This is a genomic window from Nonomuraea sp. B12E4, assembly GCF_039871825.1.
Lineage (GTDB): Bacteria > Actinomycetota > Actinomycetes > Streptosporangiales > Streptosporangiaceae > Nonomuraea.
In genome coordinates, this window is record NZ_JBDPME010000028.1 from 1 (window position 1) to 106,259 (window position 106,259).

A 106,259-nucleotide genomic window follows, 5' to 3' on the forward strand; every position below is an offset into this window, starting at 1 on the left:
GTGGCGGCGTTGTCCGGGTAGGGCAGGCCGTGCGTGATGACGTTCGATTCCAGGGCCACCACCGGTCGTCCCTCGGCCAGGGCCTGGGCGACCTCCTCGGCGACCACCAGGGGGATGCCGCTCAACTCACGACTCCTTCATGGTCGCGCGGACGACCCGGGACAGCTCGCCGATGCCGGACTCCTTGAGCGCCCCGTAGTGGTCGGCCACCAGGTCGATCACCTTCCCCTCGATGTCCAGTTGCTGGTCCCCGGTGGCCCTGATGACGGTCACCGGCGCGGCCAGGCCGACGAAGTCGTACGGGAAGGCGTACGTCCTGGCCACCAGGCGGGCGATCCGGCGGATCAGCGGCCGGTCCAGCGCCGGCAGCAACTCGTGCACGAAGCCGGTGAAGCTGTCCTCGTCCGTGGCCTGCTCCAGACAGGCGTCCAGGGTGGGGCCGGAGACCGTGCCGGTGAAGACGGAGTGCAGGATCGTCACGAACTCGGGGTTGGTGAACGACGCCTCGCGCTCCCGGTGTCCGCCCGCCACCCTGGGATTGCCGGGACAGATCAGCACCGCCCCGTCCACCCGCTCGCCGGCCTGTTCGAGCTGCTTGGCCGACTCGAAGGCGACGCGCGCGCCGAAGGAGTACCCCCACAGCGTGTACGGGCCCTCCGGCTGGACCCGCCTGATCTCGGCCACGTCGGCGGCGGCCATCTCCCTGATCGACGGGTAGGGGTCCTCGCCGGGGTTCAGCCCGAACGCCTGGATACCGTAGAACGGCCGGTCGGGCGTGCCGTGGCGGGCCAGCAGGCGCAGGTTCATCGGGTAGCCGCCGAGCCCCGGCCAGCAGAACACCGGCCGCCCCTCCGTGGCGGGTGAGAGGGACACCAGCCGCGAGGACGGCACCGTCCGCCCGCCGTCGATGCGCGCCGCCAGCTCGGTCAGCCTCGGGGACTCGAACAGCACCTGGAACGGCATCCGCGTGCCGTACTCCCGGTTGATCCGGTTGATCAGCGCCATCGCGGTCAGCGAGTTGCCGCCGCTGACGAAGAAGTCGTCCGAGGCCGACACCTTGTCGTACTTCAGCACCTGCCCCCACGCCCCGGCCAGCCACTGCTCGGTCTTGGTCGCGGGTGGCGTGTACGGACCGGCCTGACGCAGCCGGGCCTGGGACCGCAGCGCCGCGGCGTCCACCTTGCCGTTCGCCGTGAGCGGCAGCGCGTTCACGAGCAGCACCCGGTTGGGCACCATGTAGTCGGGCAGCAGCCGGACCAGCTCGTCCTTGATCAGCTCGGCCGGGCCCTTCATGTGCACGGCGTCCTCGCGCATGTCCTCGCCGGCGACCTGCTGGGCGCTGATGCCGCCGCCGAGGGCGAAGTACATCGCCTGCGGGGCGGCCAGTCCCGCGCCCGCCAGGATCTCCTCCACCCGCCGCGCCGCGGGCATCGGGTGGCCGGTCTTCGAGCTGTATCCCGACGACATCAGGCCGATGTCCAGGCCGTTGCGCTGCAGGTGGTGCAGCCGGGCGCCCAGCACCACGTACGCCAGCCACGGCTGGGCGTCCCTGGCCAGCAGGGCGACGCCGAAGGAGGCGCGGTCGTACACCTGCTGGTTGATCGCCACGACGTGCCGGCGCAGCACGAGCTCGTCGGAGACCCGCTCCAGCGCGCCCTCCTGATACCGGTACCAGCCCGCCGGCAGGCCCGGCACGCGGTCGGGGTGCGCCTGCACGAAGACCTCGACGTTCTCGGCGCGGGCCGAGCCGTCGTGGGGCCGGATCTCGAACGTGCCGACGTAGTGGTCGCCGGGCTCGACGTTGAGCCGCTCCTTGACGGAGGCGAGGCGGTCCACCGGCCGGATGTCCAGTCCGAACGCGGGCAGCACGTCCTCGAAGGTGCCCAGCATGTGGCCGGCCTCGAATTCGAGGACCTCGTGCACGTTCTCCTGGTAGACCGGCTGGATCGCCGCCAGCCTGCCGGACAGGTGCACCAGCAGGCGCGCCTCCCCGGGCAGTCGGGCCGGGCCGATGCGGACCAGGGAGTGGTCCACGGGGTGGTAGTAGTACAGCCCCGCCGCCAGGCCGGCCAGCCCCGCGGTCTCGACGTAGAGCTGGGTCGCGTACAGGGCGCCCGGCGAGGCGTAGGAATACTTGGGCAGCAGCCGCTGGTCGCTGCGGAACTGGCCGAACCAGCGCAGGATCCGCCCGAGCTCGTCGAAGCCGAGCTCGTCGAGGTCGCGACTGCCCGTCCCGGCCGGCCCGTTGAGGGCGAGCAGATCCAGCAGGTGCGCGCGGCTGACCGATCCGCCCTCGTAGAACCGGTAGGTCTTGCGGGCGAAGGCCGCCCGCCGCAGCTCGGCCGGCTCCTGCCGGTCCGGCAGCGCCACCGCCTCCAGACCGGCCAGGTCCGGCCGCAGGCCCGCGTCGGAGAGCTGCGCCTTCACCTGCAGCCGGTCGGCCTTGGACATGTGGTGGGCCGACTTGTGGCTCTGGTCCATCAGGGCCGCTTCGCTCTGGTTCAGCTCGGCGCACACCACCAGTTGGGGGGAACGGGTCCGCTCGTCGTTCACCACGACGGCCGCCGCCCGCCGTACCCAGGTGTGCCGCTCGGCGGCTCGGGCCACCTCGCCCAGCTCGATCCGGTGGCCGCGCAGCTTGATCTGGTCGTCCGCGCGGCCGGCGAACTGCAGAGTGCCGTCGGGGTTCCAGTACGCCAGGTCGCCGGTGCGGTAGAGCCGCTGGGTCGGGATGAACGGCGAGGGGATGAACCGCTCCTTCGTCTGCTCGGGCCGGTTCAGGTAGCCCCGGGCGAGCTGGGCGCCGCCGATGTACAGCTCGCCGGTCTCCCCGATGTCCACCGGGGCCAGGTTCTCGTCCAGGACGAAGCAGTGGGTGTTGTCCACCGGGATGCCGATCGGGAGCGATTCGTCGCCGTCACCGGCCCGCGCGGGATTGATCACCTGTGCGGTGGCGTTGATGGTGCACTCGGTGGGCCCGTACAGGTTGATCAGGGAGGCGTCGGGCATCACCGCGAAGAACTCGCGCGCAACCCGCCTGGACAGGGCCTCGCCGCCGGAGAAGACCCTGGTGAGCGCGGAGCAGCGGGGCAGGTCACCGGTGTCGATGAGCGCTTCGAGCAGCGTCGGCACGCACTGGAGCGTGGTGACGTCGTACGCGGTCATGGTCTTGATGAGAGCCTCGGGGTCGCGGTGGCCGCCCGGCGCGGCCGTGACCACCCGGGCGCCGAGGGCCGGCGCCAGGATCTCCCACTGGGCGGCGTCGAAGCTCGCCGGGGTCTTCTGCAGGATCGTGGTGTTCGGGCCGACGTGCCCGCACGTGTGCAGCCAGCGCATCTGGGAGGCGATGCTGTGGTGCTCGATCATCACGCCCTTGGGCCGGCCCGTGCTGCCGGAGGTGTAGATGACGTACGCGAGCGACCGGGGCCACCAGGACTCCTCCTCCAGCCGCCACTCCTCGCCGGTGTCGGCGAGGCTGACGATCCGCGTGCCCGGCGGGGCCAGCGCGGCCAGGTCATGGGCGAGGTACTCCTGGGTGACGACGACGGCGGCGCGGCTGTCCTCGATCATGAAGCGGACGCGGTCACTCGGGTAGTCGGGGGACAGTGGCAGGTAGGCGGCCCCGGCCAGCAGGATCCCCCACACGCCGGTGATCAGGTCGGCCGACGGCTCGGCGTACAGGCCGACGCAGTCGTCCGGGCCGATCGACAGGTCGCGGAGCCGGGTCGCCAGCCGCCCGGCGTCGCGTACGAGCTCACGGTAGGTGAGCTCGCCGCCGGCGCCCGTGACCGCCACGGCGTCGGGCCGGATCTCGGCCTGGTGGAGCAGGAGGTTGGGCAGGCAGGACTTGATGCCGACCGGCGCACGGAGCCCGGCCGGCCCCGCGGAGGTGTTGGTGCTCATCGTGCTCCCGAATCGATGGTGCCGAAGTAGCGGTCTCCGAAGTCCCCGATGCCGGGGACCATGAAGGCGTTCTCGTTCAGCCGCTCCTCGATCGAGGAGACGACGACCTTGACGCGTGGGTGCGCCTTGCTGACGGCGCGGAGGCCCTCGGGCGCGGCGATGAAGTTGATGAGGATGATGTTCTCCTCACGCACGCCGGCCTTGAGCAGTACGTCGATGGCGGCGTTCGCCGACCCGCCGGTGGCCAGCATCGGCTCCAGCAGCAGGACGTGGCTGTCGGCGATGCCGGGGGGCAGGTGCGAGTAGTAGAGGTGGGGGAGTTTGGTCTTCTTGTCGCGCTGGATGAGGATCTTGCCGATGCAGATGCCGGGGAGGAGCTCGCGCAGCTCCGCCTCCATGCTCTCGCCGGCCCTGACCACGGCCACCGCGCAGACGTCCACGGTGTGTCTCAGCCCCCGGTAGGTGGCGCCCACCGGCGTGGTGACGTCGTGCTCGGTGAAAGGGAGCTGGTCGAGCCCGGCTTCCAGGAGGAGGCGGATGATGCGGCGGGAGTGCAGGACGAAGGAGTCGAGCCCGGCGTGCCGGTCGCGGACGACCGTGTGCAGGGCGCGAAGCTGGCGGGTCTGCGGAAGTAGGTGCAGGTTGTGCAGAACTGACATAGCGGGTCCCGTCAGGCGATGGGCGGCTCTTCAAATGAGTGCGGAAGCTCCGGTGTGGTGGTGAACTGGCTCGCGGCGACCCGGTTGATCGAGCGGTGGCCGCTGCGTTCCCACACCCGGCGCAGGACGTAGGCGAGTTCGGGGTTGTGCTCCTCCTCTTCCAGGACGGCCCGGCCGACGACCGCGTCCCAGTCCTGGTGACAGGCACGGTCGTCGAGGAGCCGTTCGATCACTTCTGCGCGGTCGGGCACTTGCGGATCTCCCTCTGCCGGAGACGGGCCGTCAAACGGGGCAGGCTGAGCCCGAGGAGCACGAGCGCCGCACCGGCGAGCCTGATCGGCGCGGGCAACGTGCGTTGCTGGACGCCGTCGATCACCACGGCGGACAGCACCTGCCCGCTGATGACCAGCAGGGAAGCGCTCATCGCGCCCAGCCTGGGGAACACATGGCTGTTGACCGCCACGAACAGCGCGCCGAACACCCCGCCCGCGTAGGCGGCGACGGGCGCGTCCGTGAGGTCAGGCCAGGCCCGCAGAACGAGCAGGACCACGGTCAGGAAGGCGAAGCCCACCACGTGGTTCCACACCGACGCCCTGAACGCGCCCGTCCTGGTGCTGAGCCGGCCGTTGATCGTGCGGCTCGCGCCGATGAGCACGCCGTTGAGCAGCGCGAGGAAGACGAAGAAGAGCACGGGTCACCCTCCGGCGGGGACGCTTCGGGGGCCACTCGTCGAGGGGGCCACTCGTCACGCTCCGCCCAGCACAATGAGCACGCTGCCCGCCAGTACGCTCCCGGCGACCGCGAGATCCGTGCCCGTGACGCGGCGTCTGGGGGTGTGCAGCAGGCCCAGGTGGTCGGCGACGGTGCCGAAGACCACCTGGCCGGTGAGCATCAGGGCGATGGTGCCGGCCAGGGCCAGCTCACTGTTCACCGCGACCGCCGACAGCACGACGACGAGCGCGCCGGGGATGCCGCCGAGGCGGTACCAGAGCGGCGTCCTGCCCTCGTCCTGCGTCCCCGCTGGTTGGCGGGGCGCCGGCCGGCGGCGGGAGAGCGTCAGCACCAGGAGCAGTGCGACCACCGCCCCGAGCCCGTGCGCGGCCCAGGAGGCGTACAGCGCGTCGGTGTGGTGGGCGAGCACGGCGTTGGACTGGGTCATCAGCGTGAGCAGCACGCCGCCCGCGAGCGCGAGCAGCCAGTCGAGGGCGCGTCCGGTCATCCCGCCAGCTCCTCGGGGGCGTTGTGCAGGTTCGTACCGATCAGGGTGACGACCTCGCCGAACGTCCCCGCGAACCAGGTGGGCGCGGCGGCGGCCAGCTCGACCGGGCTCTGGACGCCGTACGTGACCGCGATCGAGCGCATGCCCGCCGCGTGCGCCATGTGGATGTCGTGCACGGTGTCGCCCACCATCACCGCACGCTCCGCCGCGACCCCGAGCGTCCGCAGGACGAGCCGGCCGGACTCGGGATGAGGCTTGGGGTGGGTGACCTGGTCGGCGCCCACCACCAGCTCGAACCGGTCACGCAGCCCGGCCGACCGGAGCAGCGCCTCGGCGCTGGCGTGGAACTTGCTGGTCGCGACGGCGAGCCGGACCCCCAGCGCTCGCAGCTCGTCCAGCCCCTCGACGACCCCGGGGAAGCACAGCTCGGGGGCGCGCGGCAGGATGATCTCCCTGAACAGCCGCTGGTAGTGCCGCACTCCTTCGGTCACCGACTCGTCGTCCGGTGACACGCCGAGCAGCCCGCCGAAGGCCCGTTGGAGCGGCAGCCCGATCGTGGCGCGGACGGCCGCGGCCTCAGGAGCGGTGACCCCCAGCGCGCCGAATGCCGCGGTGAAGGTCTCCACGATTGCTCGAGGGGTGTCGACGAGCGTGCCGTCGAGGTCGAAGACGGTCAGGTGGCGCATGACATCCTCCCCGGCTTCGGATCATTCAAGGAAGTCAGCTCGGATCTTCAAAGTAAGGGCCCATTTGCCGCCAATCAAGTTGGTCATAGTGGTTTTACGGGGAATGCGCACGAGGGAATAAGAGGCATATTCGGTAGGGGAGTGCGGCGATCTCAGCCGGCGGCGCACGGGCCCGCGGCAGGCGCGGACCGGCCGGCCGAGCACCCCGGCGAACTGCGACCTTGTGATCGCCCTCGCCGATCGTCTCGCGTCCCACACCTCCGGGCCCGCGGCCGCCGAAGCCCCAAATGAGCCAATCTGCTCGACTGTTGGTTTGTCATGCAGGCCGTCAAAAGAGCCGCGACCACAACAAATACGGGACCGGTTGGCGCTTCCATTCCGCGGCCCCGCCGAACAGCCGCCGGTCGTGGTCAGGTGGCCGTCCGCCGAGGCACCTCCGTCTCCACGCGAGCGGCCTCCGCGACCGCCGTGGCCGTGCGGACGAAGGCGGCGACGGCCGGCGAGTGCACGTCCTGCGGCCAGACGACGGCCAGCGTGACCGGCGCGCGGGCGGCCGCGAGCACCCCCCCGGTGCCGGCCCGATCAAGGGGCGGGGTCGGCGATGGTGCGGAAGGTGACCGACACCCGCCGTCCGCGCGGGGTACGGCCCGCCGCGCCGGGGTCGCTCTTTCGCGCGGCGATGCTGTGACGCCAGGTGTACCGGGCCGGTCCCGTCATCACGCACAGGCTGCCCGGGGCCAGCGGCACTTCCACCCTGGTGCCCTCGCCGGGGTGGGTGAAGTCCATGACGCAGGCGGAGTTCAGGGAGATCGCGGCGACGACGGGGCCGAAGCAGGGCACGCAGTCGACGTGCGCGCTGATGCCCTGCCCGGGCTGGTATTCATTGACGATGACCTGGTCGGCTTCCGCCTGCATGAATCCTTCGCCGACCAGGCGTACGGCGTGCTGTGCGGCCCATGCCGGGATCGGCGGAGCGGGGGTCGACCGGGCGTCGCTCGCCACGCTTCGGCTGCCGTAGTCGTAGCGGTGGCCGTAGTGCTGCACGCGTCGCCGCAGTTGCGTCGACCACGGGGCGGCGTCGATGGCGGCGAGCAGCCTCGCACAGTCGTCAGGGGCGAGCCAGCCCGGGAGGTAGTGCAGTCCCGGCACCGTCTCCTGGTGCGGCGACGATGGCGGTCGATCATCAGTGTCGAAGGGGAGTTGCTCGAAGGAGTCGGGCATGGCGCAACACTAACGGCGCCCATGCCCTTGATCCGCTAGGCGTTCACCCGATGCAGCACCACCACGGGGATCACCCGGGTGGTCCTGGCCTGGTAGTCGCCGTAGCCAGGGGCCACTTCGACGACCTTCGCGAAGAGCTCGTCGCGCTCCTCCCCGTCCGGGATGGAGGCGATCGCCTCGTACGTCTCGGTGCCGGCCTCGACGGTCACCATGGGGTTCTTCCTGAGGTTGTGATACCAAGCCGGGTGGGTGGGCGCGCCGAACATCGACGCCACCACAAGGGTTCTGCCCTCGATCTCGACCTTGGCCAGCGGGCTCGTCCGCGGCCTGCCGGTCCTGGCGCCGGTGGTGGTCAGCAGGAGCAGTTGTGCTCCTTCGAACATCCCACCGACTCTGCCGTCATTCTCCCGGAACTCCTTGATGACGCTCCGCTGAAAGGCGTTGGCGTCGAAGTCCTTGTACTCGTCGAGCTGTTTCTGGGTCACGCGGTGGTTTCCTTCCTGATCAGGGGATCGGAGGCGGTGGACCACCATGAGCCGGCACAAACGAAAACCCCGCAGGCCGCAACTTGCACTGGAGAAGTACGCAGTACAGAACCCCATGATTCGAGGGGTGCCGTAACGGCGGGAGAGTCGGGAAACGTGCCGGACTCTGTGGTGGCTGAGAAGCCAATACCTCCATGCAGTAGGCCCATACGGGGCGCGCGGCAAGCATAACGCGAAGCGCGTCATTTGTGCAAGGCGGTCCCTGGCCTGGGGACGGGGGCTCAGAGGGCTGATCGCCCGGGCGAGGGCGTGGGGTTGGCCGGAGTTCATGGGCACTCCTTGACGGATTGGTTATGCGCATAACATTATGCGCATAATGAACCTTGCACCAACGACCTCCCAGACTGCCGAGCCGGCAAGGAAGAAGCAGCATGACAAGCATCGAAACCGTAGCTCAGCGGGCCGCTCCCGGCTGGATGATCCTCGCGCTGGCGTGTTCCAGCCAGTTCATGGTGATCCTGGACGCGTCCATCGTTAACGTCGCCCTGCCCTCGATCCGCGGGGAACTCGGCTTCACGCCGACCGGCCTGGCCTGGGTGGTGAACGGCTACCTGCTCACCTTCGCCGGCTTCATGCTGCTGGGCGGTCGCGCCGCCGACCTGTTCGGCCCGCGCCGTACGCTGGTCGCCGGGCTGGTGCTGTTCTCCGCGTCAAGCCTGGCGGGCGGCCTGGCGACCGCTCCGGAGATCCTGGTGGCGGCCCGCGTCGCCCAGGGTGTGGGAGCCGCCATGATGGCCCCCGCGACGCTGGCCGTGATCAACACCTCCTTCACCGAGGCGCACGCGCGTGCCCGGGCGTTCGGCGCCTGGTCCGCCTCGGGCGGTGTGGGCGGGATGGCCGGGGCGGTCGCGGGCGGTGCCCTCACCACCGGTCTCTCGTGGCGGTGGGTCTTCCTCATCAACGTGCCGATCGGCGCGGCGCTGATCGTGGTCGCCCTGCTGTCGGCGACCGGTACGCGGACCGGCCGCCGGGAGTCGCTCGACCTCGCCGGCGCGGTCACGGGAACGGCGGGGCTGGCCGCACTGATCTACGGGGTCATGCAGAGCGCCGACCACGGCTGGACGTCCGTGCGGGTCGTCGGGCCGGCGGTGGCGGGCCTGCTCCTGCTCGGAGTCTTCATCGTGGTGGAGGCACGATTCGCCAGCCGGCCGATGATGCCCCTGCGGCTGTTCCGCGTGCGGGGGGTGGCCGCCGGCAACGGCATGCTGCTGCTGTTCGGCGGGATCGCCATCGCGATGTGGTACTTCACATCGCTTTTCCTGCAGAACGTCCTCGGCTACAGCGCGCTGCAGGCCGGGCTCGGGCAGACGCCCGCGGCGGTGACGTTCGTGGTGATCGCGCGATGGGCCGCCGCCCTGCTGCCACGAACCGGTGCGCGCTCGCTGGTGCTGGCCGGCTGCGCTTGTTTCGTGGCCGGTTTCGGCTGGCTCGCCCAGGCCCACGCGGGCAGCGGCTTCGTCACCGGCGTGCTCGGGCCCACGCTCCTCGTCGCGGTCGGCATCGGGCTGACCTTCCCCACCCTCATGGCCGCGGCGACCGCCGAGGCGCCCGAGGGTGACGCGGGGATCATCGGCGGCCTGGCCAACACCGCCGTCCAGGTGGGCGGGTCGATCGGCCTGGCGGTGCTCGCGACGGCCGCCGGCGCCAGGGCCGCCACGGAGGCCGGCGGGAGCTCCCCGGCCGCCGCCCTCGCCGCCGGCTACGGCCTGGTCTTCCTCATGGCGGCCGGGCTCGGCCTGGCCATCGCGGCGGTCAGCGTGCTGCTGCCGCGACACCGGCACGGCTGACGCCTCCTGCTCCAACCCCTATGTCCTCGTACGACCTCAACGAAGGAACGATCTTGACCAGCGCATTCGACCCGATCACCGTCGGCGGCACCCGACTCGCCAACCGGATAGCGATGGCACCGATGACCCGCAGCCGGGCCCATGGCGGGCTGGTGTCGGAGCTGACAGCGGAGTACTACGCCCAGCGCGCCTCCGCGGGACTGATCATCACCGAAGGCGTCCAGCCGTCGGTGATCGGCCAGGGGTATCCGTTCACCCCCGGCCTGCACACGGCCGAACAGGTCGCCGCCTGGCGCAAAGTGACCGACGCGGTGCATGCCGGGGGCGGAAAGATCTTTGCTCAGCTCCTGCACACCGGCCGGATCGGCCACCCCGTCCTGCTGCCCGACGGCCTGATCCCGGTGGCGCCGTCGCCGGTCGCCGCGCGGGGACAGTTGTTCACCCCCGACGGCATGAAGGACTTCGTCACCCCGCGCGAACTGACGTCCGGCGAGATCGAGCAGACGATCGCCGACCATGCCGACGCCGCGCGCAACGCCATCGAGGCGGGCTTCGACGGGGTGGAGCTGCACGGTGCCAACGGCTACCTGATCCAGCAGTTCCTCGCCCCCAACACCAACCGGCGTACCGACGGGTGGGGCGGCTCGGTCTCGGGGCGCATCCGGTTCGCCGTGGAGGTCGTCGCCGCGGTCGCCGCCGCGATCGGTGGTGACCGTACCGGGCTGCGTCTGTCACCCGGAACGACGAGCAACGACATCCACGAGCCCGAACCGCACCTCGTCTACGAGGCGCTCGTCCAGCGGACAGCCGCCCTGGACCTGGCGTATCTGCACATCATGGAGGCCGGCGACCGGGAGCTGACACGGGCCTTGCGACGGCGGTTCCCCGGCACCCTCATCCTCAACCCGCACTCCGGCGACCGCCCGACCGGTCCCGGAGAGCTCGCGCTGATCGACGACGGGACCGCGGACGTGATCGCTTTCGGGCGGCTCTTCCTCGCTAACCCCGACCTGCCCCGCCGCCTGGCGACCGGCTCGGCGCTCAACACCCCGGACCCGGCCACCTTCTACGGCGGCGATGCGACCGGCTACACCGACTACCCGGCGCTGCCCGCCTGACCGGCCGCCGGTCGGCCCTTGGCCCCGGTTGATCGGTTCGGGTGAAGGGAAGACATACTTGTTCTCCGTTTTGCCCCCTATGGATGGAGACTGCATTGGCTGCACTGGTTCCGCCGGTCATCGCCTCCGGCTCGTTGAGCAAGGTCCCGCAGCCCGTCCTGGCGGCGGAGCCGGACCTCGTGTTGCGGCCCTGGACCCGGGCGGACGCTCCCATGATCGTGGACGCCTTCAGCGACCCGGCCGTACGGCACTGGTCCCTCCGCAGCGTTGACTCGGTCGCCGAGGCGGAGCAGCTCATCGACGGTTACGCCCAGGGCTGGCAGGCCGAGTCCAGCGCGACCTGGGCGGTGGTGACGCTCGCGGGCGAGGTGCTCGGCAGGGTCGCCTTGCGCGCCGTCGACCTGGAGATGGGCCAGGGCGAGGTGGCCTACTGGATGCGGCCCGCCGCACGCGGGCGGGGTGCGGCCACCGCCGGGGTCCGGGCGCTCAACGCCTGGGCCTTCGAGGCGGGGTTCCACCGGCTGTGGCTGATTCACTCGACCAGGAACGAGGTGTCCTGCCGGGTCGCGCAGAAGGTCGGGTTCATGCCGGAGGGCACCGAGCGCAGCTCCATCCGGCACACCGACGGCTGGCATGACATGCACGTACACGCCTTGATCAACCCGTCCTCGGAGGTCGGTCCCGCTCCGCGGGTCGGCCAGGCGCCGGTGTGATCGCGCGGACGTAGTACAGCAGGTGCGGCAACTCCCCCTCGGACTCCACCTGGAACCCGGCATCGGGGATCATGCTGCCCAGCAGGTCACGGGGGTCGTGCCGCATGGCGGGGCCGGAGAGCAGGCCGATGAGGTGCCGGGCGAGGTGGTTGGCCGGCGGGCGGAATTCGGCCACGAGCAGTCGCCCGCCCGGCCGCAGCACCCGGAACATCTGCCGCAGCGCCTCGGCTCTGGCCTCCCGTGGGATGTGGTGGATGGCGAGGCTGGAGGTCACCAGGTCGAAGGAGCCGTCGGGGAAGGGCAGGTCCTGGGCCTCCCCGACGACGTACGCGCAGTTCGCCGGAGCCCGCCGGGTGGCGTGGTCGATCATCGCGGGTGACAGGTCGAGGCCGGTGACGTGGCCGCTGGGGGTGACCACGGGGGAGAGGATCCGGCTGAGATAGCCGGTGCCGCAGCCCACGTCCAGGACCCGATCGCCGGCTCGTGGGCGTGCGGCGGCGGCCAGGCGGGTGAAGGCGGTGCGCCGGCCGCCGAGATAGGCGATCGAGGCGAACACCTCGTAGGCCCGCGGCCGGTCGATGGTGCCCCCGCCGTCGGCGTGCTCGTGATGCCCGTGCAGCAGCTTCCCCAGACCCATGGCGGTCCTCCGATTCCGAACGAGGTGTTCATTTAGGAATCATGCGTTCATAATGAGGGGCGGTCAACGAGCAGATCGGTCGTGGTGTGCCGTACCGAACAGGGGGCGGGGAATTGTCCGGAGACCGGCGGGTGCGGCGCACGCGGCGGCTGATCCAGGAGGCGCTGGTGGCGCTGATCCTGGAGAAGGGCTACGACGCGGTGACCGTCACCGACGTCATCGACCGCGCGGATGTGGGCCGGTCCACGTTCTACGCCCACTTCACCGACAAACAGGACGTGCTGTTCAGCAACATCGAGCAACTGACGTTCCTGCATCCCGCGCCGGCGGAGGGGGCGGGGGAGTTGTTCGCGTTCAGCCGGCCGATGTTCGAGCATGTGCGGGAGCAGGAGCGGCTGGTCCGGGCGCTGATGGGCAGGCACAGTGGCGGGCTGGTGCACGCGCGGGGCGAGCGGTTGCTCGCCGCCGTCGTCAGGAGCGAGCTGGTGGCGGCGGGTGGCCGCGAGTCGGCCTCGCTCGACCTGCTGGTGATCTGTGTGGTGGGTGCGTTCATGGGCCTGCTGCGGGCCTGGGTGGACGGTGAGACCACCGCCACACCCGCCGAGCTGGACGCCGCGTTCCGCGCGGCCGTCATGCCCGGAGTACGGGCGGCGCTGCCGGGGACGTTCTCACCCGTCGAGGGCGCTAATTCCGGCGGGCTTCGAGCGCGTCCAGGATCAGGTCCAGGCCGTAGCTGAACTCGCTCTGGTGGTCGTAGCCCGGCCGCAGAGCGTGGTCGACGATTATCTCGGTGAGGTACGGCAACTCCCCTGCCCGGATGTGATCGAGGATGGTGCCGCTCACCTCCTCGACGTCGTCCCGCGTCTTCAGCGGCAGGTTCGCCTCCTGGAGGACGAATCCGCCGATGTAGCTGTCGAGGAGCGAGACGGCGTGCGCGGCCATCGGCAGGGTGAACCCCGCTCTCCGCAGGACGCCGAGGACGGCGTCGTGGTGGCGTAGCGTGGCCGGCCCCGGGTTGCGGCGGGAGTCCATGAGGGCGAGCGCCCAGTTGTGCCGCGACAGGACCGCACGTGCGGAGCAGGCGCGGGCCCGGATCGCCTCGCGCCAGTCGTCGTGGTCGGCACCGGGTAGCTTGATCGCCGCGAACACCATGTCGACCACGCCGTCGAGGATCGCGTCCTTGTTCGGTACGTGGTGGTAGAGCGACATCGCCTCCACGCCCAGCTCCTGCGCCACCCGTCGCATCGTGATCGCCGCCACGCCGCCGCGATCGGCGACTCGGATCGCGGCCTCCAGCACGAGACCTCTGCTGAGCGGTTGCGGTGGTGGGGTCACGACGGCTCCGGGGTGTGAACGGGTTGACAACCTTACGAGCGTAAGTCAGCCTTACAAGCGTAAGTCACCTTACTGGTGTAAGTCTTCCTGAAGGAGATCCCGATGCCGATGCCGTTATGGTGGGGACACGTGAACAAGAGGGTGTTCAACCCGCTCGCGGTCAAGGGCGGGAAGTGGCCGGTGCTGATTCACGTCGGTCGCGTTTCCGGCGCGACGTACCGCACCCCGCTCGACGCGCATCCTGTCGACGGCGGCTACCTGTTCATCCTGGTGTACGGCTCGCGCTCGGACTGGGTGCGGAACGTCCTGGCCGCCCACGGTGCCCGGCTCCGGGTCGACGGGAAGGAGGTGGAGCTCACCGCCCCACGCCTCGTCGGGAAACAGGAGGCGTTCCAGGCCCTCCCCGCCGAGGTGGCCCGCCCGCCTAAGCTGCTCCGCATCACCGAGTTCCTGCGGATGGACCTGGTCGCGGGCGGCGGGTCTTAACGGTGGTCCGCGCGGAGATACGTGAGGCGGCGCCTCGTCAGGGCACACGTCCAGCATGAGCGAGCCTCAGATCCACAGTCGCCTCGTGTGGCTGAGCAGCCCCGAGAGCTTCCCGCTGGACTTCCACGCCACCGTGTCCGGGCGAACCCCGGAAGAGATCAGGAGTCTGGCGCTCGCCGAGGCCCGGGCCTTCTACGGTCCGACATTGGAGGGCACCGGCGTTCACGTGCTGAGCACCCGCGTCGAGCCGGACCCGGACGCGGAGAAGCCCGGCTACTACCGGGCGACCATCGTCTTCCGTCAGGTGACCGACTGACGGGCGAGGCCACGGAGGCTGCTGCCGCTGTGCCGCGGCACTCCAGGTCGAGCGCGGTTTTGGCGGGTTAAGTGAGGTTATCGACCGGTCGGGTGGCCTAACGGGGGCTTTATGCCATTTGCCAAACGTTCGACTGGGGTCCTCTTCAACGAAAACCTAGATCTCTAAGTTCCCTTGGTTGGAGATCAAATCAAGGGAGATCGGCATGGAGAGGCCCCCGGCGGTCCGGGCTCGCGGCATCACGAAGTCCTTCGGCGAGGTGATCGCACTCGACGAAGTCGACCTCGACGTGACGAGCGGGCAGGTCCACGGCCTGGTCGGCCCGAACGGCGCAGGCAAGACGACACTCCTCGGGCTGCTGCTGGGCCTGGCGGTCGCGGACAGCGGCCGGCTTGAGATCCTGGGTACGACGGTCGGCCGAACGCTCTCCGTGCCCGACGGCGTCGCGGGCTTCGTGGACGGCCCCGGGCTCTATCCCTCCCTCACCGCGCGGCAGAACCTCGCGGCGCTGGCCTTGCTGCGCCGGTACGACGACGGTCCCACCGCCGACGTCGAGCACGCGCTGGAGCAGGTCGGGCTCACCGAAGTCGCCGACGACCGGGTCCGGGGCTTCTCGCTGGGCATGCGCCAGCGGCTCGGGCTGGCCGCCGCGCTGCTCACCACACCGCGACTGCTCATCCTCGACGAGCCGGCCAACGGCCTGGACCCGGCCGGCAAGCGCCACGTGCACCGTGTCATCAGCGGACTCGCCGCGAACGGGACCGCGGTGGTCCTGTCCAGCCACCGGATGGACGACCTCGCCGCGCTCTGCTCCGAGGTCACCATCCTGGCCACCGGACGGGTCGTCTTCACCGGGCCGCTGAGCAAGCTCGCCGCCGAGAGCGGCGAGCTCGACTACCGGCTGGTCACCTCCGACCCGGCCGCCGCCCACCGGCTGGCGTCGGAGACGCCCGGGCTCCGCGTGGTGCACGACAGCGAGCCCGGTCAGCGGGTGGAGGCCGACATCGTCGTACGCGGGCCGGTGCAGGCCCTCGACGAGCTGGTCGTACGACTCGTACAAGCCGGGGTGGCACCCCGGGAGCTGGGGCCGGTGGTGACGCCGCTCGAAGCCGCGTTCCTGGCGCTGACCGGCACCGAAGCCGCGCCCGCCGAGACCGACCAGGAGAACTCCCGATGACCATGACCGCCACCCCGCCCCAGGCCGCGGCCCGGCCGGCACCCTTCACCCACGGCTACCGGTTCGAGCTGGTCAAGCTGCTCTCCCAGTGGCGGATCCGCCTGCTGCTGCTCGCCTGCTGGATCGCCCCCGCGCTCTTCGTGGCCGCGGTGAGCCTGCAGACCTCGCTGCCCTCCGACACGGTCTTCGGCCGCTGGATGAACTCGACCGGCTGGGCGGGCTCGCTGGTCGTGCTGGACTTCTCCTGCACCTGGGCGCTCCCGCTGCTGACGGCGCTGGTCGCGGGCGACGTCTTCGCCGTGGAGGACCGGCTGGGCACCTGGCGCCACCTTCTCGTGGCGGTCCGCTCCCCGCAGCGGATCTTCGCGGCGAAGGCCCTCGCCAGCCTCACCGTGATTTTGCTGCTGGTGGTCGGGCTGGCCGCGTCGAGCATCGTGGGCGGCCTGGTCGCGGTCGGCAACGAGCCGCTCGTCGGCCTGGACGGCCATCTCCTCGCCCCGGCGGACGCGGCCGGGACCGTCCTGCTCGCGTGGGTCAGCGCGCTGGCGCCGACGCTGGCGTTCGCCGCGGTCGGCCTGCTCGGCTCGATCGCCCTCGGCCGCTCCCCGATGGGCCTGCTGATGCCCGCCCTGCTCGCCCTGGTGCTGCAGCTCGTCCAGCTCCTCCCGCTGCCGGTGGCCGTGCAACTGGGCCTGCCGAGCCACGCCTTCCTCGCCTGGCGCGGGCTCTTCACCGGCCCGGCGCAGACGGGTCCGCTCCTCATCGGCTTCGTGGTGAGCCTCGCCTGGGCGGTCCTCGCCACCGCGCTGGCGTACCGGATCTTCCTGCGCCGCGACTTCACCGACCTGACCTTCGACGGGTCGGGCCGGCAGATCCTCGTGGCGGCGGTCGTACCGCTGGCCGTGCTGGTCGCCCTCAGCGTCGGCGTGATCGCCGGCGCGACCCCGGCCACGGGCTCGGGGATCGAGCGGGCGAAGCTGCAGGACTCGCTCGCCACCGTGTACGGCCACCTCTACCGGCTGCAGACGCGGGAGCTCCACCGCCCCGACGTCACCGAGGCCCAACTGCAGGCCACCGCGTCCTGCGACAAGGGCGGCTCCCGGGTGCTCGACGAGGGAGCGGGCAACGACTGGCGCTGTGTCGTGTCCTGGCACCTCCCCGGCGCGACCGCCGTGGGCAACGCCATCTACCAGCTCGACGTCACCGCGGACGGGCGGTACGTCGCCGATGGAGACGGCCCGAAGGAGGTCAACGGCTACTTCCAGGTGCGCACCCCTGCCGGGGACGCGCCGAACCCTCTGTGGCAGTTCGACGGGAACGTCGACCTGCTCGCAAGCACCCCGAAGGAATAGAAAGTGCACGTCACGCGTCAACGCGTCAGCAAGGCCCGTAACGGGCTCACCGGCCGCCGGGCTCGCCTCCTGGCGGCGGCCACCGCCGTTCTCGTCGTCGCCGGCGGGGGCATCGCGTACGCCTCCACCGATGTGTTCGGCAACGAACAGGTCGGCCAGACCACCGAGAAGGGCCTGGTCGTATCCAGCGACCAGTACATCAGCCCGATCGGCGAGCGCCTCGTCATCGACAACGGCAAGATCATGTCGTCCACGGTCAGCCCGGACGGCAAGCACGTCGCGGCCGCCATCACCGACGGCGGGATGGCGCTGGCCATCGTCGACCTGCAGAGCTGGAAGGTGCAGCAGCTCGTCGGCAGCAACGCGGCGGCTGACCTGCGCATCAGCGGCAACGACGTGGGCCAGGAGGGCCCGACGTACTCGCCGGACGGTTCGCAGCTCTGGCTCGGCCAGGCCAACGGCTACACCAGGTTCACCGTGAACCCGGACGGTACCCTCGCCAACCCGACGGCCGTCGCCATCGCCAAGCAGGGCACCAAGCAGGCCCTGGTGGGCGAGGCGGTGTTCACCTCCGACGGCAAGACCGTCTACTCCGCCGTCAACGGCCAGAACCGCGTCGTCGCCATCGACGCGGCCACCGGGACCATCCAGCAGAGCTGGGACGTGGGCAACGCCCCGCGCGACCTGGTCCTGGTCGGGAACAAGCTCTACGTCAGCAACGAGGGCGGCCGCCCGGCGCGGCCCGGCGACACCACGATCAACTCCTACGGCACCCAGGTGCCGGCCGACCCGGTCACCGGCGCCACCACCACCGGCACGGTCAGCGTCATCGACGTGGCGAACCCGGCCACCGCCCCCACGAGCATCGACGTCGGCCTCCACCCGACCGCCCTGTACGCCAAGGACGGGGCGCTGTTCGTCACCAACACCGCCACCAACGACGTGTCGGTCATCGACACCTCCAGCGACAAGGTCGTCCAGACCATCGCCACCCAGCCGTGGCCGCAGTCTTCGGTGGGCTACGAGCCCGACGCGGTGACGCTCACCGACGACGGTCACCTGCTGGTGACGCTCGGCCGCGCCAACGCGGTCGCCGTCTACCGGTATACGACCCCGCAGGAGCCGGTCAGCTACCTCGGCCTGCTCCCGACGGACTACTTCCCCGCGGAGATCACCACCGTCGGCGATCAGGTGCTGGTCTCCAACACCCGGGGCATCGACGCCCTCCGCCCCACCAACAGCGCCGGGCACGGCACCCACGACACGACGTCGAGCCTGCAGCGGTTCACGCTGCCGGACGACAAGGAGATCGCCAAGTCCACGGCCACGGTCTTCGCGCAGAACGGCTGGGGCAAGAACGACGTCAAGGTGGCTGAGGGCAACAAGCAGAAGGCCGAGCCGGTCCCGAAGCGCCTCGGCGACCCGTCGACGATCAAGCACGTCTTCCTGATCGTCAAGGAGAACCGGACCTACGACCAGATCCTCGGTGACGACCCGCGGGGCAACGGCGACCCGTCGCTGGCCCAGTACGGCGAGAACGTGACGCCGAACCAGCACGCGCTGGCCCGCCAGTTCGGGCTGTTCGACAACACGTACGACATCGGCACCAACTCCGCCGAGGGCCACAACTGGCTCATGCAGGCCGACAACCCCGAGTACACCGAGTCCAGCGCCGGCGAGTACCTGCGCAGCTACGACACCGAGGACGACGCCCTCGGCCACCAGCGGACCGGCTTCATCTGGACCGGCGCGCAGGCCGCGGGCAAGTCCGTGCGGAACTTCGGCGAGTTCCACCAGTTCCTGACCAAGCCGTCCGGCGCGACCTGGCAGAACCTGTACTGCGACACCAAGAACATGGAGTCGACCGGGCAGGACACCGCCTACACTCTGAACTCCTCCTCGCCGATCCCGTCGCTCAACGACGTGTCGGTGCACGGCTTCCCGAAGTTCGACACCAGCGTCCCGGACATCTACCGGTACGAGATCTGGAAGCGTGACTTCGAGGCCAACGGGCCGGCGAACCTGAACATGTTCTGGCTCTCCAGCGACCACACCGGTGGCCCGGTCAACGGGGCCGCCCAGGTCGCCGACAACGACCTGGCCGTCGGCAAGATCGTCGACAAGATCTCGCACAGCGAGTACTGGAAGGACTCCGCGATCTTCGTGGTCGAGGACGACTCCCAGGCCGGTCTCGACCACGTCGACGGCCACCGTGCCCCGATCCAGATCATCAGCCCCTGGGCCAAGCACGGCACCGTTGACAGCCACTACTACACGCAGATCACCATGATCCGCACCATCGAGCAGATCCTCGGGATCAAGCCGATGAACCAGAAGGACAGCGCCGCCAGCCCGATGGCCGCGGCCTTCACCAACAAGCCCGACAACACGCCGTTCACCTTCCTGCCGAACCGCACCTCCCTGACCATGGGCCTGCCGACCCCGCCCGCCTGCGGTGCCGACACCCCGGCACCGGTGGACCCGGACGCCGCGGCCCCGCCGAAGGCGGAGGTGCCGGCCGACAAGAAGGACGTCGCGGAGAAGTGGGAGACCTGGAAGTCGCAGCAGCACTTCACCGGGCCCACCGCCAGGGCCGACTCCGCCAGCCCCGAGCAGCTCAACCGCTTCTCGTGGTACGAGGCGCACGACTGGCGGAAGCCCTACCCGGGTGAGGACAAGATCTACGAGCCGGACCAGGTGCCGGGCGCCTTCATCAGGTCGTCGGACACCGACGGCTGACGCGGCGCGATCACGTGGAGGGGTCCTGGCCGCCGGCCGGGGCCCCTGCCCGTGTCCCGCTGCCGGGCAGGCGTACGGCGATCATGGCGATGTCGTCCTTGCGTGCCATGGGCAGCCGGAGCAGCTTGTCGCAGAACGTGTCGAGGGGCTCGCGGGCCAGCGCGGCGGCGCCGCGGCGGAGCCGTTCCAGCCCCACGTCGAGGTGCTCTCTCGGCACCTCCACCAAGCCGTCGGTGTAGAGCAGCAGCGTGCTGCGTGACGGGAGCACCGCGACGGCGCTGCTCCGCGGCAGGTCGTAGGCCGCGCCCAGGATGGGGTTGACGGCTTCCTCCAGGAAGCGCGCCTCGCCCTCGTGTGTGACGAGCAGGGGCGGCGGGTGACCGGCCACCGAGTAGCGAAGCGACCAGACGCCGCTGTCCAGGTCTTCCAGGCGGGCGAGGATGCAGGTCGCCGTGCTTTCGCCGTTCAGCAGTTCGGTGGCGATGTTCAGCCGGCGCAGGATGTCGCCGGGAGGTTCCCGGCGGTCCATCGCCAGCCCTCTGAGCATGTTGCGGAGCTGGCTCATCGTCACCGCCGCCGCCAGGTCGTGCCCGGCCACGTCACCGATCGTCAGCACTGTGGAGCCGTCCGGCAGCATGAAGGAGTCGTACCAGTCGCCGCCGATCTCCACCGACGTGGCGCTCGCCCGGTAGCGGGCGGTGATCTCCAGTCCCGGCACCTGCGGCGGATCCGGGAGCAGGTAGTTCTGCAGGGCCAGGGCCACACGCTGGGTGCGCTGGAACCGCATCGCGTTGCTGAGATGGACATGCGCGTGATCCAGCATCCGCCCCAGCATGTCTACATCGGCCGTGCTGAGCGGCTCGCGGTCCCCGCAGACCACGGCGTGCACGATCGCTGCCACCGTGCCGTCCACGATCACCGGAACCAGGGCCAGGCTGTTGGCCTCCGCGGCGACCGCCCACTCCTCGCCGCCCGGTGGTATACCGCCCGGCGGCGGTTTTCCCTTGGGGAAGACCCGGCGGATCGGCCGACGGGTCCGGATCGCCGTGGTGAAATCGCAGTCGGCGTCGATCACCTGCGGGCCCACCGCCGGCGGGGTTCCCAGACGCGCGAAGCTGACGAGGCGCTCGGCGACGAAGGGCAGCGGGACGGACTCGTCCTCGAACTGGGGCAGCACGAAGATGGCGCAGCCATCGGCCAGGGCGGGCACGATCACGTCGATCAGCGTGCGCAGCACCTCGTCCAGGCTCCCGAGGTCGGCGGTGGCCGCGGCGGCCTGGTCGAGCAGCCTCCTGCGGTGTTCCTCCTGCCACTCCTGCTCGACGTCGGAGAAGGCGCCGACCCACTCGACCACCTTGCCGCCCTCGACGATGGGTACGGCGCGTGCGTGGACATGCCGGTAGGTACCGTCGGGGGTCTTCAGGCGGTAGACCTTGTCCCAGTGGCCCAGCCGCTCGACCACTTTGAGCCACTTGGCCAGGGTGGGCCCGCGGTCGTCGGGGTGCAGGGCGTCCAGCCAGCCGTTGCCGCGATACTCCTCCCAGGGTTGCCCGGTGAACCGCTGCCAGCCCGGGCTCGGCTCGATCACCTCTCCTTGGGGATCGGACACCCAGATCGCCTGCTTCTCAAGCTGGATCAGGCTCTGGTAGCGCTGCAGGAACCGGTGCCGCTCCTCAGCGATGGGGCCGCTCAGGCGGTTGGCCTCGACCTGGCCGGTGACCTCCAGGGCCATGATCATCACGCCGTCCTCGCCGTCCGCGAGTGAGATCTTCGACACGCTGGCCGAGGTGTATCGCTCCTGTCCGGCCAGGGGATGATCGAGGTACTCGAACGGGATCTCCTTCAGGCTGACGGCCTCACCCGTGTCCCTGACCTGGTCGAGCAGTGCGAAGTACCCCTTCTGGGAGATGTCGTGAAAGGTGTCTCTGGCCGGGGCTCCGATCGGGCGCTCGCCGACGATCTCCTGGTAGGCGTAGTTCATGTAGATCAGCCGGTGGTCGGCGCCGCTGAACACCGCCACACCCACCGGGGCGGGATCGAAGACGCCCAGTGGCAGGTCACTGGCCCTTCTCGCGTCCTCGTCCGTCATCTGTGCCCTTCCGCCGGCCACCATCGGCGCAGGAGCGATCGCCACGGTTGCCCGATTTATGCATGCATGTCATGTTTTATCCCTAATGTGAGTGACACTAACCCATATGTAACGACCTGGAGTCGGCCGGAAGGGCTGGGCCCGCCGGGATGAGTGACCGCCAGGCACTTGATCGCTTGTGAGCGGACACCAATAGGCTTGTCGCGGCTAGTAATTTCAGTATAGATTGAAATTGCTAGCTACAACGGAAGCTGGAATCGTTGGGCGGTCGTGTGGCGCCCAGCCGAGGGTCCAGTCCAGAAGGCATGGGAACGACATGCAAGTTGTCATCATCACCAGCGGCTCGCGTGGCGACGTGGCGCCCTTCACCGGCCTGGGATCGCGGTTGGTCGCGGCGGGACACACCGTCGCGATCGCCACGCAGGAGGCGTTCGCCGACTCGGTGCGTGACGCCGGATGTGAGTATCGGTGGATCCCGGGCGACACTCGCGAGCTCCTCGGGTCCGAGCAGGGACGGGAGTGGCAGGAGCAGGGGACCGGGAGGCTCGGCGGCATGCGTACCAACATCAGGTTGGGCATGCGGTTGCTGGAGGAGATGGGCGAGGGCGTCCTGGCCGCCGCTGAGGGCGCGGAGGTCCTGCTGGTGCAGCGGACCGGCATGTGGCACGGGTATCTCGTGGCCAGGGCGATGGGCATCCCCGGCATCGCGCTGGAGCTCTTCCCCAGCGTGCCGACGGCGGACTTCGCCCTGCCGTCGTTCGACGTCCGCGCCTTCGGCCGGTGGGGCAACCGGAACATTCCCCGATTCGCCATGTGGGCCAGCAGCCGGATCAGGACGCCGCTGGACCGGCCGATCAAGGAGTTCCAGCGGCGACTCGGCGTGCCCGTCAGCGGGCTGGGCGCGGTCAGGCTGCGGATGCTCCATGACCGCGACTGGCCGATCTACCACGGGTACAGCCCGGCGGCCCTGCCCCGGCCGGCCGACTGGCGGCCCGGCGTGGAGGTCGTCGGCAACTGGTGGCCGCCGTACCCGGATGGCTGGCGGCCGCCGGCGGAGCTGGCGAGCTTCCTGGAGGCCGGCCCGCCGCCGGTGTTCGTCGGGTTCGGCAGTATCACCGGTAGCGCCGGGCAGCGCCTCGCGGAGACCGTGTCGGCGGCGCTGCGCGCGGCCAAGGTCCGGGCGGTGGTCCAGGCGGGCTGGTCGAACCTGGCGGCGACCGGCGACGATGTGATCACCATCGGGGACGCGCCGCACGAGTGGCTGTTCCCGCGGATGGCCGCGGTGGTGCACCACGCCGGCGCGGGCACGACCGCGGCCGGGCTGCGCGCGGGCACGCCTGCCATCCCGGTGCCGGTGCTCGGTGACCAGCCGTTCTGGTCGGAGCGGCTGGCCAAGCTGGGCGTGAGCCCGGGCTGGACACCGATGGGGAGGCTGACGGCCGAGCGGCTGGCCGCCCTGATCCGGCAGGCGGTGACAGATCCCGCCTATCGGCGCCGCGCCACGCAGCTCGCCGACCGTGTCCGCCGGGAGGACGGCTCCGGTTACGTCGTCCGGGCGCTGGAGCGCATCGAGCGCGGTCCGCGGGCCAGGTAGCGGATCGGACGCATGCGGGCGTACGGGGAAACCCGCCGCCGGCTGCGGCGCTGTCCATCCCGCTCGTCACGGCTACCGGCCAGCACCGCGACCTGCTGATGGCGGCCGAGGCGAAGGCCTGCACGCCGAGCCCGGCCATGAGCGTGAGCTGGGTGTGCCCGACGGGTGACTCGCCGGCGTAGTTCTGCCAGCTCGTGTTGGTGGTGAAGCTGACCGCGGTGTGCAGGGCCAGGTCCCAGGGCATGCCCTGGTGGCCGATGTTCCAGGGCAGCGCGCCCTGGAACATCAGCAGGCCGAACAGCGCCACGACGCTGATCAGGGAGAAGGCCAGCAGGGCGCGGAGATACTGGCGCCAGTCCTGCTCGGCGTCGGGGTCGACGCCGCAGAGCCGGTAGAGCACGCGCTCGGCCCTGAGGTGCCGGCCGCCGTCCAGCGCCTTGGCCATGTAGTCGCCGAGCGGGACGTGCACGACCAGCAGGACTGTCAGGATGAACAACGCTTGGGCGAGCATGGACGGGCCTCATGGTTGAGATGCGCGGGTATGCGCTAAACATGAAATTCCCGCAGCTCAGAGGCCGGCAACGCTCTTGACGGGCTTGCTATGGCGAAGCCCGGAATCTCTGCACGTGCTTGACGCGCGGCCCGGCGACCGCGGGTGCGGCGACGTTCAGCCGAGCCGGGACGCCGAGCGGCCCCGAACCGTCCATGCGCGCCGGTCCCGCGCCGCCCGTGTTCACCGGTCCCGCGCTGCCCGAGCCCGCTCCGCCGGTGCTGGACGGCCCTGGGTCGGTGCCGGTCGGCAGTGCCGGGGCCTTGTCGAGCTGCTGCCGGGCCTCGGCCAGCGACTCCTGGGTCACCTCCGGTGCCTTGCCCAGCTTGTCCTGCGGCAAGGCGGAGACCTTGTCACAGGCGGACTTGTACCGGTCGCAGTAACTGGTGGTGGTGCCGACGGTGCGCGCGGCCAGCATCGCGTGGCCGACGGCCCGGGTGAGCGTGTCGGCGGCGGCGTTGAAGAGCTCGTTGAGGCGGCGGGCGTCGGCCGGGTTGTTGACCCGCAGCGGCGTGCCGGTGCCGGTGGACACGCCGAAGACGGTGTCGCCGTCGTCCAGGGTGTGGATGGGGCTGATCGCGCGGGCCAGGCCGTCGTGGGAGTTGCCGGCCATCCGCGCCGCGGCGGCCTTCTCCAGCGGCGCGTTCGTGGCCACCACCGCGATCGTGGTGTTCATCGGCAGGGACTCCGCCGCGGTGTCCGGCCGGCACTCCTGCGCCTTCGGCGTCTTCAGGCCCCGGAACTCGTGGGCCAGCTCGTACCGTGCGGCGAACAGCGAGCAGTCCCTCGGGTCCACCGGCGAACCGGCGGCGTTCACCACGACGATGGCGCCGACCGTCACGCCGTCGCCGAGGGTGACGCTGGCGCTGCCGACGCCGCCCTTCAGCCCACCGGCGCGGGCGCCGGTGCCGCCGCCCACGACGCCCTGCCGGACCGGGCCCTGGTCGGCGGCCCGGGCCGCCAGGTAACCCCACTCGGGCGTGGTACGGGCCTTGAAGTCGCCGCCCCTCCCGAGGTCGAAGATGTCCGCGGCGGGGACGATCGGCGCGACTCCGGAGCCCACCTTGACGCCCTCGCCGCGGTCCTCCAGCCAGCGGATCACGCCGTCGGCGGCGGACAATCCGTACATGCTGCTGCCGCCGAGCATCACCGCGTTCACGCCGGGATTGGAGTTCAGCGGGTCGAGCAGGTCCGTCTCCTTCGTGGCCGGGGCGCCGCCACGCTGGTCGACGCCGGTCACGGACATCTGCGGCGTGTAGACGACGGTGGTGCCGGTGAGGTAGGGCGCCCGGGCGGACTGGACCTGGCCGACCTTGATGCCCGGCACGTCGGTGATCGCGTTGTGCGGGCCGGGAAGGCCGGGGGTGGCAGCCGAGGCGGGCGCGGGCGTCGCGAGAGTGGTGGCGGTCAGCGCTAAGGATCCGGCGAGGAGTGCGGCGAGGCGTGGCTTCATGGGTCCCTCATTCCAGTGCGGTGCAGGGCACGCGGAGGTACCGCCCACGCGTCCTGGGCTCTTTGAAGTGCACTCAGTGCACTGAGGGTACTGGTCGGACCAGGAGAGGTAAAGATCTCTATGGGAGAAAAGTCCTATATACGGTCGAGCGTCGTATGCGCTAGCCGAACGCCTGGCTCGGCTCGCGGGACAGCAGCGGCAGGTCAGCCCTGCACTTGATCTTGAGCTTGCGGTAGACCCTGGTCAGATGCTGCTCCACCGTGCTCGTCGTCACGTGCAGGGCGTGGGCGATCTGGCTGTTGGTATATCCCTGGGCGGCCAGCGCGGCCACCCGGCGCTCGGCCTCGCTCAGCTCGGTGAGCGGATCGCCGTCGTGGTCCGGTTCGGCGGGCCGGCTGACGACGCCGCAGCCGGCGGCCAGGACACGGGCGCGCTCGGCCAGCGTGTGCGCGGGCGCGGACTTGCCGCGTTCGCGATAGAGGGCGCTGAGCTCGCCGAGCGCGCGCGACAACTCCAGCCGGTCGCCGCACCGCTCCAGGGCCTTCACCGCGCCGCGCAGCAGCCTCTGCCGCTCCGCCGGTTCGGCCACCGCGGCCAGCGCGCGCAGCGTGATGCCGTGCGTTCTCGACGTCCCGGAGCCGATCATGGCGTACTGTTCACCGGCCAGCGTACGGGCCGTTTCCGGCTCGCCGAGTGCCAGGTGGGCCATGGCCAGGTCGGCACGCCACGGTACGAAGCTGGGCACGTCCATGCCCCAGCGCCGCAGCAGCGTCCCGCACCTGGCGAGTTCGGCGGCGGCCAGTTCGGGCCGGTTGGTCGCCAGATGGTGGCGGCCCCTGGCGTGCAGGTAGAGCGCGGCGTGCGGGGTTTGGTACATGGCCTCGGGCACCGGCGCGGCCGCGTGCTCCTCCGCCTCCTCGTGCCGTCCCATGGCGGTCAGCGCCGACATCGTGACGGCCAGCGCGGTGCCGATGGCCACGCCCCAGCCGTCGGTGGGGACCAGCACGAGCCCGTCCCGCGCGTGGGCCAGCGCGGGCTCCAGCGCCCCCCGCCGCAGCAGGATCGAGGCCCGCAGCAGGTGGAGCAGCGCGCCGGTCAGCGGCGTCAGCGGGCCGGCCACGTCGCAGGCGCGCTCGGCCTGGTCGATCCTGTCCAGGTGGATGAGCGTGGCGATGGCCAGCATCGACATCAGCTCGCCGGGCTGGGTGCCGTGCTCACGCAGCGCCACGACCGCGTGCGAGACCGCCGCGTCGGGCGTGGCGGGCGGTGTCGTCGCCGGAAGCCCGTCGATGATCCCCGGATGCAGCAGCGCGAGCCCCGTCAGGTCGGCCCCCGACCCCGCCAGCTCGGCATGGAGCGCCTGCGCCTCCTCGGCGCGGCCGAGCCACAACATCCAGGAGGCCAGCGTGACCGCGGTGGCGGCGGGCAGCGTGCCCGCCCGTACGCCGCGCACCAGGTAGGGCAGGTGCCGTACGACGCAGGCGGGGTTGGCCTGCCACTCGGCCCGCGCCAGGTCCAGCCGTACGACGGTGCCCTGATCCTCCTCGTCGCAGTCCCGCAGCGCCTGCTTGAGCAGGCCGACAGCCCGGTGCACGTCGGCGTCGCCCAGTGCCTGCCCGGCGGCCTCGCGCAGCACCTGGATGGCCCACGGCGCCTTGGTCTGCCGCGGCGCGAGCAGGTGCCGGGCCACCACGGCGGACGGCGCCCCGTTGCTGTGCAGGATCTCGGCGGCGCGGGTCTGGAGTTTGGCGCGCAGCGCGGGCCGCATGCCGCCGAGGATCGCGGCGCTGACGGCGGGGTGGCGAAGCCTGTCGTCGCTGGTGAGCCCCGCGGCGCGGAGCGCGAGCGCGGCCTGCCCGATCCACTCCGCGTCGCGGTGCACGAACTCCTCGACCAGCGCGGGGGAGGCGTCCTCGTCCAGCACGGCGAGTGCCTGCGCGAGCGGGGTGGACTCGGCGTGATAGAGGCAGGTGAGCACGGCCTGCCGGTACGACTCCCCGTACACCACCGTGTCGGACGCGCCCAGCGTGAGGTCGTCGATCAGGGCCTTCAGCAGCAGCGGGTTGCCGCCGCTGGCCGCGTGGAAGTCGCCTGCCAGCCGGACCGCGGCGGCGCCGCCGAGCCGGGCGGCCAGCGTGGTGGCCACGCCGTGCGGCGACAGCGGGGTGAGCTGGATCCGGCGCGCGCCCGACAGGTGCAGCAGGTCGGCGTGGAGCAGCGGATGCGACCGGGTCGCCCGTACGCACTCGGTCATGAGCACCAGCACCCGGTTGTTCCCGGCCTGGCGCGTCAGGAAGAGCAGCACCTGCAGCGAGGCCAGGTCGGCGTGGTGCGCGTCGTCGACGCCGATCACCAGCGTGGCCCGCTGGGAGATGTCGAGCAGGATCCCCGCGAGCCTGCTGAGAACCGCGGCGGGCACGCGGCTGACGATGTCGAACTCCCCGGTCGTCCTGTCCTGCGGGGCGTGGAGCCAGTCCACGGCCAGGACGGTGTCGGCGATCTCCCGCTCGTCGGGCGTGAGGTGGGGACTGTGGAGGAGCTGCCGGATGACGCTGAAGGGGACCACGGACTCCACGCGCGAGGCCGATGCGTTGAGGAAGACCGCACCCGCCTGGAAGGCCCGCTCCGCGACGGCCTGTAACAGGCTCGTCTTGCCCGTCCCCGCCGCGCCCTCGATCCATCCCACGGCGCTGGAACCCCGCTGGGCGGAATGGAAGAGGCGCAACAGTGTCTCGAGCTCTCCTGTTCTCTCCGTTGATTGGACAGACATCGTTCACCCCCGGTACTCGCCGGGGCCGTGCGGGCTCCGGCGGGCCGTCTGAACTCTGCTGGACAGCGATTGTGCCCCGGCCCGCTTTCAACTCACTTGACGCAGGCCGGAACCGAGCGGTTGGACGGGCATTTCTTTCTCCACGCCGCCTCGAATGCCTATCTTGACGAAATGGCACGAGGAGGAAAGCGTTGAAAGTCAACGATGCGATTTCGTCGGACCTCGCCGCGGAAACCATGCGGGACCGGGTCGTCGAATTGGAGCTCATCAAGGACAGCATTTCGGCCGGTCCCGGGGCCGAGGCCACGGCCCGGCAGCACGCCAGGGGCAAGCTCACTGTTCGCGAACGCCTCGGTGTGCTGCTCGACGAGGGGTCCTTCAGCGAGATCGAGCCGTTCAGGCGGCATCGGGCGACCGGGTTCGGGATGGAGGCGCGCAGGCCGTACACGGACGGTGTGGTCGCGGGCTGGGGGAAGATCAACGGCCGCCGCGTCATGGTGTACGCGCACGACTTCCGGATGTTCGGCGGCGCGCTCGGCGAGGCGCACGCGGAGAAGATCCACAAGGCGATGGACCTGGCCAGGACCGCGGGAGTCCCGCTGATCAGCCTGAACGACGGCGCGGGCGCGCGGATCCAGGAAGGCGTCACGGCGCTGGCCGGCTATGGCGGGATCTTCCACCGGAACGTCGCGTCCTCGGGAGTGATCCCGCAGATCAGCGTCATGCTCGGACCGTGCGCGGGCGGCGCGGCCTACTCTCCCGCGCTGACCGATTTCGTCTTCATGGTGCAGGGCACCGCCCAGATGTTCGTGACCGGCCCCGACGTGGTGGTGGCGGTGACGGGCGAGCACATCACCCACGAGGACCTGGGCGGCGCGCGCGTGCACGGCTCCCTGACCGGTGTGGCGGGGTTCGTCCACGCCGACGAGGTCTCCTGCCTGGAGGACGTGCGTCACCTGGTGTCGCTGTTGCCCTCCAACAACAGGGAGGCCCCGCCCCCGGTGGCCACCGCCGATCCGGCGGACCGGCCGTGCGACCGGCTGCTCGACCTGGTGCCCGCGGATCCCGCGCGTTCCTACGACATGGCCGCCGTCATCGTCGAGATCGTCGATGACGGCGAGTTCTTCGAGTTCCACGCCGGGTGGGCGGGCAACCTGCTGTGCGGGCTGGCCACGCTCGCCGGGCAGGTCGTCGGTGTCGTCGCCAACCAGCCCGGGCACCTGGCGGGCGCGCTGGACATCCACGCCTCGGAGAAGGGCGCGCGCTTCATCCAGACCTGCGACGCCTTCAACATCCCGCTGGTCAGCCTGGTCGACGTGCCCGGCTTCCTGCCCGGCGCCGACCAGGAGCACGGCGGCATCATCAGGCACGGCGCCAAGCTGCTCTACGCCTACTGCGCGGCCACCGTGCCGCGGATCCAGGTGATCGTCCGGAAGGCGTACGGCGGCGCCTACATCGTCATGGACTCCCGCTCCATCGGCGCGGACCTGTCGTTCGCCTGGCCCACCAACGAGATCGCGGTGATGGGCGCGGAGGGCGCGGCCAACGTCGTCTTCCGCAGGGAGATCGCCGCCGCCGCCGACCCCGAGGCCAGGCGGGCCGAGCGGGTCGCGGAGTACCGCCGCACGCTCGTGCACCCCTACTACGCGGCCGAACGCGGGCTCGTCGACGACGTCATCGATCCCCGCGCCACCAGGAGCACGCTGATCCGCTCCCTGGACCTGCTGCGCGCCAAACACGCCACGCTCCCGGAGCGCAAGCACGGGAATCCGCCGCAATGACGGACATGGAGCCGACGGTCGTCGCGGGAAATCCGACGGAGGAGGAGCTCGCGGCGATCCGCGCCGCGCTGCGGGTCCTGATGTGCCGCGAGCGCACGGGCACCACGGTCACCTGGCGTCCCACCGGTTACCGCCCGCCGTTGTCCTGGACCGTCCAACCGCGTGAAAAACGAACTTGGACACCAAATTTATCGCCCTTGTTGACGCGCTCCTGAGCGTGTTTTCCTCCTGCCCTGAGGAGGCACCCGACCATGCTCAAACTTCATGAACTGCATTCGAGCGTGTCCGACCCGGCATTGGACACGATGAATTTCCTCAACGAGGTCGCCTGGCGATATCCGGAGGCCATCTCCTTTGCCGCCGGACGGCCGTACGGCGAGTTCTTCGACAGCGAGTTGGTTTTCACCTATCTGCGCGCCTATCTCGACGACCTCGCCACCCGGGGGAGGTCCTGGCGCGAGGTCCGCGATCACGTCTACCAGTACGGCCCCACCGCCGGGCACATCCGCCAGGTCATCGCCGACTGGCTGCGTCAGGAGGAGGACATCGACGTCCCACCCGAGTCGATCGTGGTCACGGCCGGCGCCCAGGAGGCCATGTTGCTGACGCTGCGCGCGCTCATCCGCGACCGCGACGACGTGCTGCTGGCCGCCACACCGTGCTATGTCGGGATCATCGGAGCCGCCCGCCTGCTGGAGGCGCCGCTCACCCCGGTGGAGGAGCGTGAAGGCAGGCTCGTCATGGACGACCTGGTGGCCACCATCGCCGCGGAACGTTCCAGGGGGCGGCGGCCGCGGCTGCTCTACCTGGTGCCCGACCATGCCAACCCGTCCGGCGGGACGATGCCGATCGAGGACCGGCGCGCGCTGCTCGACCTGGCCGCCGAGCACGACTTCCTGATCATGGAGGACAGCCCGTACCGGCTGGTCAGCGAGGGGCGGCAGGTGCCCACGCTCAAGTCGCTCGACCGCGGGCGGCGCGTGGTCCACCTCGGGTCGTTCTCCAAGACGGTCTTCCCCGGAGCCAGGGTGGGGTTCGCCGTCGCCGACCAGCCGGTGGCCACCGGCACGGGCACCGGCCTCCTGGCGGAACACCTCACCAAGATCAAGAGCATGGTGACCGTCAACACCTCCTCGCTCGGCCAGGCGGCCGTGGCGGGCGCCATCATGACCGCAGGCGGCCTGCTCTCCAAGCTGAACGCGCAGGGCGCCGCCCACTACGGCGGCACCATGCGCTCGGTCCTGGAGCACCTGGACAGGTGGCTGCCCGCGGACCGGCGGGCGGCGCTCGGGGTCTCGTGGAACGCGCCGCGAGGCGGGTTCTTCCTGAGCATGACCGTGCCCTTCCGTACCGACGAGGCGGCCCTGGTCCGGTCTGCCCAGGAATTCGGCGTCATCTGGACGCCGATGTCCTACTTCTACCCGGACGGCGGCGGCGAACGTGCCATCCGGCTGTCCACCAGCTACCTGACGCCCGAGGAGATCACCGAGGGCACCGCCAGGCTGGCCAGGTTCATCGAGGCGGAAGGGCGGGACGCGCGATGACGGGGGCGCTCGATCCGGCGCGCATCGTCGGGGTCGGCACGGCGGTGCCCGCCACCACGTACACGCAGCAGGAAGTGCTCGATGCCCTCGGGATCACCGATCCGCGGATCGTCTCGCTGTTCCACAGCAGCGCGATCGAGCGGCGCGGCCTGGTGCTGCCGCCCCAGGGCGCCGGCGGGACGCGCGCCCCCGAACCGCAGGGCGACCTGCTCGACAAGCACAAGGCGCAGACGCTGGAGATGGGCGCCCAGGCGCTGGAGTCCTGCCTCAAGCGGGCCGGGGCCGAGCTGTCGGACGTCAGGCACCTGTGCTGCGTGACCAGCACGGGATTCCTCACTCCGGGAGTGAGCGCCCACCTGATCAAGGAGCTGGGCATGGACCCGCACTGCAGTCGCTCCGACATCGTCGGCATGGGCTGCAACGCGGGGCTCAACGCGCTGGGCGTGGTGTCGGGCTGGTCGGTGGCGCGTCCGGGCGAGCTCGCGGTCGTGCTCTGCGCCGAGGCCTGCTCCGCCGCGTACGCGGTGGACTCCTCGATGCGCACGGCGGTGGTGAACAGCCTGTTCGGCGACGGCGCCGCCGCGGTGGCGCTGGTCGCGGGCGAGACGACGCCGCCGGGCCCGGCCATCGTGAAGACCGCCAGCATGATCATCACGGACGCCATCGAGGCCATGCGGTACGAGTGGGACAGGGACCTGGCGAGGTTCAGCTTCTTCCTCGATCCGCAGATCCCCTACGTGATCGGCGCGCACGCCGAGACGGTCGTGGACCGCCTGCTGGCGGGCACCGGACTGAGCCGCGGCGACGTCGGCCACTGGCTGGTCCACTCGGGCGGCAAGAAGGTCATCGACGCGGTCGTCATCAACCTCGGCCTGAGCCGCCACGCGGTCAGGCACACCACGGGGGTGCTGCGCGACCACGGCAACGTCTCCAGCGCCTCCTTCCTGTTCTCCTACGAGCGCCTGCTTGAGGAGGGCGTGACCCGCCCGGGCGAGTACGGCGTGCTGATGACCATGGGCCCGGGCTCCACCATCGAGACGGCACTGATCCGCTGGTGAACGAGATGACTGAGAGGACGACTGTGGAAGCGATAGTGACCATCAGCGGAGCGGAGCCGCTGTCCGCGGCGACGGTCGAGGCGATCGGCGCCCTCGTCGCCGAGGCGGAGCGCCAGGAGGGCGGAACCGTCGCGATCCGCGTGTCCGGCGCCCCGCGCGGAGCCTGGACCCGGGAGCTGAACGTCTCGCTGGTGACCAGGTGGGAGCGGATGCTGCGCAGGTTGGAGCGGCTGCCGGTGACCACGGTGGCGCTGGCCTCGGGCGACTGCGGCGGCGCCGCGCTGGACGTGCTGCTGACCACCGACGTGCGCATCGGGGAGACCGGCGTCCGGCTCCTGATCGCGGGCGACGGCGAGGCCACCTGGCCCGGCATGGCTCTCTACCGGCTGGCCCAGCAGGCCGGGGTGGCCAGGACCCGCCGCGCCGCGCTGTTCGGCAGACCGATCACCGCGGCCGAGGCACTGGAGCTCGGCCTGCTCGACGAGGTGACCGAGGACCCGCAGGAGGCGCTGGCCGCGGCCGGCCGGGGCGCCGGACCGCTGGCGGGCAGCGAGCTGGCCATCAGGCGGCGGCTCATGTTCGACGCGACCACGACGGTCTTCGAGGACGCGCTCGGCGCGCACCTGGCGGCCTGCGACAGGGCGCTGCGCCGGACAGAGGTGGCCCGATGATCACGACGTGGAGCACGCCGGTGACCGGCCGCCAGGAGCGGCTGGAGCTCATGGACGCCCACGCCGAGGCCGTCTACGACGAGCTGACCCGCGGCCGCGCGCTCCACCTGCGGCTGCCCGACCTGCTGCACGCGGCCGCCGACGCCTTCCCCGGGCTGGTGCCCACGGCGGACCAACTGGCGGAGGAGCGGACCAGGGCGCAGGCGGACAAACAGGGGCTGGAGATCGACCAGGGCATCTTCCTGCGCGGTGTGCTGCGCGCGCCGCTGGCCGGACCCCACCTGGTCGGAACCATGCTGCGGCCCACGGAGCGCGCGCTCGCGCTGCTGCCGCGGTTCGCCAGGACCGGCAGGATCCAGATGGAGTCGGTGCTGCTGGAGCGCCGCGACGCCGCCGCGCACCTGACCATGTGCCGGGACGACTGCCTCAACGCCGAGGACGAGCAGCAGGTCGAGGACATGGAGACGGCCGTGGACCTGGCGCTGCTCGACCCGGCCGTCCAGGTGGGCGTCGTGCGCGGCGGCACGATGAGCCACCCGCGCTACCGCGGCAGGCGGGTGTTCAGCGCGGGCATCAACCTCAAGCGCCTGCACGCGGGCCAGATCACGCTGGTGGGCTTCCTGCTGCGCCGCGAGCTCGGCTACATACACAAGATGGTGCGTGGCGACAAGCCGTGGATCGGCGTCGTGGACACCTTCGCGATCGGCGGCGGCTGCCAGCTCCTGCTGGTGCTGGACCACGTCATCGCCGGCGCCGGCGCCTATCTCAGCCTGCCCGCCGCGCAGGAGGGCATCATCCCCGGCGCGGCCAACTTCAGGCTCACCCGCCTCGCCGGGCCGCGGCTGGCCAGGCAGGCGATCCTGCAGGGCCGGCGCATCCAGGCCACCGATCCCGAGGCACGTCTGCTGGTGGACGAGGTCGCGGACGGCGCCGAGCTCGACGACCTGCTCGCGCGGAGCGTGGAGCGGTTGCGCGGTGACTCCGTGGCGGCCAACCGGCGGCTGCTGAACCTCGTCGAGGAGCCGGTGGACCAGTTGCGCGCCTACCTGGCCGAGTTCGCCTACCAGCAGGCGCTGCGCATGCACAGTAACGACGTCATCGGCAAGGTCGCAGCGTTCTCGGACAGGCGATCATGACGGTCGGCTATGAGAAGTGCGACCACGTCGCCCGCGTGACGCTCGACCGGCCCGAGGTGCTCAACGCGCTGAACCAGCAGGCGCACGTCGAGCTCGACGCGATCTGGCGCGACATCGAGACCGACGACGACGTGTGGGTGGTCGTGCTGACCGGCGCGGGCGACCGCGCGTTCTGCGTGGGGCAGGACCTCAAGGAACGCGCGGTCCTGGACGAGCGGGGCACGCCGCCGACCACGTTCGGCAGCCGCGGCCAGCCCGGCTGGCCCCGCCTGACCGACCGCTTCACCATGGACAAGCCGCTGATCGCGCGGGTCAACGGCTACGCGCTCGGCGGCGGCTTCGAGCTCGCGCTGGCCTGCGACCTCATCATCGCCGCCGAGCACGCCGTGTTCGGCCTGCCGGAGGCCCGGCTCGGCCTGGTGCCCGGCGCCGGGGGCGCGTTCCGGCTGGCCAGGCAGCTACCGCTGAAGGTGGCGATGGGCCACCTGCTGACCGGGCGGTCCATGACCGCCGCGCAGGCCCTGTCCCACGGCCTGGTCAACGAGGTCGTGCCCGCGGCCCGGCTGGACGCCTGCGTGGCGGGGTGGACGCGGGACCTGCTGCGCAGCGCGCCGCTGTCGGTCCGGTCGATCAAGGAAGCGGCCATGCGCTCGCTCGACATGCCGCTGCCCGACGCCTTCACCTCCGAGTACCGCTGGGAGTCCAGGCGCAGGAGCAGCCGCGACGCGGCGGAAGGCGTACGGGCCTTCGCCGACAAGCGCGAACCGGTGTGGACCGGACACTGAAGATCAAGAAAGGACAACCATCATGGCTAACCCCTTTGCCGACGCCGACGGGACCTTCCTGGCCCTGGTGAACGACGAGGGTCAGTATTCACTGTGGCCGGCCTACGCCGAGGTGCCGGTGGGCTGGGAGATCGCCCACGGGCCCGGGAACCGTGCGGCCTGCCTGGAGTTCGTCGAGGCCAACTGGACCGACATGCGGCCCAGGAGCCTGGCGCTGGAGATGGACGACTACACAGAGATGGCCGTCTCATGATCGGCGGTCCCGGGCCGCTCATCCAGATCCGCGGCGGTTTCGGGCCCGACGGCCCGGAGAACGCCCAGACGGTCAGGCCGGGCACGTTCCGCAGGATCGTGCCGTACGCCGGACCGTACCGCTGGATGGTGGTCGCGCTCCTGCTGATGACCGCGCTCGACGCGGTCGTCATCGTCGCCACGCCGCTGCTGTTCAAGGTCATCATCGACGACGGGATCATCCCCGGCGACCGGTCCGTCGTCGTCTCGGTGGCGCTGGCGGTGGCGGGTCTCGCCGTGCTGCAGGCGCTCCTCGGCGCGCTGGAGAGCTGGGCGTCCGCCAGGGTCAGCGAGGGCCTCGTGTACGACCTGCGTACCGAGGTGTTCTCGCACGTGCAGCGCCAGCCGCTGGCCTTCTTCACCCGGGCGCAGACCGGATCGCTGGTCAGCAGGCTCAACACCGACGTGGTCGCGGCCCAGCAGGCGATGACCTCGCTGCTGTCCATGATGATGTCGAGCGTTCTGGTGCTGCTGCTGGTGCTGGGGACGATCTTCTACCTGTCCTGGGTGGTGGGGCTGGTCGCGCTGGCGGTCATCCCGTTCTTCATCCTGCCCGGGCGCGTCGTCGGGCGTCGGCTGCAGCGCCTGCTGCGGGTCTCCATGCAGCAGGACGCCGAGCTCGGCACGCTGCTGCACGAGCGCTTCAACGTCGCCGGCGCGCTGCTGACCAAGCTGTACGGCACGCCGGAGCGGGAGACCGGCCTGTTCAGGAGCCGCGCGGCCAAGGTACGCGACATCGCCGTGGTGACCGCCGTCCACTCCCGGACCCTGCTGATCTCCGTCACGCTGCTCGCCTCGCTGGTCACCGCGCTGGTCTACGGCCTCGGCGGCGGCCTGGTCATCGCGGGCGCCTTCCAGATCGGCACGCTGGTGGCACTGGCGACGCTGCTGGCCAGGCTGTTCGGCCCGATCAACCAGCTCTCCAGCCTCCAGGCGCACGTCATGACCGCGCTGGTCAGCTTCGACCGGCTGTTCGAGGTGCTGGACCTCAAGCCGCTGATCGTCCAGAAGCCGGCGGCGACCGCGCTGCCCCGGGCCGAGGCCATGGACGTGGAGTTCGACGGCGTCTGGTTCGGTTACCCGACGGCCTCCGAGGTCTCGCTGGCCTCGCTGGAGACGATCTCCACGCGGGAGCAGGAGCGCCAGGGCGACGCCTGGGTGCTGCATGACGTCACCTTCCGCGCCCCGGCGGGCAAGCTCACGGCGCTGGTGGGGCTGTCGGGCGCGGGCAAGACCACGATCACCCACCTGGTGCCCAGGCTGTACGACCCGGGCCGGGGAACGGTCCGCCTCGGCGGCCACGACCTGCGCGACCTGACGGTGGACTCGCTGCGCGCCGCCGTCGGGATGGTCACGCAGGACGCGCACCTGTTCCACGACACGCTGCGGGCCAACCTGGAGTACGCCAGGCCGGGCGCGAGCGAGCAGGAGCTCAGGGAGGCGTGTGCCGCGGCCCAGATCTGGGACCTGATCTCCACGCTGCCGGACGGCCTGGACACCGTGGTCGGCGACCGCGGCTACCGGTTCTCCGGCGGGGAGAAGCAGCGCATCGCCATCGCGCGGCTGCTGCTGAAGTCGCCCTCGGTGGTGGTCCTGGACGAGGCCACCGCGCACCTGGACTCCGAGTCGGAGGCCGCGGTGCAGCGTGCGCTGCGTACCGCGCTGGCCGGGCGCACCTCGCTGGTCATCGCGCACCGGCTGGCCACGATCAGGGAGGCCGACCAGATCATCGTGGTCGACGGCGGCCGGATCGTGGAGTGCGGCGTGCACGCCGAGCTCATGGAGCTGAACGGGCGTTACGCCGAGTTGTACCGCACGCAGTTCGCCCGGCCGCCCAAACCCGAGGAGCGGGAACTCGTCGGCGTCGCGCCCGCCCCGCACCTGATGGCGCCGCCTCCCGGCAATGGGGGAGCGCCCCATCTCCTGCCTCCGCCCGGTGACGGTGGCGGAGCCCCGCATCTTCTGCCTCCGCCCGGTGGCGGTGGCGGAGCCCCGCATCTTCTGCCTCCGCCCGGTGGCGGCGGAGGAGCCCCGCACCTGCTGCCACCATCAGACGAGAGGAGAGATCAGTGACGAAGATGCAGGTCGAGGACGTGTGGCCGCTGGCGCCCCTGCAGGAAGGCTTACTGTTCCACGCGACCTACGACGACGAGGCGCCCATGGACGTCTACGTCGGCCAGCGGGTGCTCACCCTGGACGGCCCGGTGGAGCCGGAGGTCATGCGCACCGCCTGGCAGGTCCTGCTGGACAGGCACGCCAGCCTGCGCGCCGGCTTCCAGCACCGCGCCGCGGGCGACCCGGTCCAGGTGATCGCCAAGAAGGTCACGTTGCCGTGGCGGTTCGTGGACGTGTCGCACCTGCCGCCGGGGGAGGCGGCCGCCGAGGCGGACAGGGTGGCCGAGGAGGACAGGCGCAGGTTCGACCTGGCGGTGCCCCCGTTGCTGCGGGTGCTGCTCATCCGGTTGAGCCCGACCACGCACCGGCTGGTCGTCACGATCCACCACATCCTGATGGACGGCTGGTCGTTGCCGATCATGTTCGGCGAGATGTGGGCGCTCTACGGCAACGGCGGCGACGCCTCGGTGCTGGAGCCCGTCACGCCGTACCGGACATATCTGGAATGGCTCGTCAAGCAGGACAAGGACGTGGCGCGGCGGTCGTGGCGCGAGGTGATGGCCGGCAACACCGAGCCCACGCTGGTCGGCCCACCCGACCGCGGCGGGCCGCCCGTCATGCTCAAGCACGTGATCAGCCACGCGGGTGACGAACTGGCCGACGGGCTGCGCGACCTGGCCCGGCGGCAGGGCGTGACGCTGAACACCGTGCTCCAGGGCGCCTACTCGATCCTGGTCGGCATGCTGGCCGGGCGTGGGGACGTCGTGTTCGGCGCGACCGTGTCGGGGCGGCCGGCCGAGCTGCCGGGGGTCGAGCGCATGCTCGGGCTGTTCATCAACACGGTGCCGGTACGGGTCACGCTGAACCCCGCCGAGGCGTTCACCTCGGTGCTCAAGCAGTTGCAGAGCCAGCACACCAAGATGCTGGACGCCCAGCACCTGGGGCTCACCGAGATCCAGCGCGAGGCGGGCCCCGGCGCCACGTTCGACTCGCTGATCGTCTACCAGAACTACCCGCGCGGGCCGATGGAGCAGCCGTCGATCGGCGGCTCGGTGCGCGGCGCGGAGGCGGAGCGGCCGACCATCGCCTCCGCCCCGCCGGGCGGTCAGGGTGGTCCGTTGCACATGGGTCCGCCGCCGGGCGGTCAGGGTGGTCCGTTGCACATGGGTCCGCCGCCGGATGGTCAGGGTGGTCCGTTGCACATGGGTCCGCCGCCGGATGGTCAGGGTGGTCCGTTGCACATGGGTCCGCCGCCGGATGGTCAGGGTGGCCCTCCGCACATGGCCCCGCCGTCCGCGGGCCAGTCGGGTCCCGAGCCGGGCGGTCAGGGCAGCGCGCACCGGTACGGCGGTGTGCGGATCACCGGCGCCGGTGGTGAGGAGGCGGCCCACTACCCGCTCACACTGGTCGTCACCCCCGCCGACGCCATGGAACTGCGCATGGACTACCGGCCGGACGTGTTCGACGAGCCGACCGTCAACGCGCTCATGGCCCGGCTGCTCGGCGTCCTGCGCCAGCTCGTGGCCCGCCCCGACATCCCCGTCGGCCGCATCGAGCTGCTGGTCGACGGCGAGCACCAGCGGATCCTGCGGGACTGGAACGGGCTGGCCAGGGCCCTGCCGCACCGCTCGCTCGCGGAGATGTTCGAGGAGCGCGCGGCACGCGAGCCCGGCGCGGTCGCCATCGTGTACGGCGGAGAGGTGCTCACCTACGGCGAGCTCAACGAGCGCGCCAACCGCCTGGCCCACCGCCTGGTCGCCGCGGGCATCAGGCCGGAGAAGCCGGTCGGCGTCGTCATGGAGCGCTCCATCGAGCTCATCGTCTCGCTGCTGGCCGTGGTGAAGGCGGGCGGCTTCTACGTACCGCTCGACGGCCGTCATCCGATCGCCCGGCTGCGCGCGGTCATGACCGAGGCCGCGGTGGCGCTGGCGCTGGTGGACACCCCGACCGCCGCCAAGCTGCGCGACGCCGACCTCTTCGGCTCCGCGCCCACCATCGAGGTCTCCGCCCGTGAGCTGGCGCACGGCTCAGACGCGGGCAACCTCGGCGTGCGGATCTCGCCGCACAACCTGGCCTACGTCATGTACACCTCGGGCTCGACGGGCACGCCCAAGGGAGTGGCCGCCACACACGGCAACGTCATGGCGTTCTGCCTGGACGGGTGCTGGCGCGACGACGTGGTCGAGCGGGTGCTGCTGCAGGCCAACCACGCCTTCGACGCCTCGACGTACGAGCTGTGGGTGCCGCTCTCGCGCGGCGGCCAGCTCGTGATCGTGCCGCCCGGCCAGGTGGACCCGGTGGCGCGCGGCCGCCTGATCGCCGCCGAGGGCGTCACCAACGTGCACGCCACGGCGGGCCTGTTCGCCGTGCTGGCCGAGCAGAACCCGGAGATCTTCGCCGGGGTGCGCGAGGTCTCCACCGGCGGCGACGTGGTCTCGCCCAACGCGGTCAGGACCCTGCTGGAGAACCACCCGGAGATGGTGGTGCGCTCGACGTACGGCCCGACGGAGACCACCGCGTTCACCACCCAGATCCCCTTCACCGCCAACTCGGCGGTGCCCGACTCGGTGCCGCTCGGCTACCCGATGGACAACACCGAGATCTTCGTGCTCGACGAGGCGTTCCGCCCGCTGCCCGCCGGGGTGACCGGCGAGCTGTACGTGGCGGGCGAGGGTCTGGCCCGCGGTTACACGAGCCGCCCCGGCCTGACCGCCGAGCGCTTCGTGGCCTGTCCCTTCCCCGGCGAGCGGCCGGGGCGCCGCATGTACGCCACGGGCGACCTGGCGCAGTGGACGCCCACCGGCGAACTGCTGTTCATGGGCCGCGCCGACGAGCAGGTGAAGATCCGCGGATTCCGCATCGAGCCGGGGGAGATCGAGGCGGCGCTCCTTGAGCACGACCTGGTCAAGCAGGCCGTGGTCATCGCCCGCGAGGACCAGCCGGGCGTCAGGCGCCTGGCCGGCTACGTGGTCCCGGTCGAAGGGGCGTCCGTGGACGGCGGCGTGCTGCGCGACCAGCTTGCGGCCAGGCTCCCCGACTACATGGTGCCGGCCGCGGTGATGGTGCTGGACGCGCTGCCCGTCACGGTGAACGGCAAGCTGGACAGGTCCGCGCTGGCCGCGCCCGACCTGTCCGGGCTCGCGGTCAGCCGCGCGCCCGCCACACCGGTGGAGGAGCTGCTGTGCGGCCTGTTCGCCGAGGTGCTGAGCCTGGAGCGGGTGGGCGCCGAGGACTCCTTCTTCGAGCTCGGCGGCGACTCGATCATGTCGATGCTCGTGGTGTCCCGCGCCCGCAAGGCGGGTGTGGTGATCACCCCGCGTCAGGTGTTCGAGCTCAAGACCGCGGCGGAGCTGGCACGGGTGGCCAAGACGGTCACGGAGGAGGTGCGCGCGGAGGACGACGTGGCGGTCGGCGAGGTGCCGCTTACCCCGGTCATGCGGGAGCTGGCCGGGCAGTCGGGCTCCGTGGCCCGCGCCGGCACCCAGTCGATGCTGGTGCAGGTGCCCGCCGACCTGGTCATGGACCGGCTGCTGGGCGCGTTCGCCGCGCTGCTGCGCCAGCACGACATGCTCAGGGCCAACCTGGTCGTCAGGGACGGCGACGAGTGCCTGTACGTGCCGGAGGAGTCCGTGCCCGTGGCCGACCTCGTACGCAGGATCGACGTGGCGGGACTCGACCAGGAGGCCATGGGCGAGCTGGTCCACCGGGCGGCGAGGGAGGCGGCGGACCGGCTCGACCCGGAGGCCGGCGTCATGGTCCAGGCCGTCTGGCTCGACCCGGGCCCGCGGGAGCCCGGCCGGCTGTTGCTGGTCGCGCACCACATCGTGGTCGACGGCGTTTCCTGGCGGATCCTGCTGCCGGACCTGGCGGCCGCCTACCTGATGCTGGCGGCGGGCGACGACGAGCCGGCGCTGGAGCCGGTCGGCACCTCCTTCCGGCGCTGGGCGGTCGAGCTCGCCAGGCAGGCCGCCGGCCAGGAGCGGGTCAACGAGCTGCCCGCGTGGGCGGCCATGGTGTCCGGCTCGGACCTGGTGCTGGGGGAGCGCCCGCTGGACCCGGCCCTGGACAGGCTGGCGGACGGGTTCGAGCGCGTCGAGGTGACCGTCTCCGCCGAGGCCACCGCGGCGCTGCTGACCAGCGTGCCCACCGCCTTCCACGCCAAGGTCGACGACCTGCTGCTGGCCGGGCTGGTCGCCGCCGTGGGCGAGTGGCGGCAGGCCGGCGGGCGGTCCTTCGACGGCGGCATGCTGGTGGAGATGGAGACGCACGGGCGTGAGCCGCTGACCGAGACGATGGACCTGACCCGCACCGTGGGCTGGTTCACCGGCGCCTACCCGGTCCGGCTGAACCCCGGCGTGCTCGACTTCACCGACGTGCGCGCCGGCGGTGGGGCCGCCGGACGACTGATCAAGCGGATCAAGGAGCAGCTCAGGAGCGTTCCGGGCGACGGACTTGGATACGGCCTGCTGCGCCACCTCAACCCGGCCACCGCGCCCAGGCTGGCCGCGCTCCCCTCGGCCCAGGTCGGCTTCAACTACATGGGCAGGTTCGCCGCCACCCGCGACGAGGACGAGCCACGCCCGGCAGACCTGGACAAGGGCAACTGGCGTCCGGCGGGCGAGCGGGCCATGGGCGGCACCATCGACCCTGAGATGGCCGCCAGGCACGCGCTGGAGGCCGGTGGCGTGGTCCGCGACCTGCCGGAGGGCCCCGAGCTGACCATCACGCTGGAGAGCCCGGCGGGCCTGCTGGCCAGGCAGGCGCTGGAGGCGCTGGCCGGCGGGTGGGTGGCCATGCTGGAGGGCCTGGTCACGCACACCGAGGGTGGCCAGGCGGGCGGTCACACTCCGTCCGACTTCTCCCTGGTCGAGCTCGACCAGGACGACGTCGAGGAGTTCGAGGCCGCCTTCGGTGGCTAGACCGTCCCGGTGAGCGCGGCGGGCGGGGTCTGCGCCGTTTCGGTGTCCAGCGGGAAGGACACCTCGACGACCAGGCCGCCGCCCGGCCGCGCGCTGGGCGTGAGCCGGGCGTCGTGCGCGTTGGCGATGGACCGTACGATCGACAGACCGAGCCCGTGGTGGCCGGACCTGCCCGCCGAGCGGTCCAGCCGGTGGAACGGCTCGAAGATCTGGTCCACGTGCTCCGGCGGCACGTGCCGCCCCGAGTTGGTCACCCTGACCAGCGCGCGGTCGCCGTCGGAGCCTGTCTCCAGCTCCACGAAACCGTGCTCGACGTTGTAGTCGATGGCGTTGTCCAGCAGGTTGGCGATGAGCCGCTCGACCAGCGCCGGGTCGCCGGAGCTGCGCGCGGGGGCGAGACCGGCGCGCAGCGACAGGCCGCGCCGGTCGAGGTCGGCGCGCAGCGGCTCCAGCGCCGTGCCGGCGAGCGCGGCCAGGTCGAAGCCCTCCCTGCGGTCGAGGCCGCGCTCGCCCGTGGTGAGCGTCAGCAGTGACTCCAGCAGCCGCTCCTGCTGCCGGCAGATCTCCAGCACGCGGCCGGAGACCGCCCGGAAGGTCGCGGCGTCGGCGCCGCGGTCCAGGAGCACCTCCTCCACCAGCGCGTGTTCGAGCGTCAGCGGCGTGCGCAACTCGTGCGCGGCGTTGGCGACGAACCGTTTGTGCGCGTCGAGTGCCGACTCCAGCCGGTTCAGCAGCGCGTCCACGGTGTTGGCCAGATCCTTGATCTCGTCGTCCGGGCCCGGGATGGCCAGCCGCTCGTGGAGATTGCTCGCGGATATGCGGTGGATCGTCTGGGTCATCGCCCGCAGCGGCCGGAGGATGCGCCCGGCCACCAGCCAGCCCAGGAAGATCGAGAACACCACCATGATGGCCAGCGCGATGCCCGATCGTTCGAGCAGGCCCTGCAGCAGCGCGTCGTGCTGACGTACGGCGGTCTCCTCGATCACCTGCACCTGGTCGAAGGAGGTGGGCGGCGGCGCGGTGGGCATGCCCGGACCCGGTCCCGGCTGGTTCACGTGGACCCGCACGGTGGTCTTCGGTGAGTTGCTGACCAGGAGATACAGGATCCCGAGCAGGGCGGCGCCGGAGATCGTGAACAGCATCCCGTACAGCGCGGTCAGGCGCGCGCGCACGCGTGTGGGCCGGCGCATGTCAGATCCGGTATCCGCCGCGCGGGACGGTCTCGATGACCATCGGGTCGCCGAGCTTGGACCGCAGCCTGCTCACCGTGGCCTTGACGGTGGTGGTGAACGGGTCCGCGGCCTCGTCCCAGACGCGTTCCAGCAGCTCCTCGGCCGACACCACCCTGCCCTGGGCGGCCATCAGGTATTCCAGCACCGCGAACTCCTTGGGGCTCAGGTCGAGCCGTACGGCCCCCCTGGTCGCCACGCGCTTGGCCGGATCGAGCTGGACGTCGTCGTGCACCAGCACGGGCGGCACCGCGACGGGCGCCCGCCTGCCCAGCGCCCTGATGCGGGCGATGAGCTCGGCGTAGGCGAACGGCTTGGGCAGGTAGTCGTCGGCGCCCAGGCTCAACCCCTCGACCCGGTCGGCGATCGTGCTGGAGGCGGTGAGCATCAGCACCCGCGGCTGCGGCACCCGGGCGACCAGCGCCTTGCACACCTTGTCCCCGTGCACGCCCGGGATGTCCCTGTCCAGGATGACCACGTCGTAGTCGACGGCGATCGTCCGCTCCAGCGCGTCGGACCCGTCGTGCGAAAGGTCGACCGCGAACCCCTCGCGGCGCAGCACGCGGGCCACCGATTCGGCGAGCTCGACCTGGTCTTCGACCACCAAGACTCTCATAGGCCATTTTCCTTCCCGCCCCCGGTCACAGCCGGGTCACAAGTGCGCGGACCCTGCTGTGACCGGCCCGCTCGTACAACGGAATACGCAAAGTCAAACCGACGCATGGAGCTCACACAATGAACGCAATCAAGCGGGCAGGTCTGGGGATCGCCGCCATCGCCATACTGGGACTGGCCACGGCGGCGTGCGGCAACAGCGAGGCGGCCAGCGGCGGCGGCTCGGGTGGCTCGTCCTCCGTCAATCCGGGCGGGGGCGGCTCGCCCGACGGCGACAGCAGGGAGGTCCGCGCGGCCGCGCTGGTCAAGTACGCGCAGTGCATGCGGGAGAACGGCGTCTCGCAGTTCCCCGACCCCGTCGACGGCCGCCTCCAGCTCAAGGCGGAGCGCGGCGGCGCGCTCGACCCCGACAGCCCGGCCTTCCAGGAGGCGCAGAAGAAGTGCAAGTCGGTCGAGCCCCCGGGCCTGCTGGAGGGCAAGGGCGTCAGCGGCGACCAGCAGGAGCAGATGCTCAAGTACGTCGCCTGCATGCGGAAGAACGGTGTGCCGAACTTCCCCGACCCGCAGAACGGCCGTATCCAGCTCTCGCCCGAGGTCGGCGTCGACCCGCAATCGCCGCAGTTCAAGAACGCCGAGGACGCCTGCCGCAAGTTCATGCCGGGCGGGGTCTCGCCTGGCGGCGTCTGACAGGAGAAGGCAGGCCATGGAGACTCACGCTGACGAGACGATCCCGGTCCGGCGGTCCGACGTCCGGCTGACGTACCCCGGGCAGCGGGTCTACCCCCGGCAGTCCGAGGAGCGGCAGCGGTCCGACACGCCGGCCGGGGATTTCCCGCGGGCCGGCGGGAAACCGCCGGTTCCCAAGCAGAAGGACAAGCGCCCCGGCGGGGCCAGGGCCACACTGCGCGCCATCGGGATGCGCAAGTCGCTGCTGGCCATCGCCGTCGGCCTCGCGGTGGGCGGGGCGGCCGGCGCGGGGATCCTGGTGGCCAAGCCGTTCGGCGGTGAGTCCCCGGCGCCGGTCCCGGCCGGCACGAACGCGGGTGCGGGCGCCGCCACGGCCGTCGTCCGCGAGGGGCCGTTGTCCTCGCAGATCAGCACCAACGGCACGCTCACGTACGCCTCTGAGAAGGACGGCCAGCCCTACTCCGCCATCAACTACGCGAACGGCGTGTACACGAGCCTGCCGACGGCAGGCCAGATCATCAAATGCGGCCAGACGGTCTACCGGGTCGACGGTGAGGCGGTGGCCCTGCTCTGCGGGGCCAAGCCCTTCTACCGCACCCTGTACGCCGGGCTGTCCGGCTACGACGTGAAGCAGCTCAACAACCAGTTGCGCGAGCTCGGCTACGCCAAATCGGATGAGATCGACAAGGACTCCAACTACTTCGGCGGCGAGACCACCGAGGCGGTGATCGCGATGCAGAAGGACCTGGGCACCACCCAGGACGGCCGGCTCCAGCTCGGCGAGGCCGTCGCGCTGCCGGGGCCGCTGCGCGTCAGCAAGACCCTCGCCCAGGGCGGTACGCAGGCGCGGCCGAACTCGGTGGTCTTCGAGGCCAGCAAGATCCAGCGCCAGGTCGTGGTGCAGCTCAACGCGGCGCAGCAGGTCGGGGTCAAGGTGGGGAACAAGGTCCAGCTGACGCTGCCGGACAACTCGGTCACGGAGGGGAAGGTCAGCAGGATCGGCTCCGTCGCCAGCTCCACCGCCCAGAGCCAGAACCAGGAGACCACCGCGAACGGCGCGTCCAACGCGGTGCTGCCGATCTACATCACGCTCACCAAGCCCAAGGCGGCAGGCTCCCTGGACCAGGCCCCCGTGCAGGTCAGGATCACGGTCGCCGGGGTCGACAAGGCGCTGATCGTGCCCGTCACCGCGCTGGTCGGCATGGCGGGCAACAAGTCGGGGGTGGAGAAGATCGACGCGCAGGGCCGGCGGCAGCTCATCCCCGTCGAGCTCGGGCTGGTCGACAACGCGGAAGGAGTCGCGCAGGTCAGCGGAGACCTGGCGGCAGGAGACCGAGTGGTGGTGCCGGCGTCATGAGCGCGCTCGATGACATCAGCCGGCCCGCGCTCTCGTACGGGGGCGGCGGCGGCCAGGTCGTGCTGGAGCTGGCCGCCGTCACCAAGACCTACGGCCAGGACCCGCCCGTGCCCGCGCTGCGCGGGGTGTCGTTCCGGGTGCGCAGGGGCGAGCTGGTCGCGATCGTGGGCCCGTCCGGTTCGGGCAAGACCACACTGCTGCACGTGATGGGCACGCTGGAACGCCCGACCGACGGCGTGGTGCGCATCAACGGCGTGGACGTCGCCGGTCTCGACGACCGGAGGATGGCGGCCCTGCGGGCCCGCAGCATCGGCTTCGTCTTCCAGCAGTTCTTCCTGCAGGAGTTCCAGTCCGCGCTGGACAACGTGGCGGACGGGCTGCTGTACGCCGGGGTGGAGGTCACGGAACGGCGGGCGCGTGCGGCCAGGGCGCTGACCCAGGTCGGGCTCGCGCACCGGGCCATGTTCCGTCCCAGCAAGATGTCCGGCGGCGAACGGCAGCGGGTGGCCATCGCCCGCGCGCTCGTCGGCCAACCGGCGATCGTGCTGGCCGACGAGCCCACCGGCAATCTCGACAGCGCGACCGGCGCGACCATCGTGGACCTGCTGCACAAGCTCAACGCCGAGGGCGCCACGATCATCGTGATCACCCACGACGAGGGCCTGGCCGCCAGGCTGCCACGCCAGGTCCACGTCCTCGACGGAAAGATCATCTCGGACAGCGCCGGGGCGGTGGGGTACCCATGAACGTCACGACAGCCGATGGGGTCGCCATGAACGCCCCGACAGCCGGCGGGGGAGCGGTGAGGTCGCCATGAACGTCACGACGGCCAGCGCGCCCGCGCGGCTGCGCCTCGGTGATCAGGTGCGGCTGGCCAGCATCGGCATCCGCTCCAGGAAGCTCAGGGCCGCTCTGTCCGCGCTCGGCATCGCGATCGGCGTCGCCTCGATCGTGGCCGTTCTCGGCCTGTCCTCCTCCTCGCAGGCGGGGCTGCTGGCCGAGATCGACCGGCTGGGCACCAACCTGCTGACCGCGACCAACGGGCAGACCTTCAGCGGCGAGGACGCTCCGCTGCCCCTGGAGGCGCCTGCCCGGGTGGCCCGGCTCGCCGACGTCGAGCAGGTGGCCCACGTCGGGCTCGTGGACACCGCCAAGGTCTACCGCAGCCCGCTGATTCCCTCGACGAACACCAACGCCCTGCAGGTCAGGGCGGCCAGCCTGAACCTGCCCAAGGTGCTGACCGTGCAGATGGCGCAGGGCACCTGGCTCAACGACGCGACCGCCCGCGTCCCCGTGACCGTGCTGGGCGCGACCGCCGCCCGCCGGATGGGCATCGGCCAGGTCGCTCCCGGGCAGCGGGTGTGGCTGGGCGGCCAGTGGTTCTACGTCGCGGGCATCCTGCGGCCCGCCACGCTGGCCAGGGAGATCGACACCAGCGCGCTCGTCGGCTTCCCGGCGGCGCAGACGTACCTCAACTACAGCAGCATCTCCCGCGGGCGGGCGACCGTCGGCAACCCGAGCACGCTGTACACCCGGGCGAAGACGGACAAGGTCTCGGAGGTGCAGCAGGTGCTCGCGTCCACGGCCAACCCGGAGAACCCCAACGAGGTCGACGTCAGCCAGCCCTCCGACGTGCTCACCGCCCGCGCGGCGGCGGAAGGCGCCTTCAACAGCCTGTTCCTCGGGCTGGGCGCGGTCGCCCTGGTGGTCGGCGCGGTCGGCGTGGCCAACATCATGATCATCTCGGTGCTCGAACGGCGGTCGGAGATCGGCCTGCGGCGGGCGCTGGGCGCCACCAAGGGGCAGATCCGGCTGCAGTTCCTGGCCGAGGCGATCCTGCTGGCCGCGATCGGCGGCACCGTCGGCGTCGCGGTCGGCGTGCTGTCCACCGTCATCTACGCGGCCGGCAAGCACTGGGCCGTGGTCGTTCCCCCCGAGGCGTGGATCGGTGGCATCGCCTCCGCGGTCGTCATCGGCGCCATGGCCGGTCTCCTGCCCGCGATCCGGGCCGCCCGCCTGTCCCCGACGGAGGCGCTCCGAACGGTCTGACCGAACGCCCCCCGCCCGCCAACGCGTGGCAGGGGGCGGCGGTAGGGGGGTCCCCGCAGGGGTGTTTAGGGGGGCCAAAGGGGTGCTGCCCTGGAGTGCCGCCTCGTTACGATCATCACGGGGAAGGGAACATCGGGGGCATTTCATCAGGGGGACCGACATGCGGCTGGAGATCGCGCACCAGGAGGTCGCACACCAGGAGGTCGAGGAGCAGGTCGTCGAGATCGACATCGGCCTGCTCGTCGCCGCGGACTCGCCACGCATCCAGGGGCAGAACCAGGACCACGTCCACGCGCTGGCCACGCTCGACATCGAGCTGCCGCCCATCCTCGTGCACCGCGCGACCATGCGGGTCGTGGACGGCATGCACCGGTTGCGGGCGGCCGAGCTCAGAGGGGCCCGGACGATCGCCGTACGGTTCTTCGACGGCAGCGAGCGGGACGCCTTCGTGCTGGCCGTCCGGGAGAACGTCGCCCACGGCCTGCCGCTCTCGCTCGCCGACCGCAAGGCGGCGGCCGAGCGCATCGTGCTGTCGCACCCGCAGTGGTCGGACCGCATGATCGCCTCGGTTTCCGGCGTCGCGGCGGCGACCGTGGCCGAGATCCGCAAGGCACGCGGGGGGATCGTGCCCGCGACCGAGTCCAGGATCGGGCTCGACGGCCGGGTGCGGCCCGTCAGCGGGGTGGCCGCCAGGCGGTTCGCGGGGCGGCTCATGACCGAGAACCCCACGCTGTCGCTCCGGCAGGTGGCCCAGGCGGTGGGCATCTCCCCGGAGACCGTGCGAGACGTACGCCAGCGGCTCAACCGGGGAGAGGATCCCGTACCCGCCGGCCGCGGCAGGCGAAAGGCCGCACCGCACGCGGCACGGCAGGCGGCGACCCCGCAGCACGGCGTGACCGCCCGCCTCGCCGACGAGACACGAGCGGGCGGGGCGCCTCGGGCGACCGGCGGAGCCCCCGGCTCGGCCGAGGCCCGCGCCTCGGTGGTGAGCAGGCTCAGGGACGACCCCGCGATGCGGCTCAACGAGGCCGGCCGGAGCCTGCTCAGGCTGCTGGCCGCCCACACGATGGACGAGCGCGAGTGGGACCGCATGATCGCCAACGTCCCCCCGCACCGGGCCAGAACCGTCGGCCACCTGGCGAGGGAGCTGGCGGCCCTGTGGACGGACGTCGCCCACGGCCTCGAATGCCAGGCCGCCTCCGTAAGCTGACCCTGCGGCGGGTGTGAGCGATGGCGAGGCTGTGGCCCGTGTGGTGGCCGCGCGGCATTCTCTGATCGAGGCTTTGCCTCTGCCGGATGATTGCGACAAACGTCGCAGCTAGATTGATTCTGGTACGCCATGGTGTTCCGAGTCCGCGCGCGCCCTGGAAGTCCGCGACCGGCACGAGGTGATCTCGATGATCAAAACATCCCATGCTCTGGCTGTGGTCGCCCTGGCCGCCTCAGCCCTGGCCACCCCGGCGGTGGCATCGGCGCAACCCGCGACCACCGCGCCCGTGGCTCAGCGGGCCGGCACGGTGGCGGTCGCTCACATGATCCCGTGCAAGCACCGCAGGCACTCCGCCGAGTGCCGTGAGCGCCACCGTGCCCGCCACGACCGTGCCCGCCACGACCGTGCCCGCCACGACCGCGATCGCCACGACCGCGATCGCCACCGCGAGGAAAGGGGCTACGTCGGCGAAAGCCCCCTCACCGGGCGGGAATGCACCGGCGGCATCGAAGTCGGGTGCCCGGACTGAGCTCAGCTGACGCAGGCCCGTTCGACGCGGGTCATGCGTGGCGGCCGGTGAAGCGGAGGAACGCGGTCTGGGGGTCGGCGTGCGGCGGCGTGGGGATGCTCACGTCGAAGGCGCCGGTGGCCAGGAGTGCCTCGTGGTGCGGGATGAGCACCTGGTGGGTTCGGGCGACGGCGACCGGGTCGAGGGTCTCGTCGCCGCCGGTGGCGCGGGCCAGATCCCAGGTGTGCCCGAGCAGCTCAAGGGAGCCGATGACGGAGACGGCCTGCTCCACCGGGATCGGTCCGAGCGGGCTCCCGGGCAGCGGCCGGCCGGCCAGGGCGGGGTCGCGGAGCACCGCGAGCAGGTCGTCTCGGCAGGCGGTGAAGGCGGCGGCCAGGTCGGCGCCCGGCTCCACGGTAGGGGCGTCGGACATGGGTGCGACGCCGACCCCGTGGGCGGGGACGGGCGGAGTGCCGTGGATGGCGGCGAGGATGCCACGGTGCCCGTTGACGACGTGCGCGACGACATCGCGGGCCGTCCACCCCCGGCAGGGGCTCCCGGCGTTCCACCGGTCGTCGGGCGTGGCCAGGACGCGGGCCAGGAATGCGTCGGCGAGGCGGGCGTAGGAATCTGCGATGCCGGACATGGAGCTCCTGTCGTACGGAACACTATAGGTAGGAAATATCCTACCTTGTGTGGACAGCGAGACGCCGAGGGCCCGCAAATGACGTGCCGGCCGGTTCAGTCCAGCGGATCCCCGGCCACGCCGTCGTGGTGCTCCCGCAGCAGCGCCATCAGCTTGTCGTCCTGGCGCAGCGGGACGCCGTCCACCGAGCCGACCGCCATGACCCCCCACGAGTTGCTCAAGAAGACCTGGTCGAAGCCCGCGAGGTCGGCGACCCGCAGCGGCCGCCGCTCCTGCGGCACGTCCAGCCGCTCCAGCAGCGCCATCGTGATCCCGTGCAGCATGGGAGCCTCCGGCCAGACCAGCCGCCCGCCCGCGAAGGCGCCCACGTTGGTGATCGAGCCCTCGCTGATCAGTCCGTCCCCGGTGGTCAGCAGCGCCTCGTCGAAGCCCGCCCGCCTGGCCAGCCGCCCGATGTGGGCCTGCTGGAATCCGGACGCCTGCTTGATGTGCGGCAGGTAGCGCTGGTAGACGACCGGCGTGACGCGCAGCGGCCGGGTGTCCAGGTGGTGTGGCGGTGCGGCGGTGGCGATGACGGCCGGCCGGTCGGCATCGGCCCTGTCGAGTTCGACGACGTAGACGCGTACGCTCGCGTCCCGTACATCGTCGCCGAGCACGGCCCGGATCGAGCCGAGCACCGCCGCGCGGTCCGGCCCGGCGCCGAACAACTCCCGGCCGGCCGCTTCGAGCCGCGCGAAGTGCAGGTCGAGCCCGCGCACCCGCCGGTCCCTGACCTGCATGGCGGTGAAGTGCCCGTAGCGGGCTCCCAGCATGAGGCGCGCGTCCGCGTCCATCAGCCTGCCGTCGATCGCCGCGCGTCCGTCCACGGTCACCCCTTCCTTCCTTGATTATCAGCGGAGGTCAGTATCGGCTGGACCGATCGTCCGGGCATGTACGCAGCGCCACCGAGGGCGCGCTGAGCCGTTCTGGAGTCAGGCGCCGCCGGTGCGGTGCCGCACCGGCACACCCGCCGCTACTTGATCGAGGTCGCCGCCTGGATGTGGCGCAGCGACGGGTGAGCGCCGCGGAGAGCCAGTAGCCGGCGATCATCCGGGCGATGGCGACGGCTCCACGGTGGCGAGCACCCAGGTGGAGGCGCTGGTCTCCTTGGCGGGAATCTGGGCAGCTCGCCGAGGGCGACGGTGGCGTGCTGGGCGAGGTGCGGCTCCCGATATCTGTACCGACAACCCAGAAGGTCAGTAAATTGGCTTCGTGGCTGAGCGCGGGGGACCACGAATGCTGTCCGATCGGTATCTGCTGCTGGACCGCCTGGGCAGCGGCGGCATGGGAACCGTGTGGCGCGCGACCGACCAGCTCCTGGGTCGTACCGTCGCGGTGAAGGAGATGCACCTTCTGGCCTCGGGCGTGGATCTCACCAAGCATGCGGCCCGGGCCCACCGGGAGGCGCGCACGCTCGCCCGGATATCCCATCCGAACGTCGTCAACGTCCACGACCTCCTGAACCACGATGAGCGCCTGTGGCTGGTGATGGAGTTCGTGGACGGGCCCTCGCTGAAGGAGCATGTCGCCGCCAACGGCCCGATGAGTCCCTCCGCCGTCGCCGGGATCGGTCTGCAACTGCTGTCCGCCCTGGAGGCCGTGCACGCCGCCGGCGCGCTGCACCGGGACATCAAACCGGGCAACATCCTGCTGCGCCGCGACGACAGAGTGGTCCTCTGCGACTTCGGCATCGCGGCGCTGACCGGAAGCGATTCGCTCACCGAGACCGGCACCATGGTGGGCTCCCTCGGGTACGTCGCTCCGGAACGGCTGGGTGACCGGCCCGTGGGGCCGGCCAGCGACCTGTTCTCCCTGGGCATCACCCTGTGCGAGCTGCTGTCCGGCCGTTCCCCGTTCGCCCGTCCGGAACCCGCCGGCGTGCTGCACGCCATCGTCCGTGAGGAGCCGGAGATCCCGGCCGCCGCGGGGCCGCTGCGTCCCGTGCTGGAGGCGTTGCTGCGCAAGCACCCGGCCGATCGTCCCACCGTCGCGCGGGCGAGCGAAATGCTCAGCTCCCTCACCATGACGGCGCCCGCCGGGAGCCCCCTTCCGACCCGCGGACCAGGCGCCGCCCGGCGCCGCCTCCTGCTCGGCGTGTCGGCGCTCTCCGCGGCTCTCCTGCTCGCCGCCGTCGTCACCACGGTCGCGCTCGTGAACCGCTCGGCGGGCGGCACCGATCCGGTGGCGGCGACCGGGACGGCACTTCCGGTGGAACCGTCCACCTCTGCGGCCCCCACGCGCATCGATGCCGTCATGCCGGTCCCGGACGATCCGGATCTCACGGCCCCGGCCGATTACTGGATGTTCTCCGGCGGCCAGTACATCCGAGCCCGCATTTCGACTTCGGGTGACCCGGTACGCCAGAGCCTGCGGCCTCCCGCGCCACTCCGAATATGGACCGGCACCTTCCAGAACCTGCCGGGATTCCAGCGCGGAATAGGCGCGACTTTACGTGTTCCGGGCTCTCGAAACGAGTATTGGGTCTTCTCCGGTGATCGCTACATCCGCATACGGGTCGCCGGCGCGGACGAGAACTTCGCCGACACGCTGGTGGCGGGACCCAGGCCGCTCAGCGACTGGGAGAACGCCTTCGGCGGCCTTCCGGACGACGGTATCGACGCCGTGATGCGGACGCCGGACGACCCGAACCAGTACTGGGTGTTCGCAGGCGACCAGTACGTCAGGACCAGGCTGGACGGCGAAGGACCCCGCGGCCAGGTCACCAACGGCCCGTCACCACTCGGGGAATGGCACGGCACTTTCGAGAAGTTCTCCGCGTTCAGGAAGGGGATCGACGCGGCGATGCCCGTACCGGGGGAGCGGAACCACTACTGGGTGTTCTCCGGCACCCAGTACATGAAAATCCGCGTCGCCGACGAGACCTACGAAGACACGGTGATCGAGGGCCCCGAGAACCTGTCCGGCTGGGCGGCCCTCCGCTGACCGGCCGATCGACGCGGAGCGCGACGGAATCTGTCGGCAGGGGCTGCTATTCATGACCCCATCACGTCGATCCGACGACAGGGGAGCCCCTTCGCGAGGCCGCGGCGGTTCAGCCGCCGCAGGTGCGCGGGCCGGGGGTCTCCGTCCAGGAATGGCGCCGCGAACGACTTTCTCCCGCGTGTTCGGCCCTCTTGCGGGCTCGTCGCTCTCCGTGCATATACGTTTCCGGAATGGAGTTGTTCACCCCGACGCTCGACTGGGGCTCCGAGGTCTGGACATCGATGGTGTGGATCGCCAAGGCCTGGGTGGTCGCCGCGGTGTGCACCTTGGCGGTCCTCGTGCTGATCGGCCGCTTCACGACGTGGGGCAGGCAATTCTGGCGCATCACCGGCGCGTACTTCACCGGCTCAGGGAGCGTCAGGGTCTGGTTGTGGCTCGGCGCCTTGCTGTTGTCGGTGGTCACCGGCGTGCGGCTCGACGTGCTGTTCAGTTACCAGGGCAACGACATGCTGTCCAGCCTCCAGGTCGCGGTCCAGGGTGTCGCCGTCAACGACTCCACCGTCAAAGGCTCCGGCGAACACGGCTTCTGGATGTCCCTGCTGGTCTTCTGCGTCCTGGCGGCGATACACATCGCCCGGCTGCTGCTGGACCTGTTCCTGCTCCAGCGGTTCGTGCTGGCCTGGCGCGCCTGGCTCACCGACCGGCTGACCGGAGACTGGCTCGACGGCAGGGCCTACTACCGGTCGCGATTCATCGACGACACCATCGACAACCCGGACCAGCGTATTCAGTCCGACATCGACCTGGTCACCGCCGGATACGGACCTCTGCCCAACCTTCCGAGCAACGGGGGGACGTCCAGCACGCTGTTGTTCGGCGGGATCTCCGCGGTCACGTCGATAGTGTCGTTCACGGCGATCCTGTGGAACCTCTCGGGTGGGCTTTCCCTCTTCGGGTTCGAGATTCCCAGGGCGATGTTCTGGATCGGGCTGGTCTACGTCCTCATCGCCTCCGTCATCGCATTCTGGATCGGCAAGCCGATCATCTGGCTGGCCTTCCGGAACGAGAAGTACAACGCGGCGTTCCGGTACGCTCTAGTGCGCCTGCGCGACGCGGCGGAGGCGGTCGCGTTCTACCGCGGCGAGTTCGCGGAGCGCTCAGGGCTGCGGCGGCTGTTCACTTCCGTCGTCGCCAACTACAAGCGGTATCTGAACAGGACCATCGGCTTCAACGCCTGGAACGTCTCGATCAGCCAGAGCATCGTGCCCCTGCCCTATCTGCTGCAGGCGCCGCGGCTGTTCGCCGCCGAGATCCGCCTCGGCGATCTCACCCAGTCGGCATCGGCGTTCAACGAGATCCAGAACGGCCTCTCGTTCTTCCGGAACGCCTACGACGCCTTCGCGGGCTACCGGGCGGCGATCATCCGGCTGCACGGCCTGGTCGTCGCCGACGAGGAGGCCAGGGCGCTGCCGGAGGTGACGACGCTGCCCTGCGCCGACGGGACGGTCCAGCTCAATGCCATCGAGGTCCGCACCCCCGACGGGCGGCAGTTGATCAATCCGCTCGACATGCGGCTCGACGTGGGTGACACGTTGGTCATCACCGGGCCGTCCGGCAGCGGCAAGACCACACTGCTGCGCAGCCTCGCCGAGTTGTGGCCGTTCACCAGCGGCACGCTGACCCGGCCGTGCGGGCCCAACGAGACGATGTTCCTGTCGCAGCTCCCGTACGTGCCGCTGGGCAACCTTCGCGCTGTCGTGACATATCCCGGCAAGGAAGGCGCCATTGATGACGAGACCCTGGGCAGCACCCTTCGGGATGTCGCGCTGCCGCATCTCGTGGACCGGCTCGATGAGGTGCTGGACTGGGCCAAGGTGCTCTCCCCGGGCGAACAGCAGCGGATCGCGTTCGCCCGGATCCTGCTGACGAAGCCGAAGGTGGTGTTCCTCGACGAGTCGACCTCGGCGCTGGACGAGGACCTGGAGTTCATCCTCTACCGACGGCTGCGGTCAGAACTGCCCGACACCATCGTCGTCAGCGTCAGCCACCGTACGACGGTCGAGCAGCACCACACCCACGAACTCGAACTGCTCGGCGGCGGCGAGTGGCGCTTCGGCCCGCTGGGAGACGGCGAACCGGAACACGCGAAGGTGTGAAGCGCCATCAGGCCCCATGGCCTGACCCGTGTCTTCAACCACCCCGCGCATCAGATGACCGACCGGCGGGCACGGTTCCAGGTGATCGGCGACGAGCGCTACCCCGTCCGGCTCCGCCGCAAGCTGGCATCCACCTGGTGAGCCGACTGTGTGACCTGCCCGAGACGACCTATGCGGCAGGGCTGCCGCTGCCGGCCGTCGCCGGTGAGGGCTCCCGCAGGTGGGCGGGTTCGCTGATGAACCGGGTGCCGACCGCCGAGAGCAGGCACAGCGCGGCGGACACCACCACGATGGGCCAGATCTGGCCACCGGACCAGCCGTCGAGCCAGGCGGCCACGAAGGGGATGCAGCCACCGACGATGGCGCCGGCGATCTCCCGGGTGAAGGTGACGCCGGTGTAGCGGTAGCGGACGTCGAACAGTTCCGACATCATCGTGGCCTGCGAGGCGAGCGTCAGGTCGTTGCAGAGCGTGTAGATCATCACGAAGGCCGCCCAGACCACGACGGGCGTGCCGGTGTCGAGCATGAAGAAGAAGGGATAGAACAGCACCGCCGCCGCGACCGATCCGGCGACCATCACCGGGCGCCGCCCGTACCGGTCGCAGAGCCAGCCCGCGGTCGGCACGGTGACCAGCTTGACCAGGTTGGCGATCACCACGCCGACCAGGCCGATCCACGACTCGGCGTGCACGTGCGTGGTCAGGTACGTCAGGGCGTAGACGGACGGCAGGTAGCTGATCACGTTCGGCGCGACACTGATGAGCATGCCGGGCACGATCTTGCGGCGGGAGGAGGCGAACAGCGCCCGCAGCGGCGCCTGCACGCGGTCCCCGCCGTCCCGCGCCTCACGGAACTCGGGGGTGTCGGAGACCTTCAGCCGTACGATCACGCCCGCCACGCCGACCAGGACGCTGAGCAGGAACGGGATGCGCCAGCCGTAGGCGATGAAGGCGTCGTGCGGCATGACCGAGGAGACGAGGAAGAAGACGCCCGTCGCGACCAGCGAGCCGACGGCGTTGCCGAGGGTCGGCGCGCTGGCGTTCAGCCCGCGCGCCCGGGTCTCGGCGTGCTCGGCGGACATCAGCATGGCCCCCGCGTACTCGCCGCCCGCACCGAGCCCCTGCACCACGCGCAGCGCCACAAGCATGATCGGCGCGGCCGGGCCGGCCGCGGCGTAGGAGGGCAGCAGGCCGATCAGCGTGGACGCCACCGCCATCAGGAGCAGGGTGACGAACAGCATCGTACGGCGGCCGACGCGGTCGCCCAGGATGCCGATGACGATGCCGCCGACGGGCCGTGCGAAGAACCCGACGGCGAACGTGGCCAGCGATGACAGGGTCGCCGACACCGGGTCGCCGGAGGGGAAGAACACGAGTGGCAGCACCAGCGCGGCGGCGGTGCCGTACAGCGAGAAGTCGTACCACTCGAGCGCGGTGCCGACGGTGGAAGCGATCGTGGCCCGGCTGAGCCGCAGCGTCATCGTGGACTCCCTCATCACAGCTTGGCGATTGCGCCCCTGCATTCGGACCATTAACGTTAATGTGGCCGACACACTACGAGTGGCCTGCTCAGCAGGTCAAGGGTTTCGGCCATCGAGCTTTTCACGTGAGCGTTAATGAGAGGACTGCGCATGACACCCGCAGCGCCGGCCGCCGACGTCGGCCTGTCGAAATACGATCCGCTCGGCCGGATCCTGTGCTTCGACCGGTTCGACTCGACCACCCACGGCTGGACCGAGCTGATCGGCAACTACGACGGCCGGGGCGACCTCGGCACGGTCGACGACCACATGCGCGACTTCCGGCCGCCGCAGCTGTCCTCCTGCTCGTTCTTCGACGTCGGCACGCACGGCACGCTCAGCGGGAACTACGCGCTGAAGCTCGCCACCCGCGCCTACCGGGGGCACACGGCCACCGGCATCCGCCGGCTCACCATGGCCGGGCGGGGCCGCGTGCGCATCGAGACCTACTTCGCGTTCAAGGCCGAGGCGACCGTCGGCCGCGAGCTGCCGGCCAGCGTCGCCTGGGACGGCAACCGGCACCCGTCGGAGGCGCAGTTCGGCGCGTTCACCGTGGCCACCGACATCTGCGCGGACAACGGTGTGCGCTACCACAATGTGATCCGCTACCAGAACACCAACCTGGCGGGCGAGATGACCCAGCGGTGGATGTATCCGGTGGTGTCCGAGCCGACGCCGCGCGACCACCAGGAGGGCAAGTTCGCCCTGCCGTACGCGGCCGACTTCACCGCGCCCGACCCGGACGACTGGCGGTACTTCGACGAGCCGCTGGAACTGTGCGTCAACGAGGTGCCCACCAAGATCAACTGGCACTACCTGCGCTGGGACATCGACACCCGCACACGGTCGAACGTGGAGCTCCGGCTCAACGACCGGATCATCGACATGAGCGACGTTCCGGTGCCGATCTACCCCGACCGCTACAGCACCCTGGACAACCTGCTCAACTTCTACTTCTCCGTCCGGACCCACGCCGACATCCGCAACTTTCTCTTCCTCGATTCTGTCCTCATCTCGGTGGATTGGTGACGACGATGCGATCGACCATGACCGCGGTCCTGGAACGCGCCGCGCTGGTGAACGACGAACTCGCCACCGAGCCGTACGAGCTCCCGTGGGCCCAGGAGGCGCGCTTCTTCGTCCAGGTGCACGAGCTGACCGGGGTGCTGGAGCTGACGACGGAGATCTCGCCGGACGGCCTGACCTGGTGCCCGGCCGACGAGCCGCCCGTCCGCGTCGAGACGCCCGGGATGACGAGCTGGCTGGTCACCGGCTTCGGCCAGTGGCTACGGGTGCGCTGCCGGGTTTCCGGCGACGCGGCCCCGGCTGCCAGACTACGCATCTACCTGGTGGGCAAGAGCTGAGCCGGAGGGCGACGGGATGGCACGTTCACAACGGGTGACGCTACGCGATGTCGCCGACCGGCTGGGGCTGTCGGCGAACACCGTGTCCCGGGCCCTGGCAGGCAAGGACCAGGTCAGCGAGAGCACCAGGGCCCTGGTCAGCGCCGAGGCCAAGCGGCTCGGATACGTCCCGAACAGCCACGCCCGCTCGCTGGTGTCCGGCCGGACCATGGTCGTCGGCTTGGTCATCACCAACCCGTCGAACCCGTTCTACGCCGCGCTGATCTCGGCGGTCGAACGGCAGTGCCGCGCGGCCGGCTACTCCGTGCTGCTCCTCGTGACCGAGGACTCCGAGGAGAACGAGGAGCGCGCGGTCCAGCAGCTCCTGCGGTTCGGCGTGGACGGCGTGCTGGGCGTCGCCACCGAGTTCAGGAGTGACGTGTGGGACGGGCTGAGCGAGGCGAAGATTCCGGTGGTGCAGCTCAGCCGCGACATTCCCGGCCGCGGGCTGGACTTCGTCGGCATCGACGTGGAGTCGGCCATCGGCGACGCGGTGGTCCGGGTGGCCGGTCCCGGTGTCCGGCGGGTCTGGCTGCTGGAGGAGGACCTCCGCGTCAGCACGGTCGCCGCCAGGATCGCGGGCTTCCGGCGCGCGCTCGACGAGCTGGGCATCGCCCACGGGCACTCACTCGTGCTGAAGGTGCCCACCCGCCGTACGAGCGGCGCCACCCTGCCCTGGCGTCCCGACGACGCGTACGCCCTGGCCGCCAACCTGATCACCCGGGACAACCATCCGGACCTGGTGATCACCGCGAATGACTACTTCGCGCTGGGCGTCTACCGGGCCATCCGGGAGTGCGGCCTGACCGTACCCGATGATGTGCGTGTCCTCGGGTACGGCGACCACCCGTTCGCCGCGTACCTCCAGCCGGCCCTGACCACGATCCGGCTGCCGGCCGACGAGGCGGGCACGGCCGCGGTCGACCTGCTGCTACGCCGGATCGCCGAGCCGGACCGCTCCCGGACCAGCACCCGGCTCCCCGCCGAGCTGATCGAGCGTCAGTCGACGGGGTGAGCGGCCATCCCTCGCCCTTCTCGGCAGTTGAAAGTACTGTCTGCAAGGGCGCTTCAATGAACACCGCAAGCTGCGTACATGATCATGGAGGAACCATGAGCAAGAACGCGCTACCTCCTGTCGTCGACGCCGACACCTGGCAGCGTCAGCTCGCGGCGGCGGGTGAGCGGCGTGAGAGCAGGTACCCGGTGAGTGCGGCGAGCAGGCCGGCCAGGCCGGCCGCCGCGAAGCCGCCCGCCGGCACGGACGCGTCGATCGCCACTCCCACGACCGGGGAGCCGAGTGCGAACCCCGCGCTCGCCGCCGAGGAATGCAGGCCGGTCGCCTCACCTCGCACACTGGCCGGCGCCAGCCGGCTCACCGCGTCGGAGACGGTGGAAAGGGTCGGTGCGGTGAGCAGCCCGGCACCGGTGACGGCCACACACAGCCAAGGCCAGTCATGGGCAAGCCCGGCCGGAATCGTCACCAGCCCGAGCAGGCCGAGCAGCAGCCAGGTGGGCATCGGCCGGGGCAGCGCCCCGTACACCAGACCGCCGATGACGGACGTCACCCCGAACACGGCGACGACCACGGCCGCCCACGAGACCTGACCGGCCTCTTGAAGGGTGGCGACGATGGCCAGGTCGACGCCGTTGAGCAGCATCGCGACGCCGAACCCCATCGTCAGAACAGCGACCATGCGCGCTCCCAGCCACTCCCGGCGCCGGGGCCGGTCCGTCGCCTGGCCGTTCGCCTCGTCCTCCGTCCGCAGCGGCGGGTTGAGCAGGGCGATCCCTGCCCCTCCAGCGACGATCGCGGCGCCCACGCCCCAGGCCACCACGCCGGGGGACACCTTCGCCGCGCAAAGGATCACCACCGCCGGCCCCACCATGTACGACAGCTCGCCCACCACCGACTCCAGCGCGAACGCCGCCCGCCGCTGCCCTGCCGTCGTCATCGCGGCGATCGCCTGCCTGGTGACCGATTGGACCGGCACCATGAGCAGACCGGCGGCGAAGGAGGCGCCCAGCAAGATCACGTACGGCAGCGCGGGCACGGCCATCCAGAACACGAGCTGCGGCACAAGCGTGGCCACCAGCACGGTGCGCAGGCCCCGCCGGTCGATCGTCCGGCCCAGCAGCGGCCCGCCCACCGCGACACCGGCGGTGAGCGCCGCCACCACGGCCCCCGCCGCCGCGTAACTCATGTCGAGGGCGACGACGACGTACATCGTCAACGCCATCGCGTCCGCCGTGATCGCGGTGCGAGCGAGCAGCGAAATGCCCAGCAGCGGCGTCATCCCCGGCACCGCGAGCACCTGTCGAAATCTGATCACCGATTTGACGCTAGGTCACCCGTCATGCCATAGGAAGTCGTTAATTCGTTGGAACAGGCATAATGAATGCTTATGGCACGTGATCTCGAGACCGCGCTGCTGCGGTCGTTCGTCACCACTGTGCGAGTGGGCAGCATCAGCCGTGCGGCGACGGCGCTCGGCCGCACCCAGCCCGCGCTCAGCCAACAGTTGCGCAAGCTCGAACGGGCCGTCGGCAGTCCGCTGCTGCACCGGGCGCCGTCCGGCGTCTCGCCGACCAGGGTGGGCGAGGAACTGCTGCCGTACGCCGAGCGCATTCTCGCGCTGTCGGCCCAGGCACTCGCCGAAACAGGACGTGCGCTCACCGGGCATTGCGGGGTGGGACTTCACGAAGATCTCGCCGCTTCCCGCCTTCCCCAGGCACTCGCCGACCTCGCGCGGCTGCACCCCGACGCGACGCTGGAGGTGCTCAGCCTTTCCAGCGCGGCGATGCGGGAGGCGTACGACACGGGCCGTGTCCAACTCGTGCTCGACGAGGTCAAGGATCTTCCGTGGCCGCCGCGCTGGACGGTGCGTCTCCCGCTGGCCTGGGCGATCGGGCAGGGCGTCGCCACCGATGCCGATCCGCTGCCGGTGGTGCTGTTCTCGAACGCGTGCTCCTGGCGAACATCGGTGCTGGAAACGATGGAGGGCTCAGGGCGCCGCTGGCGGGTGGCGTTCGAAAGCAACAGTCTCGCCGGAGTGCTCGCCGCGCTACGGGCCGGGCTCGGGGTCGCGGCGCTCCTGCCCGCCAACCTCGAGCCGGCCATGGCCTGCCACGACGCGGCCGTGTTGCCGACGCTGCCGGACGTCGAACTCGGCCTTGCCCGCCACCCCGGCACCGAGGGTGATGCGCTCATCGACGCTGTGGAGACCGCCCTGCGGCGGATGATCTGAGCCGCACGCCTGCGCGGCATCCGGCTTCCCGCTGTGCCCCCACGGGTCGGGCTTCAGCGCCGCGGCAGCGCCAGCACGCTCAGCCCGAACTTCAGGACGCCCAGAGGGAGATGGACCGACGGTATGTGCGCGATGCCGAGCGCGACCTGGACCGAGGCGAGGGCAAGGAAGCCGGACGCCTGCCAGACAGCCAAGCCCGGCGGGGCTGCCCGCGGGTGTCGCTCACCCCGCGAGCAGCCCTCTCAGCGGGGGGCGAAGCTCTCGTAGGCGGCCGCCGCGATCTCGCCCAGCGCCTGGCCCGCCGCATCGGCCGACGCGGACCCGCCCCCGGGGGCCGACGACAGGTGCATGAAGGTCCCGAACGTCAACACCTGGCCGTCGGGCAACTCCACGAATCCGGCCAGCCCCTTGCTGATTCCCACCGCGGTGTCGGACATCATGATTCCCGTCCCGGTCTTGGCGAAGACGTGTCCTGCGGCCGGCGAGTCCGGCTGCACGTGGGCCAGCGAGCCGTCTCTGCCCAGGATGGGCAGGGTCAGACGGTACGTGCGGTAGTACGGCTTGCGCGACATGTGCGCCAGGAACCGGGTGAAGAACTCCGGCGTGTACCTGTGCTCCGAGGCGCCCGGCGGCGTTCCGTCCAGCCCAGCCTCCTCGAACAGCCTGCTCTGCAGTTTCAGCCCGGCCGCCCTGGGGTTCTCGGCGTCGCCGCCCGCGATCGCGCCGATGAGGTAGGGCCACATGCCGGTGTGGATGTTCGAGCTGACCTTGAGCATCACCTTCAGCTCCTCCGGCAGCGGTGGTGACACGTGCTCGGCCAGCATGCGCTTGCGCGTGTAGTGGGACGACAGTTCCGCGAAGTCCGGGGTTGCCGTCGAACCGGCCTCGGCCCGCACCCCTTCGTCCCGTAGCGCCTCGGTGAACAGCATCGCGGCGAACCGTGCGGGCTGCGGGGCGTAGCAGGCGCGGAACAGGCTCTTGACACCCAGCGGTACGTCACCGGTGATCGTCACGTGGTGCGTCCCATCCGGGGCGTCGGCCGCGCCGGTGAACGTGAGCGGCCGCGCACCGGCCGCGACCGTGGTGACGTCGTTGACGACCCGGATGTACGCGTTCTGCGGGGAGATGTCCAGTACGGCCGGCTCCCCGGCGGCGCCGCCCGGCCTCACCGTGATGTCGACCAGGTTGTCGTTGACCATGATGGGCGACATCGTGGCGTTCATGCCGTTGGCCAGGGACTCTCTGCCCTCGCGGAACAGCGAGATGTCCACCAGGACCCGGCCCTCGACCTGGCGCACCCCATGGGCGGCGACCTGGCGGGCGAGCCTGCGTATCTCCACCAGGGGGTCGCCCGGCAGCGGGCCCGCTCCCTCGTTCCGATCGTAGGAGTGGTCCGGTGTGGGCAGCTCCAGCGAGCCGTCCCGCCGTACCCGTCCGGACAGCAGCAGGTCGCCACCCGCGACCAGCACCAGATCGCCCTTCAGCACCCCCTTGACCAGCGGCCCGGTCCGGTAGACCCGCGTGCGGAAGCGGTGGTCGGGGCCGAGCGTCTCGAACGCGGTGCCCGCGGGGAAGACCTTGAACGACGAGCCGGGATTGAAGAGCTCGGATGCGTTCAAGGAGTAAACCGCCCTGCCGGTGCCGGGGGAGTAGAACTCCATCCCCCAGCGGGCACCGGCGAACTCCGGTCTGCCCATGATCTCCTTGACCCTGCCCTCCAGTTCGCCGGCGCGCGGTGATGCGGCGCGGGCGGCGCTGGGGACACCCATCATCATGGGGGCGGCCCCCAGCAGCCCGAGTACGGACCTGCGGGACCATCCCGGCGCGGGACTCGGTTGGGGTCGAGTCATGATGCGTTGGCCTCCTTCACAACCGGACGTGGCTGGAACCCGATCCAACGCCGCGCCATGTTTCCCCGGCGTTTCCCACGTTTCCGGCGGCCGTTCACAGGGGCCCACTGACCGCGCGGCCCGATCAGGAAAGGGTGGAGAATTTCCTGATCGGTGTGCGAAGGGAGAGCTTGTGAAACTGCCCGGGTGGCTGGCGGAGATCCCCGGCGAGCAGCCGTACCCTCTGGTGTTCGCGACGGTGAGCGGGGCGCACCTGTACGGGTTCCCCTCGGTGGACTCGGACGTGGACCTGCGCGGGGTGCACGTGCTGCCGGTCGAGGAGGTCGCGGGGCTGCGGCACGGGCCCGAGACACTGTCGCGGATGTGGACGCGCGACGGCGTGGAGGTGGACCTCGTCACGCATGACGCCGCCAAGTTCTGCCGGTTGCTGCTCGGCCGCAACGGCTACGTCCTGGAGCAGTTGCTGTCTCCGCTGGTGGTGGCGTCCTCGGCGGTGCACGAGGAGCTGGCCGCGCTGGCGCCCGGATGCCTGACGCGGCATCACGCCCACCACTACCTGGGGTTCGCCCGTACGCAGTGGCGGTTGTTCCAGAAGACCGGAGAGCTGAAGCCGCTGCTCTACACCTTCCGGGTGCTGGCCACGGGCACGCACCTCATGCGTACGGGGGAACTGCGGGCCGACCTGACCAGGCTGTACGCCTACGGGCCCGCGTACCTGCCCGAACTCGTCGCCGCGAAGCAGGCCGCCGAGCACGGCACGCTACCCGGCGGCCTGGCCTCGGGTGAGGACCTCGAAGGGGACGTGGAACGGATGACGCGGACGCTGGAGTCGGCCCGGGATTCCTCGTCCCTGCCCGAGCGGGCCACCGCCGAGGCGGCGCTGCACGACCTGGTGGTGCGCGCCCGGTCGCGTGGCTGAGGGCGGCGTCTCCGTGGGCACCTCGCGCTGCCAGAACCGGCGCCGCCAGGACAGGTGCGTGTTGACCAGGCCCCGGGACCACGCCCGCCGGCCGATTCGACGTTCATCGGGGTGGTGCGTCCGGTTGTGCGGCGGTTGTTGAAATGCGCCGCGTCCCGCCACGTGATGTGGTCTCAGCGCGGGTGATAGTTGAGCGTCTCGAAGGGCCAATGCGTGGACAGCCAGGCTGTCACGGCCTCATACAAGGGCACGTCCAGTTCGGCTCGGTCGGCCCGGACCCAGGAGGCCACGTCAGTGTCGTGGTCGTCGCTGCGGGAGGGATAGATGTAGACGCATCCGATCACCTCACCGCCGGCCGCTTCCAGGACGGTGTAGGTGAATCCGCGGCGCTGAGCGAAGTCGTTCGCGTGGCGCTGCAGGTCGGCGAGGTTCGCCTCCAGGGTCATGCCGCCCGCGGGAGGCCATTTTCCGTCCGGGAAGCCCGGGGTCGCGCGGATGTGCTCGATGCTGCTGGTCCAGGCGGCGTGGTCGGCGACGTTGTGCTGGGGTCCCAGGGGTTCCAGACGGAACTGTGGAGTGGCCAGGTGTGGGGGGACGGCGAAGTCGTCGGGGACGAGGGCACGGTCGTTCATGAGGGCGAGGCTATAAGGCCGAGCTCATGGGCCGCATCTGGATTGTTCCCGCCCCCCTGCGGACTGATTTCCACCTACGGACACCAGGACGCTTTCGGAAAATGACCTGGATGACCAAAACGGAGGAGGGCGGGCCCGTTGTGCGCCCGCCCTCCCCGACCGTCAGGGGGCGACTCGCTACGGCTGCGGAAGCGCGATCTTCCAGACGCTGCGGCCGAACGTCGCCGCGTAGAGCGTCTTGCCGTCACCGGTGATCTTGATGTCGAGCACCGGCGTGTTCGGCAGCCCGCCGCCCAACCGCTTCCAGTTCTTCTTGCCGTTCTTGTCGTAGAAGACGCCGAAGTCGGTCGCCGCGTAGAGCTGTCCGTTCGGCTGGTCGTAAGCGAGCATCTCGACCGGCGCGTTCGGCAGCTTTCCGCTGATGTTCTTCCAGTTCGCTCCGCCGTCGGTCGTCTCCCAGACGTTCGCCGCGTAGTCGCCCTCCCGGTAGCCCGAGTAGGCCACGTACACATGGTCGCCGTCGGCCGGGTCGACCACGATCGAGTTCACCCACCGGACGGGCAGGCCCTTGCCGGTGAACTCGGTCCAGTTGGCGCCGAGGTCGGTCGTCTTCCAGAGCCGGCCGGTGTCGGTGCCGACGTAGATCGTGTTGCCGTCGGTCTTCGAAACACCGATCGCGGTGATCGTGGAGTAGAGGCCGCCGTAGGAACCCTGGTCGTCCTGCTCCGGCGGCACCGGACCGGTCAAGTAGTCCCCGGGCGGGCTGATCTGCGTCCAGGTCGTGCCCCGGTCGGTTGACCGGTCGAGTACGTTGCCGCCGAAGTAGACGATCGAGGGGTCGTTCGGGTCGAGGACGACCGGGGCGTCCGTCGTGATCCGCGAGGAGTGCCGCTGTCCGAACCGGATGTTCCGGGTGGTGCCGTTCGCGTCCTCGTGCCGCGAGCAGTTTCCGACCTGGGAGCACTGGTAGTAGATGTTGTGGTCGCTCGGGTCGATCACCACGTAGTGGCCGTCACCGCCGCCGTAGGAGTTCCACTGCGTCAGGTCCGAGGGCCCGGCGGCGGCGGTCCAGGTACGGTTGCTGCCGTTGTCCTGCAGGCCGGTCGCGAGCCGGTTCGGGTCGTCCATGGCCACCGCGAGGTGGTACGACTGGTTGAACGGCTGGTACGTCCCGTGGATCCACGAGCGTGTGGCGCCGTTGGCGTCGGAGCGGTATACACCGCCGTCATTCCCGAGATAGACCCGGTCCGGGACGTTGGGGTCCCACTGAATGATGTGCTGGTCGGCGTGCGGTCCGCTGGAGGTGCCCCACGTCGCGCCGCCGTCGTTGGACTCGCGCAAATTCACATCGGCGTTGAACAGGTGGTTTTTGTCCTTCGGGTCGACCCACAGGCGGCCGAACCACCACTCGAAACCGCTTCCGCCCCCCGCACGACCGCCCGGAACGAACGAGTCGCCGCCGTCGTCCGAGACATAGAAGCCCTTGTCCGGGCCGTACGTGTTCCCGGAGATCACGTAGACCCGGTTCGGGTCGCTCGGCGCGACCGCGACTCCGATGCGGCCGAGGCTCGCGTCGCTCGTCAGGCCGGTGCCCGAGGCGTCCGAGACATGCGTGCCGGTCACGTTCTCCAGTCGCTTCCAGCTGTCCCCGCCGTCGTCGGACCGGTACAGGCCGGAGCCGACGCCGCCGTAGAGGCGTGCGCCGCTGTTGCGCTGGTGGTCCCACAGCGACGCGAAGATCCGCCTGGGGTTCGTCGGGTCGATCACCAGGTCGACGCCGCCGGTGGTGGAGTTCGGTGTCGGCAGGACCAGCTTCCAGTCCTTGCCGCGGTTCGTCAGCCGGTAGATGCCGCGCTCGCTCGCCGATCCGGACAGGTTCCCCGCTGCCGCGACGAAGACCGTCTCCGAGTCCGTGGGGTCGACGGCGATCCGGCCGATCGCCGCGCTGTCGGTGAGGCCCCACTGCTGCCAGTGCCTGCCACCGTCGGTCGACTTGTAGACGCCGTCGCCGAAGTAGGTCAGACCGCCACCGGACGGGTTCGCCTCGCCGGTGCCGGCCCACAGCGTGCCGTCGGGGCTCATCGCCAGCGCGCCCACCGTCTGCGTGTAGTCGCCCGGCCAGGCCATCTCGAAGGTGTCGCCGGCATCCGTGCTCTTCCAGACGCCGCCGCCCGATGCCGCGACGTATAACGTGTCAGGGTGGGCGGAGTCGACGGCCAGGTCGGTGACGCGGCCTCCGATGTTCGAGGGGCCGACGAGATCCCAGGTGCCGGCGCCGGGTTTGAGCGCCTTGGCCTGCTGGACCGCTTGCTTGATCTGCCCTTCCGTCACCTTCTTGCCGGAGGTGAACTTCTGCGTCAGGTATTCCGCCGGCTCAGCGGGACCACCGTCCTCCTCCTCGCCGGGCAACTGTAGAGAGGCGCTCATCTGGTTTCCCGCGGACCGGGTCGCCTGCCCCGAGTACGCGGGTCCCTGGAATGTCAAGGCCGACACGGCGAGCGCGAGTACGGCCGCCGTACCGATCGCGGGCAGGGCACGCCTCATCCGGCCCTTACGTCTCTTGACCATTCCGCCTCCCAATCACCTGCCCACTGGTGGACAACTGGGGTCAAAGGGTAAAGAGAGAGTAAGAAGTTGGTCAATGGACATTTGTCTAAACCGAGCTATTTGCGGGACGTTGCGGGCGCGATTTACGGGCCCACCCGATGCCGCACCGGGCATCGGCGCCGTACGGAAGCCGGCCCGCGCATCGTTTCCAGCGGCACGTACGCGTTTGGCGGAGCCCGTCAGGGGGCCATGCGACAAATGTAGGAAGCCACGGGCCGGCGTTCGTCTCTACGACAGCGTGTACTTGACCCGGACCTTTCCTTCACACAGCTGGATCACCTGGATGGCCACGTCGTGGGGCCCTGACAGGTGCGCTTCGGCCTCCGAGCCCGCTTCCTGGTCCTTACGCTCGATCTTGTACCCGGCCTTGGCGAGCACGTCCGCGGCCTCGTCCCGGACACCTTCGAGGTCGGTGGGATCCGCGTCCTTCGCGAGGAAGAACAGCTCGGTCTTGCCGAAGGGCCCCTTGGACAGGTAGAGCTGCCCGCCAGGCAGCACCGGCATGTCCGCGGGCGGCTTCCGCTCCGGTGTGCCGGTCAGGTCGCCGGCCTCCGAGCAGGGGATGCCGTTGCCCTTCGGCTCAGGGCTCGCCGCCGCCGAAGTCGCACTCGCGGGGTTTTCCTGAGCAACGCCGTTCGAAGTCTCGCCGCAACCGGCGAGCGACACGGCAGCGACGGCGACGCTCGCCGCAGCGATCAGTCGTGTGATGTTCATGAAAATGATTCCTCGGGAAGCTGAGATAAGGTCCTGCTCATGATCGGGCAGGAATCCCTCAAAACGGGCAGACGCGCCCGTGGGCGGCGACGCTACCAGGTTTGCCGGAGTGGCCACAGACCACGGATGGTGCCGATGTGGCTCGCCGCGCTCACCATCCTGATCTCGGCTTGCTCAGGCGGCGGGTCGCAGGGGGAGGCCACCGACGACCTGCTGGTGGCGGTCAGCGCGCCGATGTCCACAGAGCCGTGGATCGGCGCTTTCATCGAACGAGGGGCGCGGCTCGCGATCGACGAGCTCAACGCGCACGGAGGGGTCACCACCTCGTCCGGATCGCGCCGGGTCAGGCTGACCGTGCTCGACAACGCCGGGTCGCCGGCCAAGGCCGCGGCGAACGCCCGCAAGGCGGTCGACGAGCACGCGGCCGTTCTGCTCACTGACGGGACCGGCGCGGCTTCCGTCGCACCGATCACCGACCCGGCGCACTTGCCGGTCTTCATCTGCTTCGAAGGCGGCGACGCGCTGATCGACCCGGCCCGCCGGCCGAGCCTTTTCCGCATGGCGCCGGCCAACAAGCCGATGGCGCGCCGGCTCGCCGACTACATCGCGAACAGCCGCCCCAAGGTCGGCGTGATCAGTGACGGTTCGACGTACGGAGAACAGGGCCGGGAGGCGCTGCTACAGGCCTTCAAGATCGACGAGGTGGAGGTGGTGGCGGATCAGAAGGTGCCGGCACGCTCTCCCGAGCTGACGACGCAGGTGCTGGCCGCCCGGCAGGCGGGTGCCGACAGACTCGTTGTGTGGGCGAGTGCGAGCGACGTGATCGCGGCCATCCAGGCCGTCCGCGCGCTGGGCTGGAAGGTGCCCGTCTACACGGGGCCCACCGGTGAGGACCCGCTGGTCCGCCGGCGCCTCGCCGAGCATCCGGAATGGCTCGACCAGGTCACCTTCGTCTCATTCCGGATGACCAGTGAGGTCGGGCCTGGGCCGTTCGAGCAGTTCCGCGCCGGGTACGAGGCGAAGATGGGCGTCGATCTGGTCGGCGTCCGCCAGGACGGCAAGCAGGTCGTGCAGCCGCCGGACTGGGCGATGTTCTCCTACGACGCGGTTCACCTGGTCGCCGCATCGCTCAGTGAGGGAGGCGCACCGGGCGAGCCGCTCATGGAGGCCCTGAACAAGGTCAGCATCACCGGCGCCAACGGCGACTATCGCGGCTACGCGGCCGACCAGCACGAGGGCGTGAACCCCAGCGACATGTACTTCGCCCGGTTCCACGGTTTCGTCTTCGAACCCGTTGGCGACGACCCGCTCTCCGACACCATCCCTTCCGTGAACCAGTTGCAGGACTGACGCCCGTCACCACGGGGACGCATATCGGCCGCCGGGGAAGCGGGAGCGGCTCACGTCAGGGGGTTGCCGTCGCCGAAGTACATCCGGCCGATCCGCGGGTCGGCCGCCACCGCCGCGGTGGACCCGCTGAGGATCACGTGACCTTCCTGCAGCACGACGAGCCGATCGGCGAGCCGCAAAGCCAGCTGAAGGTGTTGCTCGATGAGCAGAACCGTTGTGCCCGCGGCCCGGATGGCGGCGATGTCCTCGGCGAGCGCGGCGATCGACGCAGGTGCCAGACCAGCCGACGGTTCGTCGAGGACCAGCAGCGAGGGGTCCGACATGAGGCCGCGGCCGATGACGAGCATCTGCTGTTCTCCGCCGGACAGGCTGCCGGCGCGCTGCGCGCGCCGCTCCGACAGCGAGGGAAAGGTCCGGTAGACGCCCTCCCGGCGCTCGGCGACGACGTTCTTCCTGCGGCCGTCGAGATAGGCGCCGAGGGTCAAGTTCTCCTCGACGGTGAGACTGGGGAAGACACGTCTGCCGTCGGGCACGTGACTCAGCCCCGCCTGGACGATCCGCCGAGGGTCACACCGGGTGATGTCCCGGCCGTCGAACACAACCTCGCCCGAGCTCGGCCGATGCAGGCCCGACAGCACACGGGCGACGGTCGTCTTGCCCGCGCCGTTGCCGCCGAGCAACGCGACGATCTCGCCGCGCTCGACGTGGAAGGACACGTCGTCCATCACCGGTACGGCGCCGTGGCGGGCGCACAGTCCGCGAACGTCGAGCAGCGCCACGCGGTCTCCTCTCAGCATGTCAGGCGTGGGTGGACGACGGATCGGCATCACCGAGGTAGATCCGGCGTACCGCGGGATCGGCGGCCGTCGCCTCGGGGGTTCCGCTCGCCAGTACCCGGCCGCGATCCAGGACGGTGATCCTGTCGGCGACGCCGTACACCAGCGCCACGTCATGTTCGACCAGCAAGACGGCCACGCCGTCCGCCGCGAGGCGACGCAGGACGCGGGCCAGGGTGGCTCGTTCCGGCCCGGTCATGCCCACCGCCGGTTCGTCGAGCAGGAGCACGCGCGCCCTGGTCGCGACGGCCCGGGCCACCTGCAGGAGACGCTGTTCGCCGGCGCCGAGCGTCCCCGGGCGGTCGAACGCGCGCTGGGCGAGTTCCGTCACATGCAGCACCCTCCATGCCTCGCGGTCGGCGGTGGCCGCGTGATCGTGCATCGACGCACTTCCGAAAAGGTCCCGGACGGCGGCGAACGGCACCGGTGTTCCTCCACGCACACCGAGCAGCACCTGACGGTGAGGACAGAGCCGCTCCAGACCGACGGTGCGCTGGAACGTCCGGGTCACGCCTCTCCTGACCATTTCGAACTGGCCGGCCCCGGTGACGTCGGTCTCCTCCAGCGAAATCCGGCCGCCTTTGGGACGCAGAGCGCCTGCGAGGGCCCGTAAGGCCGTCGTCTTGCCACTGCCGTTGGGCCCGATGAGCGCGTGGACCTCTCCGGCTCGCACCTCCAGATTCACTCCCGTGAGGATGTCCGACTCCCCAATGCCGACATCCAGCCTCTGGGCGGTCAACGTCACCCCCGCCCGGGAAGTGGTGAGCGTGGCGAATTTCTCCGAATCCTCCACCGGTTCGCGCGGGCGCTCCGCCCGCTCGGGCCACCGGGCCGTCAGCCGTTCGATCGGCTTGCGCAGGAACGGAACGGCCACCAGCGTCAAGGCAGTGAGCACGCCACCTGATGCCTCGGCCGGCAGACCAACCGCGTCGGCGAGCACCTCGCCCAGCGGCGGAATCACGGCGATCACGAGCAGGCCGAGCACCGGCCCCCACAGTCGTGCCGTACCCCCGATCAGCGCCGCCACGAACAACTGGAGGGACAGCAGCGGCGAGACGTCGGATGGGGCCGCGACTCCGAGCAGCACGGTGATGCCCGCGCCGGACACCGCCGCGAAGGCCGCGGTCGTGGCGAGGAGGGCGGCCCTGCGGCGAAGCACCGGCACCCCGAGAGACGTGGCCAGCGCGGGAGCCTCGCGAAGGGCCGCCCAGTCCAGGCCGGCCGGTCCGCGGGTCAGCCGGGCCACGGCGGTCAGTGACAGCAGGCACAGCGTTCCCGCCACGGCGACGTGCACCGGCGGGGTGAGCGTGACTGTCACGCCGAAGAGCGCTGAGTCCAGGCGGGCCGGTGTCGGGCGGACCAGCCCCTGGCTCCCACCGGACACCGCGGGAAACGCATGGAGCAGCGCGTACACGAGCCAGGCGAACGCCCATGTCGACAACGCGACCGCCGCGCCGCGCAGGCGAGCCGTGAGCAGGCCGACAAGGTAACCGGCGCACGCCGCGATCGCGGCGGCGGCGAACACGGCCGCCGCGAGCGGCAATCCGGCGCGTTCCAGATGCACGACACCGAAACCGCCCACGGCCAGGAACGCGCCTTGGCACAGGACGGGTTGACCTCCGTACGAGACCGACAACGCAAGCCCCAGCACCGCGATCAACAGGTACAGATGGTGTGCCAGCTCGACCGTCATTCCGGATCCTCACGCAGCGTCGATCGCAGGCCCCGCCGTCCGAGGGCGAGCACGATCAGCAGGATGGCCAGCGGTATCACGTCGGCGTACTGGGGGCCGAGGACGCTCGATGCGACCACGAACGACTCGATCACGCCGAGCGCCAGACCTCCGGCCAGCGCGCCCCGCACCGATCCCAGGCCACCCACCAGCGCGGCAGCCATCGCCTTGAGGCCGAGGACGACGCCGTCGTCGACACTGAGCGAACGGTCTGGAGAGATCAGAAGCCCTGCCAGGCCCGCCAGCGCGCCGGCCACCACGAAGGCGGCGAACACCAGCCGCCGCACCGGGAGCCCGAGCAGCGCGGCCGCGGTGGGGTCCTCACTGACCGCCTTCATCGCCGTGCCGACCGGGGTGAGCACGAGCAGCCGCTCGACCAGGATTCCCACGGCCAACCCGATCCCTATGACCCCGAGAGTGCGCACCGCCACCGTCCCTCCCCCGGGCAGTTGCAGCGCCCCTGAAGGCGTCAGGCTGCCCAGGCGCAACGGATCCGGGACCGCATACGCGTCCTGCGTGAGCACCAGTCCGAGAACCTCCCGGATCAGCAGGCCGGCGGCCAGGCCACCCGCCACCCACCCCAAGACGTCCCCGCGGGCGGACCGGTGCCCGGCTCCTGGCAGGAAGGGCCGTACGGCGAGGAGGTAGACGCTCGCTGACAGTGCCGCTCCCGCGGCGACGACCAGCACCGCGAGCCCGACGGAGTGCATCACGTCCAGGGCCGCCGCCACCGGCGTGGACCCGAGCACCACCAGCACACCGATGAACACGCCGCCGACCACGAGATCGCCGTGCGCGAAGGAGACCACGCCGGTAAGCCGGAAGACGAGGCTGAACCCCATCGCGATCAGACCGTAGGCCGTACCCAGAGCCAACCCGCTCATGAACGCCTGCAGGGCCACCCCTCCGCTCACCGAGCGCCATCCTCAACGATCGGCAAGCCAGATGAGTGATAACGGGAGGGGTAGACGCACCCTTCGTCAGCCTTTTGGGTGGTGTCGAAGCCGATCGGCTCCACGCCGCGCCGGGCGGCCGAGGTCCAGGCCTTCACTGAGGGGCAGGAGTCGCGGGCACACGGCTGGTAGATCCCGAACACCCAGACTCCCTGGAGGTCATTGCGTACGGGATCGTCCCGTTGCGCGGCGATTATGCCACCAATGGCCAGGATCCTGCCGGGCAAGCCGGGGGGCGGCATGGACAGCCGAGGGATGGTCCTTTATCGAGATTCGGCGTCCGAGCCGGGCGTGGGTGGATTATTTGCGGCATTACGGGATGCGTGACCTCCCCGAGCAGCCTCCCCGCTGACGCGCACCAGACTGGTCGCCTGACCGGCCGGTGAGTCTGAGCGTGGCCGTCTTCAATCGATGATCGCGGTGACCTCGGCCTCGATGAGGATGCCGGGCTCGAAGAGGATGTCGACCCCGATCAGCGCGGCCGGCGGCGTGGCGAGGTCGAACTCGCGGGCCGCCTGTTCTACGCCCGCGTTGAAGGCGTCGTACATCTCTCGCTTCCAGCCCGCGGCGTACCAGGTGAAGCGGACGACGTCGTGGAACGTCGCCCCTGCCGCGTCGAGCGCTTTGGCGACATTGCGGTAGACCTGGGCGACTTGTCCGGCGAGGTCGCCCGGTGCTACGAGTTGGCCGTTCTCGTCCCAGGCGACCTGTCCCGCGATGTGGACCTGCCGGCTCCCCGTCGCCACCGCGACGTGGTGGTAGAGCGGGACTCGGACGTGTCTTTCCGGGTTGATGAGGGAAACGGTCATGAGATCTCCTTCTTCACGTGCTCACTTGTGGTTACTCGGAAACCATAGGAGAGTGTTGACCGACGTGGAAGAACGCACTTTTCAGTGACTGGGGAACTCGATGGTGACCAAGCAGTTCAACGGCTCAGCCGACGAAGCGGACCTGAGGCGCGCGGACTCCCTGGCGCGGGAGATCTTCTCGGACGTCGCCAACAAGTGGGCCTTGCTGATCATCGAGGCCCTCGGTGACCGCACTCTCCGCTTCAGCGAACTGCGGGACGAGGTCGAGGGCATCAGCCACAAGATGCTCACCCAGAACCTGCGCATGCTGGAGCGCAATGGCCTGGCCGAGCGGAAGGTGTACCCCACCGTGCCGCCGCGGGTCGAGTACACGCTCACCCAGCCGGGCCTGGCCCTGCGGAGGACGGTGGATCTGATCTGCGATTGGACCCACGAATACTTCGGGCACATCGAGACCGCCCGCCACCGCTTCGGCCCCTGACGGCGACTATGTGGTGACGTGTCGTGATTTGCGGGGTGAAAGTAGGGCGGCCGCCGGAAGGTGGCCCTGTGGGTACCTGCCCGTTCAGGGTCTACTCGGAGCGGATTTCCAGGGCCAGGGAGTGGTGTGCTGGACATGGGTCCGCTGGGACCGATTTTCTCCACCCTCTACTTCCTCCGGAAGGGGTCCATCATGTCCAGGGAAACTCTCTCCACGACCTTTCGCGCCGCCCAGGTCACCGAGGCCGGCGGCCGGTTCGGTGTGGTCGAGCGCGAGCTGCCCGAGCCGCGGCCGGGTCAGGTCCGCCTGACGGTCGAGGCATGTGGCGTGTGTCGTTCGGACGCGGCGTTCGTCAACGCCGCCTTTCCCGATGTGCGGTTCCCGCTGGTGACCGGTCATGAGATCGCCGGGCGCATCGACGCGGTCGGTGACGGTGTCGACGGCTGGGAGGCCGGCGACCGGGTGGCCGTCGGCTGGTTCGGTGGCCACTGCGGCACCTGTCCGGCCTGCCGTGAAGGCGACTTCATCCACTGCGCGCGTCTCCAGGTTCCCGGCTGGGCCTATCCGGGAGGTTATGCCGAGGCCGTGGTCGTCCCCGCGTCCGCGCTGGCTCGTATCCCTGATGAGATCACCGCCGTGGAGGCCGCGCCGATGGGCTGCGCCGGGGTGAGCACGTTCAACGCGTTGCGGCGCAGCGCGGCCCGGCCGGGTGACCTCGTCGCCGTGCTCGGCCTGGGCGGGCTGGGTCACCTGGGTGTGCAGTTCGCCGCCAGGCTCGGCTTCGAGACCGTCTGCGTCGCGCGGGGCGCCGGCAAGGCCGAGGCGGCCAAGAACTTCGGCGCCCACCACTACCTCGACGCCACCGCCGGTGACGTGGCCGGCCAGTTGCAGGCGCTGGGCGGGGCGAAGGTCGTGCTGGCCACCGCGGCGAGCTCCGATGCCATGAGCGCCGCCATCGACGGGCTGCGTCGCAACGGCGAGCTCGTCGTGCTGGGTGCCACGCCGGAGCCTATCCAGGTCAGCCCGTTCCAGCTCATCACGACGAGCAGGACCGTGCACGGCCACCCGTCCGGCACCGCGCGTGATGTCGAGGAGACCCTGCGTTTCGCCGCGCTGACCGGCGTGCGGGCCATGACCGAGACCCGCCCTCTGGACGAGGTCGAGGCGGCCTACGACCGCATGCTGTCCGGTGACGCCCGCTACCGCATGGTCCTCACCACCGGCAGGTGACCGTCATGCCGGCACTGGGCCGGTTGCGGCGGGCGATGGACGACCAGGAAGCTGATCTGATGCGGGGCACGGTTGACGTCGCTCCAGGGCGTCCAAGGATCACACGGCGTGGGCCGCCGGCCTGGCGTCCGCTTAGGCTCTTCCTGACCCTGTCCCCCGCCGGCATGCGTGGGCTACGCGACCCCGATGAGCCTGACCGGGAGATGCATCCCCAGAAACCTGCCTGCCTACGCAAGCAACTGCTCCAGTGGCCGGCGTGCGCAGGCAGATACTTCGGTTGGTCCATGAGACGTCCTGCCGCTACCGTGCTGCTCATGGCGACCGACAAGCTGCGAGAGCTTGAGGACCAGGCATGGCGGGGATTTCTGGTCACCCACGATCGGATCTGGCGCGAGATCGAGTTCGGGCTCGCTCCGCTGAACGTGAGCATGGCTGAATACAGCGTGATGGCGCTGCTGGGCGAGGCCGGCCGCAAGGGCATGCGGATGTCGGAGCTCGCTCACCAGCGCCTGATGTCCAGCGGCGGGTTCACCCGGCTCGCCGACCGGCTCGAGCGCCGCCGACTGATCGAGAGGCGACGCTCGCCCGGCGACGGCCGCGGCTTCGAGGCCGTCCTGACCAAGGACGGCAGGGCGCTCCTGCGCAAGGCGTGGCGCCAGCAGCACAGCGACCTGCGCAGGCTCTTCTTCGACCGGCTCGACGACGAGCAGCTCCACAGCCTCGCCGACGTCTGGGCACGGCTCGACCCGGAAAGGGACGGGCGGAACGAACCCGCGCGACACGGCGGTTGTTCGTGACTCCGGGTCCGTCGCGATATCCGGCAGTCTGAGACGCACCGGCAGTGCTCCCTTCGTCGATTACCCCCCTTCTTGGTCAGAACTGGCGAAAGCGTTATGAAGCCCGGCAGACGGGACCGGCATCGCTGTGATGGAGGCATTGAAGCAGCTCGGCCGTAGTACGAAGGGGTGTTCCTCCCCGCGGGCCCTCCGCCCACCACGACGACATCGAACATTCCGTGTGCATTCCTTCATCGATCTTCGGCAGGTGGGCCGGGGCTTTGACGCTCGCCGGCTCCGGCCTGTGACCGCACGTGAGGTTGCCCAGCGGTGGGCGCCCGCCCCGGTTGGCCCGGAAAAGGGCGCCCACATCGGGTTAATGCTGTACGGCGGGGAGCTTTCCGAAGCCGACCTGGTCGGCCTCCTGGTCGCCGCTACCGTTGTCCAGGGTGACGACGAGCCAGCCCTTGGCCGGCGTGGCCGCCAGCTTCGCCTGGTCGACGGTGAGCGGGATGGAGGCGGAGGCGCGCGGCGCGAGCGGCACGTACGCCCCCGTGGAGATCGCCGGGGCGAAGGCGTCGAATGCCGCCGACTCGGTCTCGTCCGTGAGTCCCTCGGGAACCTGCGAGAAACCGGTCGCCGTGTAGGTGAAGCGTGCGGCGCCCTCCGTCAGGCCCAGCTCGGAGGCGAGAACGGGCATCAGCAGGGTGCCGCCGTTCATCGGGGCCGTGGCGACCCATGCGTTCACCAGGGATCCGTCGGCCTTGAAGACGAACGTGGCGAACCGCCCGTCGAAGTCTCCCGCGGTGACCAGACCGTAGTCCACGCCGACCAGGACATAGTCGGGTGTCCCGTCATTGTCGGAGTCGATCGAGATGTCGTACTCGTTGACCGAGGCGTTGGACCAGCGGCCGGAGGTGTTGACCGCGAAGACCAGCGCACGGTCGGTGTCGGCGCCGCCGAGTGCCGATCCGGGGAGTGTCTGCACCCCGGCGGCGCGGATGTCCATCGAGTCCTCGGCGCCCTCGACGTCGTCGGCGTCGGTGATGCCCCAGGCGTAGACGTCCGCGGTGCCGGAGTGGGCACCGTCGTTGCGGACACTGACCGATGTCTTGAGTCCGCCGTCGCCCGCCGTGTACTTGCCCGGCTGGGACGAGTGCACCTTGGACTGGGCGTCGGGGACGAGCAGGAACGGGATCCGCAGCGGATAGACGCCCTCGGCGGCCTTCCGAGGCGTGGCGCTGACCGCACCCTGGATGTGGGTGACCGTACCGAAGTTGGAGGTCTCGGCGGCGGGCAGGGCGGCCACGGCCTGGGCGCTGAGCGTCAGGGTGACCTGGACGGTGCGGCTGCTCCGCTGGGGCACGGTCACGCTCTTGGGCGAGACCGAGACCTTGGCGCCGTAGGACTCGCCGGTGAACGCGGCGGCGAGGCTGTAGGTGACCGGAAGGTCGCCGGTGTTGCGGATGGCGAAGTTCTCGATCTGCACGTATTTGCCGGTCAGCGAGTTCAGGCCGAACGACAGGCTGCTCCCATTCTCCGTCTCACCGATCACGGTGGCGCCGACCGCCTGCCGGGTGGCCACGACGCCCGAGCCGGCGACCCTGGCGGTGTAGCCCGCGATCTTGGACGTGGCGTCGGCGGTGCTGACGATCGCGGCCTTGATCTGGGCGGGATGCCAGCTCGGGTGAGCCTGTTTCACGAGCGCGGCCACACCGGCGACCATCGGCGAGGCCATCGAGGTGCCCGAGATGGTCGCGGCGCCGGAACCCGTGCCCACTCCGGTCGAGACGACGGCGACGCCGGGCGCGGTCACGTCCGGCTTCAGCGCGCTGTCGCCGTTGGCCGGGCCGCCGGAGGAGAACGAGGCGAGCTGGGCATAGGCGGGGTTGGGGATGGCCAGCGCCGCGAGCGTGGTGCTCTTGCCGTCCAGCGACTCGGCGGCCGCCGCGTCGCCGCCCTTGAACCCGAGGAACGGGATGGTCACCGTGTACTGCTCACCGGTGTCCGGGTCGGCGGTGATCTGCCCTTCCAGCGGCGGGTAGGCCGGGTCGGTGTTGATCATCGCCACCGCCGCGGCGCCGGCCTGCTGACCGAGGATGGCTCGCTTGACTCGGCCGCAGTCGCCACGCAGGGTGATCACGAGCTTGCCGGCCACGCCGCCGGGGTAGGCCGCGTAGTCGGCCGGGGCGCAGCCCAGCGATACGGGGCCGGATGGATAGCTCGTGCGGAGCACCGCGATCGGCAGGGTTCCGGAGGGCAGTGACGCCTCGTTGGAGTTCTGCGCGACGAGCTCGGTGCCGTCCGCGGCGATCTTCACGGCGGGCAGGTCGGCACGCGCGGCGTCGAGCGCGGCCACCGAGATGGCCGTGGGGGCGACAGCGGGAGCCCCGGTCAGGTAGGCGTTCTGTCCGGAGTTGCCGGCGGAGGCGACCACGGTCACGCCCGCGCGGGTCAGCGTCCGCACCGCCTGCGAGGAGGGCTCGTCGACACGGCCGAAGGGTGAGCCGAGCGACATGTTGACCACGTCGGCACCGTCCTTCAGGGCCCTTTCCATGGCCGAGACGATGACGTCTTCGCTGGCCGAACCCTCACAGCCGAAGACGCGGTAGGCCATCAGCGAGGCCTTCGGCGCCACGCCCGGCCCCACCTTGAAGGCATTGGTGTGAGTGGTGGAGTCGTACGGGCCGGTGTAGGTCTTGCCGTTGGCGTCCACCCCGAAGCCGGCGGAGCTGCCCGCCACGTGGGAACCGTGGCCGTCGCAGTCGAGCGGGTCGGGGTCGGGCTTGGGCACCGAGGTGGGGTCGTTGGCGTCGTAGTCGTCACCCACGAGGTCGTAACCGCCGACCACCTTGGCGGTCGGGAAGGTACCCGGCTCGATCGCGGTGCCGTCGTTGCCCTCGAAGTCGGCGGGATCACCCGAGCCGCCGAAGTTGGCGTGCGTGTAGTCGATCCCGGTGTCGATGACCGCTACCTTGACGCCTGTGCCGGTCCTGCCGAGGTCCTGCCACGCCTGCGGGGCGCCGATGTAGGGGACGGCGGCGGTGTTGTCCACGCGGAACGTGCGCACCGGATGTACGGAGACGACTCCAGGAGTCCGCTGGATCGCCGGCAGGCTGCTGCGGGGGATGGCGGCGGCGATGCCGTTGAAGCTGTCGGTATAGGTGGTGAGAACCTTCCCGCCTTCCGCCTGCACCTTGTCCTCGACGCTCTGCTGTTTGCGGTGGAGGGTGGCACGTAAGGTCGTCCGGTCGACGGTCTTGCCGGCCTCGGCGGCATCGGCCGTGGCATCGCCGACGGGCGTGCCGGTGACCTGAATGAGGACCTTGAGCTGGTGGGCAGGATCAAGCGTGGCTGGTTTGAAGCCGGTGTAGGCGAACGCGCTGTCCAGATGCTGGAAGCGGTCGGGACGGGTGGGGTCCGCATTGGCCGTGGATGGCATCGCGGTCAGCGGAATCACAAGGCTCGCGGACGCGAACGCTGCGAGGAGCAGACGCCTCTTCACTGATCACCTCAGGTGGCACGTGGAATAGAGCTGATCAAAGAGTGAACTCGCCACAAAGGGATCATGTCTCCCTTTGGTAACAAGTGGAACACAAGGCATGTAAGGGTATGAGTCACCACGGTGGTCTCGCCTTACACGTTTTCGGATAACCGGAACGTGTGGCTCCGACGGAGATCACGAACCACGACGACCCTGGTCGACCTGGTGGTGGCCTGGTCGTTCGCCCGGCCGGCTCGGCGGCTCACCGCTCGGCGTGATCACCCGGACCGGGCTGCCGTACAGCTCCGACAGGACCGCCGAGGTCATGACCTGCTCGGGCGGCCCGATCCTGAAACGGCCTCCGGCCAGGGAGAGCACCCGGTCCACGTACTGCAGGATCGGGTTGATCTCGTGGGTGACGAACAGCACGCCGGTGTGCTGCCTGCGCCGCTGGTCCACCAGGGCGGTGACCGCGCGCTGGTGGCTGAGGTCCAGCGACAGCAGCCCCAGCGGCTGGTCGGCGTACGCGTCCGCGCCCACCACCGACAGCAGCTCGTCCACGCGCGGCCACGGACACGGCCTTGCCCCTTCGATCCACCGCGTCTCCCCAAGCAGGCGCTGGAGCCGGCCGCGGGGAGGCGGGCCGGCTCCAAGGTCGGGCGTCACATGCGGATCAGACGCGGGTCCACTTCTGGCTGTTCTGGCCGTTGCACGTCCAGATCTGCACCTTGGTGCCGTTAGCGGTGCCGGCGCCGGTGACGTTCAGGCACTTGTTCGCCCCGACGGCGGTGATGCTGCCGTCCGCGTTGAGGCGCCACTTCTGGTTGTTCTGGCCGTTGCAGTCCCAGATGATCACTGCGGTCCCGTCCGCCGTGCCGGCCCCGTTCACGTCCAGGCACTTGTTGCCGTAGATCCGCAGCTCCCCGGCGCTGGTCGAGGCCCACTGCTGGTTAGGCTGCCCGTTGCAGTCCCAGATCTGCACCTGCGTGCCGTTCGCCTGGGAGCCTCCGTTGAGGTCCAGGCACCGGTTCGACCCCACACCCCGCAGCGCGCTCGTGCCGCCGGTAGGCGGGCCATCACCCTGCCCGACGCCCCTGCCGTTGAAGGTGATGGAGTCCAGGTCGAACGAGTTCGCGGACGGCGCCTTGAACACGACGTGGACATTGCGGGTGCCACCGGGGTCGGTCACCCGCACCGCGGGCAACGACACGTAGGTGTTCCAGCCCCCGGTCGCCGGCACGGGGCTGGAGGCGATGAGGGGCCCGGTCGGCGAGTCGGCGTGCAGTTCGATGGACGCCCCGGTGCTCGACGGTGCCGAGACGCGGAAGGAGACCGTGTCGATCCCGGACAGGCTGATCGGGCTGAAGGAGACCCAGTCATTGTTGGAGACGTCGCCGATGCGCCTGCCGCCTTCGGCGCCGGACTCGTCGACGACGCGGATCCCGGACGAGCCGGTGAAGTGCTCGGCCTGCTTGTGCTTGGGCTGCAGGGTGATGCCGGCCGAGCCCTTCAGGCCGCCCTGGTCGGTGTAGTCGGCGGACAAGGCGTAGTAGACGTTGGAGGCCTCGTCGTGGCCGGAGGCTGTGGTCGTGACAGTGCCCGTGCAGCCGGTGTACTGGCCGGTGTCGTGGGCGTGCTGGTCATGGCCGAGCGCCGTGACCACGTTGACCCTGGTGCAGTCGACGGTGCCGTCCTCGGCGTCGGTGACGCTCACCGTGTAGGCCACCTGGTCGCCGAACTCGATGAAGCCGCCGTCAGGTGGCGCCGAGAAGGCCACCTTGGGCCGGGTGTTGCCGACCACGATGGGCAACGTGACGCTCCCCGTCTTCCCGCCGGCGTCCCGTACGGTGAGCTTGGCCGTGTGGGTGCCGTTTGCGTTGTAGGTGTGGGTGGGGTTGGCGCTGCTGGAGGTGCCGCCGTCGCCGAAGTCCCACGCGTAGGTGATCGCGTCGCCGTCGGGGTCGGAGGAGCCGGCCGAGGAGAACGCCACCGTCAGCGGCGCCGTGCCCGAGTCGGGGTTGGCGCTCGCCTTGGCCAGGGGCGCGCGGTTTCCGGCTACGTAGTCGACACGGTAGATGCTGTCATCGGTGTTCGCGTGGCCGAAGCCGTTGCCCCAGTCGGCCATGTACAGGGCGCCGTCTGGGCCGAACTTCATGTCGATCGGCGCATGCGGGGTCAGCTGCGCCACGAAGGGGTTGATCTTCAGGAGGTTGCCCGAGGAGTCCAGCCGCAACTCCTTGACGAAGTTGCGGCTCCACTCATAGAGGAACGGCGCGCCGTCGAAATACTCGGGGAACTTGCGGTCCGAGCTGCCGGCCGTGTCGTAGCGGTAGAACGGGCCGCCCATGGGGGCGGCGCCGCCACAGCAGTTGATCTCAGGGAACTCGGCCGAGGCGTGGTAGTTGTACCAGACGGTCGCGGGCTTGGCCGCGGGCAAGCTGCTCAGGCCGGTGTTGTTGGGCGAGTCGTTGACCGGTGCCGAGCAGTTGAACTTCGCGCCGGAGGTGTTGGTGGCGAAGTTGAAGTCGTTGAACGGGGTGTTGTTGCCGACGCAGTATGGCCATCCGTAGAAGCCCGGCTGCTTGATCAGGTTCCACTCGACGGTGCCCTCGGGACCACGGGTGGAGTTGGCGGCGCCCGCGTCGGGGCCGTAGTCACCCACTGAGATCCAGCCAGTCACCTTGTCGACCGAGAAGCGGAACGGGTTGCGGAAACCCATCGCGTAGATCTCCGGCCGTGTCTTGGCGGTGCCGGGCGCGAACAGGTTGCCGGACGGGATCGTGTAGGTACCGTCGGACTCGGGGTGGATGCGCAGGATCTTGCCGCGCAGGTCGTTGGTGTTGGCCGAGGAGCGCTGCGCGTCGAAATGCTCCCGGCCCGACCGCTCGTCGATCGGGGTGTACCCGCTGGAGCCATTGGGGTTGGTGTCGTCGCCCGGACCGATGTACAGGTTCCCGCTCGGCCCGAACGCCAGGTAGCCGCCGGTGTGGCCAGGCTCGTCGACGTTACGGTACGCCGGGACCTCGATGATCTTCTTCTCGCTCGCCAGGTCCAGGCTGGTGCCGTTGAAGGTGAACCTCGATACCCGGTTGACCTCACCGCCGTTGGACGGCGAATGGTTGACGTAGATCCAGCCGTTGGTGGCGAAGTTCGGATCCAGCGCCAGTCCGATGCCCCCGTCCTCGCCGCCGTCGTACACCGACAGGGTGCCGATGACGCGCGTGCCCCCGCCATTGGCGGGGATCATGTTCACCTTGCCGGAGCGCGAGATGTAGAAGACCCTGCCGTCGGCGGCCACGTCCAGTTCCATCGGCTGGTCGGGTGCGCCGTCGAGGGTCACCTTCTGGAACCGGGCCGCGACCGTGCCGCCGCAGTCACCCTGCGCCGCGCCCGCCGCCCACTGCACCGCACCCAGCAGGTGCTGTTTGAACTGCGGCTCGGAGTAGGAGGACGCCTGGTGGCCCATCGCGGTGGCCCACACCCGGCCGCCCTCCGGGTTGTGACACCAGGAGATCGGGTGGTCGGCGCCCATCTTGTTGGGCCCCGCGTCATAGGTGGTCTCGTCTGCGGTCACCAGGACGTGCACCGAGCCCCGCATGTTTTTGTCGAAGTTGTACCACTCCTCCGAGCGCACCCACCGCTCCGGCAGGCCCTTCGTGGAGGCGTGAACCCTGTCGGCCACCTTGGCGGTGCCCTGCAGGACCGCCGAATGCGCGGTCATGTGGGCGCCGGCCAGGACGACCTGGTCCCACCAGGGAAACTGCGTCTCGATGTTCATGTCGGTGGCGTTATGGATCGCGACGACGCCGCGGCCGCTGCGCACATAGGTCTGGAAGGCCTGACGCTGGGCGTCGTTGTCCCACACCATGCCGCTGGTCTGGAGCATGATCACCGCGTCGTAGGTGTTCAGGGCGGCGCTCGTGAAGACGGCGGAATCCTCGCTGTGGTCGACCTGGAAGTTGTTGTCGGTCGCCATCTGCTGGAACATCGCGACACCGGCGGGGATGGAGTCATGCCTGTAGGCGCCGCTCGCCGTCTCGGTGAACAGCAGCACCTTGAACTGCGGAGCGGCAGCGTGCGCCGCCAGTGGTGACAGAGACACCAGCAGCCCTAATAAGACTGCGGCCAGAGCGGGAAACAGGCGTGATCTTCGCATGGACGACCTCCCTGGGGTGTTACCGGCAACGGTGGAGTTGTTGGAGGATGACGATGAGAAGGCATGCGTCGTCTCGGCTCGTCCTCGGAGGAGGCCGTGCCGGGCTGGGTGCGGTTCGCCGGGCCGGGCTTGCGGCGGGGACACCACGGACGTTGGCCAGCGAGGTGGGGCCGGGGCCTGACCATGTAAACAGGTATCGATTCGATTCGATTTCGGAATGAAAATAGGTCTGCTCAATACAGCCTGTCAAGCATTCTTATCCATCAGAGGCCATCCTTGCTCTTCTGCGGGGCGAAGGGCCCTGGCGTCCTTATCGTGGAACAACAGGTGAAAGCAGGTGTCGATGAGGCGGCACTCGCCTTACACCACCCTTAGCCTGACAATGGTTGGCCGCATACTCGGAAATGCCGGAGGGCAGATGAGTATGAAACGTTCAGGGCGCGTATCAGAAGGTGCGTAGGTAGGCGAGGCCGTCCGCGGCCAGCGCGTCCTGGCTTTCCGCCAGGGGCCGCCAGATGGAGGCCGCGGTGGCGATGGTCTGGTTGTGCGCGGTGAAGGATTCGATGACGAGCGGTCCTTGATAGCCGACGTCGTGCAGGGCTTGGGTGAAGCCGGGCCAGTCGAAGCGGTCGGCCCCCGGCGTGCCGCGATCGGTGCCGCACACCTGCACGTGCGCGATCCGATCCGCCGCGACCCGCACCGCCTCGGCGGAGTCCTTCTCCTCGATGTTCATGTGATAGACGTCGAGTGCCAGGTGGCAGTCCTCGGGCAGCGCGTCGAGCGCCTGCTCGACGGTGTTGACGAGGCTGGTCTCATACCGGTTGAGCGGCTCGACCGCGAGCTTCACCCCGCGCTCGGCCGCGTAGTCCAGGACGGGACGCAGATGCTCGCGCAACTCGGCGTAGGCCCCCCGGCGCTCGTCCGGTGAGAGCCGCCACGTTCGGCCGACCGAGGCGTACGCCGGCCCCCCGATCACCGGGGAGCCGACGGTCACCGCCACGTCGACGCAGTGCCGCAGATAGTCCTGGGTGCCGCGGACGGTTTCCGGAGAGGCGGCCACGAGCTCGCGCCCCGGCGGCATGACCAGCACCACGGACGCGGCCAGCCCCTGCTCGGCCAGCACCGCCGCGGCCTTGTCCGGGTCCCAGTCGCCGGGTTGCTCGATGGGCAGCTCGATGACGTCGAAACCCCACTGGGCGATGCGGGGTGCGAGCCGCGCCAGGTCATTGTCGGTCAGCGGGGAGACCCAGACCCAGGTGTTCACTCCGATGGAGAACATGGCGTCTCTCTTCGTCGGTTCGCAGGAGCCGGTCAGCCTTTCTTCCCGCCCCAGGCCTCCGGGAACCCGGGCAGGTTCTCACAACCGCACAGCGCGTAGTGCAGCGGCGGCATGTTGGGCCTGAGGTAGGTCGACAGGTTCTCGCTGGTGACCTTCGGCTGCGGCAGGTTCCACATCTCGGGTACCTCCTCACCTTTGAGGATCTTCAGAGCGGCGATTATCGGGGTGCGCCACTGGTAGGTCGGGTACGTGGGCGCGACGGCGGCGAGGCCTGCGTCCTTCCACTTCTGCAGGAAGTCCTGCTGGTCCTCGCCGTTGATCGGCGGCACCGGCAGGCCGGCGTCCTCGAACGCCTCGATCGCGGCCACCGCCGTGGCGCCCGCGTCCATCCAGACGCCGTCGATCTTGCCATACCGCTGGATGTAGTCGCTGACGATGCTCTTGGTCTTGGTGGCGTCGCCGTCGGTGAACTCCACCCCCACCACCTGGAGGCGGCTCTTGTCGAAGACCGCCTTCGCCGCCGACCAGCGGGTCTCCAGCACGTCCACACCGGGCAGGATGCGCAGCGCCAGCACCTTCCCGCCCGCCGGCACCTTCTCGACCAGGAATTCGGCGGCGTCGGCGCCGAAGGCGTAGCCGCCGATGGGCTTGATGAACGTCACCGGGCAGCCTGTCTCCACGCCCCGGTCGAACACGATGACGGGCACCTTCCCACAGGCGGCCGTCACCGCGGGGGTGAGCGTCGCCGTGGTGTTCGGCGAGACGATCAGCGCGTCGCAGCCCTTGGCTTGCAGCTCCGCGATGTCGGAGATCTGCTTGTCGTCTTTGCCCTCGGCATCCAGGGCGGTGAACTCCTTGATCTCCTTGTGCAGGCCCACCTCGGCCTGCATCGTCTTCCACCCGACCTGGCGCCAGGGGTTGTTGACCGCCGCGTTGGAGAAGCACAGGTGGTACGGCCCGTTCTTCTTGTACTGTGCCGTGTCGATCATCTCCGGGGCGATGGCCTGCTCCCAGGGCTTGTCCGAGGGTCCCTGCGGCGTCTGGGAGCGCATGGCCAGCTGGGCGTCGAAGTCCGCCTGCACGAAGAACTTCGACTGCGCGCCCGTGCCGGACCCCTGGGCGCCCTGGTCCGCGCTCGTGGCGGGCGCCGCGGACTGGGTGGTGGCCGTCGGCCTGTCGGTGGTGCAGCCGGCGAGAACGAGCGCGGTCAACACGGCGACTGCGGCCTTATGACGCGGCATGTGCGTCTCCTCTTCGGGGGGTGGACTTCCAGGGAAGTCGGATGGCTCCCGCCGCGACCGCGGCGATGATGATGACGCCCTGCACGGTGAACTCCAGCGCCCCCGAGATCCCGTATAGGTTGAGCAGGGTGAACAGCGCCTCCAGCGTGACGGCCCCGGCCATGGCGGCCAGCACGGCGCCGCGGCCGCCGCCGAGCACCACGCCTCCGAGGACGACCGCGGTGATGGCGGAGAACTCCAGTCCCTGGCCCACCTGCGCCGAGACCCCGGCGAAACCGCCGAGCAGGATCGCCGTGACGGCCGCGGAAAGACCGGAGAGCATGAAGGCGAAGATCTTGACTCGGTCGACCCGGACCCCGGATAGTGCCGCGGCACGCTCGTTGTCACCGGTGGCGATGAGGGTCCTGCCGAAATCGGCGCGCATGAGCCAGATCGCCGCCCCGCCCACGGCCAGCAGGATCAGCACCGACCACGGCAGCGGCCCGAGGCCGCCGCGGCCGAACACCCGGAAGCCCTCCGACAGTGCGCCACGCGGCGCGCCACCGGTCCAGAGGAAGACCGCCCCGCTGAGGATGAGCAGCATGCCGAGCGTCACGATGAACGACGGCACCCCCAGCTTGGTGGTGACCACGCCGTTGACCAGCCCGACGACCAGTCCGACGAGGATCAGCAGGGCGAGGACCGGCCACGTGGCGGATTCGTCGCCGTCGATGAGCCGCGCGGCGATCACCACTTCCGCCGTCACCAGCGAGCCGACCGACAGGTCGAACTCGCCGGAGACGATGACGAAATACTGTCCCGCGGCGAGGATCACCAGCGGCGCGGCCCGTTTGAGGAACGCCAGGAATCCCGCGGGCTCCAGGAAGAAGGGGTTAACGACCGCGATCGCGGTCAGCAGCACCACGAGGACCGCGAGGATGGGAAGTGCCCGCTTCATGCCGACCGCCTTGTCCCGCGCCGGGCGTAGACGACCACCGCGATGACGATGACCACGCCGCGGACCACGTCCTTAACGAAGGAGTTGACCTCGAGCTGGTTGAAGATGGTGTCCAGGACGGCCAGCAGCAGGACCCCGCCCACGGTTCCGGCGACCCCGCCCTTGCCTCCGGCCAGCGCGGTCCCGCCGAGTACGACCGCGGCGATGGACTCCAGGTCGTAGCCGCCGTCGGTGCCCACCGTGGGCGCCCCCGCCCCGAGCCTGCTGGCCAGCAGCAGACCCGCGATGCCGGCGCAGGCCGAGCAGAGCACGTGCGTGATCACGATCACCCGGCCCGTACGGATCCCGGACAGCCGGGCGACCTCCTCGTTCCCGCCCACCGCGTAGATTCGGTATCCCAGCCGGGTCCTGCTCAACAGGAACCAGGCCACGACGGCCACGCCCGCCCATAGCACGGCGGAGACGGGGATCGGCCCGATGCGGGAGTAGCCGAGGAGCTGGAACGACTCGGGCACCTTGCCCGCCGGGCCGTCATACAGGTGGTCGACGATGCCCTTGATGATCAGGGCGACGCCGAGTGTGGCGATGAAGGCGTGGACCTGGAGCCTGGTGATGACCAGCCCGTTGACCAGCCCCACCAGCGAGCTGATCAGCAGCACCGCGGCGACCGCCGGTCCGACGTTCCCATCCTGGCCCGCCATGATCTCCGCCGCGACCAGTGAGGACAGGCTGATCAGGTACGCCACGGACAGGTCGAGCGACCCGGCCAGGATCGCCAGCGTCTGCCCGATCGCCACGATGCCGAGGGCCGCCGAACGCTGCTGGATCCCGACGACGCTCTCCAAGGTGAGGAACTGGCCGCCATCGAGCGCGACGAGGACCCAGCCGGCGGCGACCAGGCCGAGCAGCGCGAGGAACACCACCTGCCTGGGTTCGCGCAGGTGCACCGCCAGCCCGCCGCGCGCCTGGCTGCGGCGGGCGGGGCGGCGGGCGCGCGTGAGCAGGTTCATTCAGGCCACCTCTCCTGTGGCCAGGCGCATGATGGCCTCCTCGGAGGCCCCGGCCGGCAGCGTGCCCACGATGCGGCCGTCGCGCAGGACAACGACGCGATCGCTCATGCCGATGAGCTCGGGCAACTCGGAAGAGATCATCATGATCGCCATGCCGTCGTTTGCCAGTTCGCGCATCAGGTCGTGGATCGCGGCCTTGGCCCCGACGTCGACCCCCCGGGTCGGTTCGTCGAACAGCAGCACCCGCGGCGTCATCGTCATCCATTTGACGAGCACGACCTTCTGCTGATTGCCGCCGGACAGGTAGCGGACCTCCTGCTCCTGGCGCGCAGGCGAGAGGCGTACCCGTTCGAGCAGGTCGCGGACACCGTCGCGGTTTCCGGCGCCCACCGCGCGGGCGACGAGCAGGATGTTGTCGCGCACGGACTGGCGCAGCACGAGCCCTTCGGCCTTGCGGTCCTCGGTCACGAGCCCGATGCCCATGGCCACGCCTTCTCGGACCGAGCGCGGGCGCGACGGGATCATCTCGCCCGTGGTGAACGGCTCCGCGCCGAAGATCGCTTTGGCGAGCTCCGATCTGCCGGATCCCTGCAGGCCCGCGATGCCGACGATCTCCCCGGCACGCAGCTCCAGATCGATGTCTCGGAGCTTGTGGTTGCCGGCCGCGTGCAGGCTGAGCCGTACCTCGCCGGTGCCCGCCGAGCGGGACGGGAAGTAGGTGCCGAGGTCGCGGCCCACCATCAGGCGGATCAGCTCGTCGGGGGTCACCTCGCCGATCGGGAGGGTGGTGACGCGCGAGCCGTCCTTGAGCACGGTGACCCGGTCGGCGAGGTCGAACACCTCGCGCAATCGGTGCGAGATGTACACGACGGCGACGCCGCGTTCCCTCAGCCGCCCGATCAGCCGGTAGAGCAACTCCACCTCGTGCGCGGCGAGCGCCGCGCTGGGTTCGTCCATGACGACGAACCGGGCGTTCACCGATAACGCCTTGACGATCTCGACGATCTGCTGCTGGGCCACCGGCAGGCGCTTGACGACGTCGCGAGGGCCGAAGGGATCCTCGCCCAGCTCGTCGAGGAGCCGCGCGGTAGCCTCCTCCATGGCGGCCCGGTCGACCAGGCCGCGCCTGACGGGCTCGCGCCCGAGAAACACGTTCTCGGCGACTGTGCGCTCGGGCAGCAGGTTGAACTCCTGGTGGATGATCGCGATGCCGGAGCGCTGCGCCTCAAGCGGGTGGCCGAAGGAGACGGGCCGCCCGTCGATCTCGATCGTGCCCTCGTCCGGCGAGTGGACCCCGCCGATGATCTTCATGAGGGTGGATTTGCCGGCACCGTTCTCGCCGACGACGGCGTGGACCTCACCGGTCGTCACATCCAGGTCTATCCCGGACAGCACCCGCACGCCCAGGAAGCTCTTGCCAATGCCGCGCATGCTCAGCACGTGGTGCGCCCTCCTGCCCCGGCCACTCCGATGACGGCGGCGCCGACGAGCCGTGCGGCGCGGGCACACACCGGCCCCATGAAACCTGTCCCGGTGATCCCCGCCCTGGGGTTACCAGAAAGTTTCAGGCTCACATCCCTCATGTTGCGGGATGCTAAGCGGGCTTATGTCGAGGGTCAAGCAAAAGTTCGAACCGATACGACGTAATCGGGGGAGGTGCGCGAAAGATGTCGTGCCGATGAACGGAGTCCCACCGGAACAGGAGCTCTGCTCTCGATCCTGCGCGACGGCCGGCCCCCGGATCCGCGAGTCGGCCCAGCTCACTGGAGGGTTCCGGATGGAACGCGTTCCCCGAGCCTCGCATCTGATCACCGTTGAAGTAGTGATACCCGTCAAGACCTTAAGCCCGCTTATTTCGCCGTTCGCACACCGAGGGCCGAGCGTTCGTGACCTCCATTCCTCGTTCACCAGCGGCAATGCCTGTCGCCGGACTGATCCCCCAACGCCCGTGCCGGGAAGTGCCAGCTCATCAGCCATACTCTTGCAGGGAAGGGCGAGGAGGAGGCATGGTGACCGACACCCCGCGGGAGAGCGGATACCGGCCTGGCTACGAGGTGGCCGCTGAGCAGGTGCTGGAATTGATCGTCCGGCTCGGCCTGCGTCCGGGCGACCGCATGCCGACCGAGAACGAGCTGGCCAGGCGGCTGGGCACTAGCCGCACAGTGGTACGCGAGGCGGTGAAGATACTCTCGGCGCTCGGTCGCGTACGCGCCCAGAAGGGCCGTGGCCTGTACGTGGCCGACGATGAGGGGATGCTCGGCACCGGGCGCTGGGTATCGTTCTTCCTCCCGACCGACCTCGACCATGTCTACATGCTGTTCGAGTTCCGCCGGGCGCAGGAGATGGAGACCAGCCGGCTGGCCGCCCGCCGCGCCAACCCTGCCGAGTTGAGGGCCATCGAAGACGCGGTCGGCGTGTGCCGCCACGGCTTCGAGACCGGACGCGAGGAACTGTTCAACGAGGGCGACGACGCCTTCCACACCGCCATCGCCACGGCCTCGCACAACATGTTCCTCCAGGTCGCCGTGCGGGAGGCCCGCAGGCTGCAGGCGCAGTCGAGCCTCATCGGGCTGCGCGGCTCGGTGGGCGGGCACGCCGCCAAGGCCGTCGAGGAGCACGATGCCATCTACCAGGCCATCCGCGCCGGCGACCCCGAAGTGGCCGCCCAGGCCGCGGCCACGCACGTCGACAACACCCTCGACGACTACCGCAGGGAGATCCAGCAGCGCCTCTTCTTCCCATCCCACTGATCCTGCCGGCCGGCGATCGGCAGGATCGAACCCCCGGTTCGGCCGGATGCGCCCCCGCGAGACCGGCCACCGACTGGGCGCCGCGAAACGATTCGATTGACCGGCCGTGAAAGGTTCATCGCGACAGACCGGCGGTGGCCATGGCCGCTCCTCCTGGTCAGGCGCAGGAGCGGCGGGTTCTCTCAGGCGAGGGCTCTCGACGTCGAGCAGGCCGGGTCTTGACAGGTCTGCCACGGTCATATTTGCTCCGCTGCACCATCCTTTTCAGCCGCCAGGAAGAAAGGAGGACCGATTACGGCGGTGCTGAGTGAGCGCTAACACTTAAGGAATTCGACCGGTCGGCGAATGCGCGCCGGGGTCGGCGAGATTTGATGGGCGGAACGTGGCGCGCCGCCTCGACTCGGTATTTTCGAAATGAGGCCAGACTCGACTCCCCGAGCCCCGGCAGAGGCGAACGCCGCGATCCTTGGCGCGGCCTCATTGCGCGCCGATCCGCGCCTGGCGGAGCGGCTGTGGGAGCTTTATGGCGAGCGCTTCGACTGGCTGGGCAGGCACCATCCCATCTCCATGGAGGAGTCGCAGGCCACCTTCAATTCGGCTCTCTTGCACAGCGACACCCAGACCTTGGCGACATTCGAGCGGGGCCGGCCGGTCTGCATCGGATTGTTCATGACCGGCCTGGCCGCGTGCGACTGGCTCTCCCCGGAATTCCGCGCGAATCTCGAAGAACAGGCCGCGGCCGACAACGAAAATCTGATCTATTTCTACGGTCTCGCGAGCAGCACGAAAGCCGGCGCGGCGCACGCCGAGGAGGTCATGGCCACATTCGCCCGAACGCTGTGGCGCACGGGAAAGCCGTGCCGTCTCATTTTCGAGGCGACCAACCTGTCCAGCCGCTACATTCCCCACCTTGTCGGGAAGTGGGTGCATGGGAGCGGGTACGGCGGCTTCGCACCGGGGACGTCCGTCGAAGCGCTCGCGCAGGTGGACTTCTGGTACCTCAAGGCGACCTCGTGACCGCCCGCCGGGTCATGCGAGCCCTGGAGGATTTCGAACCGGAGCTTTCCCGACCTGGCCACCGACATCCACAGCGCCCACCGCGACCGTGACGGCCGCTACTGGGTGGAGGTTGTCCGCAGTTGATCGCCGACCGGGTGCGCCATCCGTTCGGCGAGCCAGGCGGGAAGCGTTGGCGGCTGGGACCAGGCGGATCGCCAGGCGGTGCTGTCGGGGTCGGCCAGGACGGCGCAGGCCAGCCAGTGTTCCCCTGCCTCATGGCGGGAGACGAGCGTGGGCAGGGCGGTACGGGGGGTGATCAGGTTGGTGTTGGGCTCGGTGAGGATCACGCGCCCGTCGCGCGTACCGGACAGATCGAGCAGGCCGCTCCCGCCGGAAGGGCCGCATGCCCAGGCGGCGCCCTCGATCTCGAGCGTGTCGAGCCGGTCGGAGCGGCCGACGGCGAAGCCGCCCTCCGCTCCGGTCAGCGGGCGCTCGCATCGCACTCGGTGGACGCGCAGGTGCCACGGCGGGCGTGGCAGCAGCCAGGTCTCCACTTCCACACCGGGCATGGGCCGCCAGAGGGAGCGCAGCGCCTCCCCTTCCCACGCCGCCTCCCCTTCCCACGCCGCCTCCCCTTCCCGCGCCGCCTCCCCTTCCCGCGCCGTCGTTTCCTCCGGCTCCTTCCCGCCTTCCGACCGCGTGCGCACGTGGTAGTGCACGCCGTCTTCCGACAGGGCCAGCATGTTGTCGGCAGCCGCCTGCGCGAGGCCGCGGCTTCCGGCGGGAACGCTGAAGCCGAACGCGGTGGAATAGGCGAACTTGGCGTACTTTTCCGCCACGTGCCGTGGCTCCCAATCCGCCCACTGGGCGCCGCCGGAAAGGGCGGTCACCTGGCGGCCCGCCTCGTCCCTGACGATCAGCATGCCGGCCTCGGGCACCGCGTGGACCCGCGGCAGGTCGGGCAGGCGTGACTCCTCCGCTTGCCAGAAGGGATGGGTTTCCGGCAGCGCGAGTGGCAGGAAGAACTTCAACGCCCAGTACGGCGAGCCCGGTGAGTTGTAGCCCTCTGCCATGATCAGGTTGGCGTAACCGTACCCGATGGAGAGCGTCGCGTCGGGCTGGAAGATCGGGGGGCGGCTCCACCAGCGCAGGTGGCGCAGCGCGAGTCCTTTGAGCACGCCCCAGGGCAGCGCCTCCACGTCGGCGAAGGCGAGCGCGCCCCAGAAGGCGCCTTGGGCGAAGCGATAGGTGAGGCTCCGCCCGTACGGCACGGCCGCACCGTCGGCGGTGAACCAGTGCGCGAAGTCCTGGGCGAACAGCGCGGCCCGTTCACGGAACCGCCCCGCCCGCTCGGAGACTTCGGAGGGGGCGTCATCGGCGAGCGCGGCGCAGATCAGGCCGTAGAAGTGCATGGCGAACGGTACGTAGTAGTCGCGCTGCCTCGTCGGGCCGTCGGAGTACCAGCCGTTGTCCCCAAGGGAGAAACTATCCAGGCGGTTCAGCGCCTCCCGCGTCGCGGCGGGGTCGTGATCCGCGCCGACCCTGGCCAGGCCGAGGTTCACCAGCACGCGGAAGAACAGCCAGTTGTTGTCCGGGGTCTGGCGCCGGTTGATCAGGGAGAGCCAGCGCACCAGGTGGTCGCGCGCCGACGGCGCGAGCGGCTCCCATACTCGCTCTGGGACCAGGGCAAGGGCGAAGCCGATGGCGGCCATCTCCACCAGGCGCTGGTCGCGGTCGGCAGGGTCGCCCCAGAACTCCGGTCCGCCGGGATCGGTGCCGTTCGTCAGCCCTCGGACGTAGGAGTCCCAGCCGTCGAAGTGGCCTCCTCCGGCGGCCAGCGGGGCGAGTCCCCACAGCGGGCGGGCGAATCCCTCCAGCTCCGCGGCGGTGTCGTCGAAGGCAGCCCCCGAGTTGCCGAGCCGTACCCGGGCGCCGCCGGGGCTGAATCGCGGGGCGAGCGGCGCGCACAAGGAGCGAACCGCCTCCTGCAGGTCCGCACGGGTACACAGCGGGTTGCCGGCGAGTGGATTCGTCATCGGGATCGCCCTCCGTGTCACGCCAGGCGGTTGATCATATCGGCACGCACGGGATGCGCGAACGGCGGGCCCCGTACGTACCGATCCAGCTCGTCGAGGCCGACCGGTCGCGCGCCGAGCGCGGCCGCTCCTGTCTCGTCGAGGTACGGGTCGTAGATCAAGAGGTCGAGGTCGAAGGGGCGGAGCAGGTCGAGCACCCGGCGGCCGATGTGCGAGGCCCCGATGATGCCGACGGTTCTGCGGTAGTTGCCCAGCGAGGGGAAGTGCGCGGCCCAGTCGAGGGAGCGGCGCTCCCCGCGGTAGAGGTCCCTGAGGCCGAGCACGCGCTTGCCGGCGAACAGGATCGCGGCGACGGTGTACTCGGCCACCGGGAGCGCGTTGGCTGCGGCCCCCGAGGAGACGGCTATGCCGCGTTCCCAGCAGGCATCCGTGATCAGGCTCTTGACCGTGCCCGCCACGTGGACGACGGCGCGCAGCCCGGGTGCGCGGCGCAGCACGGAGGCGTCGATGGCCGGGCAGCCCCAGCAGGTGATGAGGATCTCGGCCGAGGCCAGGTCCGGCACGCCCGCGAAGTCGCTGACGACCAGGCCGGGGTCGACGTCCACCAGCCGGGTGAGCCGGTCGAGCCGGGCGACCGTCGTACTGCCCTTCGACGCCTACCATCTCGACGATGCGGCCCTCGCCACCATCGCCGACGCGCGCAGCGCGCTCGTCCGGGAATGCATGGCCGACAAGGGCTTCGACTGGAAGGAATCATACGGGTTCGAAGAGGGGAACCCGCTGCTCGCGGGAAACGCTCGCCGGTACGGCCTGGCCGACTCCGAAGCGGCCGAGCGCTACGGCTATCACGTCCCCGACAGTCCGCAGGAACGACAGGCCCAAGCGGCAGAGGCGGCATGGAGGGAGCTCGCGAGCAAGGAGGAAAAGGCCGCCCTTTACGACCCGGACGGGTGCGCGGACCGAACCGACTCCGCCTTGTGGAAGGGTATCGGTGACCGGAACACGTCCTGGTTCACCGACCTGGAATTCGAAGCTGTCGATCTTTCTGCGGAAGATCCGGCGGTGGCCTCGGCCATTCAGGCATGGAGCGACTGCATGCATGACAAAGGCTTCGACTATCGGACCCCACAGGCGGCAGTGGAGGACCGGCGCTGGAAGCTCGACTCACCGCGGGTCTCACCGGCCGAGCGGGCCGTGGCCGTCGCCGACGTCGGCTGCAAGAAGCGGACCGATCTCATTGCAGCCCGGACGGCGGCGGAACAGCTCATTCAGGCGAAGATGCTCGAGCAGCACGCCAAGCGGTTCGAGGCCCTGCGGAAGATGAACGCACACCTTGTCGGCAACGCGCGGCACGTACTCGACAGTGACGACACGAACGACGGGGTTCTCACCGTGCCACGGTCAGCGGGCACGGCGCGCGATGCAGCAGTGCCTGGCTGACCGAGCCGAGGACGTGGCACGCAAGGTACGTTGGCCGCCTTCCCGGCACCCGCTGATCGTGAGCGGGAACACGTCCAGCGCTGTCGTGCTTCACCCCTGACCACCCCCGCCACGTCCGCGTCTCCACCTGGCTGAGGGCGGGCGTGCCCGCACCCCAGGTCGCAGCGTTGATATCCTACGGATCTACGCCAAGTGAATCGTCAGCCACGGACTGTCGTCGATCTTCACACAACAAGCCGATACCGTGAGGATATGACTGCCTTTCGAGAGACTTATGAGTCGCTCAATCTGGAGCCCCAACCGATCCGCGCCCACCTCCTCGCCTGCACCACCGTCGTGTTCGGCGACGACTACTACGCGGGCCACCGCGAGACGATCAACCTTTCCGGGTTAGTTCAGATCAACACGTGGCCGATGCCCGGCTTCGAGACCCGCGTGGACGACAGTGGCCGCTCCGAGTTTGAGCAGGAGCTGATCAGCGCTCCCGAGGTCGGCATCAAGGGCTTCAGCTACGAACTCGACGACCGTATCCAGCTGCTGTCCAACCCGTACCTGTCCAGCATCGGGCTCGTGCGGCAGATCGCGCCGGGCAAGAACTTCCCGGCGCAGATGCACATCGGCCGCTTCGGCATCCTGGAGACCAGCACCCTGCGCCTGACGCACCGCAACACCATCGACACCTACGCCGTCATCGACAACATCCCCCCATACACGAAGCCGCTCACCAGGCCCTACCACGGCGCCCCACGCGGCGACGGCCCGTTCGACATCGCCCACGCGCCGAACGTGCTGCGCGGCACCACCCTGCCAGAGGCGTGGTATCCGGCCGACGACGACAACGAGCCGATCGGCATCACGCCCACGATGTTCTTCGCCCCGAGCGCGGCCCCGTTCATGTCGATGCTCGTCGACCCCTCCATGATCATGCAGACGTCGATGGAAGGCACCATCGACGTCGAGGTCAACGGCAAGACCGAGCACATCGACCTGGCCGGCGACCACCTCAAGGCGGCGGGCGCCGAGATCTTGCTGTTCGGGCCCGACAAGCACGATGACGGGACCGGCGTGGTGGCCCAGATGGCGCGCCTGGCCATGACCGGTCACAGCGACGCCCTCGGCGGCCGCGTGATGCTGCGCGCCAGCTGGGCGCGGCCGTCCGGCGGCGCCCTCGGCGAGGGGAGCGAGGGCAGCCTGAGCCAGGTGCGGTTCCCCAGCGACCTGCACATCGACGCGGAGTTCGAACTCGTCACCCAGGCCAGCACCCTGTATGCGGCCAACCCCGTACGCTTCGGCGGCAAGCTCAAGGACTTTGAGCCCGCCGGCAGCGAACTGGCCATGAACGGCACCGACACGCCGATCATCAGCGCCGACGGGGCGGTCAAGGCGCGTCTCACCGGCGCGCGGTTCACCATGGGGGACGCGTCCGTCGGCGAGTAGGCATACGTCACCGACTGACAACCCTCCAAGGAAGAAAGGCATCCGGGCGAACCGAACCGATAACGGCTGTCGGCGTCAGACACGCTCAGGCACCGAACGAAGATCGCCTGCCTGGCGCCAATTCCCGCACGCATCCTCCTCGCGGACCTACCTTCGCGCGCGTGCACAAAGCACGCGCGCGAAGTAATCGCTTGTGGCTGCCCGGTTCAGCACCGTGCCTTACGTGGAGTTGGCCCGGTTCGGCGGACACCTGATCTCTGGGGAACCCTGGAGATGGCGAAGTGCACGGTGCCAACCAGCAGGGCGCGGACGAACGTCGGAGTGACCGCGTATCCGACGACATTGGCAATTTCATTTCCAGGGGCGCCGCTTGATCGCCCGTATTATCAGTGCAGGACCGTGTCGGCGAACTGGCTGTTGTCGAAGGCCGGAGCAGCGGCGGCGAATTCGGCTTCGGTGAAGGCCCAGAAAGGCGACCAAACCCGCCACAGGTGCCGGCAGAACTCCCGTGTGCGCCGCCGCAGGAGCGTTTCGCCGTGTGGCGTGTTGAGCAGCCACTGATACCAGAACGACGACACCTGTGGCATCGACAGTGCGGTGATCGGGGTCGCCTCGTTGTAGCCCGTCCCCAGGGTCACCATCGACAGCAGCCGCTCCGGCCACAGGCCCGCCAGGGCATAGGCCGCGCGGCAGCCCCAATCGCTGCCCACGAGGTGAAACCGCTCGACGCCGAGATGGCCGGGGAGCCGGACGACGTCCATGGCCAGCGCCGACGTCTCAGCCGAAATCGGGTGACCCTCATGCACGAGCGTGGGGCCGTGCCCCCGGATGTAGGGCCGTACCAGACGCAGGCCAGGATCCTTGGCGAGCAGGTCCGACGCCACGCCATCCCACGTCGCCGCGGTGTCGGGAAAGCCATGAAGCAGGAACACGGGCACCCCGTCGGCGGGCCCGTCACTCTCGAAGCTTGTCGTGATGTCGTCGAAGCGCACCCGGTGGATGATGCGCGAGTCGAAGGCGGCAGGCGAGGTCATCAGCGTTCTCTTCCGGCGGAACCGTCGTGTGTCGTGCCCGGATATTAGAAGTTGACCGCCAGACAACCGAAGGGTGAGACTCACTCAATGAGTCGGGCCGCCGATCCCCAGGAGACCGTGCCGCGCGGAAATCGCCCGCATCACCGGCCTTCCCAAGGCCACGGCCAACAGGTTCGTCGCCGAGCTTATCGCCGAAGGGCTGCTGCAGCCGGTCGAGCACGGGGTGCGCCTGGGGTTGGGGCTGTTCGAACTCGGCAACCTCGCCGAGCAACGCGGGCTGGGATTAAGCGACGTGGCGACGCCCTATCTGGCCCACCTGTACGAGATCACCCGGGAGACAGTGCAGTTGGCCGTCCTCGACGGGCTCGACGTGGTGTACATCCAGAAGATCTCAGGCCGGGCCTCCACGAAGCTGAACACCCGAATCGGCGGGCGGATGCCCTTGACCTGCACCGGCTCAGGAAAGGTCCTGCTGGCGTTCTCCGGGCCTGCCTTCCTGGAGCGTGTGCTGGGCGAGCGGGGGTTCGCCCGCCGGACCGCGAACTCCATCACGGATCGCCCCGCACTGGAGCACGAGCTGGGCGAGATCCGCCTCCGCAAGTACGCGGTGGACCGGGCAGAGTTCCAGAACGGCGCCGCGTCGGTGGCGGTTCCGATCTTCGCGCGATCGGCGGTGGTCGCCGCCGCCACGGTCTCGGCGCCCGTTGAGCGGCTTTCGGTGGTGTCCCTCGTTCCCGCGCTGCACGCCACGGCCGCGGCGATTTCCCGGGAGATCGCCCGCGTGCAGCCGGATCTCGGCCGGCATCCCGGCTCACGACAGGCCGGGTGATACGCTGTGCGACACCTTCGACGATCGCGCTCACCCGGCATGTGAGACCGGCCGCCTCCTAGTGGACGGACAGACCGCCGTCAACGAAGATCGACTGCCCGGTGACGTACGCGGCGGCGGGACTCGCCAGGAACACCGCCGCCCCGGCGAAGTCCTCGGGCAGCCCGTTGCGTCCGACCATCGTGCGCGCGGCCAGCGCCGCGACCTTCTCGGGATCCGCCGACAACCGCGCGTTCAGCGGCGTCATCACGAAACCGGGCACGAGCGTGTTGCAGGTGACGCCGTACGGTGACCACGCCTCGGCCTGGGAGCGGGACAGCGACTCCAGCCCTCCCTTGGACACGCCGTACGCGCCGCTCTGCACGAACGCCCGATGTGCCTGCTGAGAGCTGATATGGATGATGCGCCCGAAGCCCCGCTCGGCCATGCCCGGGCCGAACCGCCGGCCCAGCAGGAACGGCGCCTCCAGGTTCACCGCCATCGTCGTCTCCCACACTTCCTCGGTCAGCTCGCCCATCGGCGGCCGCAGGTTGACCCCGGCGGAGTTCACCAGAATGTCGGGCTCCCCGAACACCGCCGCCGCCTCCTCGGCACCAGCCCGGACGGCGTCACGGTTGCTCAGATCGGCGCTTACCCAGGCCGCCCGGCAGCCGTGGGCCTCCAGCTCGGCGACCGTGGCGGCCAGTTCAGCCTCCTTGCGCGCCACGATCACGACGCGGGCCCCAGCCCGGGCCAGGGCCTCGGCGATGGCCCGGCCGATGCCGGAACTGCCCCCGGTCACCACGGCCACCCGGCCGTCGAGGGAGAACAGGCTGGAAAGGTACGCGGGTGAATTCATGGGCCGCACTCTAGAGCAGACTTCGAGGGAATACGTCGGCCATGTCGGGGTCTCGGCCATGGCCAGGGCGGCGCCCGGTGCTCCCGGCTGCCGGCCGCTTGCGCCCGCTCGCAGGCGACGGCTGCTTCTCCGACCTGGAGAAGCAGCGTGTTCATCTGCCGCACCACCAGCGCGGCCAGCTCGTCATACGACGCGCGGCGGAGGCCGGGGCCTTCGGCACCTGAAGATCATCCCACCCTGCGGGCAGTCCTCACGACAACAAGATCATGAACTGCTGAATGCTTACAGCAGGCCGGCGTCGTCCTGCTCGCCGAGGTCTTGATGTGCGTAGGGCCCGCCTGATCAACACCCTTGAGGTCACGGATGACCCAACAGGTGATCTCGCCCGGGACGTTCAGGAGCGCATGACCAATCTGGTTCGGCAGAAGGCCGACAAGCTGGCGCAGCTTCGCGACCTGAGTATGGCGCAAGAACGTACGCCGACGAGACCGGCTCGGCGGAGTCCTCCACGAATACTCACATGCCGCTTGAACTGCACGGACGAAGGTTTTCGGCAAGGAGCACAAGCCCCGGCTTCCGCTACCGGCAGGCCCTCGCCATCGCGCGCGGCCGGAGATCGTCCGGCCGCCGCCTCCTCGGCTGAGGCTCTGGCCGCGGTGGCCGCGTTCAACGCCGGTGGACGGTGAGGGGCTTGTGTGTGGGTGGTGAGTGATTGGTGAGCGGTCCCTGTCAGCCTCGTGGTCATCGCCTATCACTTACAGGAGGCCGATATGACGGACTTAAAGGGCAAGACCGCGCTGGTGACCGGCGCCTCACGGGGAATGGGCCGAGCCATCGCCCAGCGGCTGGCCGCGGACGGTGCGCTGGTCACAATACGCAAGCGATCCGCGATCGTTGCGACGCTGAGCGCACTGGCTCTGACCACCCTCGCCGGTCCAGCCGCCGCCGAACCCGAGCCGACCAGCGTCGGTGTCCAGGCCGAACCGGAGCCGACCAGCGTCGGTGTCCAGGCCGAACCGGAGCCGACCGATGTCGGCGTCCAGGCCGAGACGCGGTACCGCGCGGTGCGAACCTGCTCGGTGGATGGCCGATCATTCAGTGCCGACCTGCGAACCTATGGCAAGCCCACCGGTACCGGTGATGAGACGACGGTCTGGACCTGGGGCTACAACATCGAGTCGGCCGGTGGCAACACCAACAACTCGGAAGTCTGGGCCTGGGAGGTGGTCAACCACTACGGCGACCAATATGGCTGGGTGTTCGCCGGGGGAGTCGGGAGGGATTTCAGCGCGACCGAGGACGGTGCTTGGCACAAGGGCCCGCAGCCCTACTATCCGTTCATCGGCTTCCCCAACAGTAGCCAGGAGAATGCTATGCGGATCTCGGTAATGTTCGATGGTGACGCGAGCAAGCAATGTTTTGTGACCCTGCGGGTGAGCGACCTCTACTGGTCCCCGTGATCGGGTCGTGAGTTTCGCCGAGCCTGGTGCGACTTCACGCTCGCTATGAGCCCGGCCCGATTTGATCTGTGCGTCGTCAACTGGCGTTGACCCTGGCCCCTCCAGGTTGGTCAGGTCAGTCACGACTGGATCGGCGTCCACTGTGGGTCGCGGCCACCGCACGATCTTTGGTTGTCTTCACGAACTCCGAATGATCACGCGGTGGCCGTCGCCATGTGGCCCCTGATTGTTCAAGGTCGCCAAGTGTCAGCAAGCATCGAGCGTCGAGGAGTCGCAGGGCCGCTTGGCTTCGGGCGATCAGCTCGGGGTCGCCTTCGGCCATGCGCAGAGCCAGGGCCTCCTGCAGCACTTCGCGTGCCTCCTGTTTGCGACCTGGGTCAGCAAGGGTCTTGCCGAGATATTGGAGCGGGAAGCACACCTTCTCGGGTACGTTCTTCCTCGCAAAGGGTAAGCACCGCGCGGCAGAGAGGTTCCGAGGCTGCTGCGTCACCTGAGTAGCGATAGGCGTCGGCCGGATTGATTGACGCGGTGGTCCCGTGACCATCCGTGTGGCCCTTCAGTTCCTGCTGGCCCTGACGTACCTGATCGTTCCGCTTGCCGGTCACCGGTACGGCTTCGCCGCCCAGCGGGCAGCCGATGCCGAGATCCGACGCCAGGGCCATGATCTCGCCGTACTGGTCAAGCACGGTCTCGACTTCACCGCCAGCCATGCCAGCGTGGTGGTGTCAGTGGCGATCGCCGTGGGCCTGGCGACGCTTGCCGTGCTGAACCTCGGTGACCAAGCCGCTGCTCACCTGGATCCTCCAGCCCATCCTGCTGATCGCCGGCGGCCCCAGCGGCCGTTCCCGGCAAGACGGGGGCAGAACATTCTCGCCGTCCGGGCCGCGCCGCAATGTCGTGATTGAGCCCCGGCGTCTACGGCCAGTCGCGAATGTCAGAGAGCATAGGGTTGCCGTCAAGGAGACCGATTGGTGGGGGAGCGGTGATCGCACAGTGCGGGCCGAGGGCCCAGACGTCGGAGCGCCGTATCGCGTTCGGCGGACGCGTTCCGCACCCCGGCACCGCCCTGACCGGCTTCTGATCTTCTGCCGTGCGATTCGGTGTCCTGGGGGCCTTGGGGGTGTGGTCCGCCGATGGCGAGACGTTCGCGGTCGGCGGACCGCAGTTGCGTTCGCTGCTGGCGATGTTGCTGCTGAACGTGGGCCGGACGATGGGCGTGGGGCGGCTCGTCGAGGGCATGTACGGCCCGCAGGCGCCGAGCGGTGCCGGGCACGCCCTGCAGTCCCAGGTGTCCCGGCTGCGTCGCCGGCTCAAGGCGGCCGGGGAAAAGGGGGATCTGCTCCAGTTCGGTCCGGCCGGGTACCGGCTGCTCGTCGATCCCGACGACGTGGACGCGCACCGGTTCGAGCGGCTCGCCGGCGAAGGACGGCAGGTGCTCGCCGCCGGGGATCACGGTGGCGCCGCCCGGCTCCTGGGCGAGGCACTGGGACTGTGGCGGGGTCCGGCGCTGGCCGACGTCATTGACGCGCCCTTCGCCGGGGAGCAGGCCGCCAGGCTGGAGGAGTTGCGGGTCGCCGTACTGGAAGACCTGGTCGAGGCGCGGTTGGCGCTCGGTGAGCACCGCGACCTGGCGGCGGAGCTGCCGGAGATGGTGGCGGCGCATCCGCTGCGGGAACGGCTGCGCGGACAGCTCATGCGGGCCCTGTACGGGAGCGGCCGCAAGGCCGAGGCGCTCCAGGTGTTCGAAGACGCACGGCGGACACTGGCGGAGGAGTTCGGTGTCGATCCCTCTCCTGAGCTCGGCGGTGTGCACATGGCGGTGTTGCGCACCGAGCCCTCATCCGCCAAGGCGGCGGGAGGTGGCGTTCCGGCCCAGTTCACAAGTTTCGTGGGGCGTGACGGCGACCTGGAACGCGTTCGCGCGCTGTTCGGCGAGCGACGACTGGTCACGCTCACCGGGCCTGGCGGGGTCGGCAAGACCCGGCTGGCGGTCGAGGCCGCCGTGCGGGAGCGGGATGAGGTCCGCTTCGTCGACCTGGCCCCGCTCGCCGACGGCACGGCCGTCCCGCAGAGCCTGATCGAGGCGCTGGGCCTGCGCACGGCCGGGCTGGTGCCCGCGCTGTCGGGCCCGCTCGACCCCGTGGAACGGCTGATCGCCGGGCTGGCCGATCGACGGGTGCTGTTCATCTTGGACAACTGCGAGCACGTCGTCGCCGAGGTCGCCACGCTCGTCCGTCGGCTGCTGGTGGCCTGCCGGGACCTGCGGATCCTGGTCACCAGCAGGGAGAGGCTGGGCATCACAGGAGAGACCCTGCACCCGGTTCCGCCGCTGCCGCTGAACGGCAGCGGCCCGGAGGCGCTCGGCCATCCGGCGGTGCGGCTGTTCGCCGACCGGGCTGCCGCCGTGCGGCCCGGTTTCCTGATCGACGACGCCAACGTCGGCGCGGTGCTGCGCATCTGCCGGGCGCTCGACGGACTTCCGCTGGCGATCGAACTCGCCGCCGCGCGGATGCGGTCGCTGACGCTCGAGGAGATCGAGGACCGGCTGGACGACCGGTTCCGCCTCCTGTCGCGTGGCGATCGTTCGGCGGCGCCCCGGCACCGGACGCTCCGCTCGGTCGTCGGGTGGAGCTGGGACCTGCTGAGCCGCCCCGAACAGGCGCTGGCCGCGCGGCTGACGGTCTTCAGCGGCGGCGCGCCGCTGCATGCGGCCGCCCGGGTCTGCGGGCCGTCCGAGGGCGAGGTCGTCGAACTGCTCGCCGACCTCGTCGACAAGTCGCTGGTGGAGGCCGGCGGAGGCCGGTACCGCATGTTGGAGACCGTCCATGAGTTCTGCGCCGAGCGGCTGGCCGCCGACGGCGAGCCGGAACAGGTGAGAGCGGCCCACGCGGCGTACTTCCTCGACTTGGCCAGGGCCGCCGAGCCGCACCTGCGCGGCCCTGACCAGCTGGAGTGGCTGGCCCGCCTCGACGCCGAACGTGGCAACTTCCACGCTGCGCTGCGCTGGGCAGCGGGGGCCGACCCCACGCTCGCGCTCCGCCTGCTCGCCGCCCTGTCGTGGCACGGGCAGTTGCGGGGACTGCCCGGCGAGCGAACCGCGGTGGCCGCCGACCTGCTCCTGACGATCGGCGACGAACCGCCCGCCGGCCTCGAAGAGGAGTACGCGCTGTGCCTGGCGCACGCCGCGGCCGGCGACACCGTATACGATCAGCGACTGCGCGATCATCTGGGACGCCTTGCCGATCGGCGTCTCCGATACCCGTTCCTGCGCGTCCTGCGGTTCATGGTGAACGGCCCCTGCCACGAGGACGGGGAGGTCCCCGCCGATCCGTGGTCCCAAGCGTTCACCCACCTGGAATCAGGGGTCAAAAGCTTGCTCGGCGGCGACCGGGACACCGCCGAGCGGGCGTTCCGGGCCGCGCTGGAGGGGTTTCGCGGGACCGGGGACCGCTGGGGAGTTCTCGCCGCCCTGGAGCAGGTGGCCTGGTTCGCGGACGAGTCTGGGTTCGCCGCGCTGATGGCGCAGGCCATTGACCTGGCGGGACGGCTGGGCTCGGTGGAGGACCTGACCAGGCTGCTCGTCAGGAACGCCGACGGGCTGGCCGACGCCGGCCGGCTGCTCGCCGCGCGTGCGGAGTACAAGCGCGCCATCGAATTCGCCCGCCGTACCGGAACGCCCGAGACCCAGGCCGGTGCCCTGCGCGGGCTCGCGGACGTCGCGCGCCTGTGCGGTGATCTGCAGGGCGCCCGCGAGCTGTACGACCAGGCGCTGCGAGGCTGCGGCCGGGCAATGATCGGCGCCGCGTTGACGCGCTGGCGGATCCTCATCGGCCTGGGCCGGGTGGCGGAGGCCGAGCAGGACACCGGCCAGGCCCGCTTCCACTACCGCCAGGCCCTGGCCACCGCGCGCGCGTCCGGGGATCGTCCGGCCATCGCCGCCTCGGCAGCGGCGCTGGCCGCGCTGGCCCCCTTTACCGCCGGTGGGCTGTGAAGGGCCGGTGTGCGGGTGGCGAGCGGTCCCTGCCAGCCTCCTGACCACCGGCTATCGTTCGGATCTGGAACTGGCAGGAGCCGTTGATTGACTGATCTGAGTTCCCGGCCGTTCGGGGCTTTCCATCACTGTGTGTGATCGCCAGGAGCGTAGGTCTTCCATGTTCCGCCGCCCTCGGCTGCGAGGTTCTCGGC

89 protein-coding genes are annotated in these 106,259 nt (G+C 70.1%); 47 read left to right on the top strand and 42 right to left on the bottom strand.

The annotated features are described in order from the left end of the window. The 10 genes from ABGB18_RS39755 to ABGB18_RS39800 form a co-directional block, all read right to left on the bottom strand. Positions 1 to 107, bottom strand: a 107-nt coding sequence (locus ABGB18_RS39755; RefSeq protein ID WP_347694877.1) for a pseudouridine-5'-phosphate glycosidase, incomplete at its 3' end; no start/stop codon positions are given. A gap of 19 nt (positions 108 to 126) precedes the next feature. Further along, positions 127 to 3,903 carry an amino acid adenylation domain-containing protein gene (locus ABGB18_RS39760; protein WP_347700840.1) on the bottom strand — a complete coding sequence of 1,259 codons (3,777 nt, stop codon included), beginning with the start codon at positions 3,901 to 3,903 and terminating at the stop codon, positions 127 to 129. Then, a complete protein-coding gene (upp, locus tag ABGB18_RS39765; RefSeq protein ID WP_347700841.1) occupies positions 3,900 to 4,562 on the bottom strand; it encodes a uracil phosphoribosyltransferase in 663 nt (220 codons plus the stop codon). The genes ABGB18_RS39760 and upp overlap by 4 nt, the downstream gene beginning before the upstream one ends. An 11-nt stretch (positions 4,563 to 4,573) precedes the next feature. Next, a complete protein-coding gene (locus ABGB18_RS39770) occupies positions 4,574 to 4,813 on the bottom strand; it encodes a hypothetical protein (protein WP_347700842.1) in 240 nt (79 codons plus the stop codon). Next, a complete protein-coding gene (locus ABGB18_RS39775) occupies positions 4,792 to 5,253 on the bottom strand; it encodes a DMT family transporter (protein WP_347700843.1) in 462 nt (153 codons plus the stop codon). Before ABGB18_RS39775 ends, ABGB18_RS39770 begins: the two co-directional genes overlap by 22 nt. Positions 5,254 to 5,307: 54 nt before the next feature. Then, the gene (locus ABGB18_RS39780; protein WP_347700844.1) at positions 5,308 to 5,781 is read right to left on the bottom strand and encodes a DMT family transporter; all 474 of its coding nucleotides are present in this window, start codon (positions 5,779 to 5,781) and stop codon (positions 5,308 to 5,310) included. After that, the gene (locus ABGB18_RS39785; protein ID WP_347700845.1) at positions 5,778 to 6,467 is read right to left on the bottom strand and encodes an HAD family hydrolase; all 690 of its coding nucleotides are present in this window, start codon (positions 6,465 to 6,467) and stop codon (positions 5,778 to 5,780) included. The genes ABGB18_RS39780 and ABGB18_RS39785 overlap by 4 nt, the downstream gene beginning before the upstream one ends. Before the next feature lie 410 nt (positions 6,468 to 6,877). Then, the gene (locus ABGB18_RS39790; RefSeq protein WP_347700846.1) at positions 6,878 to 7,030 is read right to left on the bottom strand and encodes a hypothetical protein; all 153 of its coding nucleotides are present in this window, start codon (positions 7,028 to 7,030) and stop codon (positions 6,878 to 6,880) included. Between the two features lie 19 nt (positions 7,031 to 7,049). Then, positions 7,050 to 7,688 carry an alpha-ketoglutarate-dependent dioxygenase AlkB gene (locus ABGB18_RS39795; RefSeq protein ID WP_347700847.1) on the bottom strand — a complete coding sequence of 213 codons (639 nt, stop codon included), beginning with the start codon at positions 7,686 to 7,688 and terminating at the stop codon, positions 7,050 to 7,052. 35 nt (positions 7,689 to 7,723) lie between these two features. Next, complete coding sequence (locus tag ABGB18_RS39800) at positions 7,724 to 8,173, bottom strand: nitroreductase family deazaflavin-dependent oxidoreductase (RefSeq protein WP_347700848.1); 450 nt, start codon at positions 8,171 to 8,173, stop codon at positions 7,724 to 7,726. 431 nt (positions 8,174 to 8,604) lie between these two features. Between ABGB18_RS39800 and ABGB18_RS39805 the strand changes: the two genes are divergently transcribed. The 3 genes from ABGB18_RS39805 (at position 8,605) to ABGB18_RS39815 (ending at position 11,851) form a co-directional block, all read left to right on the top strand. Beyond that, positions 8,605 to 10,020 (top strand): MFS transporter, encoded by a 1,416-nt coding sequence (locus tag ABGB18_RS39805; protein WP_347700849.1) that lies wholly within the window; start codon positions 8,605 to 8,607, stop codon positions 10,018 to 10,020. A gap of 53 nt (positions 10,021 to 10,073) precedes the next feature. Beyond that, positions 10,074 to 11,138, top strand: coding sequence for an alkene reductase (locus tag ABGB18_RS39810; RefSeq protein WP_347700850.1), 1,065 nt, complete (start codon positions 10,074 to 10,076; stop codon positions 11,136 to 11,138). Positions 11,139 to 11,233: 95 nt separating this feature from the next. Next, positions 11,234 to 11,851, top strand: a complete 618-nt coding sequence (locus tag ABGB18_RS39815) for a GNAT family N-acetyltransferase (RefSeq protein ID WP_347700851.1) — start codon at positions 11,234 to 11,236, stop codon at positions 11,849 to 11,851. On the opposite strand, the gene ABGB18_RS39820 is transcribed toward ABGB18_RS39815, so the two are convergent. Continuing rightward, positions 11,796 to 12,488, bottom strand: a complete 693-nt coding sequence (locus ABGB18_RS39820) for a methyltransferase domain-containing protein (protein WP_347700852.1) — start codon at positions 12,486 to 12,488, stop codon at positions 11,796 to 11,798. The genes ABGB18_RS39815 and ABGB18_RS39820 overlap by 56 nt on opposite strands. A gap of 113 nt (positions 12,489 to 12,601) precedes the next feature. Here ABGB18_RS39820 and ABGB18_RS39825 point away from each other — a divergent pair, with 113 nt between their 5' ends. Beyond that, positions 12,602 to 13,225, top strand: a complete 624-nt coding sequence (locus ABGB18_RS39825; protein WP_347700853.1) for a TetR/AcrR family transcriptional regulator — start codon at positions 12,602 to 12,604, stop codon at positions 13,223 to 13,225. Here the strand turns inward: ABGB18_RS39825 and ABGB18_RS39830 are convergent. Next, complete coding sequence (locus ABGB18_RS39830) at positions 13,173 to 13,853, bottom strand: TetR/AcrR family transcriptional regulator (protein ID WP_347700854.1); 681 nt, start codon at positions 13,851 to 13,853, stop codon at positions 13,173 to 13,175. The genes ABGB18_RS39825 and ABGB18_RS39830 overlap by 53 nt on opposite strands. A gap of 72 nt (positions 13,854 to 13,925) precedes the next feature. Between ABGB18_RS39830 and ABGB18_RS39835 the strand changes: the two genes are divergently transcribed. The 5 genes from ABGB18_RS39835 to ABGB18_RS39855 all read left to right on the top strand — a co-directional run bounded on the left by ABGB18_RS39835 (position 13,926) and on the right by ABGB18_RS39855 (position 19,893). Further along, positions 13,926 to 14,309, top strand: coding sequence for a nitroreductase family deazaflavin-dependent oxidoreductase (locus ABGB18_RS39835; RefSeq protein ID WP_347700855.1), 384 nt, complete (start codon positions 13,926 to 13,928; stop codon positions 14,307 to 14,309). Between the two features lie 55 nt (positions 14,310 to 14,364). Beyond that, complete coding sequence (locus ABGB18_RS39840; protein WP_347700856.1) at positions 14,365 to 14,625, top strand: hypothetical protein; 261 nt, start codon at positions 14,365 to 14,367, stop codon at positions 14,623 to 14,625. Positions 14,626 to 14,830: 205 nt separating this feature from the next. Continuing rightward, complete coding sequence (locus ABGB18_RS39845; RefSeq protein ID WP_347700857.1) at positions 14,831 to 15,802, top strand: ABC transporter ATP-binding protein; 972 nt, start codon at positions 14,831 to 14,833, stop codon at positions 15,800 to 15,802. Then, on the top strand, positions 15,799 to 17,154 hold the full coding sequence (locus tag ABGB18_RS39850) for an ABC transporter permease (protein WP_347700858.1): 1,356 nt from the start codon (positions 15,799 to 15,801) through the stop codon (positions 17,152 to 17,154). Before ABGB18_RS39845 ends, ABGB18_RS39850 begins: the two co-directional genes overlap by 4 nt. A gap of 3 nt (positions 17,155 to 17,157) precedes the next feature. Beyond that, positions 17,158 to 19,893, top strand: a complete 2,736-nt coding sequence (locus tag ABGB18_RS39855; RefSeq protein ID WP_347700859.1) for an alkaline phosphatase family protein — start codon at positions 17,158 to 17,160, stop codon at positions 19,891 to 19,893. 10 nt (positions 19,894 to 19,903) lie between these two features. On the opposite strand, the gene ABGB18_RS39860 is transcribed toward ABGB18_RS39855, so the two are convergent. Further along, positions 19,904 to 21,982 (bottom strand): SpoIIE family protein phosphatase, encoded by a 2,079-nt coding sequence (locus ABGB18_RS39860; RefSeq protein ID WP_347700860.1) that lies wholly within the window; start codon positions 21,980 to 21,982, stop codon positions 19,904 to 19,906. Between the two features lie 316 nt (positions 21,983 to 22,298). Here ABGB18_RS39860 and ABGB18_RS39865 point away from each other — a divergent pair, with 316 nt between their 5' ends. Together ABGB18_RS39865 and ABGB18_RS39870 are read left to right on the top strand one after the other, a co-directional pair. Further along, entirely contained in the window at positions 22,299 to 23,576 is a 1,278-nt protein-coding gene (locus ABGB18_RS39865) for a glycosyltransferase (RefSeq protein ID WP_347700861.1), read from the top strand. Positions 23,577 to 23,779: 203 nt separating this feature from the next. Beyond that, positions 23,780 to 23,971, top strand: coding sequence for a hypothetical protein (locus ABGB18_RS39870; RefSeq protein ID WP_347700862.1), 192 nt, complete (start codon positions 23,780 to 23,782; stop codon positions 23,969 to 23,971). A gap of 204 nt (positions 23,972 to 24,175) precedes the next feature. On the opposite strand, the gene ABGB18_RS39875 is transcribed toward ABGB18_RS39870, so the two are convergent. Then, positions 24,176 to 25,579 (bottom strand): P1 family peptidase, encoded by a 1,404-nt coding sequence (locus ABGB18_RS39875; protein ID WP_347700863.1) that lies wholly within the window; start codon positions 25,577 to 25,579, stop codon positions 24,176 to 24,178. A gap of 160 nt (positions 25,580 to 25,739) precedes the next feature. Next, entirely contained in the window at positions 25,740 to 28,349 is a 2,610-nt protein-coding gene (locus ABGB18_RS39880; protein WP_347700864.1) for an AAA family ATPase, read from the bottom strand. 236 nt (positions 28,350 to 28,585) lie between these two features. Between ABGB18_RS39880 and ABGB18_RS39885 the strand changes: the two genes are divergently transcribed. From ABGB18_RS39885 to ABGB18_RS39930, 10 genes are all read left to right on the top strand, one after another. After that, a complete protein-coding gene (locus ABGB18_RS39885; protein ID WP_347700923.1) occupies positions 28,586 to 30,130 on the top strand; it encodes an acyl-CoA carboxylase subunit beta in 1,545 nt (514 codons plus the stop codon). A 5-nt stretch (positions 30,131 to 30,135) separates the two neighbouring features. Further along, a complete protein-coding gene (locus ABGB18_RS39890; protein ID WP_347700865.1) occupies positions 30,136 to 30,345 on the top strand; it encodes a hypothetical protein in 210 nt (69 codons plus the stop codon). Between the two features lie 36 nt (positions 30,346 to 30,381). Next, the gene (locus tag ABGB18_RS39895) at positions 30,382 to 31,674 is read left to right on the top strand and encodes a PLP-dependent aminotransferase family protein (protein ID WP_347700866.1); all 1,293 of its coding nucleotides are present in this window, start codon (positions 30,382 to 30,384) and stop codon (positions 31,672 to 31,674) included. Then, positions 31,671 to 32,732: a 3,5-dihydroxyphenylacetyl-CoA synthase DpgA gene (dpgA, locus tag ABGB18_RS39900; protein ID WP_347700867.1), complete on the top strand. Its 1,062-nt coding sequence runs from the start codon at positions 31,671 to 31,673 to the stop codon at positions 32,730 to 32,732. Before ABGB18_RS39895 ends, dpgA begins: the two co-directional genes overlap by 4 nt. 35 nt (positions 32,733 to 32,767) lie before the next feature. Then, a complete protein-coding gene (gene dpgB, locus ABGB18_RS39905; RefSeq protein WP_347700868.1) occupies positions 32,768 to 33,403 on the top strand; it encodes an enoyl-CoA-hydratase DpgB in 636 nt (211 codons plus the stop codon). Next, positions 33,400 to 34,539 carry a (3,5-dihydroxyphenyl)acetyl-CoA 1,2-dioxygenase DpgC gene (gene dpgC, locus ABGB18_RS39910; protein WP_347700869.1) on the top strand — a complete coding sequence of 380 codons (1,140 nt, stop codon included), beginning with the start codon at positions 33,400 to 33,402 and terminating at the stop codon, positions 34,537 to 34,539. The genes dpgB and dpgC overlap by 4 nt, the downstream gene beginning before the upstream one ends. Next, on the top strand, positions 34,536 to 35,324 hold the full coding sequence (gene dpgD, locus ABGB18_RS39915; protein WP_347700870.1) for an enoyl-CoA-hydratase DpgD: 789 nt from the start codon (positions 34,536 to 34,538) through the stop codon (positions 35,322 to 35,324). Before dpgC ends, dpgD begins: the two co-directional genes overlap by 4 nt. Positions 35,325 to 35,346: 22 nt before the next feature. After that, entirely contained in the window at positions 35,347 to 35,577 is a 231-nt protein-coding gene (locus ABGB18_RS39920) for an MbtH family protein (protein ID WP_347700871.1), read from the top strand. 125 nt (positions 35,578 to 35,702) lie between these two features. Further along, positions 35,703 to 37,688 (top strand): ABC transporter ATP-binding protein, encoded by a 1,986-nt coding sequence (locus ABGB18_RS39925; RefSeq protein WP_347700924.1) that lies wholly within the window; start codon positions 35,703 to 35,705, stop codon positions 37,686 to 37,688. A gap of 5 nt (positions 37,689 to 37,693) precedes the next feature. Further along, positions 37,694 to 42,649, top strand: a complete 4,956-nt coding sequence (locus ABGB18_RS39930; RefSeq protein WP_347700925.1) for an amino acid adenylation domain-containing protein — start codon at positions 37,694 to 37,696, stop codon at positions 42,647 to 42,649. Here ABGB18_RS39930 and ABGB18_RS39935 read toward each other — a convergent pair. Together ABGB18_RS39935 and ABGB18_RS39940 are read right to left on the bottom strand one after the other, a co-directional pair. Then, positions 42,646 to 43,839: an ATP-binding protein gene (locus ABGB18_RS39935; RefSeq protein ID WP_347700872.1), complete on the bottom strand. Its 1,194-nt coding sequence runs from the start codon at positions 43,837 to 43,839 to the stop codon at positions 42,646 to 42,648. The two genes, ABGB18_RS39930 and ABGB18_RS39935, sit on opposite strands and share 4 nt — an antisense overlap. A 1-nt stretch (position 43,840) precedes the next feature. Continuing rightward, a complete protein-coding gene (locus ABGB18_RS39940; protein ID WP_347700873.1) occupies positions 43,841 to 44,494 on the bottom strand; it encodes a response regulator transcription factor in 654 nt (217 codons plus the stop codon). 119 nt (positions 44,495 to 44,613) lie between these two features. On the opposite strand from ABGB18_RS39940, the gene ABGB18_RS39945 reads away from it, so the two are divergent. From ABGB18_RS39945 to ABGB18_RS39970, 6 genes are all read left to right on the top strand, one after another. Further along, the gene (locus ABGB18_RS39945) at positions 44,614 to 45,180 is read left to right on the top strand and encodes a hypothetical protein (protein WP_347700874.1); all 567 of its coding nucleotides are present in this window, start codon (positions 44,614 to 44,616) and stop codon (positions 45,178 to 45,180) included. A 16-nt stretch (positions 45,181 to 45,196) separates the two neighbouring features. Beyond that, positions 45,197 to 46,537, top strand: coding sequence for a peptidoglycan-binding protein (locus ABGB18_RS39950; RefSeq protein WP_347700875.1), 1,341 nt, complete (start codon positions 45,197 to 45,199; stop codon positions 46,535 to 46,537). Next, positions 46,534 to 47,283 (top strand): ABC transporter ATP-binding protein, encoded by a 750-nt coding sequence (locus tag ABGB18_RS39955; RefSeq protein ID WP_347700876.1) that lies wholly within the window; start codon positions 46,534 to 46,536, stop codon positions 47,281 to 47,283. Before ABGB18_RS39950 ends, ABGB18_RS39955 begins: the two co-directional genes overlap by 4 nt. Positions 47,284 to 47,350: 67 nt before the next feature. After that, positions 47,351 to 48,586: an ABC transporter permease gene (locus tag ABGB18_RS39960; RefSeq protein ID WP_347700877.1), complete on the top strand. Its 1,236-nt coding sequence runs from the start codon at positions 47,351 to 47,353 to the stop codon at positions 48,584 to 48,586. Positions 48,587 to 48,746: 160 nt separating this feature from the next. After that, positions 48,747 to 49,796 (top strand): ParB N-terminal domain-containing protein, encoded by a 1,050-nt coding sequence (locus ABGB18_RS39965; protein ID WP_347700878.1) that lies wholly within the window; start codon positions 48,747 to 48,749, stop codon positions 49,794 to 49,796. A gap of 187 nt (positions 49,797 to 49,983) precedes the next feature. Further along, positions 49,984 to 50,325 (top strand): hypothetical protein, encoded by a 342-nt coding sequence (locus ABGB18_RS39970; RefSeq protein ID WP_347700879.1) that lies wholly within the window; start codon positions 49,984 to 49,986, stop codon positions 50,323 to 50,325. Between the two features lie 31 nt (positions 50,326 to 50,356). Here ABGB18_RS39970 and ABGB18_RS39975 read toward each other — a convergent pair whose 3' ends face one another. Continuing rightward, positions 50,357 to 50,950 (bottom strand): TIGR03086 family metal-binding protein, encoded by a 594-nt coding sequence (locus ABGB18_RS39975; RefSeq protein WP_347700880.1) that lies wholly within the window; start codon positions 50,948 to 50,950, stop codon positions 50,357 to 50,359. A 95-nt stretch (positions 50,951 to 51,045) separates the two neighbouring features. Then, the gene (locus ABGB18_RS39980) at positions 51,046 to 51,822 is read right to left on the bottom strand and encodes an aminotransferase class IV (protein ID WP_347700881.1); all 777 of its coding nucleotides are present in this window, start codon (positions 51,820 to 51,822) and stop codon (positions 51,046 to 51,048) included. Between the two features lie 403 nt (positions 51,823 to 52,225). On the opposite strand from ABGB18_RS39980, the gene ABGB18_RS39985 reads away from it, so the two are divergent. Together ABGB18_RS39985 and ABGB18_RS39990 are read left to right on the top strand one after the other, a co-directional pair. Further along, the gene (locus tag ABGB18_RS39985) at positions 52,226 to 53,932 is read left to right on the top strand and encodes a protein kinase (RefSeq protein ID WP_347700882.1); all 1,707 of its coding nucleotides are present in this window, start codon (positions 52,226 to 52,228) and stop codon (positions 53,930 to 53,932) included. Between the two features lie 230 nt (positions 53,933 to 54,162). Further along, a complete protein-coding gene (locus tag ABGB18_RS39990) occupies positions 54,163 to 56,088 on the top strand; it encodes an ABC transporter ATP-binding protein/permease (RefSeq protein ID WP_347700883.1) in 1,926 nt (641 codons plus the stop codon). Positions 56,089 to 56,257: 169 nt separating this feature from the next. On the opposite strand, the gene ABGB18_RS39995 is transcribed toward ABGB18_RS39990, so the two are convergent. Next, positions 56,258 to 57,568, bottom strand: a complete 1,311-nt coding sequence (locus ABGB18_RS39995) for an MFS transporter (protein WP_347700884.1) — start codon at positions 57,566 to 57,568, stop codon at positions 56,258 to 56,260. A 150-nt stretch (positions 57,569 to 57,718) separates the two neighbouring features. Here ABGB18_RS39995 and ABGB18_RS40000 point away from each other — a divergent pair, with 150 nt between their 5' ends. The 3 genes from ABGB18_RS40000 to ABGB18_RS40010 are packed head-to-tail and all read left to right on the top strand — an operon-like array spanning position 57,719 to position 60,025. Continuing rightward, positions 57,719 to 58,636, top strand: a complete 918-nt coding sequence (locus ABGB18_RS40000) for a DUF6772 family protein (protein WP_347700885.1) — start codon at positions 57,719 to 57,721, stop codon at positions 58,634 to 58,636. Between the two features lie 5 nt (positions 58,637 to 58,641). Beyond that, on the top strand, positions 58,642 to 58,971 hold the full coding sequence (locus ABGB18_RS40005; protein WP_347700886.1) for a hypothetical protein: 330 nt from the start codon (positions 58,642 to 58,644) through the stop codon (positions 58,969 to 58,971). 34 nt (positions 58,972 to 59,005) lie between these two features. Further along, a complete protein-coding gene (locus ABGB18_RS40010) occupies positions 59,006 to 60,025 on the top strand; it encodes a LacI family DNA-binding transcriptional regulator (protein ID WP_347700887.1) in 1,020 nt (339 codons plus the stop codon). Between the two features lie 145 nt (positions 60,026 to 60,170). Here the strand turns inward: ABGB18_RS40010 and ABGB18_RS40015 are convergent, their stop codons facing one another. Next, positions 60,171 to 61,340 carry an MFS transporter gene (locus ABGB18_RS40015; RefSeq protein ID WP_347700888.1) on the bottom strand — a complete coding sequence of 390 codons (1,170 nt, stop codon included), beginning with the start codon at positions 61,338 to 61,340 and terminating at the stop codon, positions 60,171 to 60,173. Positions 61,341 to 61,412: 72 nt separating this feature from the next. Between ABGB18_RS40015 and ABGB18_RS40020 the strand changes: the two genes are divergently transcribed. Further along, a complete protein-coding gene (locus ABGB18_RS40020; protein ID WP_347700889.1) occupies positions 61,413 to 62,255 on the top strand; it encodes a LysR family transcriptional regulator in 843 nt (280 codons plus the stop codon). 53 nt (positions 62,256 to 62,308) lie between these two features. Here ABGB18_RS40020 and ABGB18_RS40025 read toward each other — a convergent pair whose 3' ends face one another. Both ABGB18_RS40025 and dacB read right to left on the bottom strand, forming a co-directional pair. Beyond that, on the bottom strand, positions 62,309 to 62,449 hold the full coding sequence (locus ABGB18_RS40025) for a hypothetical protein (protein ID WP_347700890.1): 141 nt from the start codon (positions 62,447 to 62,449) through the stop codon (positions 62,309 to 62,311). Positions 62,450 to 62,497: 48 nt separating this feature from the next. Next, positions 62,498 to 64,105, bottom strand: a complete 1,608-nt coding sequence (gene dacB, locus ABGB18_RS40030) for a D-alanyl-D-alanine carboxypeptidase/D-alanyl-D-alanine-endopeptidase (protein WP_347700891.1) — start codon at positions 64,103 to 64,105, stop codon at positions 62,498 to 62,500. A 172-nt stretch (positions 64,106 to 64,277) separates the two neighbouring features. On the opposite strand from dacB, the gene ABGB18_RS40035 reads away from it, so the two are divergent. Further along, on the top strand, positions 64,278 to 65,024 hold the full coding sequence (locus ABGB18_RS40035; RefSeq protein WP_347700892.1) for a nucleotidyltransferase domain-containing protein: 747 nt from the start codon (positions 64,278 to 64,280) through the stop codon (positions 65,022 to 65,024). A gap of 173 nt (positions 65,025 to 65,197) precedes the next feature. Here the strand turns inward: ABGB18_RS40035 and ABGB18_RS40040 are convergent, their stop codons facing one another. The 3 genes from ABGB18_RS40040 to ABGB18_RS40050 form a co-directional block, all read right to left on the bottom strand. Further along, the gene (locus ABGB18_RS40040; protein WP_347700893.1) at positions 65,198 to 65,656 is read right to left on the bottom strand and encodes an N-acetyltransferase; all 459 of its coding nucleotides are present in this window, start codon (positions 65,654 to 65,656) and stop codon (positions 65,198 to 65,200) included. Between the two features lie 177 nt (positions 65,657 to 65,833). Then, complete coding sequence (locus ABGB18_RS40045; protein ID WP_347700894.1) at positions 65,834 to 68,224, bottom strand: hypothetical protein; 2,391 nt, start codon at positions 68,222 to 68,224, stop codon at positions 65,834 to 65,836. Positions 68,225 to 68,491: 267 nt separating this feature from the next. After that, positions 68,492 to 69,094, bottom strand: coding sequence for a hypothetical protein (locus tag ABGB18_RS40050; RefSeq protein ID WP_347700895.1), 603 nt, complete (start codon positions 69,092 to 69,094; stop codon positions 68,492 to 68,494). A gap of 9 nt (positions 69,095 to 69,103) precedes the next feature. Here ABGB18_RS40050 and ABGB18_RS40055 point away from each other — a divergent pair, with 9 nt between their 5' ends. Further along, entirely contained in the window at positions 69,104 to 70,327 is a 1,224-nt protein-coding gene (locus ABGB18_RS40055; RefSeq protein WP_347700896.1) for an ABC transporter substrate-binding protein, read from the top strand. A gap of 50 nt (positions 70,328 to 70,377) precedes the next feature. On the opposite strand, the gene ABGB18_RS40060 is transcribed toward ABGB18_RS40055, so the two are convergent. The 4 genes from ABGB18_RS40060 to ABGB18_RS40075 form a co-directional block, all read right to left on the bottom strand. Then, a complete protein-coding gene (locus tag ABGB18_RS40060) occupies positions 70,378 to 71,052 on the bottom strand; it encodes an ABC transporter ATP-binding protein (protein WP_347700926.1) in 675 nt (224 codons plus the stop codon). 73 nt (positions 71,053 to 71,125) lie between these two features. Beyond that, positions 71,126 to 72,856: an ATP-binding cassette domain-containing protein gene (locus tag ABGB18_RS40065; RefSeq protein ID WP_347700897.1), complete on the bottom strand. Its 1,731-nt coding sequence runs from the start codon at positions 72,854 to 72,856 to the stop codon at positions 71,126 to 71,128. Then, entirely contained in the window at positions 72,853 to 73,809 is a 957-nt protein-coding gene (locus ABGB18_RS40070; RefSeq protein WP_347700898.1) for a branched-chain amino acid ABC transporter permease, read from the bottom strand. Before ABGB18_RS40070 ends, ABGB18_RS40065 begins: the two co-directional genes overlap by 4 nt. Positions 73,810 to 74,252: 443 nt before the next feature. Next, positions 74,253 to 74,657 carry a RidA family protein gene (locus ABGB18_RS40075; protein WP_347700899.1) on the bottom strand — a complete coding sequence of 135 codons (405 nt, stop codon included), beginning with the start codon at positions 74,655 to 74,657 and terminating at the stop codon, positions 74,253 to 74,255. 100 nt (positions 74,658 to 74,757) lie between these two features. Here ABGB18_RS40075 and ABGB18_RS40080 point away from each other — a divergent pair, with 100 nt between their 5' ends. From ABGB18_RS40080 to ABGB18_RS40090, 3 genes are all read left to right on the top strand, one after another. After that, positions 74,758 to 75,138 (top strand): helix-turn-helix domain-containing protein, encoded by a 381-nt coding sequence (locus ABGB18_RS40080; RefSeq protein ID WP_347700900.1) that lies wholly within the window; start codon positions 74,758 to 74,760, stop codon positions 75,136 to 75,138. A 192-nt stretch (positions 75,139 to 75,330) separates the two neighbouring features. Then, on the top strand, positions 75,331 to 76,368 hold the full coding sequence (locus ABGB18_RS40085; protein WP_347700901.1) for an alcohol dehydrogenase catalytic domain-containing protein: 1,038 nt from the start codon (positions 75,331 to 75,333) through the stop codon (positions 76,366 to 76,368). Between the two features lie 314 nt (positions 76,369 to 76,682). Next, the gene (locus ABGB18_RS40090; RefSeq protein WP_347700902.1) at positions 76,683 to 77,165 is read left to right on the top strand and encodes a MarR family transcriptional regulator; all 483 of its coding nucleotides are present in this window, start codon (positions 76,683 to 76,685) and stop codon (positions 77,163 to 77,165) included. 355 nt (positions 77,166 to 77,520) lie between these two features. On the opposite strand, the gene ABGB18_RS40095 is transcribed toward ABGB18_RS40090, so the two are convergent. The 8 genes from ABGB18_RS40095 to ABGB18_RS40130 all read right to left on the bottom strand — a co-directional run bounded on the left by ABGB18_RS40095 (position 77,521) and on the right by ABGB18_RS40130 (position 90,682). Continuing rightward, entirely contained in the window at positions 77,521 to 80,586 is a 3,066-nt protein-coding gene (locus tag ABGB18_RS40095) for a S8 family serine peptidase (RefSeq protein WP_347700903.1), read from the bottom strand. A 237-nt stretch (positions 80,587 to 80,823) separates the two neighbouring features. After that, the gene (locus ABGB18_RS40100; RefSeq protein ID WP_347700904.1) at positions 80,824 to 81,189 is read right to left on the bottom strand and encodes a hypothetical protein; all 366 of its coding nucleotides are present in this window, start codon (positions 81,187 to 81,189) and stop codon (positions 80,824 to 80,826) included. Between the two features lie 112 nt (positions 81,190 to 81,301). Beyond that, positions 81,302 to 84,784: a ThuA domain-containing protein gene (locus ABGB18_RS40105; RefSeq protein WP_347700905.1), complete on the bottom strand. Its 3,483-nt coding sequence runs from the start codon at positions 84,782 to 84,784 to the stop codon at positions 81,302 to 81,304. A gap of 445 nt (positions 84,785 to 85,229) precedes the next feature. Next, positions 85,230 to 86,063: a sugar phosphate isomerase/epimerase family protein gene (locus tag ABGB18_RS40110; protein WP_347700906.1), complete on the bottom strand. Its 834-nt coding sequence runs from the start codon at positions 86,061 to 86,063 to the stop codon at positions 85,230 to 85,232. Between the two features lie 32 nt (positions 86,064 to 86,095). After that, the gene (locus ABGB18_RS40115) at positions 86,096 to 87,304 is read right to left on the bottom strand and encodes an ABC transporter substrate-binding protein (protein ID WP_347700907.1); all 1,209 of its coding nucleotides are present in this window, start codon (positions 87,302 to 87,304) and stop codon (positions 86,096 to 86,098) included. Further along, positions 87,291 to 88,241 carry an ABC transporter permease gene (locus tag ABGB18_RS40120; RefSeq protein WP_347700908.1) on the bottom strand — a complete coding sequence of 317 codons (951 nt, stop codon included), beginning with the start codon at positions 88,239 to 88,241 and terminating at the stop codon, positions 87,291 to 87,293. Before ABGB18_RS40120 ends, ABGB18_RS40115 begins: the two co-directional genes overlap by 14 nt. Continuing rightward, positions 88,238 to 89,251, bottom strand: coding sequence for an ABC transporter permease (locus ABGB18_RS40125; RefSeq protein WP_347700909.1), 1,014 nt, complete (start codon positions 89,249 to 89,251; stop codon positions 88,238 to 88,240). Before ABGB18_RS40125 ends, ABGB18_RS40120 begins: the two co-directional genes overlap by 4 nt. Continuing rightward, the gene (locus ABGB18_RS40130) at positions 89,252 to 90,682 is read right to left on the bottom strand and encodes a sugar ABC transporter ATP-binding protein (RefSeq protein WP_347700910.1); all 1,431 of its coding nucleotides are present in this window, start codon (positions 90,680 to 90,682) and stop codon (positions 89,252 to 89,254) included. It abuts the gene before it with no gap. Positions 90,683 to 91,257: 575 nt separating this feature from the next. Between ABGB18_RS40130 and ABGB18_RS40135 the strand changes: the two genes are divergently transcribed. Both ABGB18_RS40135 and ABGB18_RS40140 read left to right on the top strand, forming a co-directional pair. Beyond that, positions 91,258 to 92,001 (top strand): FadR/GntR family transcriptional regulator, encoded by a 744-nt coding sequence (locus ABGB18_RS40135; protein ID WP_347700911.1) that lies wholly within the window; start codon positions 91,258 to 91,260, stop codon positions 91,999 to 92,001. Positions 92,002 to 92,415: 414 nt separating this feature from the next. Beyond that, the gene (locus ABGB18_RS40140; RefSeq protein ID WP_347700912.1) at positions 92,416 to 93,018 is read left to right on the top strand and encodes a hypothetical protein; all 603 of its coding nucleotides are present in this window, start codon (positions 92,416 to 92,418) and stop codon (positions 93,016 to 93,018) included. A gap of 98 nt (positions 93,019 to 93,116) precedes the next feature. Here the strand turns inward: ABGB18_RS40140 and ABGB18_RS40145 are convergent, their stop codons facing one another. Both ABGB18_RS40145 and ABGB18_RS40150 read right to left on the bottom strand, forming a co-directional pair. Then, positions 93,117 to 95,036: a DUF2264 domain-containing protein gene (locus ABGB18_RS40145; protein ID WP_347700913.1), complete on the bottom strand. Its 1,920-nt coding sequence runs from the start codon at positions 95,034 to 95,036 to the stop codon at positions 93,117 to 93,119. Between the two features lie 17 nt (positions 95,037 to 95,053). After that, positions 95,054 to 95,641 (bottom strand): NAD(P)-dependent oxidoreductase, encoded by a 588-nt coding sequence (locus ABGB18_RS40150; RefSeq protein ID WP_347700914.1) that lies wholly within the window; start codon positions 95,639 to 95,641, stop codon positions 95,054 to 95,056. Between the two features lie 7 nt (positions 95,642 to 95,648). Here ABGB18_RS40150 and ABGB18_RS40155 point away from each other — a divergent pair, with 7 nt between their 5' ends. Further along, positions 95,649 to 96,476, top strand: coding sequence for a hypothetical protein (locus ABGB18_RS40155; protein ID WP_347700915.1), 828 nt, complete (start codon positions 95,649 to 95,651; stop codon positions 96,474 to 96,476). A gap of 252 nt (positions 96,477 to 96,728) precedes the next feature. Further along, complete coding sequence (locus ABGB18_RS40160; protein ID WP_347700916.1) at positions 96,729 to 97,913, top strand: DUF6004 family protein; 1,185 nt, start codon at positions 96,729 to 96,731, stop codon at positions 97,911 to 97,913. 386 nt (positions 97,914 to 98,299) lie between these two features. On the opposite strand, the gene ABGB18_RS40165 is transcribed toward ABGB18_RS40160, so the two are convergent. Continuing rightward, the gene (locus ABGB18_RS40165) at positions 98,300 to 98,947 is read right to left on the bottom strand and encodes an alpha/beta hydrolase (protein WP_347700917.1); all 648 of its coding nucleotides are present in this window, start codon (positions 98,945 to 98,947) and stop codon (positions 98,300 to 98,302) included. A 223-nt stretch (positions 98,948 to 99,170) separates the two neighbouring features. Between ABGB18_RS40165 and ABGB18_RS40170 the strand changes: the two genes are divergently transcribed. Continuing rightward, positions 99,171 to 99,776: an IclR family transcriptional regulator gene (locus ABGB18_RS40170; protein ID WP_347700918.1), complete on the top strand. Its 606-nt coding sequence runs from the start codon at positions 99,171 to 99,173 to the stop codon at positions 99,774 to 99,776. 58 nt (positions 99,777 to 99,834) lie between these two features. Here the strand turns inward: ABGB18_RS40170 and ABGB18_RS40175 are convergent, their stop codons facing one another. Continuing rightward, positions 99,835 to 100,614, bottom strand: a complete 780-nt coding sequence (locus tag ABGB18_RS40175) for an SDR family oxidoreductase (protein ID WP_347700919.1) — start codon at positions 100,612 to 100,614, stop codon at positions 99,835 to 99,837. A 98-nt stretch (positions 100,615 to 100,712) separates the two neighbouring features. Here ABGB18_RS40175 and ABGB18_RS40180 point away from each other — a divergent pair, with 98 nt between their 5' ends. The 4 genes from ABGB18_RS40180 to ABGB18_RS40195 all read left to right on the top strand — a co-directional run bounded on the left by ABGB18_RS40180 (position 100,713) and on the right by ABGB18_RS40195 (position 106,065). After that, complete coding sequence (locus tag ABGB18_RS40180; protein WP_347700920.1) at positions 100,713 to 100,838, top strand: hypothetical protein; 126 nt, start codon at positions 100,713 to 100,715, stop codon at positions 100,836 to 100,838. A 546-nt stretch (positions 100,839 to 101,384) separates the two neighbouring features. Then, entirely contained in the window at positions 101,385 to 102,074 is a 690-nt protein-coding gene (locus tag ABGB18_RS40185) for an SDR family NAD(P)-dependent oxidoreductase (RefSeq protein WP_347700927.1), read from the top strand. A 536-nt stretch (positions 102,075 to 102,610) separates the two neighbouring features. Next, positions 102,611 to 102,979 (top strand): hypothetical protein, encoded by a 369-nt coding sequence (locus ABGB18_RS40190; RefSeq protein ID WP_347700921.1) that lies wholly within the window; start codon positions 102,611 to 102,613, stop codon positions 102,977 to 102,979. A 185-nt stretch (positions 102,980 to 103,164) separates the two neighbouring features. Continuing rightward, positions 103,165 to 106,065 carry a BTAD domain-containing putative transcriptional regulator gene (locus ABGB18_RS40195; protein WP_347700922.1) on the top strand — a complete coding sequence of 967 codons (2,901 nt, stop codon included), beginning with the start codon at positions 103,165 to 103,167 and terminating at the stop codon, positions 106,063 to 106,065. Positions 106,066 to 106,259 lie beyond the last annotated feature (194 nt).

Excerpts from the sequence above, each read along its gene's own strand:
- ABGB18_RS39760 (WP_347700840.1), bottom strand. The coding sequence starts at position 3,903 with ATGAGCACCAACACCTCCGCGGGGCCGGCCGGGCTCCGTGCGCCGGTC.
- upp (WP_347700841.1), bottom strand. The coding sequence starts at position 4,562 with ATGTCAGTTCTGCACAACCTGCACCTACTTCCGCAGACCCGCCAGCTT.
- ABGB18_RS39780 (WP_347700844.1), bottom strand. The coding sequence starts at position 5,781 with ATGACCGGACGCGCCCTCGACTGGCTGCTCGCGCTCGCGGGCGGCGTG.
- ABGB18_RS39785 (WP_347700845.1), bottom strand. The coding sequence starts at position 6,467 with ATGCGCCACCTGACCGTCTTCGACCTCGACGGCACGCTCGTCGACACC.
- ABGB18_RS39795 (WP_347700847.1), bottom strand. The coding sequence starts at position 7,688 with ATGCCCGACTCCTTCGAGCAACTCCCCTTCGACACTGATGATCGACCG.
- ABGB18_RS39805 (WP_347700849.1), top strand. The coding sequence starts at position 8,605 with ATGACAAGCATCGAAACCGTAGCTCAGCGGGCCGCTCCCGGCTGGATG.
- ABGB18_RS39820 (WP_347700852.1), bottom strand. The coding sequence starts at position 12,488 with ATGGGTCTGGGGAAGCTGCTGCACGGGCATCACGAGCACGCCGACGGC.
- ABGB18_RS39835 (WP_347700855.1), top strand. The coding sequence starts at position 13,926 with ATGCCGATGCCGTTATGGTGGGGACACGTGAACAAGAGGGTGTTCAAC.
- ABGB18_RS39840 (WP_347700856.1), top strand. The coding sequence starts at position 14,365 with ATGAGCGAGCCTCAGATCCACAGTCGCCTCGTGTGGCTGAGCAGCCCC.
- ABGB18_RS39845 (WP_347700857.1), top strand. The coding sequence starts at position 14,831 with ATGGAGAGGCCCCCGGCGGTCCGGGCTCGCGGCATCACGAAGTCCTTC.
- ABGB18_RS39850 (WP_347700858.1), top strand. The coding sequence starts at position 15,799 with ATGACCATGACCGCCACCCCGCCCCAGGCCGCGGCCCGGCCGGCACCC.
- ABGB18_RS39860 (WP_347700860.1), bottom strand. The coding sequence starts at position 21,982 with ATGACGGACGAGGACGCGAGAAGGGCCAGTGACCTGCCACTGGGCGTC.
- ABGB18_RS39865 (WP_347700861.1), top strand. The coding sequence starts at position 22,299 with ATGCAAGTTGTCATCATCACCAGCGGCTCGCGTGGCGACGTGGCGCCC.
- ABGB18_RS39875 (WP_347700863.1), bottom strand. The coding sequence starts at position 25,579 with ATGAAGCCACGCCTCGCCGCACTCCTCGCCGGATCCTTAGCGCTGACC.
- ABGB18_RS39880 (WP_347700864.1), bottom strand. The coding sequence starts at position 28,349 with ATGTCTGTCCAATCAACGGAGAGAACAGGAGAGCTCGAGACACTGTTG.
- ABGB18_RS39885 (WP_347700923.1), top strand. The coding sequence starts at position 28,586 with ATGCGGGACCGGGTCGTCGAATTGGAGCTCATCAAGGACAGCATTTCG.
- ABGB18_RS39890 (WP_347700865.1), top strand. The coding sequence starts at position 30,136 with ATGGAGCCGACGGTCGTCGCGGGAAATCCGACGGAGGAGGAGCTCGCG.
- ABGB18_RS39895 (WP_347700866.1), top strand. The coding sequence starts at position 30,382 with ATGCTCAAACTTCATGAACTGCATTCGAGCGTGTCCGACCCGGCATTG.
- dpgA (WP_347700867.1), top strand. The coding sequence starts at position 31,671 with ATGACGGGGGCGCTCGATCCGGCGCGCATCGTCGGGGTCGGCACGGCG.
- dpgC (WP_347700869.1), top strand. The coding sequence starts at position 33,400 with ATGATCACGACGTGGAGCACGCCGGTGACCGGCCGCCAGGAGCGGCTG.
- dpgD (WP_347700870.1), top strand. The coding sequence starts at position 34,536 with ATGACGGTCGGCTATGAGAAGTGCGACCACGTCGCCCGCGTGACGCTC.
- ABGB18_RS39920 (WP_347700871.1), top strand. The coding sequence starts at position 35,347 with ATGGCTAACCCCTTTGCCGACGCCGACGGGACCTTCCTGGCCCTGGTG.
- ABGB18_RS39925 (WP_347700924.1), top strand. The coding sequence starts at position 35,703 with ATGGTGGTCGCGCTCCTGCTGATGACCGCGCTCGACGCGGTCGTCATC.
- ABGB18_RS39930 (WP_347700925.1), top strand. The coding sequence starts at position 37,694 with ATGCAGGTCGAGGACGTGTGGCCGCTGGCGCCCCTGCAGGAAGGCTTA.
- ABGB18_RS39935 (WP_347700872.1), bottom strand. The coding sequence starts at position 43,839 with ATGCGCCGGCCCACACGCGTGCGCGCGCGCCTGACCGCGCTGTACGGG.
- ABGB18_RS39940 (WP_347700873.1), bottom strand. The coding sequence starts at position 44,494 with ATGAGAGTCTTGGTGGTCGAAGACCAGGTCGAGCTCGCCGAATCGGTG.
- ABGB18_RS39945 (WP_347700874.1), top strand. The coding sequence starts at position 44,614 with ATGAACGCAATCAAGCGGGCAGGTCTGGGGATCGCCGCCATCGCCATA.
- ABGB18_RS39950 (WP_347700875.1), top strand. The coding sequence starts at position 45,197 with ATGGAGACTCACGCTGACGAGACGATCCCGGTCCGGCGGTCCGACGTC.
- ABGB18_RS39955 (WP_347700876.1), top strand. The coding sequence starts at position 46,534 with ATGAGCGCGCTCGATGACATCAGCCGGCCCGCGCTCTCGTACGGGGGC.
- ABGB18_RS39960 (WP_347700877.1), top strand. The coding sequence starts at position 47,351 with ATGAACGTCACGACGGCCAGCGCGCCCGCGCGGCTGCGCCTCGGTGAT.
- ABGB18_RS39965 (WP_347700878.1), top strand. The coding sequence starts at position 48,747 with ATGCGGCTGGAGATCGCGCACCAGGAGGTCGCACACCAGGAGGTCGAG.
- ABGB18_RS39970 (WP_347700879.1), top strand. The coding sequence starts at position 49,984 with ATGATCAAAACATCCCATGCTCTGGCTGTGGTCGCCCTGGCCGCCTCA.
- ABGB18_RS39975 (WP_347700880.1), bottom strand. The coding sequence starts at position 50,950 with ATGTCCGGCATCGCAGATTCCTACGCCCGCCTCGCCGACGCATTCCTG.
- ABGB18_RS39985 (WP_347700882.1), top strand. The coding sequence starts at position 52,226 with ATGCTGTCCGATCGGTATCTGCTGCTGGACCGCCTGGGCAGCGGCGGC.
- ABGB18_RS39990 (WP_347700883.1), top strand. The coding sequence starts at position 54,163 with ATGGAGTTGTTCACCCCGACGCTCGACTGGGGCTCCGAGGTCTGGACA.
- ABGB18_RS39995 (WP_347700884.1), bottom strand. The coding sequence starts at position 57,568 with ATGACGCTGCGGCTCAGCCGGGCCACGATCGCTTCCACCGTCGGCACC.
- ABGB18_RS40000 (WP_347700885.1), top strand. The coding sequence starts at position 57,719 with ATGACACCCGCAGCGCCGGCCGCCGACGTCGGCCTGTCGAAATACGAT.
- ABGB18_RS40005 (WP_347700886.1), top strand. The coding sequence starts at position 58,642 with ATGCGATCGACCATGACCGCGGTCCTGGAACGCGCCGCGCTGGTGAAC.
- ABGB18_RS40020 (WP_347700889.1), top strand. The coding sequence starts at position 61,413 with ATGGCACGTGATCTCGAGACCGCGCTGCTGCGGTCGTTCGTCACCACT.
- dacB (WP_347700891.1), bottom strand. The coding sequence starts at position 64,105 with ATGACTCGACCCCAACCGAGTCCCGCGCCGGGATGGTCCCGCAGGTCC.
- ABGB18_RS40040 (WP_347700893.1), bottom strand. The coding sequence starts at position 65,656 with ATGAACGACCGTGCCCTCGTCCCCGACGACTTCGCCGTCCCCCCACAC.
- ABGB18_RS40045 (WP_347700894.1), bottom strand. The coding sequence starts at position 68,224 with ATGGTCAAGAGACGTAAGGGCCGGATGAGGCGTGCCCTGCCCGCGATC.
- ABGB18_RS40055 (WP_347700896.1), top strand. The coding sequence starts at position 69,104 with ATGGTGCCGATGTGGCTCGCCGCGCTCACCATCCTGATCTCGGCTTGC.
- ABGB18_RS40060 (WP_347700926.1), bottom strand. The coding sequence starts at position 71,052 with ATGGACGACGTGTCCTTCCACGTCGAGCGCGGCGAGATCGTCGCGTTG.
- ABGB18_RS40065 (WP_347700897.1), bottom strand. The coding sequence starts at position 72,856 with ATGACGGTCGAGCTGGCACACCATCTGTACCTGTTGATCGCGGTGCTG.
- ABGB18_RS40075 (WP_347700899.1), bottom strand. The coding sequence starts at position 74,657 with ATGACCGTTTCCCTCATCAACCCGGAAAGACACGTCCGAGTCCCGCTC.
- ABGB18_RS40080 (WP_347700900.1), top strand. The coding sequence starts at position 74,758 with ATGGTGACCAAGCAGTTCAACGGCTCAGCCGACGAAGCGGACCTGAGG.
- ABGB18_RS40085 (WP_347700901.1), top strand. The coding sequence starts at position 75,331 with ATGTCCAGGGAAACTCTCTCCACGACCTTTCGCGCCGCCCAGGTCACC.
- ABGB18_RS40090 (WP_347700902.1), top strand. The coding sequence starts at position 76,683 with ATGGCGACCGACAAGCTGCGAGAGCTTGAGGACCAGGCATGGCGGGGA.
- ABGB18_RS40095 (WP_347700903.1), bottom strand. The coding sequence starts at position 80,586 with ATGCCATCCACGGCCAATGCGGACCCCACCCGTCCCGACCGCTTCCAG.
- ABGB18_RS40105 (WP_347700905.1), bottom strand. The coding sequence starts at position 84,784 with ATGCGAAGATCACGCCTGTTTCCCGCTCTGGCCGCAGTCTTATTAGGG.
- ABGB18_RS40110 (WP_347700906.1), bottom strand. The coding sequence starts at position 86,063 with ATGTTCTCCATCGGAGTGAACACCTGGGTCTGGGTCTCCCCGCTGACC.
- ABGB18_RS40115 (WP_347700907.1), bottom strand. The coding sequence starts at position 87,304 with ATGCCGCGTCATAAGGCCGCAGTCGCCGTGTTGACCGCGCTCGTTCTC.
- ABGB18_RS40120 (WP_347700908.1), bottom strand. The coding sequence starts at position 88,241 with ATGAAGCGGGCACTTCCCATCCTCGCGGTCCTCGTGGTGCTGCTGACC.
- ABGB18_RS40125 (WP_347700909.1), bottom strand. The coding sequence starts at position 89,251 with ATGAACCTGCTCACGCGCGCCCGCCGCCCCGCCCGCCGCAGCCAGGCG.
- ABGB18_RS40130 (WP_347700910.1), bottom strand. The coding sequence starts at position 90,682 with ATGCGCGGCATTGGCAAGAGCTTCCTGGGCGTGCGGGTGCTGTCCGGG.
- ABGB18_RS40135 (WP_347700911.1), top strand. The coding sequence starts at position 91,258 with ATGGTGACCGACACCCCGCGGGAGAGCGGATACCGGCCTGGCTACGAG.
- ABGB18_RS40140 (WP_347700912.1), top strand. The coding sequence starts at position 92,416 with ATGAGGCCAGACTCGACTCCCCGAGCCCCGGCAGAGGCGAACGCCGCG.
- ABGB18_RS40145 (WP_347700913.1), bottom strand. The coding sequence starts at position 95,036 with ATGACGAATCCACTCGCCGGCAACCCGCTGTGTACCCGTGCGGACCTG.
- ABGB18_RS40160 (WP_347700916.1), top strand. The coding sequence starts at position 96,729 with ATGACTGCCTTTCGAGAGACTTATGAGTCGCTCAATCTGGAGCCCCAA.
- ABGB18_RS40165 (WP_347700917.1), bottom strand. The coding sequence starts at position 98,947 with ATGACCTCGCCTGCCGCCTTCGACTCGCGCATCATCCACCGGGTGCGC.
- ABGB18_RS40175 (WP_347700919.1), bottom strand. The coding sequence starts at position 100,614 with ATGAATTCACCCGCGTACCTTTCCAGCCTGTTCTCCCTCGACGGCCGG.
- ABGB18_RS40185 (WP_347700927.1), top strand. The coding sequence starts at position 101,385 with ATGACGGACTTAAAGGGCAAGACCGCGCTGGTGACCGGCGCCTCACGG.